General features: G+C 70.2%; 99 protein-coding genes, 1 rRNA gene, 1 pseudogene and 1 riboswitch (1 of these 102 only partly in view). Of the genes and pseudogenes, 43 read left to right on the top strand and 58 right to left on the bottom strand.

The features are described from left to right. From J5V96_RS15520 to J5V96_RS15490, 7 genes and pseudogenes are all read left to right on the top strand, one after another. A protein-coding gene (locus J5V96_RS15520) for a GNAT family N-acetyltransferase (RefSeq protein ID WP_208505059.1) crosses the window boundary here: on the top strand, window positions 1–396 show its 3' portion. It extends 156 nt beyond the left edge of the window; only the last 396 of its 552 coding nucleotides appear in the window; its start codon lies off the left edge, out of view; its stop codon occupies window positions 394–396. A gap of 23 nt (window positions 397–419) precedes the next feature. Then, the gene (locus J5V96_RS15515; RefSeq protein ID WP_208505056.1) at window positions 420–1,280 is read left to right on the top strand and encodes an Fpg/Nei family DNA glycosylase; all 861 of its coding nucleotides are present in this window, start codon (window positions 420–422) and stop codon (window positions 1,278–1,280) included. 48 nt (window positions 1,281–1,328) lie between these two features. Further along, window positions 1,329–1,474, top strand: a riboswitch (FMN riboswitch). A 67-nt stretch (window positions 1,475–1,541) separates the two neighbouring features. Next, window positions 1,542–2,567 (top strand): bifunctional diaminohydroxyphosphoribosylaminopyrimidine deaminase/5-amino-6-(5-phosphoribosylamino)uracil reductase RibD, encoded by a 1,026-nt coding sequence (gene ribD / locus J5V96_RS15510; RefSeq protein WP_208505054.1) that lies wholly within the window; start codon window positions 1,542–1,544, stop codon window positions 2,565–2,567. Beyond that, a pseudogene (locus tag J5V96_RS15505) lies at window positions 2,567–3,172 on the top strand (riboflavin synthase); the annotation flags it as partial. The gene ribD and the pseudogene J5V96_RS15505, both read left to right, overlap by 1 nt. A 128-nt stretch (window positions 3,173–3,300) precedes the next feature. Beyond that, the gene (ribA, locus tag J5V96_RS15500) at window positions 3,301–4,590 is read left to right on the top strand and encodes a GTP cyclohydrolase II (protein ID WP_208505050.1); all 1,290 of its coding nucleotides are present in this window, start codon (window positions 3,301–3,303) and stop codon (window positions 4,588–4,590) included. Next, the gene (gene ribH / locus J5V96_RS15495; protein ID WP_208505048.1) at window positions 4,587–5,093 is read left to right on the top strand and encodes a 6,7-dimethyl-8-ribityllumazine synthase; all 507 of its coding nucleotides are present in this window, start codon (window positions 4,587–4,589) and stop codon (window positions 5,091–5,093) included. The genes ribA and ribH overlap by 4 nt, the downstream gene beginning before the upstream one ends. A gap of 216 nt (window positions 5,094–5,309) precedes the next feature. After that, entirely contained in the window at window positions 5,310–6,674 is a 1,365-nt protein-coding gene (locus tag J5V96_RS15490; protein ID WP_208505047.1) for an MFS transporter, read from the top strand. Between the two features lie 66 nt (window positions 6,675–6,740). On the opposite strand, the gene J5V96_RS15485 is transcribed toward J5V96_RS15490, so the two are convergent. Continuing rightward, window positions 6,741–8,141 (bottom strand): dihydrolipoyl dehydrogenase family protein, encoded by a 1,401-nt coding sequence (locus J5V96_RS15485; protein ID WP_208505044.1) that lies wholly within the window; start codon window positions 8,139–8,141, stop codon window positions 6,741–6,743. 37 nt (window positions 8,142–8,178) lie between these two features. Between J5V96_RS15485 and J5V96_RS15480 the strand changes: the two genes are divergently transcribed. Further along, window positions 8,179–8,532 (top strand): Fe-S protein, encoded by a 354-nt coding sequence (locus J5V96_RS15480; protein ID WP_208505042.1) that lies wholly within the window; start codon window positions 8,179–8,181, stop codon window positions 8,530–8,532. 104 nt (window positions 8,533–8,636) lie between these two features. Here J5V96_RS15480 and J5V96_RS15475 read toward each other — a convergent pair whose 3' ends face one another. Next, on the bottom strand, window positions 8,637–9,185 hold the full coding sequence (locus J5V96_RS15475) for a CGNR zinc finger domain-containing protein (RefSeq protein ID WP_208505040.1): 549 nt from the start codon (window positions 9,183–9,185) through the stop codon (window positions 8,637–8,639). Window positions 9,186–9,322: 137 nt separating this feature from the next. On the opposite strand from J5V96_RS15475, the gene J5V96_RS15470 reads away from it, so the two are divergent. The 3 genes from J5V96_RS15470 to J5V96_RS15460 are packed head-to-tail and all read left to right on the top strand — an operon-like array spanning window position 9,323 to window position 10,331. Next, entirely contained in the window at window positions 9,323–9,766 is a 444-nt protein-coding gene (locus J5V96_RS15470) for a VOC family protein (protein WP_208505038.1), read from the top strand. A 2-nt stretch (window positions 9,767–9,768) separates the two neighbouring features. Next, window positions 9,769–9,960: a hypothetical protein gene (locus J5V96_RS15465; protein ID WP_208505036.1), complete on the top strand. Its 192-nt coding sequence runs from the start codon at window positions 9,769–9,771 to the stop codon at window positions 9,958–9,960. Further along, window positions 9,957–10,331: a hypothetical protein gene (locus tag J5V96_RS15460; protein ID WP_208505034.1), complete on the top strand. Its 375-nt coding sequence runs from the start codon at window positions 9,957–9,959 to the stop codon at window positions 10,329–10,331. Before J5V96_RS15465 ends, J5V96_RS15460 begins: the two co-directional genes overlap by 4 nt. Window positions 10,332–10,380: 49 nt before the next feature. Here the strand turns inward: J5V96_RS15460 and J5V96_RS15455 are convergent, their stop codons facing one another. Continuing rightward, on the bottom strand, window positions 10,381–11,025 hold the full coding sequence (locus J5V96_RS15455; protein ID WP_208505032.1) for a TetR/AcrR family transcriptional regulator: 645 nt from the start codon (window positions 11,023–11,025) through the stop codon (window positions 10,381–10,383). Between the two features lie 58 nt (window positions 11,026–11,083). Here J5V96_RS15455 and J5V96_RS15450 point away from each other — a divergent pair, with 58 nt between their 5' ends. Then, window positions 11,084–11,941, top strand: a complete 858-nt coding sequence (locus J5V96_RS15450; protein WP_208505030.1) for an SDR family NAD(P)-dependent oxidoreductase — start codon at window positions 11,084–11,086, stop codon at window positions 11,939–11,941. A 30-nt stretch (window positions 11,942–11,971) separates the two neighbouring features. On the opposite strand, the gene J5V96_RS15445 is transcribed toward J5V96_RS15450, so the two are convergent. Genes J5V96_RS15445 through J5V96_RS15430 form a run of 4 tightly spaced genes read right to left on the bottom strand, consistent with a single transcriptional unit; the run spans window position 11,972 to window position 15,492 of the window. Then, a complete protein-coding gene (locus J5V96_RS15445) occupies window positions 11,972–12,919 on the bottom strand; it encodes a VOC family protein (protein ID WP_208505028.1) in 948 nt (315 codons plus the stop codon). A 23-nt stretch (window positions 12,920–12,942) separates the two neighbouring features. Then, the gene (locus tag J5V96_RS15440; RefSeq protein ID WP_307793694.1) at window positions 12,943–13,995 is read right to left on the bottom strand and encodes a 4-oxalomesaconate tautomerase; all 1,053 of its coding nucleotides are present in this window, start codon (window positions 13,993–13,995) and stop codon (window positions 12,943–12,945) included. A gap of 13 nt (window positions 13,996–14,008) precedes the next feature. Beyond that, window positions 14,009–14,707, bottom strand: a complete 699-nt coding sequence (locus J5V96_RS15435) for a 4-carboxy-4-hydroxy-2-oxoadipate aldolase/oxaloacetate decarboxylase (RefSeq protein ID WP_208505026.1) — start codon at window positions 14,705–14,707, stop codon at window positions 14,009–14,011. Window positions 14,708–14,742: 35 nt separating this feature from the next. Next, window positions 14,743–15,492 (bottom strand): PIG-L deacetylase family protein, encoded by a 750-nt coding sequence (locus J5V96_RS15430; RefSeq protein ID WP_208505025.1) that lies wholly within the window; start codon window positions 15,490–15,492, stop codon window positions 14,743–14,745. A gap of 146 nt (window positions 15,493–15,638) precedes the next feature. Here J5V96_RS15430 and ligM point away from each other — a divergent pair, with 146 nt between their 5' ends. After that, window positions 15,639–17,042, top strand: coding sequence for a vanillate/3-O-methylgallate O-demethylase (gene ligM, locus J5V96_RS15425; protein ID WP_208505023.1), 1,404 nt, complete (start codon window positions 15,639–15,641; stop codon window positions 17,040–17,042). Here the strand turns inward: ligM and J5V96_RS15420 are convergent. Continuing rightward, window positions 17,026–17,790, bottom strand: coding sequence for a DUF1932 domain-containing protein (locus J5V96_RS15420; protein ID WP_208505021.1), 765 nt, complete (start codon window positions 17,788–17,790; stop codon window positions 17,026–17,028). The two genes, ligM and J5V96_RS15420, sit on opposite strands and share 17 nt — an antisense overlap. A gap of 161 nt (window positions 17,791–17,951) precedes the next feature. Here J5V96_RS15420 and J5V96_RS15415 point away from each other — a divergent pair, with 161 nt between their 5' ends. Genes J5V96_RS15415 through J5V96_RS15395 form a run of 5 tightly spaced genes read left to right on the top strand, consistent with a single transcriptional unit; the run spans window position 17,952 to window position 22,660 of the window. Next, entirely contained in the window at window positions 17,952–18,734 is a 783-nt protein-coding gene (locus J5V96_RS15415) for an ABC transporter ATP-binding protein (RefSeq protein ID WP_208505019.1), read from the top strand. After that, the gene (locus J5V96_RS15410) at window positions 18,721–19,431 is read left to right on the top strand and encodes an ABC transporter ATP-binding protein (RefSeq protein WP_208505017.1); all 711 of its coding nucleotides are present in this window, start codon (window positions 18,721–18,723) and stop codon (window positions 19,429–19,431) included. Before J5V96_RS15415 ends, J5V96_RS15410 begins: the two co-directional genes overlap by 14 nt. Before the next feature lies 1 nt (window position 19,432). After that, window positions 19,433–20,314 carry a branched-chain amino acid ABC transporter permease gene (locus tag J5V96_RS15405; protein WP_208505014.1) on the top strand — a complete coding sequence of 294 codons (882 nt, stop codon included), beginning with the start codon at window positions 19,433–19,435 and terminating at the stop codon, window positions 20,312–20,314. Then, window positions 20,314–21,351, top strand: coding sequence for a branched-chain amino acid ABC transporter permease (locus J5V96_RS15400; RefSeq protein ID WP_208505262.1), 1,038 nt, complete (start codon window positions 20,314–20,316; stop codon window positions 21,349–21,351). Before J5V96_RS15405 ends, J5V96_RS15400 begins: the two co-directional genes overlap by 1 nt. Window positions 21,352–21,391: 40 nt before the next feature. Then, a complete protein-coding gene (locus J5V96_RS15395; protein ID WP_236014948.1) occupies window positions 21,392–22,660 on the top strand; it encodes an ABC transporter substrate-binding protein in 1,269 nt (422 codons plus the stop codon). Between the two features lie 98 nt (window positions 22,661–22,758). Here J5V96_RS15395 and J5V96_RS15390 read toward each other — a convergent pair whose 3' ends face one another. Continuing rightward, window positions 22,759–23,400 carry a GntR family transcriptional regulator gene (locus tag J5V96_RS15390; RefSeq protein WP_208505012.1) on the bottom strand — a complete coding sequence of 214 codons (642 nt, stop codon included), beginning with the start codon at window positions 23,398–23,400 and terminating at the stop codon, window positions 22,759–22,761. Window positions 23,401–23,504: 104 nt separating this feature from the next. Here J5V96_RS15390 and ggt point away from each other — a divergent pair, with 104 nt between their 5' ends. Together ggt and J5V96_RS15380 are read left to right on the top strand one after the other, a co-directional pair. Further along, entirely contained in the window at window positions 23,505–25,367 is a 1,863-nt protein-coding gene (ggt, locus tag J5V96_RS15385) for a gamma-glutamyltransferase (RefSeq protein WP_208505010.1), read from the top strand. A 196-nt stretch (window positions 25,368–25,563) separates the two neighbouring features. Beyond that, window positions 25,564–27,123, top strand: a complete 1,560-nt coding sequence (locus J5V96_RS15380) for an aldehyde dehydrogenase family protein (RefSeq protein WP_208505008.1) — start codon at window positions 25,564–25,566, stop codon at window positions 27,121–27,123. A 77-nt stretch (window positions 27,124–27,200) separates the two neighbouring features. Here the strand turns inward: J5V96_RS15380 and J5V96_RS17305 are convergent, their stop codons facing one another. Further along, the gene (locus J5V96_RS17305; RefSeq protein WP_208505006.1) at window positions 27,201–28,775 is read right to left on the bottom strand and encodes an HNH endonuclease signature motif containing protein; all 1,575 of its coding nucleotides are present in this window, start codon (window positions 28,773–28,775) and stop codon (window positions 27,201–27,203) included. Between the two features lie 552 nt (window positions 28,776–29,327). Here J5V96_RS17305 and J5V96_RS15370 point away from each other — a divergent pair. From J5V96_RS15370 to J5V96_RS15355, 4 genes are read left to right on the top strand one after another with little or no spacing between them, the layout of a single operon-like run. Next, window positions 29,328–30,281 (top strand): PhnD/SsuA/transferrin family substrate-binding protein, encoded by a 954-nt coding sequence (locus J5V96_RS15370; protein ID WP_208505004.1) that lies wholly within the window; start codon window positions 29,328–29,330, stop codon window positions 30,279–30,281. 31 nt (window positions 30,282–30,312) lie between these two features. Next, window positions 30,313–31,215, top strand: coding sequence for a phosphonate ABC transporter ATP-binding protein (phnC, locus tag J5V96_RS15365; RefSeq protein ID WP_208505002.1), 903 nt, complete (start codon window positions 30,313–30,315; stop codon window positions 31,213–31,215). Beyond that, the gene (locus tag J5V96_RS15360) at window positions 31,212–33,056 is read left to right on the top strand and encodes a PhnE/PtxC family ABC transporter permease (protein ID WP_208505000.1); all 1,845 of its coding nucleotides are present in this window, start codon (window positions 31,212–31,214) and stop codon (window positions 33,054–33,056) included. Before phnC ends, J5V96_RS15360 begins: the two co-directional genes overlap by 4 nt. A 10-nt stretch (window positions 33,057–33,066) precedes the next feature. Next, the gene (locus J5V96_RS15355) at window positions 33,067–34,149 is read left to right on the top strand and encodes a TIGR03364 family FAD-dependent oxidoreductase (RefSeq protein WP_208504998.1); all 1,083 of its coding nucleotides are present in this window, start codon (window positions 33,067–33,069) and stop codon (window positions 34,147–34,149) included. Window positions 34,150–34,175: 26 nt separating this feature from the next. Here the strand turns inward: J5V96_RS15355 and J5V96_RS15350 are convergent, their stop codons facing one another. The 5 genes from J5V96_RS15350 to J5V96_RS15330 are packed head-to-tail and all read right to left on the bottom strand — an operon-like array spanning window position 34,176 to window position 41,703. Next, the gene (locus tag J5V96_RS15350) at window positions 34,176–34,802 is read right to left on the bottom strand and encodes a TetR/AcrR family transcriptional regulator (RefSeq protein WP_208504996.1); all 627 of its coding nucleotides are present in this window, start codon (window positions 34,800–34,802) and stop codon (window positions 34,176–34,178) included. 4 nt (window positions 34,803–34,806) lie between these two features. Continuing rightward, window positions 34,807–36,492: an allophanate hydrolase gene (gene atzF / locus J5V96_RS15345; protein ID WP_208504994.1), complete on the bottom strand. Its 1,686-nt coding sequence runs from the start codon at window positions 36,490–36,492 to the stop codon at window positions 34,807–34,809. Then, the gene (uca, locus tag J5V96_RS15340; protein ID WP_208504992.1) at window positions 36,492–40,100 is read right to left on the bottom strand and encodes an urea carboxylase; all 3,609 of its coding nucleotides are present in this window, start codon (window positions 40,098–40,100) and stop codon (window positions 36,492–36,494) included. Before uca ends, atzF begins: the two co-directional genes overlap by 1 nt. Beyond that, entirely contained in the window at window positions 40,097–40,828 is a 732-nt protein-coding gene (locus J5V96_RS15335) for an urea amidolyase associated protein UAAP2 (RefSeq protein WP_208504990.1), read from the bottom strand. Before J5V96_RS15335 ends, uca begins: the two co-directional genes overlap by 4 nt. 23 nt (window positions 40,829–40,851) lie before the next feature. Continuing rightward, window positions 40,852–41,703: an urea amidolyase associated protein UAAP1 gene (locus tag J5V96_RS15330; protein WP_236014946.1), complete on the bottom strand. Its 852-nt coding sequence runs from the start codon at window positions 41,701–41,703 to the stop codon at window positions 40,852–40,854. Window positions 41,704–41,953: 250 nt separating this feature from the next. On the opposite strand from J5V96_RS15330, the gene J5V96_RS15325 reads away from it, so the two are divergent. Further along, entirely contained in the window at window positions 41,954–43,477 is a 1,524-nt protein-coding gene (locus J5V96_RS15325; RefSeq protein ID WP_208504989.1) for a high affinity choline transporter 1, read from the top strand. Between the two features lie 90 nt (window positions 43,478–43,567). Here J5V96_RS15325 and J5V96_RS15320 read toward each other — a convergent pair whose 3' ends face one another. The 4 genes from J5V96_RS15320 to J5V96_RS15305 are packed head-to-tail and all read right to left on the bottom strand — an operon-like array spanning window position 43,568 to window position 46,238. Next, window positions 43,568–44,194, bottom strand: a complete 627-nt coding sequence (locus tag J5V96_RS15320) for a GNAT family N-acetyltransferase (RefSeq protein ID WP_208504987.1) — start codon at window positions 44,192–44,194, stop codon at window positions 43,568–43,570. 9 nt (window positions 44,195–44,203) lie between these two features. Beyond that, window positions 44,204–44,896: a uracil-DNA glycosylase gene (locus J5V96_RS15315; RefSeq protein WP_208505255.1), complete on the bottom strand. Its 693-nt coding sequence runs from the start codon at window positions 44,894–44,896 to the stop codon at window positions 44,204–44,206. Further along, window positions 44,893–45,399, bottom strand: coding sequence for a phosphoribosyltransferase (locus tag J5V96_RS15310; RefSeq protein ID WP_208504985.1), 507 nt, complete (start codon window positions 45,397–45,399; stop codon window positions 44,893–44,895). Before J5V96_RS15310 ends, J5V96_RS15315 begins: the two co-directional genes overlap by 4 nt. Before the next feature lie 29 nt (window positions 45,400–45,428). Further along, entirely contained in the window at window positions 45,429–46,238 is an 810-nt protein-coding gene (locus tag J5V96_RS15305; protein ID WP_208504983.1) for an SDR family oxidoreductase, read from the bottom strand. 148 nt (window positions 46,239–46,386) lie between these two features. Here J5V96_RS15305 and J5V96_RS15300 point away from each other — a divergent pair, with 148 nt between their 5' ends. Beyond that, a complete protein-coding gene (locus J5V96_RS15300) occupies window positions 46,387–47,715 on the top strand; it encodes a bifunctional o-acetylhomoserine/o-acetylserine sulfhydrylase (protein WP_208504980.1) in 1,329 nt (442 codons plus the stop codon). A gap of 81 nt (window positions 47,716–47,796) precedes the next feature. Further along, complete coding sequence (gene metX, locus J5V96_RS15295; protein ID WP_208504978.1) at window positions 47,797–49,005, top strand: homoserine O-acetyltransferase MetX; 1,209 nt, start codon at window positions 47,797–47,799, stop codon at window positions 49,003–49,005. Between the two features lie 42 nt (window positions 49,006–49,047). Here metX and J5V96_RS15290 read toward each other — a convergent pair whose 3' ends face one another. Further along, entirely contained in the window at window positions 49,048–49,638 is a 591-nt protein-coding gene (locus tag J5V96_RS15290; RefSeq protein ID WP_208504976.1) for a TetR family transcriptional regulator C-terminal domain-containing protein, read from the bottom strand. A 63-nt stretch (window positions 49,639–49,701) separates the two neighbouring features. Here J5V96_RS15290 and J5V96_RS15285 point away from each other — a divergent pair, with 63 nt between their 5' ends. Then, the gene (locus tag J5V96_RS15285; RefSeq protein WP_208504974.1) at window positions 49,702–50,754 is read left to right on the top strand and encodes an agmatine deiminase family protein; all 1,053 of its coding nucleotides are present in this window, start codon (window positions 49,702–49,704) and stop codon (window positions 50,752–50,754) included. Beyond that, the gene (locus tag J5V96_RS15280) at window positions 50,751–52,451 is read left to right on the top strand and encodes an amidase (protein ID WP_208504972.1); all 1,701 of its coding nucleotides are present in this window, start codon (window positions 50,751–50,753) and stop codon (window positions 52,449–52,451) included. Before J5V96_RS15285 ends, J5V96_RS15280 begins: the two co-directional genes overlap by 4 nt. Window positions 52,452–52,603: 152 nt before the next feature. On the opposite strand, the gene J5V96_RS15275 is transcribed toward J5V96_RS15280, so the two are convergent. The 5 genes from J5V96_RS15275 to gabT all read right to left on the bottom strand — a co-directional run bounded on the left by J5V96_RS15275 (window position 52,604) and on the right by gabT (window position 59,934). Continuing rightward, on the bottom strand, window positions 52,604–54,064 hold the full coding sequence (locus J5V96_RS15275; protein WP_372439952.1) for an NAD-dependent succinate-semialdehyde dehydrogenase: 1,461 nt from the start codon (window positions 54,062–54,064) through the stop codon (window positions 52,604–52,606). A 24-nt stretch (window positions 54,065–54,088) separates the two neighbouring features. Further along, a complete protein-coding gene (locus J5V96_RS15270) occupies window positions 54,089–55,447 on the bottom strand; it encodes an NAD-dependent succinate-semialdehyde dehydrogenase (protein WP_208504970.1) in 1,359 nt (452 codons plus the stop codon). Next, window positions 55,444–57,030: an APC family permease gene (locus J5V96_RS15265; protein WP_208504968.1), complete on the bottom strand. Its 1,587-nt coding sequence runs from the start codon at window positions 57,028–57,030 to the stop codon at window positions 55,444–55,446. The genes J5V96_RS15270 and J5V96_RS15265 overlap by 4 nt, the downstream gene beginning before the upstream one ends. Window positions 57,031–57,184: 154 nt before the next feature. Next, a complete protein-coding gene (locus J5V96_RS15260) occupies window positions 57,185–58,540 on the bottom strand; it encodes a flavin monoamine oxidase family protein (RefSeq protein ID WP_208504966.1) in 1,356 nt (451 codons plus the stop codon). Between the two features lie 26 nt (window positions 58,541–58,566). Continuing rightward, entirely contained in the window at window positions 58,567–59,934 is a 1,368-nt protein-coding gene (gene gabT, locus J5V96_RS15255; protein ID WP_208504964.1) for a 4-aminobutyrate--2-oxoglutarate transaminase, read from the bottom strand. Window positions 59,935–60,055: 121 nt separating this feature from the next. Here gabT and J5V96_RS15250 point away from each other — a divergent pair, with 121 nt between their 5' ends. Then, complete coding sequence (locus tag J5V96_RS15250; protein ID WP_208504962.1) at window positions 60,056–60,523, top strand: Lrp/AsnC family transcriptional regulator; 468 nt, start codon at window positions 60,056–60,058, stop codon at window positions 60,521–60,523. A gap of 31 nt (window positions 60,524–60,554) precedes the next feature. Here the strand turns inward: J5V96_RS15250 and J5V96_RS15245 are convergent, their stop codons facing one another. Together J5V96_RS15245 and J5V96_RS15240 are read right to left on the bottom strand one after the other, a co-directional pair. Next, complete coding sequence (locus J5V96_RS15245; RefSeq protein WP_236014944.1) at window positions 60,555–61,772, bottom strand: MFS transporter; 1,218 nt, start codon at window positions 61,770–61,772, stop codon at window positions 60,555–60,557. Window positions 61,773–61,826: 54 nt separating this feature from the next. Beyond that, entirely contained in the window at window positions 61,827–62,141 is a 315-nt protein-coding gene (locus tag J5V96_RS15240) for a thiamine-binding protein (protein ID WP_208504960.1), read from the bottom strand. An 83-nt stretch (window positions 62,142–62,224) separates the two neighbouring features. Between J5V96_RS15240 and J5V96_RS15235 the strand changes: the two genes are divergently transcribed. Further along, window positions 62,225–62,932, top strand: a complete 708-nt coding sequence (locus J5V96_RS15235; RefSeq protein ID WP_208504958.1) for a DUF1361 domain-containing protein — start codon at window positions 62,225–62,227, stop codon at window positions 62,930–62,932. A gap of 11 nt (window positions 62,933–62,943) precedes the next feature. On the opposite strand, the gene J5V96_RS15230 is transcribed toward J5V96_RS15235, so the two are convergent. From J5V96_RS15230 to J5V96_RS15205, 6 genes are all read right to left on the bottom strand, one after another. Next, on the bottom strand, window positions 62,944–65,529 hold the full coding sequence (locus J5V96_RS15230; protein WP_208504957.1) for a helix-turn-helix transcriptional regulator: 2,586 nt from the start codon (window positions 65,527–65,529) through the stop codon (window positions 62,944–62,946). Between the two features lie 242 nt (window positions 65,530–65,771). Continuing rightward, entirely contained in the window at window positions 65,772–67,247 is a 1,476-nt protein-coding gene (locus J5V96_RS15225; RefSeq protein ID WP_208504955.1) for a phytoene desaturase family protein, read from the bottom strand. Next, the gene (locus tag J5V96_RS15220; RefSeq protein ID WP_208504953.1) at window positions 67,244–68,383 is read right to left on the bottom strand and encodes an HTTM domain-containing protein; all 1,140 of its coding nucleotides are present in this window, start codon (window positions 68,381–68,383) and stop codon (window positions 67,244–67,246) included. Before J5V96_RS15220 ends, J5V96_RS15225 begins: the two co-directional genes overlap by 4 nt. Further along, on the bottom strand, window positions 68,383–69,165 hold the full coding sequence (locus J5V96_RS15215) for a DUF5819 family protein (RefSeq protein WP_208504945.1): 783 nt from the start codon (window positions 69,163–69,165) through the stop codon (window positions 68,383–68,385). The genes J5V96_RS15220 and J5V96_RS15215 overlap by 1 nt, the downstream gene beginning before the upstream one ends. Before the next feature lie 120 nt (window positions 69,166–69,285). Then, a complete protein-coding gene (locus tag J5V96_RS15210) occupies window positions 69,286–71,070 on the bottom strand; it encodes an LPXTG cell wall anchor domain-containing protein (RefSeq protein WP_208504943.1) in 1,785 nt (594 codons plus the stop codon). Window positions 71,071–71,087: 17 nt separating this feature from the next. Next, on the bottom strand, window positions 71,088–71,762 hold the full coding sequence (locus J5V96_RS15205) for a hypothetical protein (RefSeq protein ID WP_208504941.1): 675 nt from the start codon (window positions 71,760–71,762) through the stop codon (window positions 71,088–71,090). Window positions 71,763–72,321: 559 nt separating this feature from the next. Between J5V96_RS15205 and J5V96_RS15200 the strand changes: the two genes are divergently transcribed. Beyond that, window positions 72,322–72,855, top strand: coding sequence for a sortase family protein (locus J5V96_RS15200; RefSeq protein ID WP_208504939.1), 534 nt, complete (start codon window positions 72,322–72,324; stop codon window positions 72,853–72,855). 26 nt (window positions 72,856–72,881) lie between these two features. On the opposite strand, the gene J5V96_RS15195 is transcribed toward J5V96_RS15200, so the two are convergent. From J5V96_RS15195 to J5V96_RS15185, 3 genes are read right to left on the bottom strand one after another with little or no spacing between them, the layout of a single operon-like run. Continuing rightward, on the bottom strand, window positions 72,882–74,246 hold the full coding sequence (locus J5V96_RS15195; RefSeq protein WP_208504937.1) for a DUF2079 domain-containing protein: 1,365 nt from the start codon (window positions 74,244–74,246) through the stop codon (window positions 72,882–72,884). Window positions 74,247–74,250: 4 nt separating this feature from the next. After that, the gene (locus tag J5V96_RS15190; RefSeq protein WP_208504935.1) at window positions 74,251–75,471 is read right to left on the bottom strand and encodes a glycosyltransferase 87 family protein; all 1,221 of its coding nucleotides are present in this window, start codon (window positions 75,469–75,471) and stop codon (window positions 74,251–74,253) included. Window positions 75,472–75,480: 9 nt separating this feature from the next. Beyond that, window positions 75,481–76,359 carry an ADP-dependent NAD(P)H-hydrate dehydratase gene (locus J5V96_RS15185; protein WP_208504933.1) on the bottom strand — a complete coding sequence of 293 codons (879 nt, stop codon included), beginning with the start codon at window positions 76,357–76,359 and terminating at the stop codon, window positions 75,481–75,483. A gap of 43 nt (window positions 76,360–76,402) precedes the next feature. Between J5V96_RS15185 and J5V96_RS15180 the strand changes: the two genes are divergently transcribed. Then, complete coding sequence (locus J5V96_RS15180; protein ID WP_208504931.1) at window positions 76,403–77,500, top strand: NADH:flavin oxidoreductase/NADH oxidase; 1,098 nt, start codon at window positions 76,403–76,405, stop codon at window positions 77,498–77,500. A 76-nt stretch (window positions 77,501–77,576) separates the two neighbouring features. Here the strand turns inward: J5V96_RS15180 and J5V96_RS15175 are convergent, their stop codons facing one another. The 3 genes from J5V96_RS15175 to J5V96_RS15165 all read right to left on the bottom strand — a co-directional run bounded on the left by J5V96_RS15175 (window position 77,577) and on the right by J5V96_RS15165 (window position 81,812). Next, the gene (locus tag J5V96_RS15175; protein WP_208504928.1) at window positions 77,577–78,635 is read right to left on the bottom strand and encodes a hemolysin family protein; all 1,059 of its coding nucleotides are present in this window, start codon (window positions 78,633–78,635) and stop codon (window positions 77,577–77,579) included. Continuing rightward, window positions 78,632–79,975, bottom strand: coding sequence for a hemolysin family protein (locus tag J5V96_RS15170; protein ID WP_208504926.1), 1,344 nt, complete (start codon window positions 79,973–79,975; stop codon window positions 78,632–78,634). The genes J5V96_RS15175 and J5V96_RS15170 overlap by 4 nt, the downstream gene beginning before the upstream one ends. Window positions 79,976–80,237: 262 nt before the next feature. After that, window positions 80,238–81,812 (bottom strand): flotillin family protein, encoded by a 1,575-nt coding sequence (locus J5V96_RS15165; protein ID WP_307793690.1) that lies wholly within the window; start codon window positions 81,810–81,812, stop codon window positions 80,238–80,240. 242 nt (window positions 81,813–82,054) lie between these two features. Here J5V96_RS15165 and J5V96_RS15160 point away from each other — a divergent pair, with 242 nt between their 5' ends. Beyond that, complete coding sequence (locus J5V96_RS15160; RefSeq protein WP_208504923.1) at window positions 82,055–85,753, top strand: multifunctional oxoglutarate decarboxylase/oxoglutarate dehydrogenase thiamine pyrophosphate-binding subunit/dihydrolipoyllysine-residue succinyltransferase subunit; 3,699 nt, start codon at window positions 82,055–82,057, stop codon at window positions 85,751–85,753. A gap of 55 nt (window positions 85,754–85,808) precedes the next feature. Here J5V96_RS15160 and J5V96_RS15155 read toward each other — a convergent pair whose 3' ends face one another. From J5V96_RS15155 to J5V96_RS15120, 8 genes are all read right to left on the bottom strand, one after another. Continuing rightward, window positions 85,809–86,420: a rhomboid family intramembrane serine protease gene (locus J5V96_RS15155; RefSeq protein ID WP_208504920.1), complete on the bottom strand. Its 612-nt coding sequence runs from the start codon at window positions 86,418–86,420 to the stop codon at window positions 85,809–85,811. A gap of 35 nt (window positions 86,421–86,455) precedes the next feature. Next, complete coding sequence (locus J5V96_RS15150) at window positions 86,456–87,550, bottom strand: ABC transporter ATP-binding protein (protein WP_208504911.1); 1,095 nt, start codon at window positions 87,548–87,550, stop codon at window positions 86,456–86,458. Then, window positions 87,547–88,374 (bottom strand): ABC transporter permease, encoded by an 828-nt coding sequence (locus tag J5V96_RS15145; RefSeq protein ID WP_208504909.1) that lies wholly within the window; start codon window positions 88,372–88,374, stop codon window positions 87,547–87,549. The genes J5V96_RS15150 and J5V96_RS15145 overlap by 4 nt, the downstream gene beginning before the upstream one ends. Continuing rightward, on the bottom strand, window positions 88,371–89,315 hold the full coding sequence (locus J5V96_RS15140; protein WP_372439951.1) for an ABC transporter permease: 945 nt from the start codon (window positions 89,313–89,315) through the stop codon (window positions 88,371–88,373). Before J5V96_RS15140 ends, J5V96_RS15145 begins: the two co-directional genes overlap by 4 nt. Continuing rightward, on the bottom strand, window positions 89,312–90,439 hold the full coding sequence (locus tag J5V96_RS15135) for an ABC transporter substrate-binding protein (protein ID WP_208504907.1): 1,128 nt from the start codon (window positions 90,437–90,439) through the stop codon (window positions 89,312–89,314). The genes J5V96_RS15140 and J5V96_RS15135 overlap by 4 nt, the downstream gene beginning before the upstream one ends. Before the next feature lie 194 nt (window positions 90,440–90,633). Continuing rightward, window positions 90,634–91,929, bottom strand: coding sequence for a GNAT family N-acetyltransferase (locus tag J5V96_RS15130; RefSeq protein ID WP_208504905.1), 1,296 nt, complete (start codon window positions 91,927–91,929; stop codon window positions 90,634–90,636). Window positions 91,930–92,007: 78 nt separating this feature from the next. Further along, a complete protein-coding gene (locus J5V96_RS15125; RefSeq protein WP_208504903.1) occupies window positions 92,008–92,253 on the bottom strand; it encodes a zf-HC2 domain-containing protein in 246 nt (81 codons plus the stop codon). Continuing rightward, complete coding sequence (locus tag J5V96_RS15120; RefSeq protein WP_236014924.1) at window positions 92,253–92,939, bottom strand: sigma-70 family RNA polymerase sigma factor; 687 nt, start codon at window positions 92,937–92,939, stop codon at window positions 92,253–92,255. Before J5V96_RS15120 ends, J5V96_RS15125 begins: the two co-directional genes overlap by 1 nt. 111 nt (window positions 92,940–93,050) lie before the next feature. On the opposite strand from J5V96_RS15120, the gene aroA reads away from it, so the two are divergent. From aroA to bcp, 3 genes are read left to right on the top strand one after another with little or no spacing between them, the layout of a single operon-like run. Continuing rightward, on the top strand, window positions 93,051–94,385 hold the full coding sequence (aroA, locus tag J5V96_RS15115) for a 3-phosphoshikimate 1-carboxyvinyltransferase (RefSeq protein WP_208504901.1): 1,335 nt from the start codon (window positions 93,051–93,053) through the stop codon (window positions 94,383–94,385). A gap of 22 nt (window positions 94,386–94,407) precedes the next feature. Then, a complete protein-coding gene (rsgA, locus tag J5V96_RS15110) occupies window positions 94,408–95,460 on the top strand; it encodes a ribosome small subunit-dependent GTPase A (protein WP_208504899.1) in 1,053 nt (350 codons plus the stop codon). Window positions 95,461–95,486: 26 nt separating this feature from the next. Then, window positions 95,487–95,957 (top strand): thioredoxin-dependent thiol peroxidase, encoded by a 471-nt coding sequence (gene bcp / locus J5V96_RS15105; RefSeq protein ID WP_208504897.1) that lies wholly within the window; start codon window positions 95,487–95,489, stop codon window positions 95,955–95,957. Between the two features lie 165 nt (window positions 95,958–96,122). On the opposite strand, the gene J5V96_RS15100 is transcribed toward bcp, so the two are convergent. Both J5V96_RS15100 and J5V96_RS15095 read right to left on the bottom strand, forming a co-directional pair. Beyond that, window positions 96,123–96,620 (bottom strand): pyridoxamine 5'-phosphate oxidase family protein, encoded by a 498-nt coding sequence (locus tag J5V96_RS15100; RefSeq protein WP_208504895.1) that lies wholly within the window; start codon window positions 96,618–96,620, stop codon window positions 96,123–96,125. 75 nt (window positions 96,621–96,695) lie between these two features. Next, window positions 96,696–98,777: a SpoIIE family protein phosphatase gene (locus tag J5V96_RS15095; RefSeq protein WP_208504893.1), complete on the bottom strand. Its 2,082-nt coding sequence runs from the start codon at window positions 98,775–98,777 to the stop codon at window positions 96,696–96,698. 134 nt (window positions 98,778–98,911) lie between these two features. On the opposite strand from J5V96_RS15095, the gene J5V96_RS15090 reads away from it, so the two are divergent. Genes J5V96_RS15090 through J5V96_RS15080 form a run of 3 tightly spaced genes read left to right on the top strand, consistent with a single transcriptional unit; the run spans window position 98,912 to window position 101,652 of the window. Continuing rightward, window positions 98,912–100,921 carry a glycosyltransferase gene (locus tag J5V96_RS15090; protein ID WP_307793687.1) on the top strand — a complete coding sequence of 670 codons (2,010 nt, stop codon included), beginning with the start codon at window positions 98,912–98,914 and terminating at the stop codon, window positions 100,919–100,921. A gap of 1 nt (window position 100,922) precedes the next feature. Next, a complete protein-coding gene (locus tag J5V96_RS15085; protein ID WP_208504891.1) occupies window positions 100,923–101,255 on the top strand; it encodes an STAS domain-containing protein in 333 nt (110 codons plus the stop codon). Next, window positions 101,245–101,652, top strand: a complete 408-nt coding sequence (locus J5V96_RS15080) for an ATP-binding protein (RefSeq protein ID WP_208504888.1) — start codon at window positions 101,245–101,247, stop codon at window positions 101,650–101,652. The genes J5V96_RS15085 and J5V96_RS15080 overlap by 11 nt, the downstream gene beginning before the upstream one ends. A gap of 69 nt (window positions 101,653–101,721) precedes the next feature. Here J5V96_RS15080 and J5V96_RS15075 read toward each other — a convergent pair whose 3' ends face one another. From J5V96_RS15075 to nrdH, 6 genes are all read right to left on the bottom strand, one after another. Next, entirely contained in the window at window positions 101,722–102,885 is a 1,164-nt protein-coding gene (locus J5V96_RS15075; protein ID WP_208504886.1) for a PP2C family protein-serine/threonine phosphatase, read from the bottom strand. Between the two features lie 101 nt (window positions 102,886–102,986). Next, window positions 102,987–103,958, bottom strand: coding sequence for a phosphatase PAP2 family protein (locus tag J5V96_RS15070; RefSeq protein WP_208504885.1), 972 nt, complete (start codon window positions 103,956–103,958; stop codon window positions 102,987–102,989). 127 nt (window positions 103,959–104,085) lie between these two features. Next, on the bottom strand, window positions 104,086–105,060 hold the full coding sequence (nrdF, locus tag J5V96_RS15065; RefSeq protein ID WP_208504882.1) for a class 1b ribonucleoside-diphosphate reductase subunit beta: 975 nt from the start codon (window positions 105,058–105,060) through the stop codon (window positions 104,086–104,088). Window positions 105,061–105,085: 25 nt separating this feature from the next. Beyond that, window positions 105,086–107,248, bottom strand: coding sequence for a class 1b ribonucleoside-diphosphate reductase subunit alpha (nrdE, locus tag J5V96_RS15060; protein ID WP_208504880.1), 2,163 nt, complete (start codon window positions 107,246–107,248; stop codon window positions 105,086–105,088). Beyond that, entirely contained in the window at window positions 107,227–107,655 is a 429-nt protein-coding gene (gene nrdI / locus J5V96_RS15055; RefSeq protein ID WP_208504878.1) for a class Ib ribonucleoside-diphosphate reductase assembly flavoprotein NrdI, read from the bottom strand. The genes nrdE and nrdI overlap by 22 nt, the downstream gene beginning before the upstream one ends. Before the next feature lie 30 nt (window positions 107,656–107,685). After that, window positions 107,686–107,919, bottom strand: coding sequence for a glutaredoxin-like protein NrdH (gene nrdH / locus J5V96_RS15050; protein WP_208504876.1), 234 nt, complete (start codon window positions 107,917–107,919; stop codon window positions 107,686–107,688). A 374-nt stretch (window positions 107,920–108,293) separates the two neighbouring features. On the opposite strand from nrdH, the gene J5V96_RS15045 reads away from it, so the two are divergent. The 3 genes from J5V96_RS15045 to J5V96_RS15035 are packed head-to-tail and all read left to right on the top strand — an operon-like array spanning window position 108,294 to window position 111,482. Beyond that, a complete protein-coding gene (locus tag J5V96_RS15045; protein ID WP_208504874.1) occupies window positions 108,294–109,502 on the top strand; it encodes an MFS transporter in 1,209 nt (402 codons plus the stop codon). A 58-nt stretch (window positions 109,503–109,560) separates the two neighbouring features. Then, window positions 109,561–110,328 carry an alpha/beta fold hydrolase gene (locus J5V96_RS15040; RefSeq protein WP_236014922.1) on the top strand — a complete coding sequence of 256 codons (768 nt, stop codon included), beginning with the start codon at window positions 109,561–109,563 and terminating at the stop codon, window positions 110,326–110,328. After that, window positions 110,325–111,482, top strand: a complete 1,158-nt coding sequence (locus J5V96_RS15035; protein WP_208504871.1) for an acyl-CoA dehydrogenase family protein — start codon at window positions 110,325–110,327, stop codon at window positions 111,480–111,482. The genes J5V96_RS15040 and J5V96_RS15035 overlap by 4 nt, the downstream gene beginning before the upstream one ends. On the opposite strand, the gene J5V96_RS15030 is transcribed toward J5V96_RS15035, so the two are convergent. The 3 genes from J5V96_RS15030 to rrf all read right to left on the bottom strand — a co-directional run bounded on the left by J5V96_RS15030 (window position 111,483) and on the right by rrf (window position 113,242). Continuing rightward, the gene (locus J5V96_RS15030) at window positions 111,483–111,755 is read right to left on the bottom strand and encodes a metal-sensitive transcriptional regulator (RefSeq protein WP_208504869.1); all 273 of its coding nucleotides are present in this window, start codon (window positions 111,753–111,755) and stop codon (window positions 111,483–111,485) included. 29 nt (window positions 111,756–111,784) lie between these two features. Further along, on the bottom strand, window positions 111,785–113,053 hold the full coding sequence (locus tag J5V96_RS15025) for a DUF445 domain-containing protein (RefSeq protein WP_372439950.1): 1,269 nt from the start codon (window positions 113,051–113,053) through the stop codon (window positions 111,785–111,787). 72 nt (window positions 113,054–113,125) lie between these two features. Next, window positions 113,126–113,242, bottom strand: a 5S ribosomal RNA gene (gene rrf, locus J5V96_RS15020). Window positions 113,243–113,244 lie beyond the last annotated feature (2 nt).

Here is a 113,244-nt window from a genome sequence, read left to right as displayed (position 1 = left end):
GTCGCGCTCGTCGAAGAGTGGTGGCAGTCGGGGTCGGAGCTCGTCTGGGGGATCCGCGACGACGAGGGGCTCGCGGGCACGATCGCCCTGCACCGCATCGCGAATCGCGGCGCAGAGATCGGCTGGGCACTCGCTCCTCAGGCTCGCGGCCGCGGCTACATGACCGAGGCGGTGCGGGCAGTGCTCGACTTCGCGTTCGGTCCCCTGCGCCTCGAGCGCGTGGAATGGCAGGCGATGGTCGGCAACCACGCCTCCGCGGCCGTCGCGCAGCGCGTCGGCTTCCAGTACGAGGGACTGCGCCGCAAGGCGCAGCACCGGCGCGGCACCCGCCACGACGGCTGGCTCGCCGGCATCCTCGCCACCGACGCGCGCACCCCCCAGGCCTGGCCCATCTGAGCCATCCAGGGCAGGATGGCCGCATGCCGGAGATGCCCGAAGTCGAGGGACTGGTCGAGTTCCTGCGCGAACGAGCCACGGGGCTCGAGATCACACAGGCGAGGGTCGCGTCGATCTCGGCGCTGAAGACCTTCGATCCTCCTCTCGAGTCGCTCATCGGCGCGAGCATCACCGGCGTCGCGCGGCACGGCAAGTTCGTCGACCTCGCCACGAGCGGGCACCACCTGGTGTTCCACCTCGCGAAGGCGGGATGGCTGCGCTGGCACGAGAGCCTTCCGACGACGGTGATCAAGCCCGGGCGCTCCCCGATCGCGCTGCGGGTGGGCTTCGGCGACGGATCCGGCTTCGACCTCACGGAGGCGGGAACGAAGAAGTCGCTCGCGGTGTACGTCGTGCGCGATCCACAGCACGTCGAGGGCATCGCCCGGCTGGGCCCGGATCCCCTCGGCGACGAGATCACCCGAGATGCATTCGCCGAGCTGCTGCGCGGCCGCCGCACCCAGATCAAGGGTGTGCTGCGCGATCAGAAGACGATCGCCGGCATCGGCAACGCCTACTCCGACGAGATCCTGCACTCGGCGCGCATGTCGCCCTACGCGCTCGCGGCGAACCTGACCGACGAGCAGATCGACACGCTCTACGTCGCGATGCGGGACACGCTGGCCGAGGCCACCGCGATGGCGCGCGGCCGGCCGCCCGCCGAGCTGAAGGACGCCAAGCGCCGGGGCATGGCGGTGCACGCCCGGGGCGGCCAGCCGTGCCCCGTGTGCGGCGACACCGTGCGCAGCGTGTTCCTCGCCGACCGGAGCTTCGAGTACTGTCCCACCTGCCAGACGGGTGGGAAAGTGCTGGCTGATCGGCGGCTCTCGCGTCTTCTGAAGTAACGGGAATGGATCCGAGGCCTATGCGTTCGGATATTCTGAGTGCAGCACACGTGCTCCGGGGTCGGTGAGAATCCGAACCGGCGGTGACAGTCCGCGAGCCGAGGCCACAAGGCCTCGGTTGACCTGGTGGAACTCCAGGACCGACGGTGATGTGCGGCCGAGAGCCGCACGAGTCCGGATGAGAGGAAGCACGGGTAGCGTCGCGTGTCCGCGATGCCCCGCGCGTCTGTCGACCCCCCGGTATCAATCGAGGAGGTCCGGATGGCGCACAGCCCGGCAGAGCGACAGGCGATGCAGCGCGCGCTCGAGCTCGCCCGTCGTGGCCCCCGCAGCCGCAACCCGCAGGTCGGGGCGCTCATCCTCTCGCCCGACGGCGACGTGCTCGCCGAGGGCTGGCACCGCGGAGCGGGCACGGCGCACGCCGAGGTCGACGCGCTGAGCCACCTGCCCGAGGGAGCCGCGCGCGGTGCGACGGCGATCGTGACCCTCGAGCCCTGTAACCACACCGGGCGCACCGGGCCGTGCTCCGAGGCGCTGATCCGCGCGGGCGTCGCGCGCGTCGTGTACGCGCTGGACGATCCGGGCGAGACCTCGGGCGGCGGGGGCGACCGGCTGCGGGCAGCCGGCGTGGACGTCGAGCCGGGACTGCTGCGCGACGAGGCGCGAGAGCTGATCGGTCCGTGGATCACCGCGATGCGGCTCGGCCGCCCGCACGTCACCGTGAAGTGGGCACAGAGCCTCGACGGGCGCGCGGCCGCCGCGGACGGCTCGAGCCAGTGGATCACCGGCCCTGCCGCCCGTGCCGACGTGCACGCGCGACGCGCCGCGGCCGATGCCATCGTCGTCGGCACGGGCACCGTGCTGGCCGACGACCCGGCGCTGACGGCGCGCGACGGCGACGCGCTGCGCGCCGAACAGCCCGTCCCCGTGGTGATCGGCGCGCGCGAGACGCCCGCCGACGCCGCCCTGCGCCGCCACCCGCACGAGCCGCTCTTCTACGACACCCACGACCTCGAGTTCGTGCTCGCTGACCTGTGGGACCACGGTCTGCACCGCGTGTTCGTCGAAGGCGGCCCGACGCTCGCCAGCGCGTTCATCGCCGCAGGCTGCGCGGACACCGTTCTCGCCTACGTCGCCCCCGTCCTGCTGGGCGGCCCCCGCCTCGCCCTCACCGACGTGGGGGTGCCGTCGATCGATGCGGCCATCCGCCTTGCGGTGACCGATCGGATCCCGCTGGGTGACGACACCCTCTACGTCTGCGAAACACCGACAGAAGGAGCCCGCTGATGTTCACCGGCATCGTCGAGGAGATCGGCCGCATCACGGCCGTCGAGCCCTCGGGAGACGGCGTGCGGCTGACGCTGCACGCACCCCGTGCGGTCGACGGGGTGCAACACGGCGACTCGATCTCGGTGAGCGGTGTGTGCCTCACGGTCGTCGACTGGGATGCCTCGGGCTTCACCGCCGACGTGATGAAGCAGACGCTCGACATGTCCACGCTCGATGTCGCGCGCGAGGGCACCCCCGTCAACCTCGAGCGCGCCACCGCGGCCGGCGGCCGCCTCGGCGGCCACATCGTGCAGGGGCACATCGACGGCACCGGCGTGGTGCACGAGGTGCGTCCGGGAGCGCAGTGGCGTGTGGTGCGCATCGGCCTGCCCGGACACCTCGCTCCCCTGGTCGTGGACAAGGGCTCGATCGCCGTCGACGGCGTCTCGCTCACGGTGAGCGCCGTCAGCGCGGCGGGAGTCGCGGATCCGTGGTTCGAGGTGTCCCTCATCCCCGAGACGCTGACCGCCACGACCCTCGGCGAGCGCGTGGCGGGCGATCGCGTGAATCTCGAGACGGACATCCTCGCCCGCCATGTGCAGCGTCTGCTGGCCTTCGGCGCGGCCACGCCCGCCCCCACGGGCGAGCTCCCGCTGTGGGCGATCGATGTGCCGCCTGCCGACTACTCCGTGCTCGATCCGTCCCTCGCTCCGGCCCCCGATGCCGGCCGCCGCACAGAAGGAGGCTCCCGATGAGCCAGCCCGAAGCCACTCTCTCCACCGTGGAGGCCGCGATCGAGGCGCTGCGCGCCGGTCGCCCGATCATCGTCGCCGACGACGAGAACCGCGAGAACGAGGGCGATGTGATCCTGTCGGCCGAGCTCGCGACCGCCGAGACGGTCGCATGGGCGGTGCGGTGGTCGTCGGGCTTCCTGTGCGCCCCGATGCCGCAGGAGTACGCCGACCGCCTCGACCTGCCGCCGATGGTCGAGCACAACGAGGACGCCCGCTCGACGGCCTACACCGTGAGCGTCGATGCGGCGCAGGGCGTCACCACGGGCATCAGCGCGCACGACCGCGCCCGCACGCTCAACGTGCTGGCCGATCCGGACTCGGTGCCGACCGATCTCATCCGCCCGGGTCACGTGCTGCCCCTGCGCGCGGTGCCCGGCGGCGTGCGCGAGCGCGCGGGGCACACCGAGGCGGCCGTCGACCTCATGCAGCTGGCGGGTCTCGCGCCCGTCGGTGTGATCGGCGAGCTCGTCGCCGAGGACGGCAGCATGATGCGCATGCCGGGCCTTCTCGAGCTGGGCGCCCGCGACGGCATCCCGGTGATCACGATCGAGCAGCTGATCGCCCACCTGGGCGAGGTCGACCCTCGCGAGGGGGATGCCGCGCCCGCGCGGCGGCAGGTGAGCCTGCGGGCCGAGGCCACCGTGCCCACCTCGCACGGCACCTTCCGCTTCCGGGCGTACAAGGACCGCCAGACGGGCACCGATCACCTCGCGGTGATCTCGGGCGACATCGTCGGCCCCGAGGCGCTGGTGCGTGTGCACTCCGAGTGCCTGACGGGTGAGGCGTTCGACTCGCTCAAGTGCGAGTGCGGCCCCCAGCTGGACGCCGCGCTCGATGCGATCGAGCAGGACGGCGGCGTGGTCATCTACATGCGCGGCCACGAGGGGCGCGGCATCGGCCTCATCAACAAGCTGCGTGCGTACTCGCTGCAGGAGCGCGGCCTCGACACCGTCGATGCCAACACGGCCCTCGGCCTGCCCGCCGACGCCCGCGACTACGCGGCGGCCGCCGGCATCCTCGCGGACCTCGGGATCAGCCGCGTCCGACTGCTCACCAACAACACGGACAAGGTCGCGCAGCTGCGCGGCTACGGCCTCGACGTGGTCGAGCAGGTGCCCCTGATCGTGGGCATCGGCCCGAACAACCACCAGTACCTTGAGACCAAGCGCGATCGCATGGGGCACATCATCGGCGAGGAACAGCTCGCCGAGGCCATCGAGCGCGTCAACAACGGAGGAATTCGATGAGCGGACACGGAGCGCCGGAGCGCGCGCAGATCGACGGCAGCGGCCTGGACGTGGTGATCGTCGCCGGAACGTGGCACGACGAGATCACGGACGGCCTGATCGCGGGCGCGCAGCGCGCGCTCGACGCCGCGGGCGCGACGCACCACCTGATCCGTGTCGCCGGCTCGTTCGAGCTCCCCGTCGTGTCGAAGGTCGCGCTGGATGCCGGCGCCGACGCGATCGTGGCCCTCGGTGTGATCATCCGGGGCGGCACCCCGCACTTCGACTTCGTCGCGTCCGCGGCCACCGACGGCCTTACGCGCGTCGCGCTCGACACGGGCAAGCCCGTGGGGTTCGGCGTGCTCACGCTGGACGACGAGCAGCAGGGCCTCGACCGCGCGGGCCTGCCGGGCTCGAAGGAGGACAAGGGCGCGGAGGCGGCCGACGCGGCCGTGCGCACCGCACTCACGCTGCGCGAGCTGCGCACTCTGCGCCTCGCCGAGGAGCCCGAGAGCGACGACTGACGCGTCAGATCTGACACGCAGGAGAGACGGGGACCCGGCAGATTGCCGGGTCCCCGTCTTGTTGTCCGATCATCTTGCAATTCGCGCCACTGTTCGGGGCTTCCGCTCCTCGCGCTGAGCAAGTTGATCCTGGGAGTTCCATTAGACTGACACTCTGCCCAGAGGCAAGGATGCCCTGGCGCCATCTCTCCCCGTCCGATCCCCAGAAGGACCCGCATGTCCACCGCTGTCGATTCGGCGAGCTCCACGCCCGCCGCACCGGTCAACCCGCGCAACCGCGTCATCATCGCGTCGCTGGTCGGCACCACGATCGAGTTCTACGACTTCTACGGCTACGCCGTGGCCGCCGTGCTCGTCTTCCCCTTCCTCTTCTTCCCGCAGGGCGACCCGACCGTCGCGCTGCTGTCGTCGTTCGCCGTCTTCGGCGCGGCCATGGTCGCCCGCCCGATCGGCGCCGCGTTCTACGGTCACCTCGGCGACCGCATCGGCCGCAAGGCCACGCTCATCGCGTCGCTGCTCACGATGGGCATCGCGACGTTCCTCATCGGCTGCCTGCCCACCTTCAACGAGATCGGCTGGTTCGCCACGCTGCTGCTCGTGGTGCTGCGCCTTGCGCAGGGCTTCGCCCTCGGTGGCGAGTGGTCGGGTGCGGCTCTCGTGGCCACCGAGAACGCCCCGAAGGGCAAGCGCGCCTGGTACGGCGCGTGGCCGCAGCTCGGCGCCCCGCTCGGCTTCATCATCGCCAACGGCCTGTTCCTCATCATCAACGCGGCGCTTCCGGGCGAGAACGGTCAGCCGTCCGAGGCCTTCCTCTCGTGGGGCTGGCGTCTGCCCTTCCTGCTGAGCGCCGTGATGGTCATCGTGGGCCTGTGGGTGCGCTTCCGCCTGGTCGAGGCCGAGGCGTTCACGAAGGCTTCGAAGGAGAAGCGCCTGGTCAAGGTGCCCCTGGGCGAGGTGTTCCGCAGCCACTGGAAGCAGATCATCCTCGGCATCTTCTACATGCTGGCCACCTACGGCATCTTCTACACGGTGTCGACCTGGGGCCTCACCTACGGCACCAAGCCGGCCCCGGCCGGCCTCGGCGACGGCGCCGAGGGCGGCGCCTACGGCTTTGTGCACTTCGAGCTGCTTCTGATCGCGACGTGCGTGCTCTTCGGCATCACCACCCTGATCTCGGGCCCGCTGGCCGACAAGGTCGGGCGCCGCAAGTTCCTCATCTGGGTGACGATCGCGATCATCGTGTTCGGCATGGTGTTCCAGCCGCTCTGGTCGGGCGGCATCGTCGGCACCACGCTATGGCTCGCCATCGGCTTCACGCTCATGGGCCTGACGTTCGGACCGCAGGCCGCCCTGCTGCCGGAGCTGTTCCCGACCAACGTGCGCTACACGGGTTCGGGCATCGCCTACAACATCTCGTCGATCCTCGGCGCGGCCATCACGCCCTTCGTCGCGACCGCCCTGGTCGCGGCCACGGCGGGCCAGTCGTGGCTCGTCGGTCTCTACCTGGCCGGCCTGGGCGTGCTCACGCTCATCGCGCTGTTCCTGGGCACGGAGACCAAGGACGTCGACATCGAGCACTGAGCGCCTCGCTCGCACAGAACAGGATCGCCCCTCCCGCTTCGGCGGGAGGGGCGATCCTCTTCGGTTCTAGAGTCCGTAGCCCTCGAGCAGGCGCAGCCAGAACTCGCTGAGCGCCGGGTACGCGGGCACGGCGTGCCAGAGGCGGTCGAGCGGCACCTCCCCGGCGATCGCGATCGTCGCGGCATGGAGCTGCTCACCCACCCCCGGACCCACCAGGGTCATGCCGACGAGCACGCGACGGTCCTCGTCGATCACCGCGCGCACGGTGCCCTTGTAGTCATCCGCGATCAGCCCCGCGCCCGCGACCCAGCCGAGCTCGTAGTCGACGATCTTCGTGCGCAGGCCCCGCTCCTCGGCCTGCGCCGCGGTGAGGCCCACCGAGGCGACCTCCGGGTCGGTGAAGACGACCTGCGGCACAACGGCGTGATCAGCGGTGGCGACGTGGCGGCCCCAGGGCGCGTCGTCGACGGCCTGGCCCAGCGCCCGCGCCGCGATCACATCGCCCGCCGCGCGCGCTTCGTACTTGCCCTGGTGGGTCAGCAGCACCCGGCCCGCCGCATCGCCCACGACGTAGAGCCAGTCCGCGCCCCGCGCGCGCAGGGTGTCGTCGACGGGGATCAGCCCGTGCTCCCCGATCAGCTCGTCGACGCCGAGATCGCGCAGCCGCGCCTCACGCCCCATGGCCACCACGACCTCGTCGGCGGTGACCGTCTCGTCCTCGAAGCGGAGCGTGACGGATCCGTCAGACTCTCGCGTCACCGAGTCGGGCGACCAGCCCTCACGCACCGTGACGCCCCGCTCGCGCAGCGCGTCGCGCACGGCCTCGCCCGCGAAGGGCTCCAGACCCCTCAGCAGCGGACCGCGCGAGAACAGCGACACCTCGCTGCCGAGGTCGGAGAAGATCGTCGCGCCCTCGACCGCCACCACGCCGCCACCCAGCACGGCCACGCGCGCGGGGATGTGCTCGACCGCCGTCACCTCGCGACTCGTCCAGGGATCCGCCTCGCGCAGGCCGGGGATCGACGGCACCCGGGCGTCGCTGCCGGTCGCGATGACCACCGCGTGCCGTGCGATCAGCTCGATCTCGCCCTCGCCGGTGGCGACGATCACGCGCTTCTCCCCCGCGATCCGCCCCCAGCCGCGCACGAGATCGATCCCGGCCGACTCCAGCCAGCGCACCTGGCCCGAGTCGTCCCAGTGCGCCGTGACGCGGTCGCGCCGCTCGAGAATCGCGGCCGGATCCAATCCGCCGCCCGTCACCCCCTGCACGGCCTGCGCGGCACGCAGCGCCGCCCCCGGCCGCAGGAGCGCTTTGGAAGGCATGCAGGCCCAGTACGAGCACTCGCCTCCGACGAGTTCACCCTCGACGATCACCGCCTTGAGCCCGCCCTTCACCACGCGGTCGGCGACGTTCTCGCCGACCGGTCCCGCTCCGATCACCACCACATCCGTCTCACGCACCGTCATAGCCAGAAGGTAGCGCCGATCCCGGTACCGTGGGGTCATGGAGATCCTGCGTCACGTCGTGCTTCTCGTTCACCTGGTCGGCTTCGCGATCCTGTTCGGCGCGTGGGTCGTCGAGGCGGCCGCGCGCCGCTTCCAGGCCACGCGGCTGATGGACCTCGGCCTGCTCATCGCCTTCGTCGCCGGTGTGGTGCTGTGCGCGCCCTTCGGTCGCGACTACGACTTCAACTGGGCGAAGATCGGCATCAAGCTGGGCATCCTGGTCGTCATCGGCGCGCTCGCCGGCATCAGCCGCTCGCGCGCGAAGAAGAACACGCCCCTTCCGACGTGGACCTTCTGGCTCATCGGCGCCCTGATCCTCGCCAACGCGGCCCTCGCCGTGATCTGGCGCTGACCCGGTACCACCCGCAACGGCCGTCCCGAGGGGGGCGGCCGTTGCTCGTTCAGGCCGCGCCGGCCTTGCGCCGCTCGCGGTAGGCTCGCGCGGCCGTTGCTCGTTCAGGCCGCGCCGGCCTTGCGCCGCTCGCGGTAGGCCTTGGCCTTCACCCGCGCGCCGCAGGTGGCCATCGAGCACCACTCGCGACGGTGTCCGCGTGAGCTGTCCAGGTAGACCTGGGTGCACTCGGGGCGTCCGCACTCGCGCAGCAGCGCCGCCTGGTCGCCGCCGATGATCTCGATCGCCTCGCGAGCCAGCTGCGACAGCCCCTGCGTGGCCGATCCCTCGCGTCGCCACCCCTCCGCCGTCAGCACGGGCTGCGGCGGCGGGGCCGCGGCCGCGGCGTTGACGGCGTCGACCGCGGGCGCGGGCAGCTCGTGGTCGTTCATCCGCGCCCAGACGAGCGCGTAGATCGCCTCGCGCAGCGCGACGGCCGCTGCGAGATCCGCGGCGCCGGCCGCCGTGCCGCCGGGCAGGAGGCCGGACTCCAGGAACCAGGCATCGAGGTCGGATGCGGCGGCGAGCTTCTCGGTGGGCTCGTCGTTCCGGCGCGCGCGTAGCGTGCCGCAGAAGTCGAGGGCGGGAGTGCCGCAGGGGAACGCGTGAATCACATCACCAGTCTGACAGGTGACATTCACAGGATCAAGAATCGTCACCATCTTGACAGGTGACGCTTAATGCGTCAAAGTCGTCACCAGACAGACCGGTGACGATCCGATCTGCGAACCCACCACAAAGGAAAACCCCCATGGAACTCATGCTCCAGATCGCCGTCCTCCCCGTCGCCGACGTCGATCGCGCCAAGGCCTTCTACGAGGCCATCGGCTTCCGACTGGACGCCGACTTCACCAGCCCTGCGGGCCTGCGCGTTGTGCAGGTCACGCCTCCCGGATCGGCCGCGTCGGTCATCTTCGGCGAGAAGGTGACGAACGCCGTCCCCGGATCGGCCGAGGGCCTGCACCTGATCACCCCCGACATCGAGGGCGCGGTCGCCGAGCTGCGAGAGCGCGGCGCCGAGGTCAGCGACCTCTGGCACGACGCCGACGGCATCTTCCACTGGGCGGGCGAGGCCAACCGCGTCGCCGGCCCCCATCCGGATACGGACAGCTACGGCACGTACGCGTCGTTCGCGGACCCGGATGGCAACCAGTGGACGATCCAGCAGGTCGTCACGAAGTTCCCGGGTCGCTGATCATGACACTTCCCGACGGACCCCAGACCGAGGCCGTGCTGAAGACGCTGCTGATCGATGCGGCCACGGCCCACGGCCGCTACGAAGCCGAGGAACTGGGCGGCGTGTACGACGACGACTGGCCCTCCTGGTACGCCGCGCACATGGCCCAGGCCCTGCGTGACGCCGACCGAGAGATCCGAGGCCGGTCATGACCACGCGCGCGGACCGGGCGGCGGTCGCGGAGTACCTCACGGTGCTGCGCGACGCCGGCCCCGGCCTCGACCGCGCGCAGATCGAGGCGTTCGAGCGGCTCACCCCCGGCCAGCTCGACGTGCTCGCGGTGCACCTGCTCGAGCCCGCGGCGGCGCCGTCGGTCACCCCGGCCGCCGGGCCGCGCGGCAGGATCCGGGAGGCGGTGAGCACCACCCTGCTGCTCGCCGCGGCATTCGGGGTGAGCATCGCCGGCGTGGTCTGGGCGAGCGTGTCCTTCGACCCCCACAGCGATCGCGCCACCTCCATCGCGGAGCAGACCGGCATCGACGTGCTCGAGGGGCTGGACCAGACCTCGTTCGACGCGTGGTGATCGACTCGGAGGCGACCGCCCCCACGGGCGGCCGCCTCCGCCCGTGCGATCAGCCCTTCGCGAGCCCCTCGAGCATCGCGGTCAGGTGCCGCCGCAGCGCCGGGCCGAAGTCGAACGCCGCATGGGCAACATCCGGATCCGTGCGGTAGAGCTCGGCGAGCACCGGTCCCGGCGTCGCCATCTGCCACAGGCCGCCGGCGAGCGTGACCGCCGCGCTGATGACGTCGCGCGCACCCTGCGCCCCGAGTGAGGGGATGCCGGTGTGCAGCGCCTCGGCGAGCGCGACCACCTGCGCGAGTACGGTCAGCTTGAAACGGCGCACTCCCTCGGCGGAGACATTGCGCTCGAGGCTCAGCGCCGTGTGCGCGAGCAGGTCGCAGAAGAACGGGCGCGCGGCGAGCGAGTCCGCCAGCAGACGGCCAGCCGCCGCGGGCGTGCGCGCCTCGCGCAGCCCCGGCGAGACCTCCGCACCCCACGCGACCCAGTCGTCGGCGGCAAGACGCAGGAAGATCTCCTCGCGCGTCTCGAAGTACCGCAGCAGCGCCGACTTGTGCATGCCGATCTCGGCGGCGATGCCCGTGAGCGTGACGGCGAGCACACCGTCTCGCTCGCCGAGGACGCGCGCGGCGTCGAGGATCGCGCTCTCCCGCGCGCGCTTCGCCTCGTCGCTCCGAGCTCGCTGCGATGTGCTCATGCCGAGAGTTTAACGCAACGGAGTTGCATTACTAACGCAACCGTGTTTTATTAACTTCATGACTACACAGACCTGGTTCGTCACCGGCTCCTCGCGCGGCCTCGGCGAGAGCATCGCTCGCGCCGCCCTCGCCGCGGGCCACCACGTCGCCGCCACCGCTCGGCGGCCCGAGCAGCTCGCCGGGCTCACCGCGGAGTTCGGCGATCGTGTGCTCCCCCTCGCCCTCGACGTGACCGATCTCGCACAGGCCGAGGCGGCGCTCGCGGCGACGACGGCGCGCTTCGGGCGCATCGACGTCGTCGTCAACAACGCCGGCTACGCCAACCTGGCGCCGATCGAGACCGCGGACGTCGCCGACTTCCGCGCGCAGTTCGAGACCAACTTCTGGGGCGTCTACAACGTCTCGCGCGCGGCCCTGCCGATCCTGCGCGCACAGCAGGGCGGGCTGCTCGTGCAGATCTCGTCGGTCGGCGGACGCGTCGGCGGATCGCCCGGGCTCGGCAGCTACCAGGCCGCGAAGTTCGCGGTCGACGGCTTCAGCCGCGTGCTCCGCGCGGAGGTCGCGCCGTTCGGCGTGAAGGTGCTCGTGGTGGAGCCGAGCGGCTTCCGCACCGACTGGGCGGGATCCTCCATGGAGGTGGAGGCCGTGCCCGAGGCCTACGCGACCACGGTCGGCGCGCGCGCCGAATCGCTGCGCGCGGGCCAGATCAGCCCCGGCGTCCCCGAGCGCGCGGGAGAGATCATCGTGCGCGTGGCCCAGCTCGACGAGCTGCCCGAGCACCTCCCTCTCGGGGTCGTCTCGTCCGAGTGGGGCGCATCCGACGGCGAACGGCTGGTCGCCGAGTCGCGCGCCTGGGCCGCGGTCAGCCGCTCGGCCGACGAGGGCGAGCCCTACCCCGCCGAGCTTCCCGTCTGATCCGAGAGGGCCAGGCCCCCGGCCCGCCGCTCAGACCAGCGGCGTGCCGTGGGTGTGGAACGTCTCGATCGTCTTCATGCCCCAGGCCTGACCCTTCTTGCGCTCCGCCTGCGACCACTCGACCACGGGCTGATCCGGATCGAGAAGCAGGCGAGCGCCGGCGTTGGCGAACTCGATGCGGTTGCCGCCGGGCTCCCAGACGTAGAGGAAGAAGGTCTGGTTGATGGCGTGCTTGTGGGGTCCCGACTCGATGTGGATGCCGTTCTCGAGGAAGATGTCCGCCGCCTTGAGGATGTCCTCGCGGGTGTCCGGGGCGAAGGCGATGTGGTGCAGACGGTTGCCGTGCTTGGTCCAGTCGTCGCTGTAGACCACGTCGTAGGACTTCAGCGAGAAGTGGAACCACCACGCCGCGAACTTCCCGTCGTCGTTGCGGATGCGCTCCGACTCGCGCATGCCGAGCGCCTTCGCGAGGAACTCGCCGTTCGCCTCGACGTCCTTCGCGAGGTAGTTGATGTGATCGATGCGGCGCGCATTGACCCCGTGGCCCGGGAAGCGCGAGGCCTGGTTCTTCAGCGCGGGCCTGTCATCGGTCGCCACGTATCGCTCGGTCTCGTAGTAGATCGCCATCTCGTGGCCGTCGGGGTCGTGGAAGCGGAACGTCGGACCGGTGCCGACCTCGCCGTCCACCCAGCCGTCACCGAGCCCCCTCTCTTCGATCGCCGCGACGCGGCGCTCGAGCGCCTCCTGACTGATGGCGCGGAACGAGGTGCGGCCGACGCCCGCCTGCTCTCGAGCCGTCAGCTTGATCGTGTACAGCTCGTAGTCGTCCCATGTGCGCAGATACACGGAGTCGCCCGCCTCGGCCACAACGCGCATGGCCAGCAGGTCCTCGAAGAACCAGCGGCTCTTGTCGAACTCGGGCGTGAACAGCTCGACGTTCGCGAGGTGCGCGACGTCGAAGGCGGTGGGATGGGTCATGGCGGTCCTCTCTGACTGCGTGACTACGGGCGGGGGCGCGGGAAGACCACGCCGTCGAAGATGAGGCGCGCGGTGCGCAGGGCGGCGGATCGGGTCACGGTCGCGCCGGATCCGGATCCCTCCAGCGCGACATCCACGTCGAAATGCCCCGTGGGGTGCTCGACCACGAAAGGATCGCCGGGCGAAGGGGCCGCCACGAGGTCGCGTGCCACCGATCCCTCCACCAGCGCACCCGCGGCGACCGACAGCGCACCCAGCACGCCGATCGACGAGTGCACGCGCTTCGGGATGAAGCTGCGCGTGGTGAGCGCGCCGCCGCGGCGGGGCGCGCTCAGGATCACCATCTTGGGGATCGATGCGCCGGTCACGTCTCCGAGCCCCATCTGCCGTGCTGCCGCGATCCTGATCCGCTCGACGCGCGCCGCGACCGCGTCGTCGGCCTCGAGCTCGGCGGGCGACTCGTCGCCCGCGATGCCGAGGTCGGTCGCGCGCAGCAGCACCGTGGGCATGCCGTTGTCGACACAGGTCACCTCGATGCCATCGACCTCGTCCAGCACCGATCCCGTCGGGAACAGGGCGCCGGCGGTGGATCCTGCCGTGCCCTCGAAATCGAGGGTGATGGCGCCCGCCGTCCCGGGCACGCCGTCGATCGCCAGGTCGCCGTCGTAGTCGACCTCTCCCCCGGGGGTGGCGAACGACGCCGTCGCGAGGCTGCCCGTGTTGAGCATGCGGATGCGCACGCGCGTGCGATCCGGCCCGGCCTCCACGAGGCCGCGCTCGACCGCGAACGGGCCGACCGCCGCCAGGATGTTGCCGCAGTTCTGGCGGTCGGTGACGAAGGCCTCGTCGACGCCGAGCTGCAGGAAGAGGTAGTCGACATCGGCATCGGGGTCCGGCGAGGGCGAGATCACGGCGACCTTCGAGGTGAGAGGATGCGCGCCCCCGAGCCCGTCGATCTGGCGCGGATCAGGCGTGCCCATGATGCGCAGCAGCAGGTCGTCCCGAGCGGCCGGATCGGCGGGCAGGTCGGAGGCGAGGAACATCGCGCCCTTCGACGTGCCGCCGCGCATCAGCACGCAGGGGATCCCCCTAGCCACGATCGGCCTGACGCACGTATCGGATGCCGAGCTCGTCGAGCAGCGGGCGCAGTCCCTTGCGGTCGAGGCTGAGCTGGCCGGACGCATACGCGGCGCGGTCGGCCTCCTCCTTGGCCACGCGCGCCTCGGCCGCGGCGAGCGCGTGCGCCGCCGTTTCGCGCGGCACAACGACCACACCGTCGTCGTCGGCGATCACCACGTCGCCCGGGTTCACGAGCGCGCCGTCGAGGATGACCGGCACCCCGACGGACCCGGCAGTCGCCTTGACCGTGCCCTGCGCGTGCACGCCGTTCGACCAGACGGGGAATCCCATCTCTCGCAGATCCTGCGTATCGCGCACGCCGGTCGCGGTGACGAGGGCCCGCACACCCCGGGCCTTCAGCGCGGTGGCGAACAGGTCGCCGAAGGCGCCGTCCGTGGTGGGCGAGGTGGTCGCCACCACCAGCACGTCGCCGGGGCGGCACTGCTCGATCGCCACGTGGATCATGAGGTTGTCGCCCGGCCAGCTCAAGACCGTCACCGCGGTCCCCGCCACCCGCACACCCTGCTGGATGGGCCGGATCGACCCGCCGACGAGGCCTGTACGTCCCATCGCCTCGTGCACGGTGGCGACGCCGTGCGCCGCCAGCGCGTCGACGACCGCGGCGTCCGCGCGCGCGATGTCGGTGACGACGATGCCCAGCTCGCTCATGTGTCTCCCGGATCCGGATCGGTCGGTCGGTCGGCTCAGTCCAGCACCGACGTGACCTGCGGGTAGTGGCGCATGTACGCCTCGCCCATGGTCTCGTGTGGCAGGCCGAGGTTGGGCCCGGCGTTGCGCCTGACCTGCACGCCGCGGCGCCCGGCGAGGTCGGTGTAGTACTCCCACATGTGCTTCTGGGCGGGCAGGCACTCCATGGCGGCCTTCTTGCGCGCGAAGGCCGCCGTGATGTCGAGCAGCACGTTGGGCTTGAAGTCGCACTGCTCGGGCTGGTGCGGCTCGAAGAAGAACACGGGCGGGGCGCCGATGATCTCGTCGCTGCTCGGGTAGGTGCCGTCGGAGTTCGCCACCCCGATGGCCTGGGCGAGCACACGCGCCTGCAGCGCCATGCGCGCGGCGGCCGGGTGGTCGCCGTTGTAGGGGTCGACGAGGGGGTGGGTGAGCACAACCGTCGGCTGCACGCGACGCATGACATCGACCAGCTTGGCGACCGCCTCCTGGCTCTCCACCAGCGGGTAATCGCCGAGGTCGAGGAACTCGATGTCCGAGCCGAGCGCGGCCGCCGCAGCCTCGGCCTCGGCTCGACGGATCGCCTTGATCTCGTCGAGCGACTTGCCGGCCAGCCACTGCGAGGCCGACTCGCCGCGCTCGCCGTACGAGAGGCAGACGACCGTGGCCCGCTCCCCGCGCATCGCTGCCGCGGCGATCGCTCCGCCCGCGCGCCAGACGAAGTCTCCCGCGTGGGCGCTGACGACGAGGAGCGAGGGATCTGCCATGCGGCCAGTGAACCAGGCGTGGACCTTGATTGTCAACAATCCTGGCGACGGTATGGGTGAAGATTTTTACCTATCTCCGTAGATATCGAGACCGGATCCGTGCGATCCTGCCCAGCGACGACGCTGTCCGATCCGGAGGTCAATCAATGGCGAAGAACCTGCAGGAGCTGCTCGATGAGCGCGGAGACACCGTGGGGATGCTGCGCGACTCGCGTGTGGGCACCTACATCTACCCCGTTGTGCCGAGCGAGTTCACCAACTGGCGGCGCGAGCAGAAGGCCTGGCGCGAGACCGCGGTGCTCTACGACCAGACCCACCACATGGTCAACTTCTTCCTCTCGGGCCCCGACGCCCTGAAGCTGCTGCGCGACACGGGCATCAACTCGTTCGAGAACTTCCCCGTCGACACGGCCAAGCAGTTCGTCCCGGTCGCCTCCAACGGCGGCGTGATCGGCGACGGCATCCTGTTCCATCTGGCCGATCTCGAGTACGTCTACGTGGGCCGCGCGCCCGTGGCGAACTGGCTGCGATTCCACGCCGAGACCGGCGGCTACGACGTCGAGTTCCGCTATGACGACCGCTCCCCCTCCCGGCCCTACGGCCAGGCCGTGCACCGCGAGTGCTGGCGCTTCCAGATCCAGGGGCCGCGCGCGTGGGACATCATCGAGAAGCTCCACGGCGGACCGCTCGAGAAGGTGCGGTTCTTCCACATGGGACACCTCGAGATCGCGGGACGCCGGGTGCGCACCCTGCGCCACGGCATGGCGGGCGCCCCGGGCCTCGAGCTCTGGGGTCCCTACGAGGACCACGGTGCCATCCGCGACGCGATCCTCGAGGCCGGCGCCGAGTTCGGCATCGAGCCGTGCGGATCGCGCGCGTACTCGTCGAACACGCTGGAGTCGGGCTGGATCCCCTCTCCCCTCCCCGCCATCTATTCGAGCGAGGCCGAGCGCGCCTACCGCGAGTGGCTGCCCGCGACCAGCTACGAGGCGACGGGCGCGGTGGCCGGGTCCTTCGTGTCCTCCGACATCGAGGACTACTACCTGAACCCCTGGGAGCTGGGCTACGGATCCTTCGTGAAGTTCGATCACGACTTCATCGGCCGCGACGCCCTCGAGAAGGTGGACCCCGCCACCCAGCGCCGCAAGGTCACACTCGCGTGGAACGACGAGGATCTGGCGAAGATCCTGACGAGCGTCATCGACCGCGAGGGCCCCGGCTACCAGTTCTTCGACCTGCCCAACGCGAATTACGGGTCGTCGAACTTCGACGCCATCATCGACGCCGACGGCAACGACGTGGGTCTGTCGCTCTTCACGGGCGTGACAGCGAACGAGAAGCGGGGCCTGTCGCTCGCGACCGTCGACGCGGATGTCCCCGAGGGCGCCGAGGTGCGCGTCATCTGGGGCGAGCCGGACGGCGGATCCGGGAAGACCACGGTCGAGCCGCACGAGCAGATCGCGGTGCGGGCGATCGTGAGCCCGGCCCCGTACGCCACGGTCGCGCGCGAGACCTATCACCAGGGCTGGCGGACTACCGCTGCTCGCTGATCCGCTGCAGCCAGGTGCGCGTCGCGTGGGTCATGTCGGAGGGAGTGCCGAGCTCCTCCAGCATGGCCAGCGCGGCGCGCATCTCGTGCTCGCGGCGCGCGGCGTGCCGGTAGGTGCCGGGCACCATGCGCTGGATGGTGTCATAGCCCGTCGCACCGAGCTCGGCTCGCAGCTGACCACGCAGCCACTCCTCCGAGCCCATCGCGCGAGCGGCCTCGAGGTTCTCGATGACGAGGGCGGCCATCCCCTTCATAAACACCGACCGCAGCAGCTTCAGCCGGGCGGCGTCCCCGATGCCGCCCGGCGCGATATCGACGGGTGCACCGTAGGGGCGCATCACCTCGGCGAACGCCTCGGCTCCCTCGCCGCTCGCGAGCAGAGGGGTGCGGAGACCGGCGCGGGCCACGGGCGCGAGCACCGCGACATCGGCGATGCGGATCGCGGCCGCATGGGCCACGCGCGCGACGTCGCGCTTCACCTCGGGCGAGGAGGTGTTGAGGTCGGCCAGCAGCGCGCCGGCGGGCAGATGAACGACCGCGGCCTCGGCCGCCTCGACGGCGGCCCGGGCCCCGACGAGGCTGAGCACGAGCTCGGCATCCCGCATCGCATCCTCGAGGCGCTCGACCTGTCCCGCATCCTCGCGCACGACCCAGGGATCGAAGCCCGTCACCGGGGCGCCCGCCGCGCTCAGTGCTCGCGCATAGAGGGTCCCGGCCTCCCCGAGGCCCAGCACGGCGATGCGAGTCATGGGCGCCACTCTAGCCAGATCACCAACAGGATTGTTGACAATTTCGCTCGCGATTCGTACGCTTCCGGAAACGGAGCATCGGCGCTCCCCGCCGGCGGTCGCCCGAAGACCGGAGGGCGCGCCGATTCCGTCGACCGACCGACGCACGGAAGACTGGGGCGATGGCCGCACGACTGACCCTGCAGGATGTGAACCTCCGCTTCGGCGGGGTCACCGTCCTCCACGATGTGGGCTTCACGGTGGAACCCGGCGAGATCCTCGGACTCGTGGGCCCCAACGGAGCCGGCAAGACCTCGCTCTTCAACTGCATCAGCGGGCACTACCGTCCCACCGCGGGCACCATCACGATCGATGACTCCGTCGTCAGCGGTCTCGCCCCCTCGCGTCTGGCCGCGCACGGACTGGCCCGCACCTTCCAGCACCCCGCACTGCAGCTGCACGCGACGGTGCTCGAGAACGTGCTGCTCGGGGCGCACACGCGCCTTCCGGGAGGCCCCGCGGCATGGGCACTCCGCCTGCCGCCCACGGGACGCCGCGAGCGCGAACTGCGTGCCGAGGCGCTCGAGCTGCTCGAGTCGCAGGGCCTCGGGTGGGCCGCCGGACTCGCCGCCGACGAGCTCTCGCACGGACTGCACAAGAGCATCGAGCTCTGTCGCGCGCTCCTCATGCGCCCCGCCCTGCTGCTGCTCGACGAGCCCGCCGCGGGACTCTCGCACGGCGAGGTCGAGCACTTCATCGAGACCGTGAAGGGACTGCGCGACGAGGCGGACGTCACCGTCGTCATCGTCGAGCACCACATGGGGCTGATCTCGGCAGTCACCGACCGTGTCGTTGTGCTCGACCACGGCTCGAAGCTCATGGAGGGCACCGCCGCCGAGGCGCAGGCCGACCCGCGCGTCATCGAGGCGTACATCGGAAAGGATGCCGCCGATGACGCTGCTTGAGCTGAAGGACGTCACCGCGGCGTACGGGCGCGTGCAGGTGCTCGAGGGCGTCTCGCTCTCGGTGCCCGAGGGCGGGGCCGTCGGCATCCTCGGCGCGAACGGCGCGGGCAAGACCACCACGCTGCGCGCGATCAGCGGCGTCGTGCGCACGGGCGGCTCGATCGTCTTCGACGGTCAGGACATCCGCGGTCTGCGCCCCGACCAGGTGGCCGCACGCGGGATCGCCCACGTGCCGGAGGGCCGCGGCACGCTGCCGAACCTGACGGTGCGCGAGAACCTCCAGGTCGGGGCCTACCTGCGCAAGGATCGCCGCGCCATCGCCGGCGACATCGACTACCTGCTCGACCTGTTCCCGAATCTCGCCGCGCGCATCTCGCACAACGCGTCCGCGATGTCGGGTGGCGAGCAGCAGATGCTCGCGATCGCGCGCGCGTTTATGGCCGCTCCCCGCCTGCTCATCCTGGACGAGCCCTCCCTGGGGCTCGCGCCCAGCACGGCCAAGAGCGTCTACGCGGCGATCCGCCGCCTGCGCGAGGAGTCGGGCATCGCGATGCTCGTCGTCGAGCAGAACGCCCACCTCGCCTTCTCCATCGTCGACACCGCCACGGTGCTCGAGACCGGCCGGAGCGTGCTGACGGGAACGTCGGCCGAGCTCAAGGGCCGCGACGAGATCCGCCGCGCCTACCTGGGAGGCTGACGTGGGCACCTTCATCCAACTCGTCGTCGACGGCCTCGCCACCGGATCCGTCTACGGTGCGATCGCCCTCGCCATCGTGCTCGTGAACCAGTCCACCGGCATGATCAACTTCGCCCAGGGCGGCATGGCCGTGCTCTCCGCCTACTTCGCCTACACGCTGCTGGGCCTCGGGCTTCCGCTGATCCTCGCGATCCTCGGTTCGGTCGTGGTGTCCTTCGTGCTCGGAGCCCTGATCGAACGGTTCCTGATGCGCCGATTCGAGGGCGGAGATCCGGACACCGCCGTGGTGGTCACGATCGGCCTGCTCACCCTGATCACCGGTGTCGCGGGCTGGATCTGGTCGTACAACAACCTCCAGTTCCCGTCGCTGTTCCCCTCGGCGTCGTTCTCCGTGCTCGGCGCGGCGGTCAGCTGGCGCTCCCTCGGCACCTTCCTCGTCATCGCGGCGATCATGGTCGGCTTGCAGCTGCTGTTCCAGAAGACCAAGGTGGGCCTCGCGCTGCGCGCCGTGGCAGACAACCCGAAGTCATCGGCCTACTCCGGCCTGCCCGTGGGGCGTCTGCTGATGATCGGATGGGGCCTGGCCGCCGCGCTCGGAGCCGTCGCGGGCGCGCTGGTGGCTCCCAAGCTCTCGCTCACCCCCGGCATGCTCGACGGCCCCCTCACCTACGCGCTGGCGGCGGTCATCCTGGGCGGCCTGACCAGCCCGATCGGCGTCGTCGTCGCCGCGTGGCTGATCGGCGTGCTCGAGAACCTGGCCGCCGTGTACGTGCCGTTCATCGGCAATGACCTGAAGATCGCCGTGCCGTTCGTGCTGCTGTTCGTCGTGCTCCTGGTGCGGCCGCAGGGTCTGTTCGGCCGCAAGACAGTGGTGCGTGTGTGATGCAGAAGATCAAGCAGCTCTGGAGCAACCGCTGGGTGCGTCTCGGCGTCGCGGCGCTGGTCGTTGTGGCCCTGGTGCTCGCGCCGTGGAACCTCGACCCCGCCACCAATCAGGCGCTGGCCCGCATCGGCGTCTTCGCCGTCGCGGTGCTCGGCCTGAACGTGATCATGGGCTACACCGGTCAGGTGTCGCTCGGCCAGATCTTCTTCCTCGGTCTGGGCGCCTACGTCACCGCGTACGGAGTGAACCAGGACTGGAACGTTGTGCTGGTCTTCGTGCTGGCCGTCGTCATCCCCGGTCTCGCCGGTTTCGTCGTGGCGCTGGCGGCCGCCCGTCTGGGCGGACTCGCCATCGCGATGGTGACGATCGCACTGCCGATCATCGGCGTGCCGCTCGCCAAGCGCCTCTCCGAGTTCACGGGCGGTTCGCAGGGCACCTCGGCCCGCTTCACGAGCGCCCCGGACTGGTTCGGATCCGACCTCGACGACATCTGGCAGTACTACATCGTGCTCGCCATCGCCGCCGCGGTCTTCGTGCTCGTGTTCAACCTGGTGCGCGGCAAGTTCGGCCGTGCACTCGCCATCGTCAAGGAGAACGAGGCCGTCGCCTCCTCGATGGGTATCTCCCCCTACCGTCACAAGGTGATGGCGTTCACGATCGCCGCGATGATCGGCGGCATCAGCGGCTTCCTCTACATGGTGGTCGTGCAGTACACGTCGCCCGAGACGCTGGCCTTCCACCACTCCATCAGCCTGCTCGCCTCGATGGTCATCGGCGGTGCCGGGTCGATCGCCGGATCCCTCATCGGCGGCGCGTACTACGTGCTCGTGCCGAACGTCACCAACGAGATCAACCCCACGCTCACGGCCCTGATCCAGGGCTTCATCCTGCTCGTTGTGCTGTTCGTCCTGCCGGGCGGCATCGCCAGCCTGCCGCGCACGATCCGGCGCCTGCTGCGTCGCAACAGCGCGGGACCGGATCGCACGGCGCAGACCCCGGGGCGCAGCACGGCGACCGGCACCCTCAAGACCCACTGATCCGTCCCCACCCACCGCAGTACCGACCCAGGAGGTCAGCATGATCATCCGCAGCACGTCGATGAAGACCATGGGCGTTGTGGCCCTCGGCTCCATCGTGGCCCTGACGCTCGCGGGCTGCGCCCGCGGCGGCGACGCCGGCAACGGCGACGACACCGGCGGCGAATCGGCCCCCGCCGCGAGCCCCGGCATCACCGACGACGCGATCACGCTCGGCGTCACCACGCCGCTCTCGGGCGCGACCGCGGGCCCCGGCAACTGCACGGTCGCGGGCCTCGTGGCCTACTTCGGCCAGGCGGGCCCCATCGAGTTCGGCGACGGCAAGACCCGTGAGGTCAAGGTCGAGGCCTTCGACGACGCATATGACCCGCAGAAGGCCCTGTCGAACTTCCAGCAGAACCAGGCGAACGTCTTCGCGTTCACCGCGGGACTCGGCACGCCGACCAACCGCGCGTACCGTGAGGCGGCCATCGAGGAGGAGGTGCCGCAGGCGCTGGTCATGACCGGCGACCCGCTCTTCTCCGATCGGGACGAGAGCCCGTGGCAGCTCGGCTTCGTGCCGATCTATCAGAACGAGGGCGCGGCGTTCGGCGAGCTGCTGGCGGAGTCGGGCGAGGACCACAAGGTCGCGATCCTCTTCCAGAACGACGACTACGGCAAGGGCTACGTCGAGGGGTTCAAGGAGGCCATCGAGGGCGCTTCGAACATCGAGGTCGTCAAGGAGCTCTCCTACGAGGCCACCGACACGTCGGTCGACGCGCAGCTGACCGAGCTGTCCGCGTCGGGCGCCGATGTCTTCTTCAACGCGATGTCCATCACGCCGCTCGCGATCGCCTCCATCGAGAAGGCGCGCGAGCTGTCGTGGACCCCGAGCTGGTTCCTGCCCTCCAACACCTCGAGCCCCGGCGCGATCCTCACGCCGGCCGCCGCGAACCCGGAGGACGGCTTCTACTCGGTGTCGTTCGCCAAGGCGCCGCAGAGCCCGGCGTTCGCCGAGGACGAGGACGTCAAGGGCTTCCTCGCCGCGCTCGAGGAGTTCTCGGGCGACTACACGACCAAGCCCGACTTCCCGCACTGCATGTGGAGCTACATGGTCGGAGCCACGCTCGAGAAGACCTTCAAGAGCATGACGGAGCCGACCCGCGAGAACTTCATGGAGTCGCTCACCGACATCTCGGGCTTCACCGCTCCGCTGATGCTCGAGGGCACCTCCATCGACACCACGCAGGAGGGCCAGCCCGCGGTCGCCGCGGTCGTTGTGCAGCGCTTCAACGGCAAGGGCTACGAGAACGCCGACACGTTCGAGTGAGCTCGCACGTTCACGTGAGCACTCGCACGTTTCTGTGAGCTCTCGCGCGTTCGAGTGAGCTCTCGGCGAAGGGGCTCGGCGTCAGCCGGGCCCCTTCGTCACGCCCGCAGCTCGCCCAGCACGTCGATGATCCCCTGGAGGTGCGTGCGGGTCGCGGCCGCGGCCGCGTCGGCATCGCGGGCGAGCACCGCGTCGATGATCGCGATGTGCTCGGGAGCCGACTGGGCGATGCGGCCCGGCTGGTAAGCCAGGCGGAACTGGTGCCGCGCCGACTGGGCGAGCAGGCGCTCGAGCAGCTGGGTCGCGGTGATATGGCCCGAGAGCTCGCGCAGGCGACGATCCATCTCCTGGTTCAGGGCCGAGTAGCCCACGAGGTCTCCCGCGCCGACCGCCGCCTCGATCCGCGCGCGCAGCTCCGTCAGCTCGGCGGCGTCCTCGTCGGTGAGGTGCTCGGCGGCCTTGCGCGCGCAGAGCTCCTCGAGGCCCATCCGCACCTCGACGATCTCGATGGCCTCATCGACGCTGATCGCGCGCACGCGCGCGCCGCGGTTCGGAAGGCGTTCGACCAGACCCTCCCCGGCGAGCTCGAGCAGCGCGGTCCGCACCGACGCACGGCTCGCATCGAACCGATCCGAGAGGTCCGCCTCGATCAGACGCTGATGCGGTGCGAAGTCGCTGCGCAGGATCGCGTCGCGGATGCGGGCGGTCAGATCCTGCTGATCGGTCTTCACGTCGGTCATTGCCACATTCTCGTGGATCGGTCTCGCATTGTCGAAGATCCTGTCGACAGAACTCGGCCGCCAGGACGGTGACGGCAGCCCGCCCCCGCGCGGAGGATGACCGCATGCCTCACACTCATCTCGGACGTCGATGGATCGCCCTCGGAGCGACGCTCCTGCTCGGCCTCGCGGGCGGGGCGCTCGCCGGCCCCGCCTACGCCGGGCCTGCCTACGGCGGCCCTGCGCACGCCGGACCCCGTGCGACGGAGAAGACCCCCACGGCGACGGGGTACGGCGGGGCGGTGAGCTCGGTGGATCCGGATGCGTCCGCCGCCGCCATCGAGGTGCTGCGCAAGGGCGGCACCGCGGCCGATGCCGCCGTGGCGGCCGCGGCGACGCTCGGCGTCACCGAGCCGTACAGCGCCGGCATCGGCGGAGGCGGGTACTTCGTCTACTACGACGCGTCGACGGGCTCGGTGGGCACGATCGACGGCCGTGAGACGGCGCCGGCGGCCATGCCGCGCGACGCGTTCATCGATCCGGCCACGGGCGCGCCGTACCGGTTCACCCCCGAACTGGTCACGAGCGGCGTCTCCGTGGGCGTCCCCGGCACTCCCGCCACCTGGGAGCGCGCTCTCGAGCGGTGGGGCACCCTCAGTCTCCGCGAGGCCCTGAAGCCCGCCATCAAGGTCGCCACTCGCGGGTTCGTCGTCGACGAGACGTTCCGCCAGCAGACGCTCGACAACCGCGTGCGCTTCGAGGCGTTCACCTCGACGCGCGAGCTGTTCCTTCCGGGCGGCGACGCGCCGGCCGTCGGCAGCGTGTTCCGCAACCACGACCTCGCCGCCACCTACCGCCTGCTCGCCCAGCATGGCGCCGAGGCCTTCTACACGGGCGACCTCGCCGACGAGATCGCCGCCGCCGTGCAGGCGCCGCCCGTGAGCCCCGACACCACGCTGCCGGTGCCCGTCGGCCACCTCACGTCCGACGACCTGGCCGCCTACGTCGCGCTCGATCAGGATCCGACCCATGTCGCCTATCGCGACCTCGACGTGTACGGGATGGCTCCGTCATCGAGCGGCGGCACCACGGTCGGCGAGGCGCTGAACATCCTGCAGACCTTCGACCTCTCGGCCATGAGCACCCCCGACGCGCTGCACCACTATCTCGAGGCCAGCGCGCTGGCGTTCGCGGATCGCGGCGCGTACGTCGGTGATCCGGCGTTCGTCGACGTGCCCACGGCGGCCCTGACCGATCCGGCGTTCGGCGCCGAGAGGGCCTGCGCGATCGACCCGCTGCACGCGTCGGCCAAGCCGGTGCCCGCGGGCGACATCGCGTCGTATGACGGGGTGTGTCCCGCCGAAGCCGCGGTCGAGACATCCGACACCGACACCGAGAACGTCTCGACCACGAACCTCACGGTCGCCGACCGGTGGGGCGACGTCGCCGAGTACACGCTCACGATCGAGCAGACGGGCGGATCCGGCATCACGGTGCCCGGCCGCGGGTTCCTGCTCAACAACGAGCTGACCGACTTCTCGACGGTGTACAACGCGGACGACCCCAACCGCATCGAGCCCGGCAAGCGACCGCGCTCGTCGATGTCGCCCACGATCGTGCTGAAGGATGGCGAACCGTTCCTCGCCCTCGGCTCGCCGGGAGGATCGACGATCATCACGACCGTGCTGCAGACGCTTGTGAACCGCATCGACCTCGGCATGACGCTGCCCGAGGCGCTCGCCGCTCCCCGCGCCTCGCAGCGCAACACCGCGTCGGTCACGGCCGAGCCCGAGTTCCTCACCGCGCACGGCGCGCCCTTGCAGGCCCTCGGCCACACGCTCGTGCCCTCGGGCGACGCGTTCACGTCGGCGGCGGAGATCGGCGCGGCCACGGCGATCGAGTTCGGACCCGACGGGCGGATGACCGCCGCGGCCGAGCCCGTGCGGCGCGGGGGCGGCTCGGCGATGGTGCTGACGCCGGCGGACTGATCCCGCTCGGGGATCGGCCATGCCGCTCCGGCGCGCAGCGGCGGGATCCCGCTCGGCGACGCTCCCGATCGATCTGCCATTGCTCCCGGCGGGCCGCGGGCTCAGACTGAACGCATACCCGACTCGCGCCCGCGAATCTCGCACAGACGCGAATCTCGCACAGACGCGAATCTCGCACAGAGAGGTGAGTGATCCCATGACCGATACCCAGGAGGCCGTCGTCAGCACGGATGCTGCGGAGGGAGCGGCCTCGGACACCGAGACCGGCTCGCCCGACGGCCAGGCAGCCGTGCGCACCGGCCTGTTCATCGGAGGCGAGGAGCGCTTCACCCCCGAGGTCGTGCGCATCGCCGACCCCGGCAAGCCCGGCAGGATCGTCGGCGAGGCCGCCTCGGCCTCTCCCGAGGACGTCGCGCACGCCGTGGCCGCCGCGAAGGCCGCCTTCACCGGCTGGTCGACGCTGACCGCACAGGAGCGCGCCGCACACATGGCCGAGGCCATCGCCGGCATCGCCGACCTGCGCGACGAGGACGCCGCGATCCTGTCGCAGGAGAACGGGAAGATCCGGATGGAGGGCTGGATCGACGCCCTCGTCTTCGAGATCCGCTGGAACCTCGCGCTCGCCGTGGCCGACCAGGTGGACGCGGTCTCCATGCTCGAGCCGGCGCCGGGGCTGCCGGTGACGACGAAGGTCGCGCACTCTCCGCTGGGCGTGGTGACGATCATCGTGCCCTTCAACTGGCCGATCGCGATCCTGGGCGCGGCGCTCCCCTACGCGCTCATCGCCGGCAACACGGTGATCGTGAAGCCCCCGATGTCGGCCCCGCTCGCCACGGCGCGCGTGGTGCAGCGCGTGGCCGAGAAGCTGCCCGCCGGCGTGCTCAACGTGGTCACAGGCAAGGACGAGAACATGTCCGGCCTCATCCAGAACACCGACGTCGCGAAGGTGTCGTTCACCGGATCGGTGAACGGCGGCAAGCGGATGATGGAGATGGCGTCGAAGACGCTCACCCGCGTCACGCTCGAGCTGGGTGGCAACGATGCGGCCGTCATCGCGGAGGATGCGGAGCTGAGCGACGCGCACCTCGACCGGCTCTTCGGCGCGATCTACGACACCACCGGTCAGATCTGCATGAACGCGAAGCGCGTCTACGTGCACCGCTCGCGCCTGGACGAGCTCGTGGCCGGGCTCGACGCGCGCCTGCAGAAGGTCGTGCTGGGTTACGGCCTCGACGCGGGCACAACGATGGGCCCCCTGCATCAGGGCGCGCAGAAGGCGTTCGTCGACGAGCTGATCCAGGAGGCGAAGGACTCGGGCGCCGAGGTGCGCGAGTACGGCGAGCTGCCGGACGGCGAGCTCGCGGGCGGCAACTTCGTGCGCCCGGCGCTGGTGATCGATCCGGATCCGTCGTTGCGCGTCGTCACGATGGAGCAGTTCGGACCGGTCATCCCGATCCTGCCCTTCGACGACGAGGAGCAGGCGATCGCCGCCGCGAACGACACGTGGGCGGGGCTCGGCGGATCGGTCTGGACGTCCAGCCCCGAGACCGCGCAGCGCATCGGCGCACGGCTTCACTGCGGCTACGTGTGGATCAACGACCACGGCGCCAACCGACTCGACCTGCGCGCTCCCTTCGGAGGCGTGAAGCAGTCGGGCATGGGTCGCGAGCAGGGCATCGAGGGTGTGCGTGATTTCCAGGACACCCACTCCATCGCCACGCTCGACGAGGCAGCCTTGGCAGCCATGGCGCACTGACCCTGCGCGGTACAGCCCGAGGGGCGAGCGGATCTGATCCGCTCGCCCCTCGGCGCGTGCGCGTGCGCCTGTCGAGGTCAGAAGGGAGCTGGATCCGGTGCGGGCGCGGGTGTGGTGGTGGGGACGACCACGTGGGGTGGATTGTCGTTGTAGGTGTAGCCGCAGGGGGTGGTGATGGTGAAGTGGCCGTGGCCATGGTGTCGGAATGTCCAGGGGGCGTGGTGCTTCATCATGTGATGCGCCTCGCAGAGGCAGGCGAGGTTGTGCACGCTGGTGGGTCCACCTGCCGAGTAGGGGACGGTGTGGTCGATGTCGGAGTGCTTGGCCTTTGTGGCGCATCCGGGCAGCCGGCAGGTCTTGTCGCGTGCCAGCAGCAGGCGGCGTTGGGCGGCGGTGGGTGTGTAGTGGTCGACGGTGAGCAGAGCCCCGGTGTCGGGGTGGAGGAAGACGCGTTCCCAGCCGGGGCTGCGGGCGGCGAGCCGGCGGGCGGTATCGGGATCGATGGGACCGTAACCGTCCAGCAGCGCGGGCCCGTCGTCGAGGCCCAGGAGCGTGGTGACGGGGATGGTGACTTCGACGGTGGCGGTGATGTCGGCGTCGATGTCGTGAGCGGTGGGCTGTGCGGTGAGGAGCAGGTCGGTGGCGAGGTCGGCACGCAGCTGACCGAGGCGACGATCATCGATCACCGCCGGCCGGGTGGGGACCGGTTCGGTGTGGGCAGAGTCGGCGGTGGCATCCGCGTCGGTGGGTGCCGACCCGGCGAGGCCCGGCTCGGTGGGAGCTGGCTCGTCGAGGCCCGGTTCGGTGTGGGCCGACTCGTCGAGGCCCTGCTCGGTGGGGGCCGAGTCGGTGGAGGTCGAGACGGTGTGGGCCGAGTCGGCGGTGGCGCTATCCGCGTCGGTGGTGGCCTCACCTGAGTTCTCGGGCGCGCGGGTGGCATCGGGTGCGGTGGTCGTTGCGTTCTGGGCGCGGGCGGCGGCGCGGTTGTCGCGGGCGACGACCTTCGCCTGCGCGGTGAGGCGGTCGTGCATCGCGCGGGCGCGGACGGCGGTGGTGAGGATGCGCAGCTCCGCCATCGCATCCGGCAGATCCACGACATACACGCGTCGGTCGGCGTGGGCCCTGTCGTGGCGCTCCTGGATCGGTTCGGGATCGTGCCGCTCGGCGACCTGCGCCGCCTGACGCTTCATGCGCGACGGGGTGCTGCGCTCGGCGATGGGGAGGATGTCTGCCTCGAACGCGGCCCGGGTGGAGTCGTCGGCGATGCGGGAGCCGGCCTCGACGATCTCGCGGGCGTGACGCTGCGTGATCCGGCCCTCCGCCAACGCCGCCACGGTGGCGGGAAACCGCACCACGAGGTCGTAGGCGCTGTCGAGGCGGGCTTGCATCGTGCGCGGTGATTCCTTCAGCGCCAGCGCCACCTCCGCCGCCATCGACCGCACCGGGAACGCGTAATCGGAGGCGCGTGGCATCCGCCCGAGTTGGTCGAGGGCGATCTGCATCAGGCGTGCTTGCGCCCGCGCCTCCCGCGCATCCAGTGCCGCACGGGCGGTGCGGATCGCAGCCAGCTCCGCAATGCCCGCCCGCGCACGCGACCGCTCATCCGGGGTGAAATCCCAGGTGAGAGGCGCGGATTCGGTGAAGGTGGGCATGGGTCCATTGTCCCACGAGGTTCGGACATTTGTTCGAACAGAACGACGCGCGGGAAGCGACCGCGCCTGACGCGGGGTGTGGACGAACCAGCCAGGCCGCCACCCCGCGCCTGCGCCAGGCTCGGGGCGTCTCGACTCGCTCCGCTCGCTCGACGAACGAGTAGGGAGAAGCCCGCGCTGGGCTCGTGCCTGCGCCGGGTTCGGGGCGTCTCGACTCGCTCCGCTCGCTCGACGAACGCGAAAGGCAACTGCCTGCGCCGGGCTCGAGGCGTCTCGACTCGCTCCGCTCGCTCGATGAACGGGGAGGGAACCTGCCTGCGCCGGGTTCGGGGCGTCTCGACTCGCTCCGCTCGCTCCGCTCGCTCGACGAGCGGGGAGGGGCGCGAGCGCCGAGCGCCGAGCGACGGACTTTCACACCTCGTTCACCTACGCGCCACGGCCGGGCAAGGAGATGGGCCGGGAGCGGTCCTACGTTTCCCGAGTCGGCTCCCGTGCGAACACCGGGCTCTGGCCGACCACCACCCCTGCATCACACATACCCGGAAGGTACTCATGCAGATCACCCTGAAGCGCGGCCTCGCACTCACGGCGGGCCTCGCCCTCGCGTTCGGCCTCGCCGCGTGCTCGTCGACCACCACGAAGCCCGCCGACGCGGGTGCGGCGACCCCGGCCTCCGAGGAGGCCGCCGGCACGTTCGCGAAGGACGAGAACACGATCGTCTTCGCCACGCTGCCCGACCACGAGGGCGCCGAGCAGGACGCCCAGCCCATCGCCGACTGGATCGCCGAGATCACCGGCAAGACCGTCGAGTTCCTCCCCGCGACCGACTACACGGCCGTCGTCCAGGGCCTCGCCTCCGGTCAGGTCGACGTGGCGCAGATCTCGTCGTTCACCTACTACCAGGCGCAGAACGCGGGCGCCGACATCGAGCCGATCGGTGCGCAGATCACCGCCGACGGCGCCGAGCCGGGCTACTTCTCCGTGGCCATCAAGAACCCGGCGGCCACCGAGGTCAAGATTCTCGAGGACTTCGCCGACCGCCCGGTCTGCTTCGTCAACCCCACGTCGACCTCGGGTCGCGCCATCCCCACCTCCGAGCTGCTCAAGGCCGGTGTCACGGTCTCCGAGGAGAACACCATGTACGGCGAGGAGCACGACCTCAACGCCGCCAAGGTCGCCGAAGGCACCGACTGCCAGGTCGGTTTCGCGCAGGACACCGACGCCGACCCGCTCATCGAGCAGGGCAAGCTCGAGGAGATCGAGCGCTTCCAGGTTCCGGGCGCCCCGATCGTGCTCCAGGCTGCCCTGCCCCAGGACGTCAAGGACGCCCTCTTCGAGGGTCTGCAGGACACGACGCAGGCATCGCTCACCGACGCCGGCATCGAGCTGAACGACTTCCTGAAGGAGAACTTCTTCGGCTTCGGCGCCGTCGACGACTCGTACTTCGACACGATCCGCGGCGTGTGCGACCAGATCGCCGACCTGGTCGAGGCCTGCCGGGCGTAAGCGCCGGCGCTTTCAGAGGAACAGCACTCACATGACGAACAGCGACACCTCCGTGCAGAGCTCCGCCGTCCGGATCCAGGATCTGGGCAAAACGTACCCGGGTGCATCCGGGCCGGCTCTGTCGGGGGTGTCGCTGTCCGTCGCCCCCGGAGAGATCGTGGTGCTGCTGGGCCTGTCGGGCTCCGGCAAGTCCACTCTCCTCCGCCACATCAACGGCCTCGAGACCCCCACGACCGGATCCGTCCAGTCGCTGGGTCAGGAGGTCACCTCGCTGCGCGGCCGCGACCTGCGCGCGCTGCGCGGCCGGATCGGCTTCATCTTCCAGCAGTTCGAGCTGGTGGGCGCCCTGTCCGTGCTGGAGAACGTGCTGACGGGATCCCTCTCGACCCTCCGCGGTCCGCGCGTCGGCGTCTGGAGCTACCCGCGGGCCCTGCGCGAGAAGGCCCTCGGCCACATCGAGCGCGTCGGCCTGCTCGACCGCACCTACCAGCGCGCCGACCGGCTCTCGGGAGGCCAGCAGCAGCGCGTCGCGATCGCTCGCGCCCTGATGCAGGATCCGGAGATCCTGCTCGCCGACGAGCCGGTGGCCTCGCTCGATCCCGAATCGAGCAGCCAGGTCATGGGCCTCATCCGCGAGATCGCCGCCGAGCGCGGCCTCACCGTCGTGTGCTCGCTGCACCAGGTCGACCTCGCCCTCAGCTGGGGCGACCGGATCGTGGGCCTGCGAGGCGGCGAGGTGGTGCTCGACACCCGCACGGACAACCTCAGCCGCGAGCAGGTGATGGAGATCTACGGGCGCGTCGCCACATCGACCACCGAGATCGCCGCCGTCGAGGTGGAGCTCGCCGAGGCGCGCGAGCAGGTGCTCGAGCAGGAGCTGCGCCGCGCCGCCGTCGCCCAGAACACCGACCGCGCTGGTGAGGACAAGGCGTGACCACCGCCGCCGTCTCCCGCGCCTCGCTGGTCCCGCGCCCGGCGCCGCCCGTGTCGACGATCGTCTCGTATGCCGTGATCGTCGTGATCCTGGGGCTCGGCGTCTGGTCGTTCATCGGCCTCGACTTCAGCCCGAAGGGCCTCGAGACGGTGGGCCCGAACGTCGCCCGCTTCCTCGACATGGCCACTCCCCTGCAGTGGCCGGGATGGGAAGTGTCGGGCGCGCGCCAGCCCGACGGCTCCACGGTCTTCACCACCTCCTTCGTCGGATTCGCGCCCATCTGGGACATGGTGCTCACGGTCGCGATCACGCTCGCGCTCGTGATCGCGGGCACCGCCCTGGCAGCCGTGCTGTCGGTGCCGGTCGCGTACGGCGCCGCGCGCAACACCACCCCCAACGGCGCGGTGCTCGCCGTCTGCCGTGGCATCGGCGTCATCGCCCGCGCCATCCCCGACATCGTCTTCGTGGTGTTCTTCGCGTTCCTGTGGTTCGGATCGGGCACCCTGCCCGCCATCGTGGCGATCGGTCTGCACTCCGTCGGGATGATCTCGAAGATGTTCGCCGACGCGATCGAGCAGATCGATGAGGGCCCCCGCCTCGCGATCCGGGCCGCGGGCGGCTCCCGGGCCCAGGAGTTCTGGGCGGGAGTTGTGCCCCAGGCGCTGCCCGCGTGGATCGCCGTGGCCCTGCACCGGGCCGACATCAACCTGCGCGGCACCGTCATCCTCGGCGTGGTCGGCGTCGTCGGCATCGGCTACGAGCTCGACGACGCCCTGCACGCCGGCCCTGCGGGCATGCGCCGCGTGGTGCCGCTCGTGGTGATCATCATCGCGCTGTGCATCCTGTTCGAGATCGTGTCCTCGACGATCCGCGCCCGCCTGCTCAACGTCGCGCCGACGGGCAAGCGCGCACGCCGCGGTTCGGCACGCGGCGCCGCGCGCAGGACCGCTACGTCCGCGGAGGCCCCGCGCCAGGACCCGGCGCGTGCCCTGCCCGCGGCACCGCCCGCGGCGGCCTCCGCGCCGGATCGCGATGCGCGCCTGGCCGCCGCGATGAGGCGCCCGTGGGACCGCGAGCGCGTCTCCACCACCGTCTGGATCTGGGCGGGCGTCGCCATCGTGGTGGCCGCCTTCGTCTACGCGGCCCCGGATGTCGCGCGCGTCCTCACGCCGACCTGGGATCAGATCGTGAACCCCGAGCAGGACCGGGCCCTGTGGCCGCTGACCTTCGGCTCGAACGGATGGACCGAGGTGCTCGACGCGGTGACGCGCACGCTGCAGATCGCGTTCGCCGCGACGCTGCTCGCGACGATCATCTCCGCCGTCGTCGGCCCTCTCTCCGCGCGGAACGTCGCCCCCAACGGCACGGTGCGCAATCTTTTCCGCGGCATCGCCCTGGTGGTCCGCTCGATTCCCGACCTGGTGGTCGCGATCCTGTTCATCATCGCGGCGGGGATGGGGCCGCAGGCCGCCACCCTCGCACTTGGCATCGGCGGCGTCGGCCTGCTCGCGAAGCTCATCGGCGACTCGATGGAGGAGGTGCCGAACGGGCCCGAGAGGGCGCTCTCGGCCGGCGGATCCACCCGGACGCAGGTGTTCTTCTCCTCGACGGTGCCCCTGTCGGTGCCGGCTCTCGTCAGCCACCTCATGTACCTGCTCGAGCAGAACATCCGCTCGGCCACCCTGCTCGGCGTCGTGGGCGCGGGCGGCATCGGCTTCCTGCTGCTCAATGCCCTGCAGGGACGGCACTTCGACCAGGTGCTCGCCTACGTGCTCGTGGTAATCGCGATGGTGGTCGTCGTCGAATCGCTGTCGGTGCTGATCCGTCGCGCGGTGAAGTGAGCCGGCCGACGTGAGCGCACAGCACTACGACCTCGCGGTCGTCGGATCCGGGATCGTGGGCCTCGGTCACGCCGCGGCCGCGATGGAGCGAGGGCTGCGGGTCGTGGTCATCGACCGCGCCACCGCGATCGCCGGAGCCACCGTTCGCAACTTCGGGCACATCGGCACGTCGGCCCATGCGGGCGAGGCGCGTGAGTACGCCGAGCGCGCCCGCGAGCTGTGGCTGCGCTATGCGCCGCGCGGGGGATTCTGGCTGCGGCAGCCCGGGACGCTCGTTGTGGCCCGCAGCGACGAGGAGCACGCCGTGCTCGCCGAGGCGCGCCAGGGAACGCTGCTGTCGGGCGAGGAGGTGGCGCGCCGCGTGCCGGTGCGCGGCGCGGTGGGCGCCGCCTTCCTCGAGCGCGATGTGCAGGTCGACCCGCGTGCGGCTGCCCCGGCGCTGGCCGGGTACCTCGCGCGCCGCGGCGTGGAGTTCCGGTGGCGCACCAGCGCCCTCGGTGTCGAGCCCGGCGTGCTGCACACGAGCAGGGGCGAGATCCACGCGGAGGCGATCGTGTTCGCGGTGAACGCCGACGTCGATCACCTCTTTCCCGAGATCGCCGAGCGCCACGGCATCGTGCGCTGCGGTCTCGACATGATGCTCACCGACGGGATCGGCCTCGGGATCCCGCTGCTCACCGGGTCCTCGATGCTGCGCTATTCGGCCTTCGCCGCCACCGACGCGGCCACGGCCCTGCGCGCCCGCTTCGCCGAGAAGGATCCGGAGATCCTGGCCCGCGACGTGAACCAGATGTACACCGAGCGTCCGGATGGCACGCTGCTCGTCGGCGACACGCACTACCGCGACGTCACGGTCGCGCCGTTCCAGGACGAGGCGGCGTTCGAGCTGCTCGATCGGCTGGCGCGCGAGCTGTTCGGGCGGCGCCGGCTGCGCGTGCGCGAGCGCTGGCAGGGCGTCTATGCCGCGGCACCGCAGGACTTCCTGCGCGTCGCCCCGCTCGACGGCGTGCGCGTCGTCTCCGTGACCACCGGCATCGGCATGACGACCGGCCTGGGACTTGCCGACTCGGTCGTCGCGGAGCTGTTCGGGTAGTCGCCGCGGCGGCGCGCTGAGCCGGATCAGGCGCCCGCGGTCGCGATGATCGCGGCGATCCGGTCGTCGTCGACGCCGACGGTGCGCAGGCACGCCCGCGCGATGCGCTCACCGACGCGCTCGGGCACCCGGTCCTCGCGTCGCATCGCGATCACCATCTCGACGAGCTGGATGCAGCAGCGGCCGGCGAAGGCCGCGTCCACGGCCGGACCGACGCGCGCCGCGAGGGCGCCGTAGACGGCGACCAGCTCCTCGCGGTGGGCGCGGAACGAGGCGAACGCGGCGCCTGTGACCTCCGGTGAGAGGTACAGCACCCCGATGTTGTGCGGATCGCGCAGCAGGATGTCGACATCCGCGAGCACAAAACGGCACAGCGCCAGTGCCGCATTCTCGGCCTCGAGATGCTCACGCGCCCGCTCGAGCGTGGGGCGCACGGACTCCTCGAGCAGCTCGAGCAGCATCTCGTCCTTGCCCGCGAAGTGGTAGTAGAGGCTGGCCTGACGCAGGCCGGCGCGCTCGGCGATCTGCCGGGTGCTCGTCGCCGCGAAGCCCTGCTCGACGAACAGCGCGGCCGCGGCGGCGAGCACCTCCTCACGGGGGCCGAGCCCGGGACGTCCTGGCGTGAGGCGGGGACGACCGGGCGCGGGGCTCATCCCCTCAGTCTGCCCGCTGGGACACGAGGTGCGCACGCCAGCCACCGGACGCGCTGATGTCGGGCGCGGCGTCCACGGCGACCGGTTCACAGAGGAAGCCGGCGACGCTCGTGCCGTCGGCCAGCTTCACCTGCCCGATCGTCATCGGCTGCGGAAGCGAAGCGACGAAGGAGCCGAAGCCGGCGGCGGGCAGCCGCCACACCTCCCCCGCGATCGCGACGCCGTCCTCCGGGACACGCCGCAGGCCGGGCTTGGGCGGCGCGGTCGGGAGCGCGTGGAGGCGGTACTCCGGAGCCGTCTGCACCTCGGCGACGAAGCTGCCGCCCTGCGCGACCAGCTGCGCGTTCAGCGGCTGATCGCGCAGGTGCGCGCCCACCACCAGGATCTCGATGTCGGGTGCGGCGATCCGGCGCGCGATCTCGGCGAGCGTGCGGTCGGCGAACGGCGCACCGGTGAGCATCACCCCGAAGGGCAGCCCGCCCACGAATCCCGCGGGCACGGCCAGCGCGCTGCGGTCGAGCAGGTTCGCGAAGTTCGTGTACCGGCCCATCCGGGCGTTCGCACCGATGGGATCGGCGGCCACCTCCGCGAGGGTCGGATGCCATGTGGTGGTGGGGGTGAGCAGTGCCACGGTGCCGTCGAGGCGCCGCTCGCCCTCGAGTCCGAGCCGATCCAACCGCTCCCTGTCGCGGAAGTAGTCGGCGGCGGACGCGCTATCGCCCCCGAGCACGATCTGGGCCACCGTCGGGTCGAGGTCGGTGCCGTGCAGTTCCGGATGCGAGCGGATGAAGTCGCCGACCGCAGCCGTGCGCTCGGCGACGAAGGCGCCGCCGTACAGGAGCGACGCGGCTTCCAGCAGCGGGGTGATGTCGACCTCGACGATCTCGACGCCGCTGGCGCGCAACTGCTCGACCACCCCGGCGAAGGCCTCCGCCCAGCCCTCCGCCAGTCCCGCGAGGTGCTCCTGCGTCGGGATCGCGATGCGCGGCGCGGCATCCAGCGGCGCGGCCGGCGCATCCGACCGGCACAGCGGGTCCACGCCATCAGGGCCGGTCATGATCTCCACGACGCGGCGCCCGAGACCCAGGTCCCGCGCGAACACCGTCACGCAGTCGAGGGTGCGGCATGCGGGCACCACCCCGGTCGCCGGCACGAGACCGACGGTCGGCTTGATGCCGAAGATGCCGTTCAGGGCGGCCGGCACGCGGCCGGATCCTGCGGTGTCCGTGCCGAGGGCGACATCGACGATGCCGAGAGCGGTCGCGACGGCCGATCCGGAACTGGAGCCGCCGGAGATCCGTTCGGGATCCCACGCGTTGCGCACGGCGCCGAACGGGCTGCGCGTGCCGACCAGACCCGTGGCGAACTGATCGAGGTTCGTCTTGCCGAGCACGATCGCCCCGGCGGCGCGGATCCGCGCGACGGAGGGCGCATCGGCCGAGGGCGCGTAGCCGAATGCCCGCGACCCCGCAGTCGTCTCCAGTCCCGCGACGTCGATGTTGTCCTTCACGGCGACGAGCACCCCCGCCAAGGGGAGGTGATCGCCCTCTTCCGTGCGGCGGGCGATCAGCTCCGCCTCCGCGAGCACGTCGGCCTCGGGCCGCAACGAGATCCAGATCTCGGGGCGGTCGACGTCGGCGATCCGGGCGTACGCCTCGCGGATCCGGCCGGTCAGCGTCGAGGCGCCCATCACAGCCCCCTCACCGCGGCGAGGAGCTGGCCGGCGGCGACCTGCTCGCCGGGCTTGACGTACAGCTCGGCCAGCCGGCCCGCGGACGGTGACAGCACAGGGTTCTCCATCTTCATCGCCTCCAAGACGATCAGGCGGTCGTCGGCGGCGACGTCCGCTCCGGGGGTGACATCCACGCGCCAGACGCTCGCGGCGAAGGGCGCCGTGATCGGGATGCAGCCATCGGGCACAACGGCGTCCGCCGCGCCAGGGATCGCGGGCTCATCGTGGACGCGGTCGAACTCACCTGACGCGCGCCATCGGCCCTTCTCCTCCGCGAAGGCCGCCTGCTGCGTGGCCTGGAAGGCGGCGATCGAGTCGGCCTCGCGGGCGAGGAAGGCCTCGTGCTCCGCGAGCGCGAAGGAGCCCTCCTCGGTGCGGAAGTCGCCGCGCCCCGCGTCGACCTCCGCGCGCAGCTCGAGCAGCTCCTCGGCCGAGACCGGGTACCAGCGGATGCGATCGAAGGGCCGCAGCGCCCAGGGGTTGTCGGCGAACAGACCGCCCCTGCGGAAGCTGTTCCAGATCTGCACCGTGCGACCGACGAACTGGTAGCCGCCAGGGCCCTCCATACCGTAGATGCACATGTACGCGCCGCCGATGCCGACCGAGTTCTCGGCGGTCCACGTGCGGGCCGGGTTGTACTTCGTGGTGACGAGGCGATGCCGCGGATCGATCGGGGTCGCCACGGGCGCGCCGAGATAGACGTCGCCGAGGCCCAGCACGAGATACTCCGCGTCGAACACGATGCGGTGCACGTCGTCCACCGATTCGAGGCCGTTCACCCGCCGGATGAACTCGATGTTCCACGGCGTCCACGGGGCGTCGTCCCGCACGCTGGACATGTAGCGCTGGATCGCCAGGCGTGTGGCCGGATCGTCCCACGACAGCGGCAGGTGCACCGTGCGCGAGGGCACAACGAGATCGTGCGTGGCGGGCAGGTCGCCCTCGATCTCCTCGAGCAGATCGAGCAGTCCCGACGAGCGAACGACCGACGGATCCGTGTGGATCTGCAGCGACCGGATGCCCGCCGTGACATCGAGCACGCCCGCGGGCAGCCGCTCGCGCAGCCTCTGCTCGAGTGCGTGCACGCGCATCCGCAGGCCGAGGTCGAGCACATTGTCGCCGTACTCGACGAGGATGTTGGCGTCGCCGTCGCGGCGATAGGTGACGCGGGGAGCGAGCACCCGGCCGCCTTCGGTCGTCTCGTCGCGGGATGCGAGGACACCGTCGTCGCCGTCCCCCGCGCCGCCGCCCGGGATCAGCGTGGCGCCGAACCGCACGGCCTCGGCCTCGCGCACGGGTACGAATCGAACCGTGTCGCCCGGGCGCAGCTGACCCACCTTCCACAGCTCGCCGCTGGCGACGACCGCGGGGCACACGAACCCTCCGAGGCTCGGTCCGTCGGGTCCGAGGATGATCGGGGTGTCGCCGGTGAAGTCGAGGGCACCGATCGCATAGGCGGTGTCGTGGATGTTCGACGGGTGAAGGCCCGCCTCCCCGCCGTCCTCGCGGGCCCACGCCGGCTTCGGGCCGATGAGCCGCACACCCGTGCGCGCCGACTGCACGCCGACCTCATAGGTCGCCTCGTAGAGCGCATCGATGTCGGCCCGAGTGAAGTAGTCGGGGGCCGCGTGCGGCCCCTCGGTGACGCCGATCACCCAGGCGTGCGCGAGCGGGGTGCGGCGGGGATCCGGGGTCGCCTCGGCCACGGGCGATTCGGGTGTCGCGCCCGGGCGCAGCACATCGCCCGCGAGCAGCGCGCGTCCGCCATGCCCGCCGAAGCCGCCGAGGGTGAAGGTCGACGCGCTGCCGAGGTAGAGCGGCACGTCGATGCCCCCGCGCACGGCGAGGTAGGTGCGCATGCCCGTGGTGGTCGCGCCGATCGCGAGCACGCCCCCCGCAGGCACCGTCAGCGGCTCCCAGAGTGCGACGGCCGTGCCGTCCAGCGTCACCGGTGCGTCGGCTCCCGTGACGCACACCACGGCGGGCGCGGTGAAGCGCAGCCGCGGGCCCGACATCGTGATCTCGAGGCCCGGCGCGCCCTCGGGGTTGCCGACGGCGAGGTTCGCCTCGCGAAACGACACGGCGTCCATGGGCCCCGACGGCGGCACGCCGATGTGCCAGAGCCCGGTGCGGCCCGGCAGATCCTGCACGGTCGTCATCAGGCCGGGCGCCAGCACCTCGATGCGCGCGTCCGGATCGCCGCCACGGGCGTCCAGCAGCGTCTGCAGCATGCCCGTGTGATGCTGAACAGCGCGGATGCGCGGCTCGTCGCACAGCGTGCGCAGCATGCCGAGCCCGGTGACGATGCCGTCCACACGGGTCTCGCCCAGGGCGTCGCGCAGTCGGTCGAAGGCGGCGTCGCGATCGGCGGCGTGCGCGATGACCTTGGCGATCATGGGGTCGTAGTCGGGGGCGACCTCGAGGCCCGACTCGATCCACGCGTCGACGCGGATGCCCTCGCCGGACGGGAAGGACGCGTTCGTGACGAGTCCCGGTGACGGTGCGAAGCCGCGATCCGGATCCTCGGCGTACACCCGCGCCTCCACCGCGTGGCCGCGCGGCTCATGCAGGTCCGTGAAGAGCTCGGCGGGCAGGGCCTCGGCGCCGTCTCGCCCCAGACGCAGCATCAGCTCGACGAGGTCGATGCCGAAGACGGCCTCGGTGACCGGGTGCTCGACCTGGAGGCGGCTGTTGACCTCGAGGAAGTACGGCTCGCCGCGCTGCGGGTCGTAGACGAACTCCACCGTGCCGGCCGAGCGATACGACACCGACTCGGCCAGTCGTCGCGCCGCGTTGTGCATCGCGGCGCGCACCGCCGGGTCGAGCAGGGGCGCCGGCGCCTCCTCGATGACCTTCTGGTTGCGCCGCTGCACCGAGCAGTCGCGGTCGCCGAACACGGCGACGCGGCCCGTGCCGTCGCCGAAGACCTGCACCTCGACGTGGCGCGCGTCGACGACGAGCCGCTCGAGGAAGATGCCGGAGGCGCCGAAGCTGCGCGAAGCCTGCGTCGCGACCGCGGCGAAGCCCTCGCGCACCTCGTCGAGGGTGTGGCAGGTGCGGATGCCGATGCCGCCTCCTCCGCCCGTCGCCTTGAGCATCACGGGCAGCCCGATCCGCTCCGCCTCGGCGACGGCCTCGGTGGCGGAGGCGAGCAGGTCGGTGCCGGGCAGCAGGGGCACCCCGGCGGCGCGCGCGTGGTCGCGCGCCGTGTGCTTGAGTCCGAACGTCTCGATCTGCGCGGGAGTCGGTCCGATCCAGGCGATGCCCGCGGCCTCGAACGCACGGGCGGCTTCGATGTTCTCGGAGAGGAAGCCGTAACCGGGATGGACGGCGCCGGCTCCCGTCGCGCGAGCGGCCTCGATGAGGGCATCCACGCGCAGGTAGGACTCGCTCGCAGGGGCCGGGCCGATCCGCACCGCGGTGTCCGCCTCGCGCACGTGCGGCGCCGCGCGATCGGCGTCGGAGTAGACGGCGACCGTGCGCAGCCCGAGTGCGCGGGCCGAGCGGATGATCCTGCGGGCGATCTCGCCGCGGTTGGCGATCAGGACGGTGTCGAAGGCGCTCATGCGCTCGCTTCCTCGGTGTTCGGGGCGGCCGGTCGGGTGACGACGGCGCGCAGCGGGGTGCAGCTGAAGTCGTTGCAGGGATTGTTCATCTGGGGGCAGTTGGAGATCACGACGAGCACATCCCGCTCGGCCCGCACGGCCACCCGCCGACCGGGCGCCGAGAGCCCGTCGACGATGCCGAGCGCGCCGTCCTCCTCGACGGGGACGTTCATGAACCAGTTGAGATTGGAGACCAGGTCGCGCGCGCCGAGGCCGTGCTTGGCACCCTCGTGGAGGAAGTTCTCGCGGCACGCGTGCTGGTAGTGGGTGTGGTGTCCGTAGCGAAGGGTGTTGGACTCCTTGCTGCACGCGCCCCCGATGGTGTCCTGGCGATCGATCTCGTTGCCGACGACCGTCATCAGCGGCGCGCCGGTGTTGGAGCGCAGCACGGTTCCGGTCACGACGTAGGCGCTGCCCTGCCACGCGAGGGTGTCGGGCACGCTGTATCGCTCGGAGGTGTCCGCGGCATCGAAGATCAGGCAGTCGCCCGACTGATTGCCGCCGACGTCGACCAGTGTGAGGACATCGCCGGACCGCACAACGGCCGACCACGACGCGCGCGGCGCGATCACGTCATCGCCCACGATCTCGCCGGGCACCAGCGGTTCAGACCAGTCCAGCGGCGCGCCGGGCGCGAACACGGGGCGGGGTGGGACGGTGGTCACGAGCGCGGGCTGGGTGTCGAGCATCGTCTGTCCTCTCGGGTTGTGGGTCACAGGCCGGCGAGCGCGGCGTAGGCGATGGTGTTGTCGTAGGCGCGCGCCCGTTCGGGCGAGGCGGCGTACGCCGCGTCTCCCGGGCCGGTCGCCCGCTCCCGCCAGGCAGTGACGCGCAGCGGCGTCGTCAGGTAGTCGGAGCGTGGATCCCGAGGGTGCGGCGCGTTGGCGATGAGCAGGATCAGCGGAAGCTCGGCGACGAGGTCGACGTGCGTGCCGGGCCCTGCCGATCCGAGCCAGGTGAACGATCCGTCGGCCGCGACGCGCAGCCCCTGGAAGAAGGTGACGGCCGGCGGCAGGTCACGACGCGTGAGCCCGTGCTTCGCGCCCGCCATGGCAAGGAGGGCCTGGCCGGAAGGCGACGCGCTCTCCGGGCTCGAGGCCCCGTAGCGCTCGAGGTTCCATGCGTCCGAGGAGGCCCCGCAGAACGCGTCGTGATGACCCGACGTGTCATCGAGCACCGTCGCGAGCACCCGGCCGTCGCCCGAGAGCAGCGGATGGCCCGTGGTGATGTACGCCTGCCACGGGATCTTCTGCGTGTCGGCGACGTTCAGCCGCTCGCCGGGGTGCAGCGCGTTGAACAGCAGCAGAGCAGCCGACGCATCGCCCTGCGGATCCTCGAGCCGGATGCGCGTGCCCCGTGCGACGCGAAGATGTGTGTAGCCGCCGGGGGCCAGCGTCTCGGCCCAGAGCAGGGCCGCCGGGTCCACTCCGGCGGGAACGTCGGGCGTCGCCGAGGCCGGGACATCGGGCATCCACGCAGACCGGGTCGCGCGCCCGCGCGCATCCGACCTCGCGCTGCCGACGCTGCCGAGCGCCTCTCGGCGTCCCATGCTGTGCTCGCTCATCCGACGATCTCCGTTTCTGTCGATTGACAGATATCCAGTCAGACCCAGGTTTCGTCCGCGTTTCCCGCATCGAACAGTCGGCGCTCACGCCGGGTGGGCTTTTCACACGATCGTCATCTGCGCGAAAAATGTGACGCTCGGGCGCTCGCCACACTGTTCCTATCGCTCGACAGATATGTCCGGGCGACCCCCACCCACGCTCCGGCCCCCGAGCCCCACCCTCGGAGCACCCAACCCCGGAGAGCACCCCATGATCGTCCTCGGAGTAGGTCTCACCGTCCTCGTCGTCCTCGTCGTCGGCATCGTCGTGGCGCGGCGCGTCGACGGCGACAGCGCCAATTTCCTCGTCGCGGGCCGCCGCCTCGGGGTGCCCCTCGTGTCCGTCTCGCTCACCGCGGCCGCGGTCGATGCGAACGCGACGGTCGGCAACACCGACCTCACCGCCTCATTCGGCTTCTGGTCGGGGGCGTCTCTCGCGATCGGCCTGTCGATCTGTCTCGTCCTGACCGGCCTCTTCCTCGCCAAGCCGCTCAACAGCATGAAGCTGTTCACGCTCGCCGACTTCTTCCGGCTGCGCTACGGGCGGGCCTCCGAGGCGGTCGCCGGCGTCATCATGATCGTGGCGTTCACGATCCTGCTCGCGGGCAACCTTGTGGCCTGCGGCTTCCTCCTGGAGAGATTCGCCCGCATCCCCTACGCCTGGGGCGTGATCCTCGCCGTCGTCCTGGTCCTCGCGTACACGGTCGCCGGCGGCCTGTTCTCGGACGCCTACACCGCCGTGATCCAGACGGTGATCACCGTGGTGGCCGCCATCGCGCTTCTCGTGTGGACGGCGCTCAGCTTCGGCATCGTCGTTCCCGAGGGCATGGGCCCCTTCGACTTCGAGCAGCTCACCGACCCCGCTCTCGGCGCGCCGATCAACTGGGCCACGCTCGTGTCGCTCGGCATCGGCGACATCGTCGCGATCGACTTCATGCAGCGCGTGTTCGGCGCCCGCTCCCCCGAGGTCGCCCGCCGTTCGTGCTTCACGGCGGCCGGCATCACGGCCATCGTCGGCACCATCTTCGCCCTGGTCGCGCTGACCGCCGGCGGAGCCCTCGGCCTGACCACCGCGGACGGTCCCGTGCTCTATCAGCTGCTGGACGGCTGGGCACCGCCCCTGCTGTCGGTCATCGTGCTGTCGGGCATCGTGGCGGCCTCGTTCTCGACGGCGTCCGGGGCGATCCTCGCGACCTCGGCGATCGCGGTGCGCAATCTGCTGCGTGTACGCCGCGTCGTCACCAGCAAGGGCGACCCGCTGCTGCGCTGGACCCGCCTCGCGATGATCCCGATCGTCGTGGCCGGGGCGCTGCTGGCGGTCCAGGTCAGCCAGACGGGTGTGCTGCTGACCCTCGCGTTCGACATCATGCTCGCCTGTCTCGCGGGCCCGTTCATCACGGGCGTGTTCTGGAAGCGCCCCGGCGCGACCGCGCTGCTCGTCTCGGCGACGGTGGGCGGCGTGGTGCGCATCGTCTTCCTCGCCCTCACCCCGACGCTGTACGGCGTGCCCAACGACATCCTGTACATCCCGAACGACCTCGTCACGAGCGCCTTCGACGGCTGGAGCACGCTGATCGCGTTCGCGATCGGCTACGCCACCTACCTCCTCGTCGCGTGGATGCGTCCGCGCACCGATGCCGAGCGACTCGACGAGACGCGTATCCGTGCACATCTGGATCGCGAGCAGCAGGGCCTGCTCCCGGCGGAGGAGGAGCCCGTCCGCGCCCTGGCGTGATCCGGTTTTATCCCCTCCGGCGAGAAGGCGCCCACGGTCCGAGACCGTGGGCGCCTTCGATTCGCCATCAGAGGCGGTGCTGAGCGGCGATCAGTCGTCGGCGCCGAAGATCCGCTTCAGGATGCCCGTCTTCTTCTTCGGGTTCAGCTGCTTCTGCAGGTACACCGTGCCCAGCCAGCGGTCGAACTTGTAGCCGACCCGGCCCATCCGGCCCACCTCGACGAAGCCGAGCTTCTCGTGGAGCGCGATGGATCCCTCGGCGCCCTTGTCGCTGACCACCGCCACCAGCTGACGCAGCCCGATCTCCTCGCACGCCTCGATGAGCGCCTCCAGCAGCGCGCGCCCGAGGCCCTTGCCCGTGGCCGCCTGGCCCAGGTAGATCGAGTTCTCGACCGTGTACCGGAACGCCGACTTGCCCGCCCAGGGCGAGACCAGCGCGTAGCCGAGCACCTGGCCGGTGGGGGCGACCGCGACGAGGAACGGCAGTCCGAGCTTCTGCAGGTGGTCGAACTTCTCGCGCCACTTCTTATGCGTCCACGCCTTCTCGTCGAAGGTGACCACCGAGTTGCGCACGTAGTAGTTGTAGATCTCGCGGATGTCCGGCAGGTCGCCGATGCGCGCCGGGCGGATCTCGTACGAGAAGGGACGCTCGGGCTCCGGCTGCTTCTGCAGGTGGCGCGGCAGCGCACGCCGCTTCTGGTATTCCTCCTCGAGCATGCGAACAGCCTAGAACCCGGGGATGTCGAGCGTGTGTCGCCGCTGGATCGTCCAGTCGACAGGATCCGCGCCCTGCGCGATCAGCAGCTCGTTCGCACGCGAGAAGGGCCGGGATCCGAAGAAGCCGGATCGCGCGGACAGCGGCGACGGATGCGCCGACTCGATGACGGGCACATCGCCCAGCAGCGGCTTGAGCTCGCGCGCGGGGTTGCCCCAGAGGATCGCGACGAGCGGCCCGCCGCGCTCGGCCAGAGCGCGGATGGCGTGCGCCGTCACCTGCTCCCAGCCCCAGCCGCGATGCGAGCCCGCCTGGCCCGGACCCGGCCGCACGGTCAGCACGCGATTCAGCAGCAGCACACCCTGATCCGCCCACGCCGACAGGTCGCCGTGCTCGGCGGGCTCGATGCCGAGATCGTCGTGCAGCTCGCGGTAGATGTTGCGCAGGCTGGGCGGCAGCGGCCGCACGTGACGGTCCACCGCGAACGACAGGCCGATCGGATGCCCGGGCGTGGGGTACGGATCCTGCCCGACGATCAGCACCCTCACGTCCGCGAGCGGACGCTGGAACGCGCGCAGCACCTGATCCGGCGCCGGAAGGAAACCCTCCGGATCGGCGGTCAGGCGCTGCGCGAGCGCGTCGATCTCGCCAGCGACCGGCGCGAGCACACGGGCCCAGCCCGGGTCGACGACGTCGAGGTTCAGGCCGAGCCCTCCGCGCCGGCGTCCTCCTCGACGACCGTGCCCTTCCACGACCACGGGAAGTCGATCCACAGGTCGGTGGCCTTCCACGCGTAGTCGGGCTCGATGATCGTGGTGGGCTTGGTGTAGATCGTGACCGAGCGCACATCGGCGCCCTGGTTCTTCAGCAGATCGACCGCGAGCGCGAGGGTGCGACCCGAGTCGGCCACGTCGTCGACGAGGAGCACCCGGCGACCGCCGAGGTAGGCCATGTCGAGCTCGGGAGGCAGCACCTCCGGGGCGTCGAGCACGGTGCCGATGCCCGTGTAGAACTCGACGTTCAGGGCGCCGCAGTTCTTCGCGCCGAGGCCGTACGCGATGGCGCCGGCCGGCAGGAGGCCGCCGCGGGCGATCGCGACGACGACCTCGGGGACGAAGCCGTCGTCGAGGATGCGCCGCGCGAGATCGCGGGTCGCGTCGCCGAAGCCGTCCCAGGAGAGGTGCTCGCGGATGTGGGTGTCTGCCACGGGGGTCCTTTCGTTCCTCTTGTGGAGGATCAGTCGCGCGGCGAGAGGGTGCCGCGGTGAAGCAGATGCTGGGCCGACTGGGCGACCGGTCGCATCGTGATGAGGTCGAGGTTGACGTGGCCCGGCGCGTTGAGCGCATACGCGATGACGTCGGCGACGTCCTCCGCGACGAGCGGGTGATCGACCCCCTCGTACAGCGCGTCGGCGGTGCTCTGGTCGCCCACGCGGTTCAGCGTGAACTCGGGCGTGTGCACCATGCCCGGGGCGACCTCGATCACCCGGATCGGCTCGCCGTTGAGCTCCTGACGCAGCGCGTGCACCAGCATCGCCTCGGCGGCCTTGGCGGCGTTGTAGCCACCCCCGCCCGGATACGCGACCTGCGCCGCGGTCGAGGTGACGAAGAGAGTGTCGGCGTGGCCCCTGCCGGCTCGAGCGATCTCGGATCGGATCGCGTCGCGCAGCTGGGGAAGCAGGGCCTTGACGAGACGCTGCGCCGAGAGCGCGTTGACTTCGAACATCCACGCCCAGTCGACGGGATCGCCGTCCTCGACCCGATCGGTGCCGCGCGCGCCGCCGGCGACGTGCACGAGCGAGGTGACGCCTCCCGTGGCCGCGACGTGCGCAGCGAGCGCGTCGACATCGGCCTGTCGGGTGAGGTCGGCGGCGAACACGTCGGCGCCCGTCTCGGCCGCGAGCGCGGCGAGCCGGTCCGCCCGGCGCGCGACGCCGAGCACCTCCCATCCGGATGCCCGGAGCGCGCGCACCGCCGCCTCTCCGATACCCGAACTGGCTCCCGTCACGACGGCGCGCCGTGCGGCGCCTGCTTCGCTGGTGGTCACGGATCAACGCTACCTGTCGCAACCTGAGCGACGGCGCCGGATGTATGACGCCGCGTGTCCGATGAATTGCCCGGTCAGAGGGGCCGACGTACGGTCGAAGCACAGGCCGGGAAAGACCCGTCCGCAAGGCCCTGAGGGGGAGGTTCGGATGTCCGACGAGAACAAGCCGCAGCTGCGTTTCGAGACGCTGCAGATCCACGCCGGCGCGCAGCCCGACCCGGTCACGGGAGCCCGCGCGACGCCGATCTACCAGACCACGTCGTACGTCTTCCGCGACTCGCAGCACGCGACCAACCTGTTCGCCCTGGCCGAGACCGGCAACATCTACACGCGCATCCAGAACCCGACGCAGGACGTCGTCGAGCAGCGCCTCGCCGCGCTCGAGGGCGGCACGGGCGCGCTGCTGGTCGCCTCGGGCCAGGCCGCCGAGACCTTCGCGGTGCTGAACATCGCCCAGGCCGGCGACCACATCGTCTCGTCGTCGTCGATCTACGGCGGCACGTACAACCTCTTCAAGTACACGCTCGCCAAGCTCGGCATCGAGACGACCTTCGTCGAGAACCAGGACGACCCCGAGGCCTGGAAGGCCGCGGTGCGCCCGAACACCAAGCTCTTCTTCGCCGAGACCATCGGCAACCCGGCGATCAACGTGCTCGACATCCGCACGGTCGCGGACATCGCCCACGAGAGCGGCGTGCCGCTGATCGTCGACAACACGATCGCCACGCCGTACCTGATCCGCCCGTTCGAGCACGGCGCCGACATCATCGTCCACTCCGCCACCAAGTTCCTCGGCGGTCACGGCACCACCATCGGCGGCGTCATCATCGACGGCGGTCGCTTCAGCTGGTCGAACAACGCCGACCGCTTCCCCGGCCTGACGGCTCCGGACCCGTCGTACCACGGCGCGGTCTACACCGAGGCCGTCGGCGACGAGCTCGCGTACATCATCAAGGCGCGTGTGCAGCTGCTGCGCGACCTCGGCGCCTCGATCTCGCCGCAGAGCGCCTGGCAGCTCCTGCAGGGCATCGAGACGCTCTCGCTGCGCGTCGAGCGTCACGTGCACAACGCCCAGCAGGTCGCCGAGTGGCTCGAGAACCACTCCGACGTGGCCACCGTCTACTACTCGGGCCTGCCCACCTCGCCGTGGTACGCGGCTGCCAACCACTACGCCCCGCAGGGCGTGGGAGCGGTGCTGTCGTTCGAGCTCAAGGGCGGCGTCGACGCCGGCCGCGCGTTCGTCGACTCGCTGAAGCTGTTCAGCCACCTGGCCAACATCGGCGACGTGCGATCGCTCGTCATCCACCCGGCATCGACCACTCACTCGCAGCTCACCCCGGAGCAGCAGCTCAGCGCGGGTGTCACCCCGGGCCTCGTGCGCCTCTCGGTGGGCCTCGAGAACGTCGAGGACCTGCTCGCCGATCTCGCTCAGGCGCTCGAGGTGGCGCGCGCCACCACGGCAGCTGCGCGCGCGTAACACGGTCGCGTCACCTTCCGACGCTGAGGCCCGCCCCGTAACACGGGGCGGGCCTTTCTCGCACCCAGGCAGAATGGGCCTATGGACTGGCAGATCTCCGAGGACACGGTGCCGTCGAGCCTCATCACGGAGGCCGATGCCCGTTCGATGGTCGGTCGTCCGCCCGCGTCCGGCGCGTGGCAGGACGGCGACCCGATCGGCGAACGCCGGTTCGCCTCCTTCGGGGAGCTGCACCTGGAGAGCGGCGAGTCGCTGCCCTCGTTCCGCCTCGCCTATGAGACGTGGGGCGAGCTGAACGAGGCGCGCGACAACGCGATCCTGATCGCGCACGCGCTCACCGGAGACAGTCACGTGCGCGGCGACGCCGGTCCCGGCCACGCCACCGCCGGATGGTGGGGCGAGATCGTCGGTCCCGGCGCTCCGATCGACACCGATCGCTTCTTCGTCGTCGCCCCGAACATCCTGGGCGGCTGCCAGGGCTCCACCGGCCCCGCCTCGATCCACCCCGACGGCGCGGAGTGGGCCTCCCGCTTCCCGTATGTCACGGTGCGCGACCAAGTCGAGGCGCAGGTGCGCCTGGCAGACCACCTCGGCATCGACGTGTGGGCCGCCGTCATCGGCGGCTCGATGGGCGGTATGCACGCGCTCGAATGGGGCGTCGGGCATCCGGATCGCCTGAGGCGACTGGCCGTGCTCTCCTCGCCCCCGGTGACGACGGCCGATCAGATCGCGCTCAACTCGGTGCAGCTGCAGGCCATCGACATGGATCCGCGCTTCCGCGGCGGCGAATACTACGGCGCCCCGGACGGCGACGGCCCGCATCGCGGCCTCGCCCTCGCTCGCCGCATGGCGCTGCTCAACTACCGCAGCCCCACCGAGCTCAACTCGCGCTTCCAGCGATCGTGGCAGTCGGGCGTCAGCCCCCTCGGCCACGGCGGGCGCTTCGCGGTCGAGTCGTACCTCGACTTCCACGGCAACAAGTTCACGCGCCGCTTCGATGCGAACGCCTACGTCCGCCTGGTCGGCGCGATGGACTCGCACGATGTCGGGCGCGGCCGCGGCGGTGTAGACGACGCCCTCGCGCAGGTCACCGCGACCACGCTCGTGCTCGGCATCGACTCGGATCGCCTGTTCCCGATCGAGGGCCAGCACCAGATCGCGAGGGGGATCCCTCGCACGCTCGACGGCGACGAGGCGGTCGTGCTCGTGAGCGACTTCGGGCACGATGGGTTCCTGATCGAGACGGCCGCCGTGGGAAAGCACCTGCGGCGTCTGCTCGACGCCGACTGAACCGGCATCGCGCGACCGCTTCGGCTCGGCGGAGGCGCTGACCTACGGCGCGAGCATCCCCTCGATCGCCCGCAGCAGCAGGTCGCTGCGATCGTCGGACGCGCCCCAGCGCACGAGCGACTGAGCACCGGTGCCGTCGATCATCGCGAGGATCTGCCAGGCCGCGGCGTTCGGATCCGGCACGCCGAACGGCTCGACCAGCGAGCGCACAAGACCGTGCCACGCATCCATCTGCTCCCGCACCGCCGCGGCCAGCGGTTCGTTGCGGCGACCGAGCGCCCACGACTCGACCCAGACGGCGGTGACCTCGTCGCGCGCGCCGCCCGCGAGCGTGCGGATCATCGCGGCGAGCGCCGCGCGCTCATCCGATTCGCGCGCGACCAGCGCCGTGACCTCGGCCAGCTCGGCAGCGACGATCGTCGTGAACACCTCGGCGACGAGCGCGTCCATACCGCTGTCCGCGTAGTGGGCGACGAGGGCGGGTGCCACGCCGGCACGGGCGGCGACCGCGCGCAGGGTGACGGCGGCGAGGCCGTCGCCGAGCGCGACCGCGCGCGCGGCGTCGGCGATCGCTGCGCGACGCTCCTCGGGAGAGCGTCGGGCGGCGCGGGGCCGGGCTGCGGGCGTTGACACTCCCCCAGCGTAGCTCGTACCCTCAACTTATTGATCATGCGATCAACAAGAAACGGAGAAACCATGTCGTGGCACATGCCGGCCGAAGGCGCCCCGCACGAGCGCACCTGGATGGCCTTCCCGCGTGAGGGCGTCACCCTGGGCGCGACCGACGTCGAGCGCGAGGCGGGCTACGCCGCGTGGGCCGCCGTGGCCCACGCCACCGCCGACTTCGAGCCGGTGACGATGCTCGTGGATCCGTCCGAGCTCGCACGCGCGCGACGCATGCTGTCGTCCGAGATCGAGATCATCGAGGCCGAGGTCGACGAGTTCTGGATGCGCGATCACGGACCCACCTGCGTCACCGACGGCGGCACACTCGGCGCCGTCGACTGGATCTTCAACGGATGGGGCGCCCCCGACTGGGCGCAGTGGCAGAAGTCGGCCGCGCACGCGCGGCGGATCGCCGAGCACGTCGGCGCCGAGGTCGTGCCGTCGCTGCTCGTGAACGAGGGCGGCGGCATCCACGTCGACGGCGAGGGCACCGTGCTGCTCACCGACACCGTGCAGCTCGACCCCCGCCGCAACCCGTTCGCCGACCGGGAGCGGGTGGAGGCCGAGATGGCCCGCACGCTCGGGGCCACGAAGGCCGTGTGGCTCCCCCGCGGCCTCACGCGCGACTACGACGACCTCGGCACCAACGGCCACGTCGACATCGTCGCGACCATCCCCTCGCCCGGCCGTCTGCTGCTGCATCACCAGGCCGATCCGGCGCATCCGGATCACGCCGTCACGCGCGAGCTGCGCGCGATCTTGTCGCAGGAGACGGATGCCGCGGGACGCACGTTCGAGGTCGTCGACCTGCCGGCGCCCGCCACCCTGACCGACGCCCACGGACCCGTCGACTGGAGCTACGTCAATCACCTCGTGGTGAACGGCGGCGTCATCGCCTGCGGCTTCGGCGAGCCCGAGGCCGACGCGCGGGCTGCGGCGATCCTCGCGGAGGAGTACCCCGGCCGCCGCGTGGTGACCGTGGACGCGCGCGAGATCTTCGCGCGCGGCGGCGGCATCCACTGCATCACGCAGCACCAGCCGGCTGTCACCCCGACTGCGCAGCCGATCGGCGGTGCGCGGTGATCGAGGTGCATGAGGCGTCGATCGCTGACCTGCAGGCCGCCCTGGCCGACGGCCGCACCACCGCGGTCGAGCTCGTGGAGGCCTATCTCGCGCGGATCGACGCGTACGACGGCGCCCTCAACGCGGTGGTCGTGCGCAATCCCGAGGCGCTCGCGGAGGCGGCCGCCTCCGACGCCCGCCGGGCCGCGGGGGCGACGTGGAGTCCGCTCGACGGCATCCCCTACACCGCGAAGGACAGCTACCTCGTGCGCGGCCTCACCGCCGCTGCCGGCAGTCCGGCGTTCGCGCGGCTCGTGGCGCAGCGCGATGCCTACGCGATCGAGCGCCTCCGCGCGGGCGGCGCGATCTGCCTCGGGCTCACGAACATGCCGCCCATGGCCAACGGCGGCATGCAGCGCGGGCTCTACGGCCGCGCCGAGTCGCCCTACAACCGCGCGTATCTGACCAGCGCGTTCGGATCCGGATCCTCCAACGGCTCGGGCACCGCCACCGCCGCGAGCTTCGGCGCCTTCGGCCTCGGCGAGGAGACGTGGTCGAGCGGCCGCGCTCCCGCCTCGTGCAACGCCCTGTGCGCCTACACGCCCTCCCGCGGGGTGATCTCGGTGCGCGGCAACTGGCCGCTGGTGCCGACCATGGACGTGGTGGTGCCGCACACGCGCTCGATGGCCGACCTGCTCACACTGCTCGATGTGATCGTGGGCGACGACCCGCACACGCGCGGCGACTTCTGGCGCGCCCAGCCCTGGGTGCCGCTCCCCCGGTACACGCGCCCCGCCTCGTATGCGGCGCTGGCCGGATCCGCCCTCGCGGGCACGCGGATCGGCGTGCCCCGCATGTACGTCAACGCCGACCCCGAGGCCGGCACGAACCCCGCCGGCGGCATCGGCGGCCCCACCGGACAGCGCATCGAGACACGGCCGTCCGTGCTCGCGCTCTGGAAGGCCGCGCGTCGCGACCTCGAGGCCGCGGGCGCCGAGGTGGTCGAGGTCGACTTCCCGATCGTGACGAACTACGAGGGCGACCGCCCCGGTGCTCCGACCATCCGCACGAGGGGGCTGGTCACTCCCGCCTACCTCGACCGCGAGATCCTCGATCTGTCGGCGTGGGCATGGGAGGACTTCCTCGCCGCCAACGGCGATCCGGATCTGTCGACCCTCGCGTCCGTAGACGGGTCCGCGATCTTCCCGCATCCGGAGGGAGCGCTGCCGGATCGCTACACGGGTTTCGACGACGACATCGCGGAGTACCCCGCATGGGTGCGCGCGCACCCGGACACGGTTCTGTCCGATTTCGCCGACCTCGCACCCGGGCTGGCCGGGCTGGAGGAGACGCGCCGGATCGACCTCGAGCGGTGGATGGACGACCTGCGGATCGACGCGGTCGCCTTCCCGGCGATGGCCGATGTCGCGCCCGCCGACATGGACGTGAACCCGGCGTCGGCCGACCTCGGTTGGCGCAACGGCGTCTGGGTCGCCAACGGCAATCTCGCCATCCGCCACCTCGGCGTGCCGACGGTGACGGTGCCGATGGGCACGATGTCCGACACTGAGATGCCCGTGGGCCTCACCTTCGCGGGCCGCGCGTACGACGACACGGCGCTGCTCGCCCTCGCCGCCGCGTTCGAGTCCACCGGCGCCCGCCGCACGCCCCCGCCCCTCACCCCCGCCGGCACCCCCGCCCCCACCCCCGCTCGTTGAGCGAGCGCAGCGAGTCGAAACGCTGAGCGAGCGCAGCGAGTCGAACGCCCACCCGCTCGTTGAGCGAGCGCAGCGAGTCGAAACGCCCACCACCACGAAGGCCCCGGGCCACCGCAACGCGGCAGCCCGGGGCCTTCTCGTCCCTGTACCCGTCAGTTCGGGAGGAACGTGTACTTCGTGGAGAGGTACTCGTGGATGCCCTCGGCGCCGCCCTCGCGGCCGATGCCCGACTGCTTGACGCCGCCGAAGGGGGCCGCGGCGTTGGAGATGACTCCGGCGTTGAGGCCCATCATTCCGGTGTCGAGCCGTTCGATCATCCGATGCCCGCGCTGCAGATCCTGCGTGTACACGTACGACACCAGGCCGTACTCGGTGTCGTTGGCCAGGCGCACCGCCTCGTCCTCCGTGGTGAACGTCGAGATCGCGAGCACCGGACCGAAGATCTCCTCGCGCAGGATCGCGCTCCCCGGCACGACATCGGTCACGACGGTCGGCGCGAAGAACGTGCCGGGGCCATCGAGCACCTCGCCGCCCGTGGTCACCCGCGCGCCGCGACCGAGCGCATCGGCGACGAGCTCGGACGCCTTGGCGACCGCCTTGTCGTCGATCAGCGGGCCGATCTGCACACCCTCCTCCGTGCCGCGACCGACGCGCATATCTGCCACCCGTGCCGTCACGCGCTCGGCGAATTCCGCCGCGATCGACTCGTGCACGATGAAGCGGTTGGCCGCCGTGCACGCCTGCCCGATGTTGCGGAACTTCGCGAGCATCGCGCCGTCGACCGCGGCGTCGAGGTCGGCGTCCTCGAACACGACGAACGGGGCGTTGCCGCCCAGCTCCATCGATACCCGCAGCACGCCCTCGGCCGCCTGCGCGATCAGCTTGCGACCCACCTCGGTCGATCCGGTGAACGACAGCTTCCGCAGCCGCGGATCGGCGATGATCGGCGCCGACATCGTGCCCGACGAGCTGGTGGTCACGACGTTCACGACACCGGCCGGCAGGCCGGCCTCCACCAGCAGCTGCGTGAAGAACAGGGTCGTCAAGGGCGTGAGCTCCGCGGGCTTGATCACCACGGTGCAGCCCGCAGCCAGCGCGGGGGCGATCTTGCGGGTCGCCATCGCGAGCGGGAAGTTCCACGGCGTGATGAAGAAGCACGGCCCCACCGGACGCTGGGCGACGATGATCCGGCCCGTGCCCTCCGGATTCTGGCCGTAGCGACCCGCGATGCGCACGGCCTCCTCGCTGAACCAGCGGTTGAACTCGTTGCCGTACGTGACCTCGCCCTTGGCCTCCGCGAGGGGCTTGCCCATCTCCAGCGTCATCAGCAGCGCCACATCATCCGCGCGCTCCCGCACCAGATCGAACACCCGACGCAGGATGTCGCTGCGCTCGCGCGGCGACGTCGCCGCCCACGCGTCCTGCGCCGCCACGGCCGCATCCAGCGCCCGGATGCCATCTTCCGGCGAGGCATCCGCCACCTGAGCGATCACCTCGTTCGTCGACGGATCCCGCACCTCGAACGTCTTCCCCGAGGTCGCATCCCGCCACTCGCCGCCGATGAACAGCTGCGTCGGGATCTGCGCGAGCAGATCCTTCTCCCGATCAGTCACGATCGAACCCTCCAGAACAGCGCGTCACGCGACGCGGATGAGCTTCTTGTTGACGAACTCGTCGGCGGCCAGCAGCCCGAGCTCGCGCGACGTGCCGCTGCGCTTGACGCCGCCGAAGGGCAGCTCGGGGCTGTCGGCCAGAACGCAGTTCACGTAGACCATGCCGGCATCGAGCGCGTCGGCCACCCGGCTCGCCTGCGCCGGATCCGTTGTGTACACGTAGGAGCCGAGGCCGAATGGGGTGTCGTTCGCGATGCGCACGGCGTCGTCCTCGTCGGCCGCGCGGTACACCGTGGCGACCGGGCCGAACAGCTCCTCGCGGTACACGTCCATCTCGGGCGTGACGCCGGCGAGCACCGTGGCGGGGAAGAACGCCCCGTCGCGCGTGCCGCCGACGAGCACCTGGGCGCCCTGGGCGACGGCGCGGTCCACCTGCTCCTGCAGGCGCTCGGCCGCGGCCAGCGACGACAGGGGGCCGAGCACGGTGTTCTCGTCCATCGGGTCGCCCACGGTCGCGGCGCCCATCTTCGCGACGAACAGCTCCAGGAACTCGCTGTACACCTCGTCCGCGACGATGAAGCGCTTGGCCGCGTTGCACGACTGGCCGGTGTTGTCCAGGCGCGCGTCGACGGCGTTCTGCGTCGCGGTCTCGAGGTCGTCGGTCGACAGCAGCACAAACGGATCCGATCCGCCCAGCTCCAGCGCCACCTTCTTCAGGTGCTGCCCCGCGAGCGAGGCGACGGCCGATCCGGCGCGCTCCGATCCGGTGACCGAGACACCCTGCACGCGCGGGTCGGCGATGATCGTCGCCGCCTGGTCGTTCGTGGCGTACACGTTCACGTAGCCGCCCTCGGGCAGCCCGGCATCGCGGTAGATGCCCTCGAGCAGCGCCGATGACTCGGGGCACTGCGGGGCGTGCTTCAGGATGATGGTGTTGCCGACCACGAGGTTCGGGGCGGCGAAGCGGGCCACCTGATACGCCGGGAAGTTCCACGGCATGATGCCCAGCAGCACGCCGAGCGGCGAGCGCCGCACGACCGCCGACCCCTCGCCGAGGAGGTCGATCGGCTGGTCGGCCGTCACGACGGCGGCCTGGTCGGCGTAGTACTCGACGATGTCGGCCGCGAAGTCGACCTCGCCGAGCGCCGCCACGAGGGGCTTGCCCATCTCGCGCACGATGGCGTGGGCGAGCTCGTCACGCCGCTCCCGGTGCAGCTCGGCCGCGCGACGCACGACGGCGGCGCGCTCGGCGACCGGCGTCGACCGCCACGCGAGGAAGCCCTCGTGGGCCGCGGCGAGCGCGTCCTGGATCTGGGCGTCGGTCGCCTCGGGGTAGTCGGCGAGGGTCTCGCCGGTCGCGGGATTCACCACGGAATACGTCATCGGACGCTCTCCTTCTCACTGGCCGGGGCCTGGACAGGCAGGATCTGGCCCCGGAAGAACTCGGGCTTGCGGACGGCCATCACGATCATGATCACCACGCCCAGCACCAGGATGAACACACCCAGGATGCCGACGATGCCGACGCCTCCGATGTTCGCGCCCGAGCCGTATGCCGGGTCGAACGAGTCCTTCAGCGTCAGCACGAACATAACCAGCAGCGTGATGCCGCCGATGAGCGGGGCGAGGAAGCGCGTGAAGAAGGCGCCGGCCGAATCGGTCCACTGCTTGCGGAAGTACCAGACGCAGGCGAAAGCGGTGAGGCCGTAGTAGAAGCAGATCATCATGCCGAGCGTGAGGATCGTGTCCCACAGCACGTTCTCGCTGACGAAGCGCATCACGACGTAGAACAGGCTGGCCACCGAGGTCGAGACGATGATCGCGAACACGGGGGTCTTGTGCTTCGGGTTGACCGAGTCGAACGCCTTCGGCATGGCGCCGTAGTGGCCCATGGCGAGCAGCGTGCGGGCGGGGCCGATGATGGTCGACTGCAGCGAGGCCGCCGAGCTCACGAGCACCGCGAGCGAGATGAGGAACGCCCACGGGCCCATGACCGAGTCGGCGAGACCGAAGAACACGTTCTCGACCACGTCCTCGTTGAGCAGGCCGCCCGGCTCCTCCGTGACGCCGGCGAACATGACCGACGCGACGGCGAGCAGCAGGTAGAGGGCGCCGACGATGAACACCGTGAGGGCGGCCGCGCGACCGGGCGTGCGGTTCGGATCCGTCGTCTCCTCGTTCATGGTGAGGGTGACGTCCCAGCCCCAGAAGATGAAGATCGAGACCGACAGGCCGGCGATGACGGCGCCGAAGTCGTTGATGGCGAACGGGTTGAACCAGTCGAACGAGAACGGGATCGCGTGGGGCGCGTTGCCGGCGGCGGCCTCCCCGATCGCGAGGAACACGAACAGCAGCAGCACGGCGACCTGGAAGATGACGAGCACCGTCTGGAAGATCTTGGACTCGCGCATGTCGCGGTACGAGAGGTACGTCGCGCCGAGCATAAACAGCAGCACCACACCCACGTTGATGAACGGGTTGTAGGTGAGGTCGGCGATGTCCGGGTTGCCGGCCAGCTGCGAGATCAGCAGGAACAGGAAGTCCACCGCCACGGCCGCGAGGTTGGAGAGCACCAGGATCGTGGCGATCACCAGGCCCCAGGAGGCCATCCACCCGACCCAGGGGCCGAACGCGCGGGTCGCCCACGTGAAGGTGGTGCCGGAGTCCGGCATGTCGCGGTTGAGCTCGCGGTATCCGAGGGCCACGAGCAGCATCGGCACGAGTCCGAGCAGGATCACGGCGGGCACGTGGGTGCCGACCTCGGCGGCGGCGAGGCCGATCGACGCGGTCGAGGTGTACGCCGGTGCGACGGTCGAGACACCGATGACGGTGGCGCCGAACAGCCCGACCGCGCCGACGGCGAGGCCCTTGTTCGAGATCACCTGCGTGATCAGCCCGGGCTTGCCTGCCTGGATCGTCGTGTCGTCGGCGGAGGTCACTCCGCTTCCTCGAGGAGTGGTGGTCATGTGAGGTCCTTGGGGGGTCGGGTGGAGCTCAGGATCGCGGTCGGGACGCCGCGGGTCGGGTTATCTATCTCCGGTGTCGAAGGTTCGGATCGGATCGGTCGGATCGTCCCCCGATCCGCCGGTGTCGGCCGGCGGATCGGGTGGATGAGCCGGGTCAGGTGAGGTCGGCGATGAGCTGTTCGGCGGTGAGCTTCCCCATGCGGATGGCGCCGTCGACGTGCTGGTAGCCGGCGCCCGCGATGTCGCTGCAGGAGAAATGGATGGGGCCGACGGGCGTGCGCACGTCGGATCCGTAGCGGTGCAGGCCGCCGAGGTCGAAGCTCGCGGCGTAGGCGCCGCGGGTCCACTCCTCGGAGCCCCAGTCGCTCTCGTAGTAGACGACGGGGTTCTTGGCCTCGGGCCCGAAGTAGGCCGCGAGGGAGTCGAGGATGCGCCCCTTGCGCTCTTCGTCCGAGAGCTCGAAGACGCCGTCGGCGTTGAGATCCGACACGAAGGCGACCAGCGTGCCGCGCTCGTCCTGGTAGTTCGTGTTGTCGTAGGCCTCGTGGCACAGCTGGTACGGGCTGAAGACGGTGCCCGACAGCCCCTGCTCGCGCCAGAACGGGCGGTCGTAGACGGCGTGCACCTTGATGACGAAGCCCATCGAGAGGTGCTGGTGCAGCTGGTGCTGGCGGCGCGGCAGCGGCGGCTCGAACGAGATGCGGTTGTAGAGCACCGGGGCGTGCGCGAGCACCACGCGCTTCGCGCGCACGTGCACTCCCTCGGCGTGCACCACAACGCCCTCCGGGCCGTGCTCGATCCGGCGCACGGGCTGGGCGAGGAACAGATCGTCTCCCACGGTCGCCGCGAGGCGCTTCGAGACCTCCTGCATGCCGCCGACGATGCGCTTGTCGAGGATGAAGTCAGAGTCGACGAGGTTGGTGAAGCTCCCCGCACTGGAGGCCATCAGCAGCGCCTGCAGCGTCGAGAAGGCGTGCGCGGGCTTGGTGAGCATGGCCGGTCCGATGAAGAGCGCGATGTTGTCGCGCGCCTCCTGGTCCTGCGTCTCCTGCGCGATCCACGCCTCGAACGAGATCGTGTCGAGCTCCTCGGCCTGCGGGTGCTCCCACGGGCGGTCGGGATCCATCTCGGCGGCCATCGCGTCGAGCTTGTCGATGAGGCGCACGAGCTCCGCCTCGGTCTCGGGGGCGACGGGGAAGATGTCGCCGGTGAAGCGGGTCAGGTCGCCCGACTTCGAGATGTAGAGGCTGTCGCCCTCGCGGTAGCGGTCGAAGGTCTCCAGCCCCAGCTCCTCGAGCAGCTCGAGCAGCCCCTCCTGGTCGGGAGAGACCCACTGGCCGCCGATCTCCAGGGTGGCGCCCTCGATGTCGTCCGTCCAGGTGCGTCCGCCGACGCGGTCGCGCGCCTCGAGAACCGCCACGGTCAGTCCCGCGGCCTTCAGGCGCGTCGCCGCGGTGAGGCCCGAGGGGCCCGCGCCCACGATCACGACGTCACGAGTGATCTCGGTCATGTCTTGTCCTCCGGATCCGGATCGCATCACGCGGCCGCGAGGGCCGCGGTCACGATGTCGAGCGCCTCGTTCAGCAGGTCGTCGCCGAGCGAGAGCGGGGGCAGGAAGCGGATCACGTTGCCGAACGTGCCGCAGGTGAGCACGATGACGCCCTGCGCGATCGACGCCTTCGCGACGGCGGCGGTGAGGGCGGCATCCGGCTCACCCGTGGCGGGATCGACGAACTCGACCGCGACCATGGCGCCGAGGCCGCGCACGTCGCCGATGCGGGCGTCGCTGCGCTGCGCCTCGGTGAACCGGTCGGTGATGACGGATCCGATGGCGGTCGCGCGGGCGGGAAGGTCCTCGGTCTCGTAGGCGTCGATCGCCGCGAGCGCCGCGGCGCACGCGATGGGGTTGCCGCCGTACGTGCCGCCGAGGCCACCCGGGTGGGAGGCGTCCATGATCTCCGCGCGGCCGGTCACCGCGGCCAGCGGCAGGCCCGCCGCGATGCCCTTGGCCGTGGTGATCAGGTCGGGCACGATGCCGAAGTGCTCGCTGGCGAACATGCGTCCGGTGCGGCCGAAGCCGGTCTGCACCTCGTCGGCGATGAAGACCACGCCGTTGGCGCGGCACCACTCGGCAAGCGCCGGCAGGAAGCCGTCGGCCGGCACGATGAAGCCGCCCTCGCCCTGGATGGGCTCGATGATGATCGCGGCGACCTGATCGCCGCCGATCTGCTTCTCCATCATCGTGATCGCGCGCCGGGCGGCGTCGGCGCCCGAGAGCCCGCCGTCGCGGAAGGGGTACGACAGGGGCGCGCGGTACACCTCGGGGGCGAAGGGACCGAAGCCGTGCTTGTAGGGCATCGTCTTGGCCGTCAGAGCCATCGTGAGGTTCGTGCGGCCGTGGTACCCGTGGTCGAAGGCGACGACGGCCTGGCGTCCGGTGTGCTTGCGGGCGATCTTGATCGCATTCTCGACGGCCTCGGCGCCGGAGTTGAACAGAGCCGTCTTCTTCTCGTGGTCGCCCGGAGTCAGGCGGTTGAGCGCCTCCGCGACGGCGACGTACGACTCGTAGGGCGAGACCATAAAGCAGGTGTGGGTGAAGGACGCGACCTGGCGCTGCACCGCCTCGACCACCTTGGGGTGGGCGTTGCCGACCGTCGTCACGGCGATGCCGGAGCCGAGGTCGATGAGCGAGTTGCCGTCGGCGTCGACGACGACGCCGCCGCCCGCCGCCACCGCGTGGATCGGCGCCGTGTGGCCGATGCCGGTGGGCACGGCGGCGGCCTTGCGGGCCAGCAGCTCCTCCGAGCGGGGGCCCGGGATGGCGGTGACGAGGCGACGCTCCTGCGGGAGGGTGGGTCCCCCCGGGAGCACGTCCACGGCGATGTGGTCAATCGAAGCGGTCATGGCGGGGAGCCTACGTCACGTTTCCCAGGTTTCGCAACGCGTTGACAACTGAATCCGCACAATCTGGATCCCAAACCTGCGGAATCCGCACATCGGCACCGATCACTGGCAGAATCGTCCCATGGCAGCCCGACGCACCGCAATGGCCCTCGACGACACCTCGAAGGCGATCATCGAGCTGCTCCAGGAGGACGGACGTCGCCCCTACTCCGAGATCGCCAAGGCGGTCGGGCTCAGCGAGGCGGCGGTGCGCCAGCGCGTGCAGCGCCTGACCGAGTCGGGCGCGATGCAGATCGTGGCCGTCACCGATCCGGTGCAGATGGGCTTTGCCCGTCAGGCCATGATCGGCATGAAGGTGTCGGGCGACACCCGCATCGTCGCCGACGCACTGGGCGCTCTCCCGTTCGTCATCTACGTGGTGCTGACCGCGGGGTCGTTCGACATCATCGCCGAGGTCGTGTGCGAGGACGACGAGGAGCTCATCGAACTGCTCAACACGCACATCCGCACGATCGAAGGCGTGGTCTCCACCGAGACCCTCGTCTACCTGAAGCTCGCCAAGCAGCTCTACAACTGGGGCACGCGCTGACGCGTGCCGCTCACGGCCGCGGCGGTGTGGCTCACGCGGCGACGAGCGCCGCGCGCTTCTCCAGAGACAGGCTCACCAGCACCAGCCCCACGCCCAGGACGGCGAGCACGATGCCGAGCCACGCGGGAGCGACGTAGCCCCACCCGAGCGCGATGACGCCACCGCCGAGGGCCGCGCCCAGGCTGTTGCCGACGTTCATACCCGAGTGGTTCAGTGCGCTGGCGATGCTGACGCGTCCCTCCGACTTGTCCATCAGGCGGCTCTGGATGGCCGGCCCTGCGAGGGCGCTGATCGCGCCGAACAGCAGCATCGCCACGATCAGCGTGACGGGGTTCTGCGCCGCGACGCCGACGACCGCGGATCCGACCGCCAGCAGCACGAACGCAGAGATGAGCGCGCCCGACAGATTGCGGTCGGCGACCACTCCCCCGACGAGATTGCCGACCGTCATGCCGAGGCCGGTGGCCACGAGCGCGAACGGCACGGCCCACTCGGGCGCGCCCGCGACGTCGGTCATGATCGGCGCGATGTAGCTGTAGATCGCGAAGAACGACCCGAAGCCGATCGCACCGAAGCCGAGCGCGAGCCAGACCTGGCCGATGCGGAAGATGCCGAGTTCGTGCCGGAATGATCCGGATCCGTCCGCCTTCATGGTGGGCACCAGCAGTGCGATCATCAGCGCACCGAGGGCGAAGATGCCCACGACCACCGCGTAGGACACGCGCCACCCGGCCTGCTGGCCGAGCCAGGTGCCGAGAGGCACGCCCACGACGTTCGCGATCGTCAGACCGCTCATCACGAACGAGATGCCCTTGGCGCGATTGCCCGGGCCGAGCATCTCGCCCGCCACGACGGCGGCGATGCCGAAGTACGCGCCGTGGGGCAGGCCCGCGATGAGGCGCGCGACCGCGACCGTCTCGAACGTCGGCGCGATCACCGTGAGCAGGTTGCCCAGCAGCAGCATCGAGGCGAGCGCGATCAGCACCCGGTGCTTCGGGTAGCGCGAGAGCCAGCCGGCCAGCACCGGCGCCCCGATCACGACGCCCAGCGCGTAGACGCTGATGAGCAGCCCGGCCTGGGCGATCGCGTCCTCCTGGCTCGCCGCCCAGGCGGACGGCAGCAGGTCGCGGGCGATGCCGGGCAGCAGGCCCATCGAGACGAACTCGGTCATGCCGATGCCGAAGGAGCCGATGGCGAGCGAGAGGAGCGCCCACATCGCCGCACCCCTCCTCTGAGTGGAGGAGGTCATGCCCTCCAGGCTACCGGCGCCCGGCTGGGGGCAGGCACCATGCGGCGTCGGTGGTCAGTCGCCGTCGATCGCCTGCTCGAGGCGCTGGATCTTGGCCTCGATCTCGCCCGTGTAGCCCGGGCGGATGTCGGCCTTCAGCACGAGCGAGACCCGACTGCCGAAGGGCATGACCGCCTCGGTGGCGCGCTTGACGACATCCATCACCTCATCCCAGCTGTCGCCCTCGATCTCGGTGAACATCGACGTGGTGCGGTGAGCGAGGCCCGACTCGCGCACGACCTTGACGGCGGCGGCGACCGCGTCGTGCACGGATCCCTCCGGGTTGGCGGCGTTGGATCCGGACGGGGCGACGGAGAAGGCGACGAGCATGGAATCAGGATCCCACGTCGACGTTCCGAGCGCCCCCGGGAATCCGCGTGCAGGGGAACACTCACGTCCAGCAGGATGGGCAGGTGACTGAACTCCTGCTGACAGCCGGCGTCGGAGTGATCGCGTTGAACGTCTACGCACTCCTCCTCGTGATCCTGCGCGGGCCCCTGTTCCGCACTCGCGTGTACCGGCCCATGCTGCTGAACATCGGGCTCTCCGTCGCGCCGGCTGTTGTGCTGCTGATCGTGGTGGTCGTGCTGCTCATCGTCGTCGAGGCGTTCCCGTCGCCCATCGCGATGTGGTCTGTTATGGGCGTCGGCGCGATCATCTGGCTGCTGCTGCTGCCGAACTCCGCCTACCTCATCACGGAGCTCAACTTCTCCCATCGGCGCGATGAGGACGACGTGCCGCTCTGGTTCGACATCGTGCTGGTGCTCACTCTGGCGATGTCCGGAGTGATCAACACGCTGGCCAACGTCGCGCTTGTGCAGCTGCTTGCGGTCCTCGTGGCCGCACCGAATGCCGCCTATCCGCTCCATCACCCGGTGTCGTGGGGTGCGGCGGCACTCGCTCTGGTGCTGGTCGCCCTGGGGATGTACCTCGGGCGCTATGTCCGCTTCAACAGCTGGGATCTGCTTCGCCCCGCGCGGTTCTTGCGCAAGCTCGTCGACCACTTCCGCGAACCTCGAAACAGCGCCGCCGCGGCGGGCTTCGTGATCACGCACTCGGTCTTCCTGACGATCCTCTACGTCATCATCGCCGCGCCCACGCTGCTGGCCATCGTCCCCTGAATCCGAGCGGGCTAGGAGTTCAGGTGGCTGTCGATGTACTCGCGCAGCGCCTGACGATTCGGCAGGTCGAGCTTGCGGATAATGCGGTGCACATGGCTTTCCACCGTGCGGATGCTCAGGACCAGCCGGCGTGCGATCTCGGGGTTGGTCAGACCCTCTGCCACCAGCTGGGCGACCTCGACCTCCCGCGCGGAGAGCGTGATCGCCGACGACGAGAATCGCGTTGCGTCGATGCTCTTTCGAGGGAGCGCGGCCAGCAGCGCCGCGATCTGAACGTCGATGGCCTCCGCGATGTCGTTCTCCCCGGACTCGCGTCGGATCGCCGCCGCCCTGCGGAGCGCCGTCAGCGCCGTCCCCGGACGACCCGTGGCGACGAGCTCCGCAACGGCGGCCACAAGACTGTCGGGATCCCCCTCGCAGCGCGCCCGAAGGTAGTCGTACTGAGCCGTGAACAGCCTCTCGGGCACCTGCTCGACCAGACGAGCGACGTGTTCGAGGCGCTCCGGTGACGGGCCGAGCTCCGCGGCGTTCAGCAGGATGAGGAGTGCGGACGAGCGGCCGCCTCGAGCCCAGAGCGCCGTGCCGGAGTTCCAGAGGAGATCGGCGGCGGCGTCGATGTCACCGGCGGAGGCGAGCAGCTGGGCCGCCGGCCAGTCGCGAGCCTGGGCGGGCAGGAGCCCGTCGACACGGAAGTGCGAATCGAGTTCACGCAGGTACCGCTCGGCGAGGGGGATGTTGCCTCGTCGCGCCGCAATGGTCGACGCGAGCGTGAGCAGCGTGCGGTACGGCCCCGCCGGAAAATGCGGCAGTTCACCGGCGACGAGCAGGGTGCCGAGCAGGTCGTCGATGGGATCGTAGTCACCCGCGAGTGCATATCCGACCGCGGCCGCCGCGGCGATCGCCCGCGCCGCCTCGATATCGAGGAAGCTATGGGCCTCCTGGACACCGCGCGTGGTGATCGCCATTCCGGCCTCGTGCTCCCCCTGGCCGAACAGCGCGAGCGCGTAATGCGCGTGCGTCGTCGCCGGCATGTGCAGCGCGGCCGACACATCGAGGTTGTACTCCCGGTACACACGCCGTGCGTCGCCGAACCGGCCGAGGATGACCAGAACCTGGATCTGGCAATCGCGCAGGGCCGCTCGTGCGACGCTGGGCATGCTGTCATCGACCTTCAGCGTCACGACGTCGTCTTCGCTGATGGACCCGAGGGTGCACCGCAGACCGATCGCCGCCGCGGTCAGGATCGGCGCATACTCGGCGGCGGCCTCGCTGGCGTCTTCGAGCATCCGCAGCGCGCTCGGCAGGTCGTGCTTCACGTGAGCCGTCCACCTGGCCCGGAGTGCGACGAACTGGGTCTGGCTCAGCAGCGAGCCCGACGAGGGATCCGTCTGATCGAGAACGGTCTGAACCTCGCTCTCGGGAGCGCCCGTGTACATCAGCGACCACACGTAGTCCTGCACGGTGTCCGTGTCTCGCGACACCCGCCATTCGGCGCCGCTGACAAGGCGTCGGGTGCGAAGACGCTCCTGGACGAGCCGCGCGAACAGGGCGTCGTGCTCGGGGGCCTCCCGCGGCGTGCTCGACACGTTGATCAGGATCTCTTCACGCGTGGCGGGGTCGAGCTTCTCGCTGATCGCCTGTGTCAGGCGGATGCGACGGACGGCGACGGGCTCATGGCGGTAGTACTCCACCAGCAGCGGAGGCACCACCGTGACGAGTCTCCGACTTCCTGACGGGATGAGCTGGATCAGTGTGCGGCGCTCGAGCAGTTCGAGCGTGGACCATTCGACGAGCTTGCGCACCGTGTCGACATCGGCGCTGCCGATCAGGGCGATCATCTCCAGGGCGTCACGGGCGTCGTCGGTCAGGCTCTCGAGCTGTGCTTCGACGACGCCGCGAAGGGCTGGGCTCCAGAGATCCTGGGTGGCGACCCACAAGCCGCCCACGAGGCGGAGACGTCCGTCCCGCACGGCTGCCGACAGCACGCTCATCATCAGGCCGACGACGCCACCCGATTTGGCGAAGAGCCGGCTCATGGTCCCCATCTCGACCGGCCCGCCGAGCACCTGTTCGGCGACGGATTCGAGATCCTCGAAACGCAGGGGCGTCATCTCGATGACGAGGGCGGAATCGCTGGCCGAGGCGTCCAGCCCAGTCGGTGTGCGGCGTGCGGTCCGGCCCTGCAAGCGGGAGATCACGATGGGCACGGCCAGGGCGTGACGAACGCCTTTGATGACACCCCACGAGGCTTCGTCCAGGTCATCCCAGTCGTCGACGACGATGACCGATCGCTCGTCGCGAAGCGCCTCGTGCAAGACCTGAGCAGCACCGCCGATGCTGGGGCGCATGTCCGGGTTGGGCAGAAGCCCCGGGAACTGCAGAGCCGCCATCGGGTGCTGGCGCAAGGACGCCACGCCGCTCAGCCGCAGGGTCGTCCAGCCCGACTGCCCGAGCCGGTCACACAGCGCATCGAGAAACGCCGTGCGTCCGCTGCCCCAGGTGCCGACCACGTCGATGCTGCCGCCCGACTGGACCACACTGGTGGCGACAGCGAGTTCGCGCTCGCGCCCAAGGATCGTGATGTGCCTGCGCTGCATGGTGACCTCATTGAAACGGTGATCGGCTCCGCCCTACCACGCAGGCTTCTCTGCCGCGGTGGAATAGGTCAAGGGGAAGCGGGAAGGGAAAAGGGAGACGGACGAAGGGCGAGTGGAAGGCGGGGGAGCCTGTCCGACACGACCAGGCTCCCCCTGAGCCCTGCGCGCCCAAGTACGCAGGGCTCGGCATGTGTCCGGTCGCCCAGGCTGTCGCAGCCATCTCGAACGGCGATCCGGCAAGGTCATCGACGCCGCGGGCGATCACCCTCCAGGGGTCTCAAGAGCGGGATCAGCCGAGCAGGTCGGCCGAGGCCGAACTGCTCCTTCAACGCAAGAGCGGCCGCGTGAAAGCCCGCCATGCCGTGGACACCGGGCCCGGGCGCTGTCGACGCCGAGCAGAGATAGACGCCGGGAACCTCGGTGCGCCACGGTGCGCTGCGGGCAACCGGCCTCGCCACCAGCTGGCGCAGCGAGGTGTCACCGGACGAGATGTCCCCTCCGACGAAGCCCGCATTGGAAAACGCCAGGTGACGCGGAGCGGTGACCTTCGACACTCGCACCAGATCGCGTACGCCGGGGGCGTGCTCCTCGAGCGCCCGGAGGATCACTGCTCCGGCATCGCCCGCCCAGCCTCGAGGCACGTGGGCATATGCGTACAGCACGTGCTTTCCCCGGGGCGCCCGCGACGGATCGATCGCCGACTGCTGCGCCACGAGGACGAACGGTCGCGCCGCCAGACTTCCCCGTCGTGTCTCCCGCTCGGACTGACGGATCTGCTCAGCACTGCCCCCGAGGTGGACCGTTCCTGCGACCTTCAGACTTTCGTCCTTCCAGGGGATCGGGCCGTCCAGAGTGGCATCGAGCTTTGCCACCGCCGCTCCGTAGCGGAAGCGGTCGTACGCGCGATACGCCCGTCGGCTGATCCGATCGCCTCCGATGCGAAGGAACTCTCGGGGTGAGGTGGCCACGAAGACCGCGCGGGTCGCGACCTCGGCGAGGGAGTCGACCCGATGCGAGGTGACGAACTCGACTCCACGTTCACGGAGCCGCTCGACGAGGAAGTCGGTGATCGCCTGCGACCCGCCTCGCGGGATCGGCCATCCTCCCGCGTGGGCGTGCGTCGCCAGGACCAGGCCCAGCGCGGACGAGGCCAAGCGCGAACTCATGCCGATCGAATGCGCGGCGACACCGGCGAACAGCGCGCGAGCCTCGGCGGTCTGCATCAACAACGGCTCGGCGAACCTAAGAAGGCCTGCCCGAGTTGCGAGTCTTCCCAATGTCAGGGAGTCCCGCGTGACGTGGAGCGGTGAATCCAGGCTCGCTCGAGCGAGTGAATCGACGTGCTCCACCAGGGGGCCGAACAGCGCGCGCCAGCGCGCGCCGTCGGCCCCCAGGTCGTCGGCCGTGGACTCCAGCGACCGTCGGGCGGTGATCGCACGTCCGCCCGGCAGTGCATGACCGTATGAGACATCCGGCACCAGCAGCTCGACGGCGTCAGAGAGACCTGCCCACCGGAAGAACGGGGAGGCTGCGGCCATCGGATGCACCGCGGATCCGTGATCGATCAGGAACCCGCTCTCGAGGGACTGCGTGGTTCTCGCGCCTCCCCCGAGCGACTCGGCGGATTCGATGACGCGCACCGTCAAGCCCGCGCTGGCCATAACGAGCGCTGCGGCGAGACCGTTCGGTCCGCTGCCGATGACGGTGACGTCCTTCACGCGCTCGCACCCACCAGCGTCGGCTCCTGACGCTCAGCGTCGGACGGCACGGCCGGTGGCGTCTCTTCACGACGCCGAGCTCGCTGCCAGCTGCGCCGGATGGCACGAGCGATCTGCTGGAAGGTGATGTCGCGAATGAACACGGCATCGAGCGCCACCATCGCCAGCGAGAACCACGGAAGTCCCATGAGCACGGCGATCGACACGTGGAAGATGAGGATCACGGACAGGCCGAAGATCCGCGTTCCGCGACGGAGAAGCAGCAACGGGAAGCTGACCTGCACAAGCACCGACATCACGGTTGCGAGTGCGACCATCGGTCCCCACGCGGTGACGAGATCACTCAGCTCCGGCCAGGTGCCGAACTGGGCGGTCTGCAGGGGGTTGTAGACGGCGTAGCCCTCGTACCACGGCGCTCCCTGGGCCTTGAACAGGCCACCCGACGCGTAGATCATGCAGAGCTGCGCGCCGATGACGATCACGGCGATGTTGTGGCTGAGAGCCGTCATCCAGCTGGGGAGCACGGGCTGGAAGCGCCACCACCGCACGAGGAAGCCCCGCCCGGGGTTGCTCGCGTAGCGCGTGCGTCGCCAGGCATCCACCGACCAGACGTCGCTCGAGGCCGTGAAGAGGATCGCGATCATCACGATCCGGCTGAGGTTGTCGCTCTGATCCTGCACGACCGGGTTGATCGAGAGGAACCCGATCCAGAGGACGAAGAGCGGGACCATGATCAGTCGCGTCCGATAGCCGATTGCGAAGCAGACGCCGCACACGATGAGCAGCCAGAGGATGAGCACGATGGCGTTCGGCGAGGCGTCGAACACGACGCTGAACGGCCAGAGCGGCGCGAAGCTGCTGGTGGGAGCGGCCTGCTGGCCCGTCCAGGCGGAACCCGCACCGAACGTGTACATCGCCGTCGGCAGATTCGTGAGCGCAGTTCCGACGAACATCACACCGAGGAGGAAGCGCGCGATCGCCAGACCATACCGCGCGTGCTTGGCGCCCGTCAGCCAGTTCTCCAGCGAGGAATAGAGCGCGCCGGCAACCCCGATCAACAGAGCGGAGAAGCGTCGTGCGAGGTCCGCGACGAATCGCAGGGTCCTCCCGAGGAAAGCAGCACTGGTGCGAATCATCATTTCTCCTCCGCGACGAAATCGGCGTGCGCCGGGGCGAAGACCTCGGGGAAGGCCTTCTCGTCCTGCCCAGGCATAACGATCAGGCCGCGCCATCCCACGGAGGTCCGCTGGATCTCAGGGCGCTTGGCGTCGGGGTTGTTGCGTTCGGCGAACGGGATGACGTTCTGGCGGGTGATCTCGTACTGGACCCGCTGCACGTCCTCGCCCCACAGCGCGTGCGCGACCTGCGTCGCGTATGCGTCGGTGTAGCGCTCCTGGACGATGTATTCGATGACAGCGTCGTCGTCGCCCTCTTCGTCGGCGAGCATCGCATCGCGCATGCGACCGAGCCAGTTGTCGCCCTTGAAGTAGTTGAGCGCGGCGGTCTGCTGCTGCTCGGCAGTCAGCGCCTTCCACGCATTCGAGAAGCTGCTGGCCTGGCGGACACTGAGCCCTGCGGCACGCGGCGGGAAGAGATTGTGGGTCGCCCAGCTCTGCTCGACGGCGGTGGCGTTCACCCACTCGGTCTCGACCATCTCGCCGTTCTCGTCGGGAACGAGTGCGCGGACGTTGAGGGCGTAGTCGCCGTTGATCGGCTCGGGGGCGAACACGCTCCAGCTCTGGCCGTACCAGGGGAGCATGTAGCTCTGGAGGACGTCCCCCGGCACCAGTTCGCGAAGCGGGGTGGGAGGGGAGATCCAGAGGAACGAGGCGAAGATGTGCCACGTAGCCGCCAAGAGCGAGACCGCGACGCTGGCGCGGAGGACGAGAGTTTTTCGGGATATGGACTGCTTGGGCATGGGCTGAATGGAGTTCTTTGGGGTCGTTGTGTGTCGTGGTGGGGGTTCGAGAACATGCAGTCCTCGAAGTCCTGCGGGCTCGGAGCGGTGTCGACGCTCCGAGCCCGCAGGGTGTGTGGATTACTGGCGCGAATCCGCCGTGATCTCCGACGCCTTCCGACGCTTCAGCGAGATCAGACCGACAAGTCCGCCGAGACCCAGAAGGGACAGACCTGCGATCAGTCCGGTCGGGTCGACCGCCCCGCCGGTCTTGGCGAGGTCTCCGGCCGTGCCGCCCTTGCCGGACGCGTCGGCGTTACCCGCCGACTGACCGGCGGCGCTGCTGAGCGAACCAGCCGTAGCCGACGCCGAAGCGTTGGCGGTGGCGTTGGCGTTGGCGGTGGACTCGGTCGAGGCGTTGGTGGACGCATCGGCGATCGCCGCGCTCTGCGCGGCAGCACCCGCATTGCCCTCGGCCTCAGCCGAACCAGAGGCGTTGGTGTCCGACGAGTTGTCGGTGTTGGCCGCAGCCTGAGCCGCCGTCACCGCCGAACCGTTCGCATCCGCCGACGCATCCTTGGACGCCTCCGCGTTGGCCGCAGCGGCAGCCGCAGCCTCCGCGTTGGCCGTCGCCGCAGCGCTGGCCTGCGTGGACGCATCCGCGTTCGCCGCCGCCTGAGCAGCAGCGTTGCTGAGCGCATCAGCCGACGCCGACGCCGACGCGTTCGCGTTGGCCGTCGACTCCGTCGACGCGTCGGTCGACGCATCGGTGGTTGTGCCGGCGTCGGTCGTCGTGTCCGCGTCCGTCGTGGAGTCGGTCGTTGTGTCAGCATCGGTCGTGCTGTCGCCGTCGGTCGCGGTGTTGGCGTCGGTCGCGGTGTTCGCGTCCGTCGTCGTGTCCGCGTCCGTCGTGCTGTCGGCGTCCGTCGCGGAGTCGGCGTCGGTCGCGGTGTTCGCGTCCGTCGTCGTGTCCGCGTCCGTCGTGCTGTCGGCGTCGGTCGCGGTGTTCGCGTCCGTCGTCGTGTCCGCGTCCGTCGCGGAGTCGGCGTCGGTCGCGGTGTTCGCGTCCGTCGTCGTGTCCGCATCGGTCGTGCTGTCGGCGTCGGTCGTGGCGCCCGCATCGGTCGCCGTCTCCGCGTCGGTCGCGGCGCCCGCGTCCGTCGCGGCGTCAGCGTCCGTCGCCGTCTCCGCGTCGGTCTCGGCAACGACGGCCTTGGGACCGCAGGAGAGGATTCCGAGCTTCACATCACCGGTCACGCTGTGGCTCGCGCCGTTGTCGGGGATGTCGTAGTAGATGTGCTGACCGATGACCTGCAGCTGACCATTGCTCAGCGTGGTCTGCTCGTTGTAGACGATCTTCGCGTCGTAGTCTTGCTCGCTGCCCGCACCACCGACGTAGATGGTGTGGTTCACGCCCGGCTCCATCGGCACCGTGCTCGGAACGGGGCTGGTGACGCCGACCCTGGCCGTCGGAGCCGTCGCGGCGTTGCCATCCCATTCGCACCACACGTCAAGACGGCCCGCGCTCGTGCTGATCGACGGGACTCCCGTAGTGGAGACCACGGGCGCGTGGATTCGCACCGACGAGCTGAAAGCATCGGTGTTCGGGTAGACGAGACCGGTCGTCACATTGTGTCGTCCGCCGGGCCCGGTGTAACCGACCAACGGGCGACCATCGGCCGGGTTGGTGAGGCCGTTGAAGAACTCCGTCTCGTGCTTGATGTTGCCCGGCGTCGCCGCCGACCGCACGTCGATGGCGAGCACCTGAGCAGTGCTGAAGGGCGGGGTGTAATCCTCCGGCTGAGCCGCGGTCGCGGGTGCTGCGGCGGCCAGGCTGCCGAGGCCGCCCAGCAGAACCGGTGCGGCCAGCGCTCCGATTCGAACGGCGCGTCGGCGGAAGGCCGACCCGGGTGAGGGATTTGTCATGTTGCTTTCGCTTTCGATCACTTGGTGGGGGTTGCGTCGTTGTCTGCGGCAGGGCCGCAGCTGAGGATTCCGAGCTTCACGTCGCCCTTCACGGCGCTGCTGCCCGCGATGTTGGGCACGTCGAAGTAGACGTGCTCGGCGATGACCTGAAGCTGGCCGTTGGGGAGGATGCTCTGCTCGTTGAACACGACCTTCAGGTCGTAGCTGGCCTCGTTGCCGGCCCCGCCGCGATAGACGGTGTATCCGGGCGCAGGCGTCTTGGGAACGAATCCGGGCACCGGGCTGACAACCGAGACCGAGGCCGTCGGCTGGGTCGTCGCCTTGCCGTCCCACCGGCATTCCGCGCTCAGCTGCGCGGCACTCGTGGGGTACGAGGGCGAACCCGTGGTCGCGACCACAGGGGCGTGGATGCGAACGGAGGAGCTGTAGACATCCGTCTTCGGGTAGACGAGGCCGGTGGTGACGAAGTGGCGGCCGCCGGGGCCCGTGTAGCCGACCAGCGGGCCGCCCTTCGCGCGGTTCGTCGCCGCGTTGAAGAACTTGGACTCGTAGGTGATGTCGCCGGGCGTGCTCACCGAGTCGACATCGATCGAGAGCACCTGAGCCGAGCTGTACGGCGCGGAGTAGTCGTCCATGTCGGCGGCGTTGGCGGGCGCCGCAGCGCCGAGGCATGCCACACCCCCGAGGAGCACGGCCGAAACCGTTGCCCCGAGACGCGCCGACGTTCGCCGGATGGGCGTGCGTTCACGACTGAGCATGAGCTGTTTCCCTTCTTTATCCCAAACAGATCAAGGGCCAAGTAAAGGAGGCAGGCGGCCGCGTTCCACGGCCGATGCGTACGTTCCGTGCGCGATGCAGTGTTTTCTCTGCCGACATCAGTCCTCTGCGCGACGACTGCCGCGCGGGGGTGGGCTCTGGGCTCGCACAGCGGGCAAAACTCCGGTTCGCCCCGCCCGGGAGTAGGTGCGGGGCGTGCGCGAGCGGGTGTGGAACACCTAGGCGTGCTCCCATGGGCTCGGAATGGAGCACGCAGTGCCCTGCTTCGTGGCGGATGAACGCGGAGCCACGCGGCGAGCGCGGGTGCGTGCTGGACAGTGTGCCTAGCGTTGAGGTATCGCAGCGTCCGGGTTCGATGTTCGGCCGAGTCGACGTGCTGCCGAACTGGCCCGAGCGCGCCTGCGCCGGGCGCCGTAGTCAGCAGAAGGGGTGGGGCACGTGTCGTCAGGCCAGCGCGGAGTCAGCCAGGCGCCGATGGCCGCCGCCGCGGTGTCGCGGCGCCGCCGTGCCCGTAGGGCGGTGGAGATCGCAGCAGCCGCGGCGGTCCTGTTGGGCGGCGTCGGCGCGCTCTCCCTCGCGCTGGTGCCGCCGGAGGTCGTCGAGCGCTCCTACGGCGTCGTCCAGCAGGAGATCAACCGGGTCAAGGCCGACGTGTGGGGTGAGACGCCCTCGGTCATCCTGGGCGCGGAAGGAGGAGCTGCCGAGCTCGATCGAGCTGACGGCACCTTCACCCGCATGATCTCTTACGAGCATCCGGGCGTGCCGCCCGTGTGGGCGGCGCATAACAATGCCGGCGGCGACACGATCCTGACTCTCGAAGTGGGCGACCGGCTCCGCGTCACGATGCCCGACGACACCGTCGTCCACTACGTCGTCACGGATGTGCGCATCACCGGCAAACACTGGGTGACGACGGACGCGCTCATCGGCCTCGGCGGCGAGCTCGCGTTGCAGACCTGCTTCTACGGTGACCCCCACATGAAGTTCATCGGCTTGCAGGCCGCCTGAACGCCGAAGTGGCGGGAGGCGCGCAGTCAGTCGCCCGGATCGGTGCAGGCCAGCTCGTATTCGCCTTCTGCGCGCACCACCTCGTACGTGACGTCCGCGTGGAGGATCCGGGCGACGCCCCGCACATCTCCCCATTCGCGCGGGGTGCCGCCGGAGATCCGGTCGATCAGGATGCAGTCGGGCGCGCGGTTGGCGTTGCCGATCCAGTACACGTCATGGTCATCGACGAGATAGCTCATCAGACCCACATCGGTCTCGACGCTCGCCCCCTCCGGCACCGCGGCGAGCACCGACGCGGCGGCCTCGCCCCTCTGGGGCGGAGCCCACGCCCCCGGCACGAGGAGCCCCGCGAGGGGGAGCTGCGGCAGCAGCATCGCCGCGACGGTGATCGCGACGGTCGCGCCCTGTCGCGCATAGGTGCGCAGCCACATCCAGCGGCTCGCGTGCGCCCGCTCGATGCCGTCGAGCAGGATGCCGAAGGCGATCGGCATCAGCACGGCGCTGTAGTGCCACGTGGGACCCCAATAGCCCTCGTTCGTCGACAGAAACCGCCACGCCAGGGTGGGGAGGAGGAGCAGGGTCAGCGGCGACCTCAGCAGGAACCCGGCCGTCGTCACCAGCAGGAGCAGGAGCGTGTGGCCCTTGGACGGATGGAACCAGCCCTCCGGGTGCGCGAGCAGTCCGCCCGGGTCGGCGTTCGAGGCGTAGGCCCAGGCCCCGTCGGGGTTGAGCGCGGGCAGCACAACGAGCGTCGCGATTCCGAACCACGCCAGCCCCCAGGCGGCGAGCCAGAGTCCGCGCGGGCTCCGGGCGAGCACGGCGATCAGCACACCGATCGCGAAGACGGTGAGCCCCAGGTCCTCTTTGACGAAGACGAGCGGGGCGGCCCAGAGCATCGCGGCGCGCCACCGACGGTCGAGAAGCGCGCCGACGGTTCCCGTGAGCAGCGGCACCGCGAGCGCGATCTCGTGAAACTGCGCCTCGGCCGCCGACTGCAGCCCCCAGCTCAGACCGAAGGCCGCGCCGAGCAGCGCGCCGACACCGCGTCCGCCGAGCCGCCGCGTGGCGATCGCGGTGAACATGCCCGCGGACAGTCCGAAGCACACGGCCTGGATCACGAGCAGCGTGAAGGCATGGGGGAACAGCGCGAACGGCGGCGCGAGCACGGCCAGCATCGGATGGAAGTGGTCGCCGAGCAGGTTGTACCCGTCGCCCTTCACATTCACGATCGGCGCCTGCAGGCGCGAATAGCTCTGCAGCAGCTGCGTGAAGATGCTGAGATCCCACGACCTCACCACGAGATGAGACCACTGCCAGGCCGCCAGCACGGTGTACGCGACGGTGACGATGGCGCCGACCACGGCGGGTGCGACCCAGCGTCTGATCCGCATGCGATCAGGATCCCCGCACGATCGCGGGCGGGGCGATCGCGGGCGCGGTGGGCACCCGGACGATCCGGATCACGGTCCAGGCGAGAAGGGCGAGAAGCACAAGATTGCGCACCGTAAGCGCGACCACGCCCAGCCATTCGACGCTCAGCAGCGACCAGTACAGAATCGGGTAGACCGCGTGCGTGAGCACCGCCGAGAGCAGACCGAGCGCGGCGAGCGGGATGGCGCGACGACGATCGAGCACAAGCCACAGCACCAGGGGCGCGATCAGCCACACGTGGAACTGCGGCGATCCGACCTTGTTCACCGCGATCAGCATAAGAACGAGCGCGAGGGCGAACGGCGGGAACAGGCGCAGGAACGACGCCCCGCGCCGCACCTTGTGGAACCCCAGCACCGCGAGCGCGGCGACCGCCAGCGCGAGCACGGGCGTCATGATCGTGCTCACCGCCTGCACGCCGGGACCGGTGACCTGGAACGTGAGGATGTCGCGGTCGTAGACCACCCGCCAGCCCTCGAGGTGCAGCGCGGCGCCCCAGAGGTAGGGCGTCGCCACCGGGGCCTCGATTTGCAGGCCGCGGCCGGTCTGCTCCGTGACGAAGCCGAGCAGGTGCGGCGCTCCCCCGGCGATCACGACGACGCCCACCACCACGGCGGTGGTCACCAGCGCGCCCGTCACGATCTGCCCTCGACGGCGCATCACGACGAACGCCGCGGCGACGAGCGCCGCCGGCCAGATCTTGATCCACGCACCGGCGGCGAGAAGGGCAGAGGACAGAGCGGGCCGTCGTGCGAGCCACAGCAGCGCGACGATCGCCAGCGGAACGGTGATCGCGTCGATCCGATACATCCCGACCGGTCCCACGGCGAGCACATAGACGAGCCAGAACCACGCGGCCAGGCGGCGAGAGCGCGAGCGGCCGTCGCCGAGCAGCGTCCAGAAACCCGCCGCGTTGCAGATGATCACCAGGGCGGCCCACGCGACGACGTACCCGCCGAGCCACGCGAGCGCGTGCGCCGCGACCATCGGGGCAAGCGCGAGGTGCGGGTAGACCCAGGTCTGGGTGATGCCGACGATGGCGCCGCCCTTGAGCGCGGCGTTCGACCACGGCTCGTAGACGAAGTACACATCGCCCATCGGCTGGTTGGGCTCGAGCACCCCCAGGCACGCGACGAGCAGATGCACGACGGCGAACGCCGCCCAGAGAATCAGTCGCCGCCGCACTCAGCCAGTCTACGAACGCGCGGCAGAGGCCCACGCCGCGGGCAGGTGCTCGGCGACATCCAGCGCGGTGATCGGATGCCCCGGCCCGGCGATCGCGCCCGCGGCCAGGCGGCCCGCGTGGCCGTGCAGCCACACCCCCGCAGCCGCGGCTCGGGCGAGTCCTTCCACGTCGAGCGGCTCGGCTGCCGCGGAGGCCGCGGCGAGCGCCCCGATCGCTCCGGCCAGCACATCGCCCGTGCCCGCCGTGGAGAGCCACGGCGTGCCCGCGCGCACGGCGGTCCACCATCCTGTGGGTGAGGCGATGAGAGTGGTCGCGCCCTTGAGCAGCACCGCTCCCCCGAGCGCGACGGCCGTCTCGCGCACCACAAGCAGCCGCTCCTCGAAGCTGCGCTTCAGGCGGTCGGCGAGAGGGTCGCCGTCGAGGTCATCGACCCCCAGTCCGAGAGGGATCCGCACCTCGGCGAGCTCGCGGTCGTGCGGCGTCACGACGAACGGCCCACGGGCCTCGGCCGCGAGATCGAGGGCGCCCGCGTCGATCACCTTCGGGATCGGGGAGGTCAGGATCTCGCCCAGCTCCGCGCGCTCCGCATCGGTGCGCTCGCGGGCATCGGTGCCGGATCCGATCGCCCAGGCATCCGTGCGGCCGCCGCTCGTCACCGTCTCCGGGCGGCGATGCAGCACCAGACGCGCCACCTCCGGATCACCGACCCAGCGCACCATCCCGGCGCCGGCGCGCGCCGCGCCCTCCACGCTCAGCACGGCCGCGCCCGGATAGCGGGGTGACCCCGTGCGCAGGCTCACCACGCCTCGGGAATACTTGTGCGAGGCAGACGTCGGCGCCCGCAGCACACGCGCGGTGTCGGTCGCCGTCCATTCCCGAGCTTCCATGCCCTCACGCTATCCCTGCGTGACGTCGACCGGTCGGAGATCCATGAGCCTGCTGTTCAGCCCCCTCACCCTGCGCGAGGTCACCCTCCGCAACCGCCTCTGGGTCGCGCCGATGTGCCAGTACAGCGCCTCCTCGTCCGGCCCCGACATCGGTCAGCCCAACGACTGGCACCTCGTCCACCTGGCGCAGTTCGCGTCGGGCGGCGCCGGCCTCGTCATCGCCGAGGCGACCGCTGTTGTGCCCGAGGGACGCATCTCGCCGCAGTGCCCCGGCCTGTGGAACGACGAGCAGCGCGATGCATGGCGCCGCGTGGTCGACGCGATCCACCACCGCGGATCCCTCGCGGGCATCCAGCTCGCGCACGCCGGACGCAAGGCGTCGACCTGGCGGCCGTTCGCGGATCAGCACGGATCCGTCCCGCCCGAGGAGGGCGGATGGTCGACGGTCGCGCCGTCCGCCATCGCCTACGAGGGCTACGCCGCGCCGTCAGCGCTCGATGCCGAGGGCATCGCCGCGGTGGTCGAGGCGTTCCGCGCGGCCGCCCGCCGCGCGCTCGACGCCGGCTTCGACGTGCTCGAGCTGCACGGTGCGCACGGCTACCTCATCCACCAGTTCCTCTCGCCGCTCAGCAACGAGCGCGACGACCAGTGGGGCGGATCCCTCGAGAACCGCGCGCGGCTGATCCTGGAAGTCGTGCGCGCCGTGCGGACGGAGATCGGCGAAGCGGTGCCCCTGCTCGTGCGCTTCTCGGCCTCCGACGCCGCGCCCGGCGGCCTCACGCCGGAGGACGTCGCCCAGGTCTCGCGCTGGGCGATCGACGCCGGCGCCGACTTCATCGACGTCTCGTCGGCGGGCCTCGTCGCCCATCAGCAGCTCCAAGTCGGACCGGGCTACCAGGTGCCCCTCGCCGCGCGGGTGCGCGAACTCGCAGAGGCGCCGGTGTCGGCCGTCGGGATCATCACAACCGGCGCTCAGGCGGAGCAGATCCTGCAGGACGGGCACGCCGACGTGATCCTCGCGGCGCGCGAATGGCTGCGCGACCCGCATTTCGGTCTGCGCGCCGCGGCCGAGCTCGGCGAGGATCCGGCCGATCTGTGGCCCCCGCAGTACCTGCGAGCGCACCGGGTTCGCAAGGCCTGACGGCGGGCTCGCAAGGCCTGACGGCGGGCTCGCCGGCGACCGGAATCCGGCCGCCGGCGCACCCGCCGCCCGAGGGTCACCACCGGTGTCGACGCGTGGCGTCGTCCACCTCTCCGATCAGCTCCTCGAGGATGTCCTCGAGGAACAGCACGGCGGTCGTCTCCCCCTGCGCGTTGCGCACGCGCGCGAGGTGGCGGCCGTTGCGGCGCATCATGGCCAGGGCGTCCTCGAGGTCTGTCGTCTCCTGCACGGGAACCATGTGGTGGATCCGCTTGTACGGGATCGGACGGGACGCCTTCTCGGGCAGGTCCTCGTCGCCCGCCGCCCGCAGGATGTCCTTGAGGTGCACGTACCCGACGGGGTGGCCCTCGGGATCCACGATCACGTAGCGCGAGTAGCCGTGCTGGGCGACCGCGCGCTCGATCTCATCCGGTGTGGTCGTCTCGGGCAGCGCGACGATCTCGCTGAGCGGCACGGCGACGTCCTTGGCCTTCTTGTCGGTGAACTCCACCGCGGCGGCGACCGTTCCCGAGGCGTCGTCCAGCACGCCCTCCCGGCGCGATTGCGCGACGATCGTGGCGACCTCATCGAGCGTGAACGTCGATGCCGCCTCGTTCTTCGGCTCCACGCGGAACAGGAGGAGCACCGCGTTGGCGACCCAGTTCAGCACCCAGATCACCGGGTGGAAGATCTTCGAGACCCACACGAGCGGCGTCGCGAGCAGCAGGACCGCGCGATCCGGCACCGAGAACGCGAGGTTCTTGGCGACCATCTCGCCGAACACCACGTGAAGGTACGACACCACCACCAGCGCGATCACGAAGGAGACGGTGCTCACCGCGCCCTCCGGCAGTCCCGTCAGGTGCAGCGGACCCTCCAGGAGGTGGTGGATCGCCGGCTCCGAGACGTTCAGGATCAGCAGCGAGCAGATCGTGATGCCGAGCTGCGACGTCGCGAGCATCAGAGTCGCGCGCTCCATGGCGTAGAGCGCGGTCTTCGCCGCACGCGAGCCCCGCTCGGCGAGCGGCTCGATCTGCGAGCGACGCGCCGAGATGACCGCGAACTCCGCACCGACGAAGAACGCGTTGAACAGCAGCAGCACAACGAGCCATGCGATTCCCGCCCAGTCGCTCATCGGTCGCCCCCGTTCGCCTCGCGGTTGTCGATGATCGGATCCGGATCAGGCAGCGGATCGGGGGTGAACCGCACGCGATCGACGCGACGGCCATCCATGCGGTCGACGCTCAGCACACCGTGTTCGATGCGCACGCTGTCGCCGACGACCGGGATGCGCTCGAGCACGCTCATCAGATATCCGCCGATCGTGTCGTACGCGTCGTCCTCCGGCACCTCGACGTCGGCGCGGTCGCGCAGCTCGTCGGGGCGCAGCTGGCCGGGGAAGGTGAGCGAATCGCGGTGGCGCACAACGCCGGCGAGACGGCGATCGTGCTCGTCGGCGACCTCGCCCACGATCTCCTCGACGAGGTCTTCAAGCGTGACGACACCCGCGGTGCCGCCGTACTCGTCGACGACGACGGCCATCTGGTATCCCCGCGTGCGCAGCTCGGACACCAGCTGGTCGAGGTGCACGGTCTCGGGCACCCGGAGCGGCTCGGTGGCGAGAGCCGCGGCGGGCACATCCGGGCGACGGTCACGGGGTACCGCGACGGCGGCCTTCAGGTGCACGATGCCGGTGATGTCATCCATCGACTCGTCGTAGACGGGGAAGCGGCTGTGCCCGGTCTGACGTGCGAGGGCGATGACGTCGTCGACCGAGTCGCCCGCCGCGACGCCGTGCATGCGCGGACGCGGGGTCATCACGTCGGCCGCGGTCAGGCGAGCGAAGGTGAGGCTGCGGTCGAGCAGGGTCGCCGTGTCCTCCTCCAGCACGCCCGCGGTCGCCGAGCGGCGCACGAGCGACGAGAGCTCCTCGGCGGTGCGCGCGCCCGAGAGCTCCTCCTTCGGCTCGATGCCGAACGAGCGCAGCACGGCGTTCGCGCTGCCGTTGAGCAGCGCCACCGCCGGCCGGAACACGGTGGTGAAGGCGATCTGGAACGGGGCGACGAACTTCGCCGTGGCCAGCGGAAGGGCCAGCGCCATGTTCTTCGGCACGAGCTCGCCGAGGATCATCGACAGGATCGTCGCGATCGCCACCGCGACGACGGTCGCGATCGGCCCGACCGCGCTCTCGGCCAGGCCCCAGGAGAGCAGCACGGGCGCGAGCAGCTTCGAGAACGCGGGCTCGAGCGTGTAACCGGTCAGCAGCGTCGTCAGCGTGATGCCGAGCTGCGCGCTCGACAGGTGCGTCGACGTCTGCCGCAACGCGGCGATCGTCATGCCGAGGCGCGTCTCGCCGCGATCGCGGCGCGCCTCGAGGTCGGCACGGTCCAGGTTCACGAGAGCGAACTCGCTCGCGACGAACAGACCGGTACCGACGGTCAGGATGAGCCCCACACCGAGCAGGATCAGCTCCATGGCGATCCCTCCGCGGTCAGCGCGGACATCGGGCTGTGGGGCGAGCGACTGTCACCAGGAGGGTCGTCCATAGATCACAGAGTCTAGGGCCGCCTGGTTATGGATGAGCCGAACGATCCTGACCATCCGCGTCCCACCACCGGAGCACGCGCGAGGCGCGGGTCGCGCGCCGGGAGGCGAGCGCATCGCACTCGCTGGTCGCGGACGCACGAAGGCCGGCCCGAATCTTCGGGCCGGCCTTCTTCCTCGGGTCTTCCTCGGATCAGACGGGCGCGTCACCCGTCGGGGCGGATGCCTGTGCGGGCGCGACCTTCGCGGCGCGGGCGGCGCGAGTCGGCTCGGCCGCCGGGCGCAGCCCCTCGGCGATGCCCTCGCCCACAGCGCGGCCCGCGATGATCGCCGACAGGTCGACGCCCGTAGCGGCCTTCACGGCGTCGAACGTCGCGCGCATGCCCACGGCCTGCTCGCTCGCGAGATGCGCGGAGGCCGCCCCGTCACCGCCGCCCAGAACCGTGATGGATCCCACGCGCTGGTAGCCCTTGGCGAACTCGGTCATCATCGGCACCACGGCCTCGATGGCACGCTGCGCCATCAGCGCCTCCTCGTGCTCGGCGATGGCCGCGGCCTCGGCCTTGATGGCCGACGCCTTCGCCTCACCGGCGAGACGGATGGCCTCGGCCTCCGCGTCGGCACGGAACTTCGTACCCTGCGCCTCCTGCTGTGCGGCGAACGCGGCGGCCTCGGCGGCGGCGCGCTGGGCCAGTGCGTCGGCCTCGGCGGCCAGGCGCACCGTCTCCGCGTCGGCTGCGGCCCGGGTCTTCAGCTCGAGGGCCTTCTGCTCGGCGATCTTGGCCTGCGCCTCGGCCTCCTTGATGCGCGAGTACGCCTCGGCATCGGCCTGCTTCTGCTGCTCGTAGGCCTCGGCGTCGGCCTTCTGCTGGCGCTCGTAGGTCGCAGCCTCCGCGACGCGACGCACCTCGGCGTCGAGCTTGGCCGACTGGTTCATCGCGGCCTGCTCGAGCACACCCTGCTCGAGCCGCTCGCGGGCGAGCTTCTCGGCGGCCTCGGCCTCGGCGTTCGCACGGCCGATCTCGGCCTTCGCGTTCGCGGTGTTCTTCTGGTACGCCGTGTACTCGACGAGGTTCTGCTCGTCGGTCGCGATCTTGTTGCGCTGCACCTCGCGCTGAGCCGAGATGCTGGCCACCTGCGCATCGCGCTTGACGCGCTCGATCTCGCTCGCTCCGAGCGCCTCGATGTAGCCGTTCTTGTCGGTGATGCCCTGGATCTGGAAGGAGTCCAGGATGAGGCCCTGCGCTTCGAGGTCGCCCTTGATGTTCTCGGCGATCTGGTCGGAGAGCTGCTGGCGGTCGCGCATCAGCTGCTCGACCGTGAGCATCGCGACGACACCGCGCAGCGAGCCCTCGAGCTGCTCGCGGGTGAACTGCTCGATGGCGTTGTCCTGCGACGCGAAGCGCTCGGCGGCACGACGCACCTGCTCGGGCTCCGAGCCGATCTTGAACAGCGCGACGCCGGTGACGTCGACGGTGACGCCGTTGGACGACTGCGCGGTCGGCTCCACGTTGATCTGACGCGCGCGCAGCGAGATGAGCTCGGCGCGCTGGGTGATCGGGTTGACGACGGTGCCGCCGCCGGTGACCACCGTGATGCGCGACGACGTGCCGTCCTCGCCGCGCTGGTTCTTGCCGACGATCACAAGGGCCTCGTCGGCCTTCGCGATCCGGTACCAGGCGCGGAACAGCAGCAGCACGATCAGGCTCAGCACGATGACGGCGACGACGCCGCCGCCGACCATAACGAACGTGGAGATGGGATCCACCGGATCCTCCGTTTCCGACTCTCGCGGGCGGCCCCCTGCGCGCCCGCATGCCCGCTCAACCTATCGACACGCGCGGACACTCCGCACGCGTCCCTCGGCCTCACCCGTGCACGGGCTCTTTCCGGGACCCTCACGGCCGGTCGCCAGAGTGAACTGGGCTAGGCTTTTGAGGCGTACGCGCATCGCCGACGGAGACCCCGAGAGCGGTGTGGATTTCATTGACGAAAGAAGGCGGATCGGCCGTGTCGAGCCAGGAATCGGGCACCGGAGCGAACGAATCAGAGTTCGGGGCCAATCAATGGCTCGTCGAAGAGCTCTACGAGCAGTTCCTCGTCGACCGGAACTCGGTGGACAAGGAATGGTGGCCGACGCTCGAGGCGTTCCACGCGAACAAGTCGGCACAGGCGCCCGCGGCTCCCGCCGCAGCTGCGCCCGCCGCCGCCCCCGCCGCTGACGCGCACCCGGTGACCGCGCCCGTCCCCACGGTCGGCCAGCAGCCCGTCGCGCGCACCACCGCCAAGCCTGCGCAGACCGCGCCCATCCCGGCAGAGGCCCCCAAGTCCAAGCCCGGCAACGGCGGCGAGCCGGCCGAGCAGCGCGACGAGGATGTCGTCACGGTGCTCCGCGGGATGCCGAAGACCCTCGCCAAGAACATGGACGAGTCGATCTCGGTTCCCACGGCCACCAGCGTCCGCACCATCCCGGCCAAGCTGATGATCGACAACCGCATCGTCATCAACAACCACATGGCCCGCACCCGCGGCGGCAAGGTCTCCTTCACGCACCTCATCGGCTGGGCGCTGATCCAGGCCCTCAAGGAGTTCCCGAGCCAGAACGTGTACTACGCCGAGATCGACGGCAAGCCGTCGGTCGTGGCGCCCGCGCACGTCAACCTCGGCATCGCGATCGACCTGCCCAAGCCCGACGGCACGCGCGCGCTGATGGTGCCGAGCATCAAGGCCGCCGACACCCTCACCTTCTCCGAGTACCTCGTCGCCTACGAGGATCTCGTCAAGCGCGCCCGCGGCAACAAGCTGACCGCGTCCGACTTCGCCGGCACCACGGTCTCGCTCACCAACCCGGGCGGCATCGGCACCGTGCACTCGGTCCCGCGCCTGATGAAGGGCCAGGGCTGCATCATCGGCGCCGGCGCCCTCGACTACCCGGCCGAGTTCCAGGGCGCCAGCGAGCGCACGCTGAACGAGCTCGCGATCGGCAAGACCATCACGCTCACCAGCACCTACGACCACCGCGTCATCCAGGGTGCGGGTTCGGGCGAGTTCCTCAAGAAGGTGCACGAGCTGCTGATCGGCCAGCGCGGCTTCTACGAGGGCATCTTCGCGGCGCTTCGCATCCCGTACGCGCCCATCGAGTGGAACGTCGACGTGCGCGACGACCTCGCCGAGAACGTCGACAAGGCGGCGCGCGTCCTCGAGCTCATCAACAGCTACCGCGTGCGCGGCCACCTGGCGGCCGACATCGACCCGCTCGAGTACGTGCAGCGTCTGCACCACGACCTCGCGATCGAGTCGCACGGCCTGTCGTTCTGGGATCTCGAGCGCGAGTTCGTGACGGGCGGCTTCGGCGGCAAGCGCACGATGAAGCTCCGCGACATCCTGGGCGTGCTGCGCGACTCGTACTGCCGCACGACCGGCATCGAGTACATGCACATCCAGGACCACGAGCAGCGCGAGTGGTTCCAGGACAAGCTCGAGAAGAAGTACCAGAAGCCCGACCACGACGACCAGCTCCGCATCCTGCGCAAGCTGAACGAGGCCGAGGCGTTCGAGACCTTCCTGCAGACGAAGTACGTCGGCCAGAAGCGCTTCTCGCTGGAGGGCGGCGAGTCGCTCATCCCGCTGCTCGATCGCATCCTCGAGGGCGCCGCCGAGGCGGGCCTCGAGGGCGCCGCGATCGGCATGGCGCACCGCGGCCGCCTCAACGTGCTCACCAACATCGCCGGCAAGACCTACGGCCAGGTGTTCCAGGAGTTCGAGGGCCTGCTCCCCGGCAACCGCCGCGGCTCGGGCGACGTGAAGTACCACCTCGGCACCGAAGGCACCTTCGTCACCGACAAGGGCGCGAAGCTCGACGTGCTGCTGGCCGCCAACCCCTCGCACCTCGAGACCGTCGACGGCGTGCTCGAGGGCATCGTCCGCGCCAAGCAGGACCGCAAGGCGATCGGCTCGTTCACGTGGCTGCCGATCCTCGTCCACGGCGACGCGGCCTTCGCCGGCCAGGGCGTCGTCGTCGAGACGCTGCAGATGTCGCAGCTGCGCGGCTACCGCACGGGCGGCACGGTGCACGTCATCGTCAACAACCAGGTCGGCTTCACGACCCTCCCGCAGGACAGCCGCAGCTCGGTCTACGCGAGCGATGTCGCGAAGACGATCCAGGCCCCGATCCTGCACGTGAACGGCGACGACCCCGAGGCCGTGGCCCGCGTGGCGGAGATCGCGTTCGAATACCGCGAGCGCTTCCACCGCGACATCGTCATCGACCTCGTCTGCTACCGCCGCCGCGGCCACAACGAGGGCGATGACCCCTCGATGACCCAGCCGCTGATGACCGACCTCATCGAGGCGAAGCGCTCCACGCGTCGCCTGTACACCGAGGCCCTCGTCGGCCGCGGTGACATCACCGAGGAGGAGTACGAGCAGGCCAAGCGCGACTTCCAGGATCGCCTCGAGATCGCCTTCGCCGAGACGCACGCCGCCGAGACCGGATCCATCCCGGTCGTCGACGCGAACGGTCCGGTCCAGGTCGAGCAGCCGGCCGGCGAGCCCGAGACCACCGGCGTGCCCGCCGAGGTCATCGCGCAGATCGGCGACGCGCACACCAACAAGCCCGAGGGCTTCACGGTGCACAGCAAGCTGCAGCAGGTGCTCGACAAGCGCGTGCAGATGAGCCGCTCGGGCCAGATCGACTGGGCCTTCGGCGAGCTCCTCGCCTTCGGCTCGCTCCTGCTCGAGGGCACCTCGGTGCGTCTTGCGGGTCAGGATGCCCGCCGCGGCACCTTCGCCCAGCGTCACGCGGCGTTCCACGACCGTGTGAACGGCCAGGAGTGGCTGCCGCTCGTCAACCTGTCCGAGAACCAGGGCCGCTTCTGGATCTACGACTCGCTGCTGTCGGAGTACGCCGCGCTCGGCTACGAGTACGGCTACTCGGTCGAGAACGAGAACGCGCTGGTGCTCTGGGAGGCCCAGTTCGGCGACTTCGTCAACGGCGCCCAGTCGATCGTCGACGAGTACGTCTCGGCGGCCGACCAGAAGTGGGGTCAGCAGTCGAGCGTCGTGATGCTGCTCCCCCACGGCTACGAGGGACAGGGCCCCGACCACTCGTCCGCCCGCATCGAGCGCTTCCTGCAGCTGTGCGCGCAGGACAACATGACCGTGGCGCGCCCGTCGACCCCGGCGTCGTACTTCCACCTGCTGCGTCGTCAGGCCTACGCCCGCCCGCGCAAGCCGCTCATCGTGTTCACCCCGAAGGCCATGCTGCGTCTTCGCGGCGCGACCAGCGACGTCGCCGACTTCACCTCGGGACGCTTCGAACCGGTGATCGACGACAACCGCGGCGGCGACGCCTCGAAGGTCACCAAGGTGCTGCTGCACGCGGGCAAGATCCACTGGGATCTGCGCGGCGAGCTCGACAAGAACCCGAACGAGTCGATCGCCCTCGTGCGCCTCGAGCAGTACTACCCGGCGCCGGTCGAGGAGCTGAACGCGGTGCTCGACTCGTACCCGAACGCCGAGCTGGTGTGGGTGCAGGACGAGCCCGAGAACCAGGGCGCCTGGCCGTTCATCGCCCTCGAGCTGCAGAAGCATCTCAAGGGCCGTACCGTGAAGGTCGTCTCGCGCGCCGCGTCGGCCTCGCCGGCCACCGGATCGTCGAAGATCCACGCGACCGAGCACGCCGACCTCATGAAGCGCGCGCTGTCCTGATCCCGGTCTGACAGCGAAGCGGCCGGTCCCCGACGGGGCCGGCCGCTTCGCTATGTCACGGGCGCACGGGCCGCGCCGGATCCGATCGTCGCTCGCGCAGCCAGACCGCGGCGAGCGCGCCGAACACGGCGCCCGCGAGGTGGCTCTGCCAGGAGACGCCCGGCTGGCCCGGCATCACGCCCCACAGAATCGCCCCGTACAGCACGGCCACCACCACGCCGATGAGGATCTGCATGATCCTGCGGTTGAAGAGCCCCCGCAGGATCACATAGGTGAGCCATCCGAAGACGAGCCCGCTCGCGCCGAGGTGGTTCGTGCCGACGCCGCCGACCACCCACACGGTGATGCCCGTGCCGAGCCAGATGATGGCGGTGGCGCCGAGCCCCTTGCCGTAGTCCACGGCGAGAGCGAGGAAGCCGAGCACCAGCGCCGGCAGCGTGTTTGCGGCGAGGTGCGCCCATCCGGCGTGCAGCAGCGGCGCCCAGAGGATGCCCCACGCGCCGTCGAGCCGCCATGGCAGGATGCCCGAGCCGTCGAGGTCGCCGCCCATCACCGTGTCGACGCCCTCGATGAGCCAGAGCGCGATGACGTACACGCCGATCGTGACGGCCGCCGGAAGGATGGCCCAGCGGGCGCGAGGGGCAGCGGGCGCGGGAGGCAGGGTCATGACCGGATTCTGCCGCACTCCCCTATGACGTCGCCTCAGCGGAGCGGCCGCACCACCACGGGCACGGGATCGATGCGCACCGACACCCGCTCGTCGAACGCGAGGCGCTCGGAGGCCGAGTGCTGGAGCCAGAGCTGGGCCCCCGTCGCGGTGCGCACCAGCGTGCGGCGCAGCGATCCGAGGAACGTCGACTCCTGCACGACCGCCTCGATCGGACCGCCCAGACGCACGTTCTCCGGGCGGATGAAGGCCTCGCCCTCGCCCTGGGGCGCCTCGCCGACGACGGGCAGCTCGATGCCGAGCACCGTGGCGATCGACCCCGCCACGGACGCCGGCACCACGGACGACAGGCCGACGAACGCGGCCACCGCCGGGGTGGCGGGCTCCAGGTACAGCTGCTCGGGCGATCCGATCTGCTCGATCCGGCCTGCGTTCATCACGGCGATCCGGTCGGACACTGCGAGGGCCTCCTCCTGGTCATGCGTGACGAACACGGTGGTGGTTCCGAGTCGCAGCTGGATGCGCCGGATCTCGTCGCGCAGCTGCACGCGCACCTTCGCATCGAGGGCGGAGAGCGGCTCGTCCAGCAGCAGCACCCGGGGCTCGGTCACGAGGGCGCGGGCCAGCGCGACGCGCTGCTGCTGCCCGCCCGAGAGCTGGTGCGGGAAACGGTCGGCGAGGTGCCCGAGTCCCACGAGATCGAGGGCGTCGCCCGCCCGCTTGGTCGCCGCCGCTCGCCCGACGCCGCGGCGCCGCAGACCGAACGCGGTGTTGTCGACGACCCGCAGGTGCGGGAAGAGGGAGTACGCCTGGAAGACCATGCCGATGTCCCGCTTGTTCGTCGGGATGCCGGAGACATCCTGCCCGCCGAGCAGGACGGATCCGCCGCTTGCCTGCTCGAGTCCCGCGAGCACACGCAACGCGGTCGTCTTGCCGCATCCCGAGGGGCCGAGCAGCGAGACGAACTCGCCCGGCTGGATGTCCAGGTCGATCCCGTGCAGCACACGGGTTGCGCCGAAGTCCTTGACGACGTGGCGGAACTCCACGCGGGTGCCGGTTCCGGCCTCCGCGAGAAGCGCGTTGTCGCGCGTGCGGGGAAGGCCGCGCGGGGCGTCATCGAGCGTGGTCATGTGAGGGCCTTTCGGGTGCGGGTCTTCCGGGGCGCGCGATCGGGTCGGGAGACGGATCCGATCACCAGCAGCAGCACGAACACAAACGCCAGCGAGAGCAGGGTGAAGATCGCGGGGGCGAACGCGTCCTGCTTCTGCACGATGACCATGCCGGTCTGCAGCACCTGCTTGTTCAGCAGCGAGGCGATGGTGAATTCGCCGAGCACCACGGCGACCGAGATGAGCGACGCCGCCATCAGGCCCTGGCGCAGGTTGGGCACGAGCACGCGGATCACCACGTCGAACCACCCGGATCCGAGCGAGCGAGCCGCCTCGGTGAGCGTGCGGAGGTCGATGGCGTCGAGCGATGCCTGGATCGCGCGGTATGCGAAGGGCAGCACGGTGATGCCGTACGCGAACGCGAGGGTCCAGGGCCCCGTGCCGAGGGTGCGTCCGATCTGCAGGTAGATCGGGGCCAGGCCCACCACCAGGACGATCGCGGGAATCGAGATCGGCAGCAGGGCGACGAACTCGAACGCCCGGCGCAGGTGCGGGAAGCGCAGGTTCACCAGGATGATCGTGGGGGTCACCAGGATCAGCACGATCGCGACGGTGACGAGGGCCAGGATCAGCGAGTTGCCGAGTCCCAGCCAGATCGGCTTGAGCGTCGCGGCCTTCGCCGGGTCGAACAGGCTGAGCCAGTGCGCAGCCGTCGGCCCGCCACCCGCGGGGTCGCGCAGGGTGTAGAGGAAGGTGCCGAGCAGCGGCACGAGGAACACGCCTCCGACGACGACGCCGATCACCCCGCGCACGATGCGCCCCGGGGCCATGCTCGCGCCGCTCATCGCTGCCACCTCGCGGCGCGGCGCTGCACGGCGCTGTATCCCCACATGGCGAGCGCGACGATGATGATCATCCCGAACGCGAGCGCGCCCGCGAGGTTCTCGCGCCCCAGCACGGTCTCGCTCGTGAGCGCCGCCCGGATCTGCAGCGGGATGATCGGGGCGCCCTGGCTGGCGAGGGCTGCGGCCGTCGCATAGGAGGAGAAGGCGTTGGCGAACAGCAGGAGCAGGCTCGCGAGGAACGCGGGCGCGAGCACGGGCAGACCGATGTGCGCCCAGAAGCCGCCGCGCGTGCCGCCGAGGGTGAGGTTCGCCTCCGCCCACTGCGGCTTCAGCGCCGCGAGCGCGGGCATAAACGTGATGACCATCAGCGGCACCTGGAAGTAGATGTAGGGCGCGAACAGGCCCGCCAGCTCGTAGATCCAGGGACCGTTCGCATACAGCTCGAGGCCGAACGCGTCCCTCAGGGCGAGCGTCAGCACACCCTGCGTGCCGATCGTGGCGATGAAGGCGAAGGCCAGCATCACGCCGCCGAACTGCGCGAGCACGCTCGCCGCCGCGTCGACGGTTCGCCGCACCAGCGTGGTCTCGGCGAGCCCGAGCAGCGCCCAGCAGACCAGCGCGCCGACCACCGCGCCGATCACCGCGGTCGCGGACGACAGCCATACCGTGTCGCCGAAGACCTTCACGATCACCGGATCGACGAGGGCCGCGAGGTTGTCGAAGGTGAGGTTCCCGTCGCCGTCGAACAGGCCGGATCCGAGGGCCAGGATGGTCGGCAGCACCAGGAACAGCACGATGTACGCCGCGAACGGGACGAGCCCGAGCCAGGCGAGGACGTAGCCGCCGCGGTGCGGCCGGATCGCCGGATCCGTCGCAGCCGGGTCCGGCGCGGCCGCGGATCCCGGCGAGGGATCCGCGGCCGGAAGGGTGGCGATGGTCACTGGACCGCCGCGGCCCACTTCTCGCCGAGCAGCTCGCCGGCGGCGGTGGACTGCTCCTCGGTGGGGACGAGCGTCTCGTCCGGCGTCGCCGGCAGGGCGGCTGCGAGGTCGGCGTCGATCGTGCCCGCCTCCGTCATGGCGTCCATACGCGCCGGGCGGGCGCCGCCCTTCAGCCAGAGGTTCTGGACGTCGTCGCTGTACAGGAACTCCTGCCAGAGGCGCGCGGCCGCGGGGTGCGGGGCGTCCTTGTTGATGGCCTGGTTGTAGTAGCCGGCGTAGCCCTTGTCTCCGAAGACGACGACCTTCCAGTCGGGGTTGTCCGCCGTGTGGGTGGCGTTCAGGTAGTCCCAGTCGAAGACGACGGGGGTCTCGCCCGACGCGACGGTCGCCGTGGTGACGTCCACCTTGAGGAAGTTGCCCGCCTTCTGCAGGTCGGCGAAGAAGTCGATTCCGGGCTGGAAGTCATCCAGCGTGCCGCCGCTCTGCAGCGACGCGAGGCCGACCGCGGCGAAGGCCGCACCCGCCTGCGTCGGGTCGCCGTTGACGGCGACGGCGCTCTTGTACTCGGCGCCGAGGAGATCCTCGAGCGACTCGGGGGCGTCAAACTTCGACGAGTCGTAGCCGACCGACATGTATCCGCCGTAGTCGCCCACGAACAGGCCCGAAGGCTCCTTGAGGGCGTCGGGGATCTCGTCCCACGTCTGCACCTTGTACGGCGCGAAGACGTCGGTGTTCTGCAGGGCGACCGTGAGGCCGAGGTCGAACACATCGGGCGCCGTGTCGAGACCCTTGTTGGTCTCGGCGGCGGTGATCTCGTCGGCGCTCGATACGTCGGGAGACTGCTCGTTGATCGTGATCTCGGGGTAGGTCGACGCGAACAGATCGAGGATCTCGCCGTAGTTGGCCCAGTCGCGCGGCAGCGCGATGACGTTGAGCGCGCCTTCGGCCTTCGCGGCCTCCTCCAGCGCCTCGAACGAGCCGAAGGCGTCGAGGCTGGTCGCCGTCTGGGCGTCGACGGCTTCGGCTCCCTCGGCGGAGGCAGGGGTCTGGGCGGCGCAGCCGGTGAGCGCGATCGCGGAGGCAGCGGCGAGGCCGATGCCGGCGAGCAGGGAACGACGGATCATGTGAGTGGTCCTCCGGGAAGGGTGGATGCCCCTGACGGGGCGGGGACGCCCGGGTGAAGCGTCGTCTCGAGTGAGACGTGCCGACGCTACGCATCCCGTGTGAACGCCCCACCCGCGCGTCGATGAACGACGCACCCGTCCGGGGTTACCGGCGGGTGTCCCTCATCCCGATATCCCTCAGCCCCACTCCCGGATCAGTACACGATGCTGAGGTACGGCGCCCGCGGCGTGCGCAGGGCGAGATCCAGTGCTGCGACGGCATCGGGGTGGCCCTGCACTCGCGCGGCGGCCGCCAGCACCGAGAGCGAGAAGCCGCCGAGATAGGCGGCCGACAGCTCGACCACCCCGAGCTCGATATCGGCCTTCTCGTCGGACGCGGTCACCTCGGCCCGTCCGTCTGCGATCTCGACCCGCCACGTGCCGTCGGCGTACCCCAGCCGATCCGTCACCCGGATCACCGCGGACGCATCGGCCGCGTAGCGGCGGGCGGCGAGGACGGCCGGGACGTCGAGGATCCGCAGCCAGCCGTGATCCTTGATCTTCGGCACGACCGCGCGAGAGTCGTCGACAAGCCACGGCAGCGCCTCGTCCACGCGACGCATGGGGGCGACCACCTCGGAGACCAGGTCGTGCTCGAGCGCGAAGCGCCACAGCGCGGCGAGCGCGGTCTCGTCATCGGCGATCAGGTAGCGGATCGTCAGGATGCCCGCCCCGTCGATCTCGGGATCGCCATCGATCCGATAGGCCATCACCCCGCGAGCGACGCCGTCGGCATCGACATAGCGCACGGCCCGCACGGCGTCGTTCTTCTCTTCGGCGAGCGACAGGCGCCCGCGCCAGCGGCGCGGCCAGCCGGGGATCTCACCGACGCGGTCGCCCAGCGTTCGCTCGTGCAGCTCGCCCATCAGCACGGCCGCATCCTCGCGATCGAGGTACTGCACGCGACCCGGCGCATCGGGACCTGTCCACCGCACGCGGCGGGTGTCGACTCTCCACGTCGCGATCTGCGTGGCGGGGGCGAAGCCGTAGCGGCCGTAGATCGTGGCCTCGCTCGCGGTGAGGCCGGCCGCAGGGGCGCCGGCCGCATGCGCATCGCGGAGTTCGGCCTCGAGCAGCGCTCGGGCGACGCCGCGACGGCGATGCGTGCCGGCGACGGTGATGGTGCTCACGCACCACGACGGCATCGTGCCGCCGGGAACGGTCATGGGGGCGACCCACGAGCTCGCGGTCGCGATCGGGCGATCGGCCTGCGGGGCAGAGGTGTCGTAGACGCCGGTGACGCGCCGCCAGGCCATCGGCTCCCGCCACTCGGCGACGTCGGCCGCGGAGAGCGCCCCGCCAGCGAAGCCGCGGTGCACCGCGTGCGACCACTCTTCCATCACGGCGGCGCGATCGTTCTCGATCAGCCGGTACTCGAGTCCGCGCTCGGCCAGGGCGGCACGGGTGGTCTCGTCGAGGGGAAGGGTGCGGGCGTCGGGGAGCTCTGCCATGCGACCGACCCTACCGACGACGTCCGACAGCGCGGCAGGCCCTTGCGCCGGCACCCGCCGATCGGGCAGGGGCCGCGGTCAGTGGGTCGACTGCGCGGAGCGGATGCGCTCCAGCACGAGGTTCTTGAGCTCCTCGGGCGCGGTCTCCTTGCAGGCGCGCGCGACCACGTCGGTCAGCGTGCGCGAGACCAGCGCCTCGTCGCGGCACGACTCGCACGAGTCGAGGTGCGCCTTGATGTCGGAGTGCTCCGTCTGGCAGATCTCGTTGCGGAGGTATTCCTCGAGATCCTCGCGAGCCTTGTCGCAGCCGCAGTCCTTGCCCATCAGTTCTTTCCGTCCCTGGTGGCGCCGCCGATGCCTCGCTCGGCGGCGTAGTCCTTGAGCAGATCGCGCAGCAGTCGGCGGCCTCGGTGGAGGCGGCTCATGACCGTGCCGATCGGCGTCTTCATGATGTCGGCGATCTCCTGATAGGCGAATCCCTCGACGTCGGCGAGGTAGACGGCCATCCGGAAATCGTCCGGGATCGACTGCAGCGCATCCTTGACGACCGACGCGGGCATGTGGTCGATCGCCTCGGCCTCGGCCGAGCGGCTGCTCGTCGCGGTGGTCGACTCGGCACCGCCGAGCTGCCAGTCCTCGAGGTCGTCGATCGTGCCCTGATACGGCTCGCGCTGCTTCTTGCGATACGTGTTGATGTAGGTGTTGGTGAGGATGCGGTACAGCCACGCCTTGAGGTTCGTGCCCTGCGTGAACGACGCCCACGAGGCGAAGGCCTTGACGAACGTCTCCTGGACGAGGTCGGCGGCATCGCTGGGGTTGCGCGTCATGCGCATGGCGGCGCCATAGAGCTGGTCCATAAAGGGCAGCGCCTGCGCCTCGAACTGGTCCCGCGCGTCGGCGACCGGCTGAGCGCGCCCAGCACCATCCGCCCCAACGGCGATCGCGCCGGTGTCCGGCTCTCCGTCGGTGAACAGATCGTCGGTGTCCGCCAGATCCAGCTCGTCATCCATCACGCGCCAGTCTAGAACGGACGCCTGTGCGCCCACCCCGGTGCCCGGCGGCCGTACAGGGGCCAGAATCGTCGCGGTCATCCCGTCCTCGCTTTCACTAGGGTGGAACCGATGACTCCGCGTGTGTATTCCCCCGTTGCCCCCCAGGGCGAGTACGCCGCGCCTGTCGCGGACGGCCCTGTCGATGCGGCGCTGACGATCCCCGGATCCAAGTCGCTCACGAACCGCGAGCTGATCCTCGCGGCCCTGGCCGAGGCGCCGAGCCGGCTGATCTCCCCCCTCCAGTCCGATGACTCGCGTCGTATGGTCGAGGGCCTGAAGGCGCTCGGCGTGGTGGTCGAGGAGGTCGAGGGCGAGAGCCCGTTCGGTCCCGACCTGCTGGTGCACCCGGCGACGCCGTTCACCGGCGGCGCGACGGTGGACTGCGGTCAGGCCGGCACCGTGATGCGCTTCCTGGCGCCGCTCGCGGGCCTCGCGCAGGGAGACGTGCTCGTCACGGCGCACGAGAGCGCGCTGCACCGCCCGATGGCCGAGATGATCCGCGCGATGCGCGATCTCGGCGTCGACATCGACGACGGCGGGCACTGGTCGCTGCCGTTCACGGTCAAGGGCCACGGACGCATCCGCGGCGGCGAGATCGCGATCGATGCCTCCGCCTCGAGCCAGTTCGTCTCGGGCCTCCTGCTGGCCGCGCCGCGGTTCGATGTGGGGCTGCACCTGCGCCACACGGGAGACCGCCTGCCGAGCATCCCGCACATCGACATGACGGTCGAGGCGCTGGCGCGGCGCGGTGTGCACGTCGAGCGCCCTGCCGCGGGCGAGTGGATCGTGCCGGCCAGCCCGCTGCGCGCCAAGGACATCGCGATCGAGCCCGACCTCTCCAATGCGGCGCCGTTCCTCGCCGCCGCGATGGTGACGGGCGGTTCGGTGACCATCGCCGGATGGCCCCCGCACTCGACCCAGCCGGGCGCTCAGCTCGCCGACATCCTGCAGCTGATGGGCGGCCGCGTGAGCCGCCGCGGCGGCGCGCTGACGGTGGCGGCCGGGCGCGGCATCCACGGCCTCGACCTCGATCTGTCCGCCGTCAGTGAGCTGACCCCGACGCTGGTGGGTCTCGCGGTCTTCGCGGATTCCCCGACGACATTCCACGGCATCGCGCACATCCGCGGCCATGAGACCGACCGCATCGCCGCGCTCGCCGAGAACGTCAAGGCGATCGGCGGCGAGGCCACCGAGCTGCCCGACGGCATCCGGATCATCCCGCCGGCGGTCACCGGCAAGGCGCTCACCGGCGGGGTGTGGGGCGCGTATCACGATCACCGCATGGCGACCACGGGCGCCCTCATCGGCCTGCGCGTGCCGGGCGTCGTCATCGACGACATCGGCACCACCGCGAAGACCCTCCCCCAGTTCACGCAGCTGTGGGATCAGATGCTGGGCCGGTGATCCGGATGACGGCGGTGCGCTCGTGAGCTGGCTCTCGGACGACGACGAGGACGACGACGACCTCGCCTTCGACGAGAGCGCCGTGCGGGTGCGCCCGAACCCCAAGGCGAACCGCCCGCGCACCAAGCGGCGTCCCGCGCACGATGACGCCACGATCGCGCGCGTGCTCGGGGTCGACCGCGGCCGCTACTCGCTGCTGGCCGGGGAGGACACCTCCGACGAGCGCGAGCTGACGGGCGTGCGCGCCCGCGAGCTGCGCAAGACGCCGATCGTCACGGGCGACCGCGCGCGCGTGGTGGGCGACACGTCCGGCGACGAGGGCACGCTCACACGCATCATCGGCATCGAGCCCCGCACGTCGCTGCTGCGCCGCAGCGCGGACGACACCGATCAGGTGGAGCGGGTCATCGTCGCCAACGCGACGCAGATGCTGCTGGTGGTCGCGGCGGCCGATCCGGAGCCGCGCCCGCGTCTCGTCGATCGCTATCTGATCGCCGCGCTCGATGCCGGAATCCGGCCGCTGATGGTCATCACCAAGACCGACCTCGCTGATCCGACCGAGTTCCTGGCCCACTTCGAGGGCCTCGACGACCTGCGCATCTTCACCAGCCGCAAGGGCGAGGCGCCGTCCGCCGCGATCGGAGAGGCGCTCGTCGGCCAGTCCACCGTCTTCGTGGGGCATTCGGGGGTGGGCAAGTCGACGCTCGTGAACAGCCTGGTGCCGTCCGCTCAGCGCGCGACCGGCCACGTCAACGAGGTCACCGGGCGCGGCCGTCACACCTCGTCCTCGACCGTCTCCTACCGCTACGAGTCGCCCGACAGCGGGCACGGCTGGGTCATCGACACCCCGGGCGTGCGATCGTTCGGTCTCGGCCATGTTGATCCGGCGAACATCCTGAAGGCGTACCACGACCTCGAACCGGTCGCGGAGAAGTGCCCCCGCGGATGCACCCACCTCGAGGACGCCCCCGACTGCGCACTCAACGAGGCCGTCGCCGCGGGCGAGCTCCCGGCCGCACGGGTCGACTCCCTGCAGCGCCTGCTCGCGACGTTCAAGGACCGCACCGACTACTGATCCGCGCCGCCGCCTAGGCTGGGACGATGACCACGCGCCTCGACCCCGGTACCGCCGCCCCCGATTTCACGCTGCAGGATCAGGATGGCACGCCCGTCTCGCTGGCCGACCTGCGCGGCCGCAAGGTGGTGCTCTACTTCTACCCCGCTGCGATGACGCCGGGATGCACGACGCAGGCGTGCGACTTCCGCGACAGCATCGCGTCGCTGGCCGGCGCGGGCTACACGGTGCTCGGCGTCTCGCGCGACGAGCCGTCCAAGCTCGCCGCGTTCCGGGAGCGCGACGGCCTCCCCTTCGAGCTGCTCAGCGACCCCGACGCGTCGGTTCACCGCGCCTACGGCGCGTGGGGCGAGAAGATGAACTACGGCAAGGTCGTCGAGGGCGTGATCCGCTCGACCTTCGTGATCGACGAGCAGGGCGCGATCGACAAGGCGCTGTACAACGTCAAGGCCACGGGGCACGTCGCCCGGCTGCGCCGCGAGCTCGGCATCGACTGACGCGGCCATGAAGAGGGGGGGGGGGGCCGGGGCGCCGCCCCCCCCCCGCCGAAGCAACCCCCACAGACAACACGGCGGGGGGCGCGGTGCCCGGGCCCGCCCCGGGGGGGGGGGGGGGGGGGGCGCCCCCCCCCCCCCCCCCCCCCCCTCTCGTCTGAAGCTCCGTCAGAGCTCGACGGTGCGGTTGTCGCCCACGTCCGGTTCGCTGTGGGTGACCATCGCCTTGACGATCTTGAATGCCGAGACGATCCCCGGCGCATCTGTCGCCCAGTACTCGGCGGATTCGGCCTCGACGCGCAGCAGCGCCAGAGCCGGATCGTCACGGCCGTCTGGGAACCAGGCCTCCACCGCGGGCGACCAGAGCTGGTCGACCCGCTCACGGTCATGCACGAGCTCGGCGGCGCCCGCGATCGAGAGCCAGCCGCCTCCGCCCTCGAACGCGACGTTCACCTGCGGGTGCGCTGCGATGTCGCGCACCTTCGGGCTGTCGTCTCGCACGAAGAACCACAGGTCCCCGTCGAACTCCACGTCCTGCGCCGCGAGCGGCCTGCTGTGCAGATCGCCATCGGGGCTGACGGTCGTGAGCACGCCCACTTTCGCGTCCTTCACGATCCGGCGGATCCGGGTCATGTCCTCGTCGTTCGCGTGCGGCAACGTCTCCATACGTCCTCCTCGGGTCGTGTCGTCGAGCCAGGCTACGAGAGCACGTGCGGACGCGGACAGGTGGTTGACAGCCGCTCAGTCCGGGCTCTGATGACGACGCAGCGCGACGATGGTGAGGTCGTCGTCGACGACGCCGCGCGACGCGGCCTCCATGATCGCGTCGACCGCGTCGCCGGCGCGCAGGTCCCAGGGGAGGTCCTGCCAGGCGCGCTCGAGCTCGCCGTCGAAGGCGTCGAGCACGCCGTCGCTGAAGATCAGCAGCATCTCGCCCGGGGCGATCCGGTCCGTGCCCGTCAGGCGCGGCTCATCCGGTGAGATCCCGAGCGGCAGGCCATTGGCCACGAGGCGTCGGGCGGCGCAGGTCGGCGAGAGGATCGCCGCGAGGCCGTGCCCGGCATCCGAGTAGGAGACCTCGCCGGTGGCGGCATCCACCCAGGAGCGGAAGCACGTCACGAACGCTCCGGCGTTCTCGAGATCGGTGGCCATGCTGCGGTCCGTCGCCGCCAACGTGGCCGCGACGTCCGTGTCGCCGCCGTGCGCGCGCAGCAGCGATCGGGTCGTCGCCGCGAGGATCGCGGCGCCCGCCCCCTTGCCCATGACGTCGGCCAGCGTGAGCACGACCCCGCCGGGCAGCCCCTCCCAGTCGTAGAAGTCGCCGCCGACCGTTCCGGCGGGACGGAAGCGGGCCGCGAGGTCCCAGCCCGGCAGATCCGGAACCACCCGCGGAAGAAGGCCCGCCTGCACGCGAGCGGCCCGGCGCAGCTCCTCCCGCTCGGCCGTGACATCGCGCATCACCGTGACGACGCCCGCGCCGGCGGTGTCGGGAAGCCGGCTGGTGGTGAACGACACGATCCGCTCCCCGCGGCCTACGGGGCGCACGAGCAGGTCGAGATCGCGGATCTCCTCCCCGGCGAGCGCACGACGGTAGGGCAGCTTCTCGGGCGGCACCGGCTCGCCGTCGAGCGTGCGGAACCTCACTCGGGTCTCCGCGCCGGGAACGGTCTCCCGCACCCCGGGCACATCCGTCCCGTCCAGGCCCAACAGCAGGCGGCTCGCCGCGGTGTTGCGCACCAGCAGTCCGCCCGTGCGATCGACGACGCGGATGCCGTGCTGCACGCTCTCGATGATCGTCTCCAGCCGCTGCGCCTCGGCCCGCGCCTCATCCCGCGCCGCGCGCAGCTCCGTGGAGAGGGAGGCGCGCGCGTCACGATCGAGAGCGAGGGCCAATCCGATGAGGCACATGAGGATCGTGTAGAGCTGGGCGATCGTCACCTCGATCACGGCCGATCCGGTGTACTGGAACGGACCGAGGCCCCAGGCCGTGATGCCGAGCACCACGCACGCGACCACGCCGGCGTGGAGCGAGGCGAGACCCGTGGGCAGGCGCGTACCCGCCCATACGGACAGCGCGACCAGGGGGAAGACGACCGCCAAGTCGCCGGCCGTCAAGAACCAGAGCACGTGCAGGAGCGGTGAGAGCAGCAGCACGAAGATCCACTCGCCCGGGCTCGAGCGCACCGCCCACCCGATCTCGGCGAACCGCCGTCGCGCGGTGCCCGCCCGGCGGCGTGCGAGGAAGCCCCCGAGCACGAGCCCCGCGGGAACGAGCACCATGATGCTGCCGGTGTTGCGGGCGATCCACATGGCCATGAGGTCCCAGCGCCAGCCTCCCCCGCTCGTCAGCGAGTCGATCTGAACCAGCGGCGACGACACCAGGGGCGCGGCGACCGCGGCGAGCGCGAACCACCACAGGTGCGGGCGTTCGAGTGGACGCGTGCCCCGCGAGAACCAGATGGTGGGGCAGGCGAGCCTCATCACACCCGCGAAGACCGCGGCCTGCACCGCGTTGGCGATGCCGCTCGCGACCGTTCCGACGGGCGATCCGCCCGAGAGCGCGACGACGAGCATCGTCAGGACGATGATCAGCGCGTAGGTCACCCACCGCCCGGGCGCCGCCGCTCGCACGAGCACCCACATCGCCGCCACTCCTGCCCCGGGCCAGACCATGCTGATGGTCGATCCCGGGACGAGCGCCAGCCGGCTGAGGAACGAGGTCGCAAGATACGCCACGGCGAACCCTGCCACGGTGAGCACGTCTCGAGTCACGGTGCGGGATCGCACCTCCGCACGGCTGCTCGCCGCCTCGTTTGCCGTCATCCCGGCTCCTCCCTCGGCGTCAGCCGTCAGCCCCCGAGCGCGGAGGAGGCAGATCCCCCGAAGAGCCTGTCGGCCCATCGCCCCGTTTGGCAAGGGGCTGACATCCTGGATACCGCTCTCCTAACGTAGCGACCGTGACGAGCCTTCCTGAACCGACACGGTCGACCGGTCGCGGACGCCTTCTCACCATCCGGATCCTCGCGGTGCTCACGCTTCTCAGCGGCACCGCCTACCTGGTCTGGCGGTGGGGGTGGTCGCTGAATCTCGCGCACTGGTGGATCGCGATCCCCCTGGTGATCGCCGAGACCTACGCGCTGATCGACGGCGCGCTGTTCGCCGTGACGATCTGGCGGCTCAAGGTGCGCGGCGCGGCGCCCGCTCCCCCGCGTGATGCGACTGTCGACGTGTTCATCACGACCTACAACGAGCCCATCGAGCTCGTCGCCGCGACGGCGCGCGCCGCGAAGGCCATCGACTGGCCGCACCTGACGTGGATCCTGGACGACGGCGCCCGGCCCGAGATGCGTGCGGTGGCCGACGAGCTGGGCGTCGGGTACATCACGCGCTCGGCCGACTGGGACGGAAAGACCCGTCACGCCAAGGCCGGCAATCTCAACAACGCTCTCTTCCAGACCAGCGGCGAGTTCCTGCTGATCCTGGACGCCGATCAGATCCCCGAGCCGCAGATCGTCTCGAAGATGCTCGGCTGGTTCGAGGATCCTCAGGTCGCGCTCGTGCAGTCGCCCCAGTGGTTCTCGAACGTGACCGACTCGGATCCGCTCGGCAGCCAGGCGCCGCTGTTCTACGGCCCCGTGCAGCAGGGGAAGGACGGCTGGAACGCCGCCTTCTTCTGCGGATCCAACGCCATGCTGCGACGCGAGGCGCTGATGCAGCTCGGCATCGCGGGCTACGTGCGCCAGACCGAGCGCTCGGCTCGCTCGGCGCTCACCGCCTCGCGGCGCGTGCTCGCCGATGCGGAACGGCAGCTCAGCCGCCAGGCGGGCGCGGAGACGGCGCGAGATGCGGTGCGCGGACTGCGCGCGGCGGTGGAGGGAGCGCTCGCCCGCATCGGCGCGGGCGACCCGGTGCAGTCGGTCACCTGGGACTTCCAGCGCAGCGTGGACGAGACGAGCCGGGCGCTCGTCTCGAACGATCTCGAGAGCATTCGGCGCGACCTCCGCGAGCTCGGCGCCCTTCCGGACGACGGCATGTCCTTCCTCGATGAGAGAGCGACGACGCGTCTCGCCGACCGGGAGTGGTCGCCGCTGACCGCGATCGAACGGGTCTCGGCGCTGATCCATGCGGTCAATGTCGACCGATCCGACGAGGCGCTCCCGGTCATGCCGGTCTCGTCGCTGTCGGTGACGGAGGACATGGAGACCTGCATGCTTCTGCACAGCCACGGCTGGAAGTCCGTCTACCATCACGAGATCCTCGCGACCGGCCTCGCGCCCGAGGACCTGGCGACGATGCTCACGCAGCGGCTGCGGTGGGCGCAGGGCACGATGCAGGTGCTGCTGCGGCTGAATCCGCTCACCAAGCGCGGGCTCAGCATCGGCCAGCGTCTCAGCTACTTCGCGACGATGTGGAGCTATCTGACCGGCTTCGCCGCGCTCGTCTTCCTCGCCGCCCCGATCCTCTACCTGACCCTGGGTGCCACCCCTGTCGAGGCCTGGGGGACGACGTTCCTGGCCTTCTTCCTCCCGTACTTCATCGTGAACCAGGCGCTGTTCGCGGTGGTCGGCTACGGGGTGAAGACCTGGCGCGGCCAGCAGTACACACTCGCCCTCTTCCCCATCTGGATCAAGGCGCTCACGACCGCCGCGGCGAACGTCTGGTTCGGGCGGCCGCTCGGCTTCGCGGTGACCGACAAATCCGGCGCTTCGGGGAGGCAGCGCTTCCCGGTGCGGCTGATCTGGCCGCAGTTGGCGTTTATGGGCGGCCTGCTGCTGTCGGTCGTGATCGGCATCATCCTGCTGCTGACCCCCGGTCTGGCGCCGCCGGTGGGCCCTCTGACGCCCATCGGAGTCGTGATCAACTCCGTCTGGGCGGTGTACGACGTCGTGGTGCTGAGTGTGATCGTACGTGCCGCCCTCTATCGTGGCCCAGAGGGCGGAAACCTGCCGAACGAGAAGGAGCGATGACATGGATATCGACGAGGCCGTCCGCCAGGACGCCACGGTGCTCGGGCTCTCGGGCCGTTTGAACCTGGTCAGCGCCGGGTCCCTCAAGAGCAGGATCGACGCGCTCGTGGCGGGGGGCACCAGCCGGCTGGTGATCGATCTGACCGCGGTCGACTTCATCGACTCGTCCGGTCTGGGCGCTCTCATCGGGGGCCTCAAGACCGCCCGTCAGGCGGGCGGCGACCTGCGGCTGGCGGCCGCGAGCGAGCAGGTGCTGGCCGTGCTGGGGCTGACGAACCTCGATCGCATTCTCACGCCCTACGCGACGGTGGACGAGGCCTGCCGTGAATGGTGAGAGCCGCTACGAGGTCGAGGGCCTCGCGGTGCCGGACGAGATCGCGCGCCTGCACGAGCTGCTCGAGCAGGCGGGGGCCGAGAATCCGGATATCAACCCCACGGATCTGATGCTGTTCGAGACCGCGGTGATCGAGATCGCGACGAACGTGGTCGAGCACGGGCGCCCCGAGGGCGAGGTGCGCTGGCGTTTCACCCTCGAGGTGGATGACCACGCTCTGCGCGCCGTGCTGCGCGACTCTGGTCAGGAGATGCCCATCGAACTCGCGCGCGAGATGCCGGACGAGGAGGCCGAGGGCGGCCGCGGCCTCGCCTTGGCGGGCGCCATCCTCGACGAGATCGCGCACGAGCGCACGGACGAGGGCAATCTCTGGCGCATGGTGCGCCGCCGCGGCTGAGAGCCGCTGCCGCACGCGTCACAGGCCCTCCCGGTGGGGTGGCCTGTGATGCTCAGGCGGACCGGCTCGTCACGCCTGGTCGCGCGTGATGGCGATCACGGTGACATCGTCGTGCGCGCGGGTCGACGACGCGCGCCGCATCGCCTCCTCGACCGCCCCACGCGGACCGTGCTGGCGCAGGGCCGCGGCGACATCGCCGAAGGGGTCGTCCGTGTCGAGCACGTCGAGCAGGCCGTCGCTGCAGCACACGAGCGCATCGCCGGGCCCGAGGTGCGCCGTCGCCTCCGTGCGACTCTCCCAGAAGCCCATTCCGAGCGGCAGCCCGGGCATCCTCAGCTGCTCCCACGATCCGTCGCGGCGGAAGAGGAAGGCGAGGCTGTGGCCGGAGTCGACGTACGTGACGGCGCCGCTGGCGGGGTCGAGCTCGGCGTGGAAGGCCGTGACGAACATGTCGAGGTCGCGCAGGTCGCGATCGAGAAGGCGATCGAGCTCTTCGATCGATGCGACGAGCGACCGTTCGGGCGCCGTCCGAAGCGCGGCCCGGGCGGTGGCGGCGACCAGGGCCGGCCCCGTGCCCTTGCCCATCACGTCGGCGAGGGTGACGCGCAGGCGCCCCTCGTGCAGGTACAGGTCGTAGAAGTCACCCGACAGCTCCCCTGCGGGTGTCGACTGCGCAGCGATCGTGTATCCGGGAATCGACGGGATCTCGTGGGGAGCGAACGCACGCTGCACCACGGCCGCGAGCGCGACCTCCACATCGCGGGTGATCTCCTTCTGCACCCATGCCGCGAGCTCCTCGAGCAGGGCCCGCTGCCGGTCTGACAGCGATCGCGGCTTGGTGTCGAGGATGCACAGCGTGCCGATGTTCTCGCCGCCGGGGGCCTGCAGCGGCTGACCCGCATAGAAGCGGATGCCAGGGTTGCCGGTCACGAAGGGGCTCGCCGCGAACTGCGGATCGACCTCGGCGTTCTCGACGACCAGGGTGCCCTGCTGGCGCACGGCCACATCGCAGAACGCGTTCGTCCGGGGCGCCTCACGGCGTCCGAACCCGACCTCGGACAGGCTCCAGAGGCGGTCACGATCCACGAGGTTGACGCTCACCATCGGAACGTCGAACAGCTCCTGGGCCAGACGGGTGATGCGCTCGACCCGCTCATCCCGCGGGCGATCGACCAGCTCCAGCGCGTCCAGCGCGCCCTGTCTCGCCGTCTCCTCGGCGGGCGTCGCGCTCACGTGGCATCGTTCTCGGGCGCGCAGACAGACATCGGATCATGCTATATCGGGTGACTCAGAATCCCCGGGCCGCGGCCCGTCTGCTGGGAGCGTGCGAGCGGTCAGGCGCTCGGCGTCCCGAGCTTGCGCAGGTCGGTGTCGTCGCGCAGGGACGACGCGTCGCCGCGTCCTGCCACTTCGAGGCGATGCCAGAGCCTCCAGAACAGGAGCGCGGCCAGCCCCGACGTCCCGCTCGCCAGCGCATGGCTCCCGAGGTAGGCGTTGTAATCCTGAATCAGGTCCGGAACGCTGGCGTCGACGCCGCGAGCCATCGGGATGCCCCACAGCAGCGCCCCGCAGACGAGCGTGAACGCCGTCAGGATCCCCACGAGGATCGCGAGCACCACCCGTCCCCGGAGCGGTCGGCCGGCGTAGCGGATGATCGCCCCTCGCCGGGTGAGCCACCATGCGGCCAGGCAGCCGCAGGTCAGGGCGACGGCATCAGCGCCCAGCGTGTCACTGAAACGGTGCCACTTGGCGGTCACCGTGTACGCGCCGATGCCGATCGCCCAGGTCATGACGACGAACAGCGTCACGCCTCGCCAGCGGTAGGGAACGACGATCAGCGCGGCGAAGAGCACCGTCATCGCGATGGTCGTATGACCGCTCGGGAAGCTGTTCTGCGTGTACTCGCCGACGACCTCGACGAGCTGCGGACGAGGTAGCACAAAGCGCTTCAGGCTCTGGGTGATCACCTGGCCGAGCACGATGATCCCCACCGCTGCCACGGCGAGGTCGAGGCGGCGCCTCAGCAGAGCGACAACCGCGACGAGAACGACCGCGATACCCAACGACCAGATCGTGATCTGCGCGAGCGTCTCGCTCGCCTGGGCGAGCTCGTCGGCGCGCACCTGGTCTGCACCGCGCAGCGCGGCGTTCTCGATCGCCTGACCGCGTTCGGTCCACACCGCGAGCAGGTAGGTCGCCGCGAGCACAACGGCGCTCAGCGCCATCGCGATCACCCACCGGCGGCTCGTCTGCAGGACGCCCGGGGCAGCTTCGGATCGCTCGTGAACGACATCGCCTCTCGTCATGGGGGGAACATAGCAGTGAGCCCGACCGCGCGAACGCAAGACCCCCGTCGGCTGCTCGTGACGAGCTGCCGGCGGGGGCCTTGGTGTTCACGATCGGTTTGCGAAGCTCACCGATCGATCGAGCGGATCAGAAGTCCCAGTCCTCGTCGTCGGTCGCCTCGTGCTTGCCGATGACGTACGACGAGCCCGAGCCCGAGAAGAAGTCGTGGTTCTCGTCGGAGTTCGGCGAGAGCGACGAGATGATCGTGGGGTTCACGTTGGTGACCGATGCCGGGAACATGGCCTCGTAGCCGAGGTTCATCAGCGCCTTGTTCGCGTTGTAGTGCAGGAACTTCTTGACGTCCTCGGTCAGGCCGACCTGGTCGTAGAGGTCCTGCGTGTACTGCACCTCGTTGTCGTAGAGCTCGTAGAGCAGCGAGAACGTGTAGTCCTTGATCTCGTCCTTGCGAGCCTGGTCGACCAGCTCGAGCCCCTTCTGGAACTTGTAGCCGATGTAGTACCCGTGCACGGCCTCGTCGCGGATGATGAGGCGGATCAGGTCGGCGGTGTTCGTCAGCTTGGCGCGCGACGACCAGTGCAGCGGCAGGTAGAAGCCCGAGTAGAAGAGGAAGCTCTCCAGCAGGGTGGAGGCCACCTTGCGCTTGAGCGGGTCGTCGCCACGGTAGTAGTCCATGACGATCTGAGCCTTCTTCTGCAGGTTCGGGTTCTCGACCGACCAGCGGAACGCCTCGTCGATCTCCTGCGTGGAGCACAGCGTCGAGAACACCGACGAGTAGCTCTTGGCGTGCACCGACTCCATAAACGCGATGTTGGTGTACACCGCCTCCTCGTGCGGGGTGAGCGCGTCGGGGATGAGCGAGACCGCACCCACCGTGCCCTGAATCGTGTCGAGCAGCGTCAGGCCCGTGAACACGCGCATCGTGAGCTGCTGCTCATCCGGGGTCAGCGTGTTCCACGACTGGATGTCGTTGGACAGCGGCACCTTCTCGGGCAGCCAGAAGTTGTTCACGAGGCGGTTCCACACCTCGACGTCCTTCTCGTCCTGGATCTTGTTCCAGTTGATCGCCTGGACACGGTCCAGGAGCTTGACTGCTTCGGTCATCTCTCGTTCTCTCTCGGGAGGATGGTCAGAGCGTGCAGGAGACGCACTGGTCGATGTCGGTGCCCTCGAGGGCCATCTGGCGCAGGCGGATGTAGTAGATCGTCTTGATCCCCTTCTTCCACGCGTAGATCTGCGCCTTGTTGATGTCGCGGGTCGTGGCCGTGTCCTTGAAGAACAGGGTCAGCGAAAGGCCCTGGTCGACGTGCTGCGTGGCCGCGGCGTAGGTGTCGATGACCTTCTCGTAGCCGATCTCGTAGGCGTCCTGGTAGTACTCCAGGTTGTCGTTCGTCATGAACGGCGCCGGGTAGTACACACGACCCAGCTTGCCTTCCTTGCGGATCTCGATCTTCGACGCGATCGGGTGGATCGACGAGGTCGAGTTGTTGATGTACGAGATCGAACCGGTCGGGGGAACGGCCTGCAGGTTCTGGTTGTAGATGCCGTGCTTCTGGATCGAGGCCTTGAGCTCGCGCCAGTCGTCCTGCGTCGGGATGTGGTGGCCCTCGAACATCGAGGCCACCTTCGCCGTCTGCGGCTTCCACTCCTGCTCGGTGTACTTGTCGAAGAACTCGCCCGAGGCGTACTTCGAGTCCCAGAAGCCCTCGAACACCGAACCGCGCTCGATGGAGAGCTGGTTCGAGGCGCGCAGCGCGTGGAAGAGCACCGTGTAGAAGTAGATGTTCGTGAAGTCGATGCCCTCCTCCGAACCGTAGAAGACGCGCTCGCGAGCGAGGTAGCCGTGCAGGTTCATCTGGCCGAGGCCGATGGCGTGCGACTTGTCGTTGCCGTCCTCGATCGAGCGCACCGAGCGGATGTGGCTCTGGTCGCTGACCGCCGTGAGGGCGCGGATCGAGGTCTCCACGGTCTGACCGAGGTTCGGCGAGTCCATCGCGAGCGCGATGTTCAGCGAGCCCAGGTTGCAGGAGATGTCCTTGCCGATCTGGTCGTACGAGAGGTCCTCGTTGAGTGTCGTCGGCGTGTTCACCTGCAGGATCTCGCTGCAGAGGTTCGACATGTTGATGCGGCCCTTGATCGGGTTCGCCCGGTTCACCGTGTCCTCGAACATGATGTACGGGTAGCCCGACTCGAACTGGATCTCCGCGAGGGTCTGGAAGAACTTGCGCGCGTTGATCTTCGTCTTCTTGATGCGCGGGTCGTCGACCATCTCGCGGTACTTCTCGGTGACCGAGATGTCGCCGAAGGGCACGCCGTAGACGCGCTCGACGTCGTACGGCGAGAAGAGGTACATGTCCTCGTCGTTCTTCGCGAGCTCGAACGTGATGTCGGGCACGACGACGCCGAGGGACAGCGTCTTGATGCGGATCTTCTCGTCGGCGTTCTCGCGCTTGGTGTCGAGGAACTTCATGATGTCGGGGTGGTGCGCCGAGAGGTACACCGCACCCGCGCCCTGGCGTGCGCCGAGCTGGTTCGCGTAGCTGAAGCTGTCTTCGAGCAGCTTCATGACGGGGATGATGCCGCTGGACTGGTTCTCGATCTGCTTGATCGGGGCGCCGGCCTCGCGGATGTTCGAGAGCAGCAGCGCCACGCCGCCGCCGCGCTTCGAGAGCTGCAGCGACGAGTTGATGCCGCGCGAGATCGACTCCATGTTGTCCTCGATACGCAGCAGGAAGCAGCTGACGAGCTCGCCGCGCTGCGCCTTGCCGGCGTTGAGGAACGTGGGGGTGGCGGGCTGGAAGCGGCCCGAGATGATCTCGTCGACGAGGTTCCAGGCGAGCTCCTGGTCGCCGCCCGCGAGCGCGAGGGCGGTCATCACGACGCGGTCCTCGAAGCGCTCGAGGTAGCGCTTGCCGTCGAAGGTCTTGAGCGTGTAGCTCGTGTAGTACTTGAACGCGCCGAGGAAGGTCTCGAAGCGGAACTTCTTGCCGTAGGCGAAGTCGTTCAGGCGCTCGATGAACTCGAAGGGGTACGCCTCGATGACGGCGCCCTCGTAGTACTCCTTCTCGACCAGGTAGTCGAGCCGCTCGCGCAGCGAGTGGAAGAACACCGTGTTCTGGTTCACGTGCTGCAGGAAGTACTCCCGCGCCGCGCGCTTGTCCGCGTCGAACTGGATCTGTCCGTTCTCGTCGTACAGATTCAGCATCGCGTTGAGGGCGTGATAGTCCATGCCCTCGAACTTCGCGTTGTGCTTGAAGTCGATATCCGTGGTCAGAGCTGCTGCTTCCACCATCGTTCCAATCCGTCGCTGACGCGCTCCACGTCGTCGGGTGTTCCAAAGAGTTCCAGCTTGTACAGGTGCGGCACATGGCACTTGCTGCTGATGATGTCGCCGGCGATGCAGAATCCATCGCCGAAGTTGGTATTGCCTGCGGAGATCACTCCGCGGATCAGGCCCCGGTTGTGCTCGTCGTTGAGGAACCGGATGACCTGCTTCGGAACCGCTCCATTGCCGTCTCCCCCTCCGTATGTGGGGGTGACCAGCACGTAGGGCTCGTCGATCGCGAGAGGCTCGTCCGCTCGATGGAGGGGGATCCGCACCGCGCGCATCCCGAGCTTCTCGATGAAACGCGCCGTGTTGCCGGACACGCTCGAGAAGTACACGAGAAGCGGCACTTCAGTGGCCACAGCCGCGGTCATCTCTGCTCCTGGCGAGACGGACCCCGCCGCTCAGGCGAGGCGCGAAGCGAGCTCGTCGATCATGTCGGGACGGAAGCCCGACCAGTGGTCCTCGTCGGTCACGACGACCGGCGCCTGCATGTAGCCGAGGGCCTTGACCTGCTCGAGGGCGGCCTCGTCCTGCGAGAGGTCGACGACGTCGTACTCGATGCCCTTGGCGTCGAGAGCGCGGTAGGTCGCGTTGCACTGGACGCAGGAGGGCTTGGTGTAGACGGTGATCGCCATGAAGCTTCTTCCTCTTCAAATCTGTGTGATCCCAGGCGCAACCCGCCGGGAGCTCAATACTACATATGGGGATGGACCTTCGGGGGCACCACTAGGGCTAGTAGTTACATCAGTGTGATTTTCCACAGCTTTCCACCGCCTCTCCCCCGTTCCATCCACGGATCCGTCCACAGCCGGACGCCGATCCGGAGGGCCCGACCCGGCCGAGAATCCGCGGTTCGCGACACCCGGCGCAACGATCTCTCCACAGGTACAACGCTAGGGAGGGCCTCCGACATTTCCCCGCCTGTGGATGTGGAGCAACCTCCCACCTCGGCGTGTCGCGCCCGGCTCGTTCCGAGCCTCGCCGCAGCGCCGCCGGATAGCCTCAGAGGATGGCCACTTTCCGCGAGCTGGCGCGCACGCCCGGCGTCGCCCGCATCATCGCCGCGCAGCTGACGGCGCGCTTCCCGTCCGGCATGATCAGCCTCGGCGTGCTCATCCACGTCGAGCACATGACGCACTCCTATGGCGCCGCGGGCACGGTGCTCGCCGCGATGTCGATCGGCCAGGCCATCGCCGGACCGATCACCAGCCGCTGGATGGGCCGCTGGGGCATGCGCCCGGTGCTCTCCGCCCTCACGCTGCTCTATGCGGCCGCTATCACGGTGATCGCACTGACGCCGCTGCCGGTGCCCGTGCTGGTCGCTCTCGGCCTGCTCGCCGGCCTGTCCACCCCACCCGTGCAGTCGGCGGTGCGCACCATCTATCCCAAGCTGGTCAACTCCCGTCAGCTGGGCGCCCTCTACTCCCTCGATGCGTCGCTGCAGGAGCTCATCTGGGTGGCGGCGCCGGTGCTCGTCACCTTCCTCGCGCTGCAGGTCTCCTCGGTGCTGGCTCTGCTGGTCGTCGCGGCGGTGGCCCTGGCTGGCGGCGCGTGGTTCATCCTGTCCCCCGAGGTCGGGCGCGTCCGCATCCCCCGCAGCCGGTCGAGCTTCGGGAAGGTGCTGCGAAAGCCCACCGTGCTGCTCACGACCGGACTGGGCGTGCTCTTCATCGGCTCGACCGCCGCCGTCGAGGCCGGCATCGTCGCGACCTTCGGCGAGGGAGGTGTCGAGTCGGGTCTCGTGCTCGCCGCGTACGCGCTCGGCAGCCTCACGGGCGGCCTCGGCTCGGGCGGCATCCCGATGAGCCCCTGGTCCGTCGCCCGCCGCCTCGGGATCGTTGTGCTCGGCAGCGCCCTCACCCTCGTGATGGTGGCCAATCCGTTCTGGCTGGCGCTGGCGCTGTTCATCGCCGGCCTCGGCTTCGCGCCCGCCCTGGCGGTCATGCTCGCCGGCACCTCCGCGAGCGTCAAGTTCAGCGAGACCGCGGAGGCCTACGGCTGGATCAACACCGGCCAGCTCATCGGCGCGGCCCTCGGATCCATGGCCGCCGGCTTCGCGATTGACGGCGGCGGCCCGGTGGGGGCCTACCTCGTCAGCATCGCGATGATCGCGGGCGCCGCGATCATCGCGGCCGTCTTCCATCGGGGCTTCCCGGACCTGCGTCATCGCGACGCCTCGCCCATCCCCGACACGGAGCAGCTCCCGATCATCACCTGACCGGATTCCGCGCACAATCGACGGTCACGGCACGATCCTCGTCCCTAGGCTGACCTCTATGACCGTTGTGCCCGCTCCCGTCTCGCTGCCCCGGATGCACTGGGGCGATCCGTCGTCCGACCGTCACGCGCTCCTTGTGCACGGACTGGGCTCCTCCGGCGCCCTGATGTGGCGCTTCGGGGTGGCTCTCGCCGACGCCGGATGGTGCGCCACCGCCGTCGACCTGCGCGGTCACGGCGACGCTCCCCGCGCGCTCGACTACCGGGTGGCGGCCTACGCCGCCGATGTGGCGCAGGTGCGCCCGCCCGCAGGCGGAGCCTGGGATCTCGTGGTCGGCCACTCTCTCGGCGGAGCCGCGACCACGTCGGCCTCCGCCGACCACCCCGACTGGACGCGGCGAATCGTGCTCGTCGACCCCGCGATCGTGGTAGACGCGCACGACTCGCAGGTCGTGCGGCGCAGTCAGGAGCGCGCCTTCGCCGACAACCGGATCGAGGCCGTGCGCGAGGAGCACCCGCACTGGCACCCGCACGACCTCGAGCTGAAGGTGGACGCGGTGCGCCGCGCCAGCCGCTGGGCCGTCGAGCAGACCAGCAGCCAGAACGCGGTCTGGGACGTCCGCGCGCAGGCGTCGCGCGTCACCGTGCCCACGCATGTCCTCGGCGCCGATCCCGAGGTCTACAGCCTGTTCACCGGCGAGCTCGCCGATGAGGTCGTCGGCGGGAACACGGCCTTCTCGATGTCGATCGTCCCGGGCGCCGGCCACTCCCCGCACCGGGACAAGCCCGAACAGACCGTCCGCCAGTTCCTGGAGGTGATCGCGTGACCTTCGATCCCGCATCCGTGCTCCCGGCCGAGCTCCTCACGCGGATCCGCTCCCGCGCCGTCGAGGTCGACGCCCGCAACGTGTTCCCGGAGGCCGACCTCGCCGACCTCCGGGAGGTCGGATACCTCGGCGCGCTCGTGCCCGTCGACCGCGGAGGCCTCGGCCTCTCGCTCGCCGACGTCTCGCTGCTGCAGCAGCGGCTGGCCGAGGCGGCCCCCGCCACGGCTCTCGCGGTCAACATGCATCTCGTCTGGACGGGCGTGGCGAAGGTGCTGCAGGATCGCGGCATCGACGACCTGCGCTTCGTGCAGGAGGAGGCGGCCGTCGGCGAGGTGTTCGCGTTCGGGATCAGCGAGGCCGGCAATGACCTCGTGCTGTTCGGCAGCGACACGCAGGCCGCGCCCCAGGCCGACGGCTCCTACGCCTTCACCGGCACGAAGATCTTCACGTCCCTCGGCCCCGTCTGGACGCGGCTCGGCCTTCACGGGCTCGACACCACGTCACCGGATGCGCCGCAGATGGTCTATGCCTTCATCGAGCGCGACGACCGCGTCATCACCCGCGACGACTGGGACACACTCGGCATGAGAGGAACCCAGAGCCGCACCACCGAGCTGCACGGGGCGGTCGCGCCCGCTGCGCGCGTCGTGCGCCGGGTCGCGCCCGGACCGAACCCGGATCCGATCGTCTTCGGCATCTTCAGCGTGTTCGAGGTGCTGCTGGCCTCCGTCTACACGGGCATCGCTCGCCGAGCCCTCGACCTCGCGGTCGCGACGGCTCAGCGGCGCACGTCGAAGAAGACCGGCAAGGCGTACAGCCAGGATCCGGACATCCGTTGGCGCATCGCCGAGATGGCGCTCGCCTACGACGCGCTCCCCCCGCAGCTCGCCGCCCTCTGCCGCGACATCGACGAACGAGCCGACCACGGAGCGCGATGGTTCTCGCTGCTCTCCGGCATCAAGCATCGCGCCACCGCGATGGCCAAGCGGGTCGTCGATGAGGCGATGCTGGTGGCCGGCGGATCGTCGTACTTCGCCGCGAACGAGCTCTCGCGCCTCTATCGAGATGTCCTCGCCGGGGCCTTCCACCCGTCGGATCCGGAGTCCGCGCACGCGACCGTCGCGTCCGCATGGCTCGGACCCCTCGACGCCTAGCTAGCGTCCGTCGAAGTCGAACGCCTTCAGCAGCTCGGTCACCGCCTGCTCGCGGTCGTCGCCGCCCGACTCGAACATGTGCGTGACGTGCGTGCGCAGGTGGTTCTCGAGCAGCAGTCGGTTGAGCGACTCGAGCGAGCGCTGGATCGCGCGCGACTGCGTGATGATGTCCATGCAGTAGTCCTCGTTCTCGATCATCCGGCCGAGCCCGCGCAGCTGCCCCTCCAGGATCTTCGTGCGGTGGAGAGCCCGCTTCTGGATGTCTTCGATCACAGGGCGAGGATACCCCCGCCCGGTATGCATCAGCCGAACAGTGCGTGCGCGACGGTGAAGATCGCGAGTCCGGCCAGGGCGCCGACGACGGTGCCGTTGAGACGGATGTACTGCAGGTCGCGCCCGACCATCAGCTCGATCTTCTCCGTCGTCTCCTGCGGGTCCCAGCGCTCGACGGTGTCGGTGATGAGCGACGCGATGTCGTGGCGATAGCGATCGACGAGGAAGACGGCGGCGTCGGTCACGAAGGCGTCCACGCGAGCGCGCAGCGCCTCCTCATCCTCGAGCCGGCCGCCGATCTCCGCAAGCGCGTCGCGGATCCGGCCTCGCAGCCCGCTGTCGGGCTTCTCGAGCTCGCGGAGCAGACCCTGCTTCGCTGCTCCCCACGCCTCCGCGGCGAGCCGGCGCACACCCGGGCTGTCGAACAGCGTCGCCTTCGCCTGCTCGAGCTTGCCGCGGGTGACCTCATCGTGCTGCAGGTTCTCGGCCAGCCGCGAGAGGTAGCCGTCGATCGCCTTCCGGGCCGGGTGCTCCGGATCGGCGCGCACCGCCTGCACCAGCGTCACGGCCTCGTTGTACACGGTGTGGTCGACGAGGCGCTGCGCGACGGAAGGCACCCAGGAGGGCAGACGCCTCGACACGAGGCCCGCGAAGGAGTCGGGGTTCGCGGCGAGCCAGGCGGAGACGCTGTCCGCCGCCAGGTCGACGGCTCCGTGGTGGGCGCCCGTCTCGATCACCCGCTCCAGCCACGTGCCCAGCGGATCGCCCCACCCGGGCTCGATGAGATGCTGCCGGGCGAGCGACTCGATCACGTCCTGCACGTCGTCATCGCTCAGCGCGCGCAGCACACCCTGAGCCATCGCCGCCGCCTCGGTGGCCACCCGCTCGGCATGTTCCGGCTGGCGCAGCCACGAGCCCAGACGCGCGGCCATCGGGGTCGAGGCCAGCTTCGCGCGCACGACACCCCCCTCGAGGAAGTTCGTCTCCACGAACTCCCCCAGGTTGCGTCCGATCTCGTCCTTGCGGTTGGGGATGATCGCGGTGTGCGGGATCGGAAGGCCGAGCGGACGCCGGAACAGCGCCGTGACCGCGAACCAGTCGGCGAGGGCGCCGACCATCCCGCCCTCGCCGGCGGCACGCACGTACGCGAACGCGTCGATGTCGTTCTGCAGCACAAAACCCGTCACGAACACGAGCGCCATGAAGACGAGGGCTCCGAGAGCCACGGCCTTCATTCTGCGCAGCGCCCGCAGACGGCTCTGATCGGCGGGCGACAGCAGCTCGAGCGGGGTCCCCATGCCAGCCATCCTCGCATGCCCCCGGAAATGCGAAAAGGCCACCCAGCATTGGGTGGCCTTTTCGTAAAAGAAGTCCGGCGGTGTCCTACTCTCCCACAGGGTCCCCCCTGCAGTACCATCGGCGCTGAGAGGCTTAGCTTCCGGGTTCGGAATGTGACCGGGCGTTTCCCTCTCGCTATGACCGCCGAAAC

It is taken from the genome of Microbacterium stercoris, assembly GCF_017592545.1.
Lineage (GTDB): Bacteria > Actinomycetota > Actinomycetes > Actinomycetales > Microbacteriaceae > Microbacterium > Microbacterium stercoris.
This window is presented reverse-complemented; position numbering and strand designations above follow the sequence as displayed.

Excerpts from the sequence above, each read along its gene's own strand:
- J5V96_RS15515 (WP_208505056.1), top strand. The coding sequence starts at position 420 with ATGCCGGAGATGCCCGAAGTCGAGGGACTGGTCGAGTTCCTGCGCGAA.
- ribD (WP_208505054.1), top strand. The coding sequence starts at position 1,542 with ATGGCGCACAGCCCGGCAGAGCGACAGGCGATGCAGCGCGCGCTCGAG.
- ribA (WP_208505050.1), top strand. The coding sequence starts at position 3,301 with ATGAGCCAGCCCGAAGCCACTCTCTCCACCGTGGAGGCCGCGATCGAG.
- ribH (WP_208505048.1), top strand. The coding sequence starts at position 4,587 with ATGAGCGGACACGGAGCGCCGGAGCGCGCGCAGATCGACGGCAGCGGC.
- J5V96_RS15490 (WP_208505047.1), top strand. The coding sequence starts at position 5,310 with ATGTCCACCGCTGTCGATTCGGCGAGCTCCACGCCCGCCGCACCGGTC.
- J5V96_RS15485 (WP_208505044.1), bottom strand. The coding sequence starts at position 8,141 with ATGACGGTGCGTGAGACGGATGTGGTGGTGATCGGAGCGGGACCGGTC.
- J5V96_RS15480 (WP_208505042.1), top strand. The coding sequence starts at position 8,179 with ATGGAGATCCTGCGTCACGTCGTGCTTCTCGTTCACCTGGTCGGCTTC.
- J5V96_RS15470 (WP_208505038.1), top strand. The coding sequence starts at position 9,323 with ATGGAACTCATGCTCCAGATCGCCGTCCTCCCCGTCGCCGACGTCGAT.
- J5V96_RS15465 (WP_208505036.1), top strand. The coding sequence starts at position 9,769 with ATGACACTTCCCGACGGACCCCAGACCGAGGCCGTGCTGAAGACGCTG.
- J5V96_RS15460 (WP_208505034.1), top strand. The coding sequence starts at position 9,957 with ATGACCACGCGCGCGGACCGGGCGGCGGTCGCGGAGTACCTCACGGTG.
- J5V96_RS15455 (WP_208505032.1), bottom strand. The coding sequence starts at position 11,025 with ATGAGCACATCGCAGCGAGCTCGGAGCGACGAGGCGAAGCGCGCGCGG.
- J5V96_RS15450 (WP_208505030.1), top strand. The coding sequence starts at position 11,084 with ATGACTACACAGACCTGGTTCGTCACCGGCTCCTCGCGCGGCCTCGGC.
- J5V96_RS15445 (WP_208505028.1), bottom strand. The coding sequence starts at position 12,919 with ATGACCCATCCCACCGCCTTCGACGTCGCGCACCTCGCGAACGTCGAG.
- J5V96_RS15435 (WP_208505026.1), bottom strand. The coding sequence starts at position 14,707 with ATGAGCGAGCTGGGCATCGTCGTCACCGACATCGCGCGCGCGGACGCC.
- J5V96_RS15430 (WP_208505025.1), bottom strand. The coding sequence starts at position 15,492 with ATGGCAGATCCCTCGCTCCTCGTCGTCAGCGCCCACGCGGGAGACTTC.
- ligM (WP_208505023.1), top strand. The coding sequence starts at position 15,639 with ATGGCGAAGAACCTGCAGGAGCTGCTCGATGAGCGCGGAGACACCGTG.
- J5V96_RS15420 (WP_208505021.1), bottom strand. The coding sequence starts at position 17,790 with ATGACTCGCATCGCCGTGCTGGGCCTCGGGGAGGCCGGGACCCTCTAT.
- J5V96_RS15415 (WP_208505019.1), top strand. The coding sequence starts at position 17,952 with ATGGCCGCACGACTGACCCTGCAGGATGTGAACCTCCGCTTCGGCGGG.
- J5V96_RS15410 (WP_208505017.1), top strand. The coding sequence starts at position 18,721 with ATGACGCTGCTTGAGCTGAAGGACGTCACCGCGGCGTACGGGCGCGTG.
- J5V96_RS15400 (WP_208505262.1), top strand. The coding sequence starts at position 20,314 with ATGCAGAAGATCAAGCAGCTCTGGAGCAACCGCTGGGTGCGTCTCGGC.
- J5V96_RS15395 (WP_236014948.1), top strand. The coding sequence starts at position 21,392 with ATGATCATCCGCAGCACGTCGATGAAGACCATGGGCGTTGTGGCCCTC.
- J5V96_RS15390 (WP_208505012.1), bottom strand. The coding sequence starts at position 23,400 with ATGACCGACGTGAAGACCGATCAGCAGGATCTGACCGCCCGCATCCGC.
- ggt (WP_208505010.1), top strand. The coding sequence starts at position 23,505 with ATGCCTCACACTCATCTCGGACGTCGATGGATCGCCCTCGGAGCGACG.
- J5V96_RS15380 (WP_208505008.1), top strand. The coding sequence starts at position 25,564 with ATGACCGATACCCAGGAGGCCGTCGTCAGCACGGATGCTGCGGAGGGA.
- J5V96_RS17305 (WP_208505006.1), bottom strand. The coding sequence starts at position 28,775 with ATGCCCACCTTCACCGAATCCGCGCCTCTCACCTGGGATTTCACCCCG.
- J5V96_RS15370 (WP_208505004.1), top strand. The coding sequence starts at position 29,328 with ATGCAGATCACCCTGAAGCGCGGCCTCGCACTCACGGCGGGCCTCGCC.
- phnC (WP_208505002.1), top strand. The coding sequence starts at position 30,313 with ATGACGAACAGCGACACCTCCGTGCAGAGCTCCGCCGTCCGGATCCAG.
- J5V96_RS15350 (WP_208504996.1), bottom strand. The coding sequence starts at position 34,802 with ATGAGCCCCGCGCCCGGTCGTCCCCGCCTCACGCCAGGACGTCCCGGG.
- atzF (WP_208504994.1), bottom strand. The coding sequence starts at position 36,492 with ATGGGCGCCTCGACGCTGACCGGCCGGATCCGCGAGGCGTACGCCCGG.
- uca (WP_208504992.1), bottom strand. The coding sequence starts at position 40,100 with ATGAGCGCCTTCGACACCGTCCTGATCGCCAACCGCGGCGAGATCGCC.
- J5V96_RS15335 (WP_208504990.1), bottom strand. The coding sequence starts at position 40,828 with ATGCTCGACACCCAGCCCGCGCTCGTGACCACCGTCCCACCCCGCCCC.
- J5V96_RS15330 (WP_236014946.1), bottom strand. The coding sequence starts at position 41,703 with ATGAGCGAGCACAGCATGGGACGCCGAGAGGCGCTCGGCAGCGTCGGC.
- J5V96_RS15325 (WP_208504989.1), top strand. The coding sequence starts at position 41,954 with ATGATCGTCCTCGGAGTAGGTCTCACCGTCCTCGTCGTCCTCGTCGTC.
- J5V96_RS15320 (WP_208504987.1), bottom strand. The coding sequence starts at position 44,194 with ATGCTCGAGGAGGAATACCAGAAGCGGCGTGCGCTGCCGCGCCACCTG.
- J5V96_RS15300 (WP_208504980.1), top strand. The coding sequence starts at position 46,387 with ATGTCCGACGAGAACAAGCCGCAGCTGCGTTTCGAGACGCTGCAGATC.
- metX (WP_208504978.1), top strand. The coding sequence starts at position 47,797 with ATGGACTGGCAGATCTCCGAGGACACGGTGCCGTCGAGCCTCATCACG.
- J5V96_RS15285 (WP_208504974.1), top strand. The coding sequence starts at position 49,702 with ATGTCGTGGCACATGCCGGCCGAAGGCGCCCCGCACGAGCGCACCTGG.
- J5V96_RS15270 (WP_208504970.1), bottom strand. The coding sequence starts at position 55,447 with ATGACGTATTCCGTGGTGAATCCCGCGACCGGCGAGACCCTCGCCGAC.
- J5V96_RS15265 (WP_208504968.1), bottom strand. The coding sequence starts at position 57,030 with ATGACCACCACTCCTCGAGGAAGCGGAGTGACCTCCGCCGACGACACG.
- J5V96_RS15260 (WP_208504966.1), bottom strand. The coding sequence starts at position 58,540 with ATGACCGAGATCACTCGTGACGTCGTGATCGTGGGCGCGGGCCCCTCG.
- gabT (WP_208504964.1), bottom strand. The coding sequence starts at position 59,934 with ATGACCGCTTCGATTGACCACATCGCCGTGGACGTGCTCCCGGGGGGA.
- J5V96_RS15250 (WP_208504962.1), top strand. The coding sequence starts at position 60,056 with ATGGCAGCCCGACGCACCGCAATGGCCCTCGACGACACCTCGAAGGCG.
- J5V96_RS15245 (WP_236014944.1), bottom strand. The coding sequence starts at position 61,772 with ATGACCTCCTCCACTCAGAGGAGGGGTGCGGCGATGTGGGCGCTCCTC.
- J5V96_RS15240 (WP_208504960.1), bottom strand. The coding sequence starts at position 62,141 with ATGCTCGTCGCCTTCTCCGTCGCCCCGTCCGGATCCAACGCCGCCAAC.
- J5V96_RS15230 (WP_208504957.1), bottom strand. The coding sequence starts at position 65,529 with ATGCAGCGCAGGCACATCACGATCCTTGGGCGCGAGCGCGAACTCGCT.
- J5V96_RS15220 (WP_208504953.1), bottom strand. The coding sequence starts at position 68,383 with ATGATTCGCACCAGTGCTGCTTTCCTCGGGAGGACCCTGCGATTCGTC.
- J5V96_RS15215 (WP_208504945.1), bottom strand. The coding sequence starts at position 69,165 with ATGCCCAAGCAGTCCATATCCCGAAAAACTCTCGTCCTCCGCGCCAGC.
- J5V96_RS15210 (WP_208504943.1), bottom strand. The coding sequence starts at position 71,070 with ATGACAAATCCCTCACCCGGGTCGGCCTTCCGCCGACGCGCCGTTCGA.
- J5V96_RS15200 (WP_208504939.1), top strand. The coding sequence starts at position 72,322 with ATGGCCGCCGCCGCGGTGTCGCGGCGCCGCCGTGCCCGTAGGGCGGTG.
- J5V96_RS15195 (WP_208504937.1), bottom strand. The coding sequence starts at position 74,246 with ATGCGGATCAGACGCTGGGTCGCACCCGCCGTGGTCGGCGCCATCGTC.
- J5V96_RS15185 (WP_208504933.1), bottom strand. The coding sequence starts at position 76,359 with ATGGAAGCTCGGGAATGGACGGCGACCGACACCGCGCGTGTGCTGCGG.
- J5V96_RS15180 (WP_208504931.1), top strand. The coding sequence starts at position 76,403 with ATGAGCCTGCTGTTCAGCCCCCTCACCCTGCGCGAGGTCACCCTCCGC.
- J5V96_RS15175 (WP_208504928.1), bottom strand. The coding sequence starts at position 78,635 with ATGAGCGACTGGGCGGGAATCGCATGGCTCGTTGTGCTGCTGCTGTTC.
- J5V96_RS15170 (WP_208504926.1), bottom strand. The coding sequence starts at position 79,975 with ATGGAGCTGATCCTGCTCGGTGTGGGGCTCATCCTGACCGTCGGTACC.
- J5V96_RS15155 (WP_208504920.1), bottom strand. The coding sequence starts at position 86,420 with ATGACCCTGCCTCCCGCGCCCGCTGCCCCTCGCGCCCGCTGGGCCATC.
- J5V96_RS15150 (WP_208504911.1), bottom strand. The coding sequence starts at position 87,550 with ATGACCACGCTCGATGACGCCCCGCGCGGCCTTCCCCGCACGCGCGAC.
- J5V96_RS15145 (WP_208504909.1), bottom strand. The coding sequence starts at position 88,374 with ATGAGCGGCGCGAGCATGGCCCCGGGGCGCATCGTGCGCGGGGTGATC.
- J5V96_RS15135 (WP_208504907.1), bottom strand. The coding sequence starts at position 90,439 with ATGATCCGTCGTTCCCTGCTCGCCGGCATCGGCCTCGCCGCTGCCTCC.
- J5V96_RS15130 (WP_208504905.1), bottom strand. The coding sequence starts at position 91,929 with ATGGCAGAGCTCCCCGACGCCCGCACCCTTCCCCTCGACGAGACCACC.
- J5V96_RS15125 (WP_208504903.1), bottom strand. The coding sequence starts at position 92,253 with ATGGGCAAGGACTGCGGCTGCGACAAGGCTCGCGAGGATCTCGAGGAA.
- J5V96_RS15120 (WP_236014924.1), bottom strand. The coding sequence starts at position 92,939 with ATGGATGACGAGCTGGATCTGGCGGACACCGACGATCTGTTCACCGAC.
- aroA (WP_208504901.1), top strand. The coding sequence starts at position 93,051 with ATGACTCCGCGTGTGTATTCCCCCGTTGCCCCCCAGGGCGAGTACGCC.
- bcp (WP_208504897.1), top strand. The coding sequence starts at position 95,487 with ATGACCACGCGCCTCGACCCCGGTACCGCCGCCCCCGATTTCACGCTG.
- J5V96_RS15100 (WP_208504895.1), bottom strand. The coding sequence starts at position 96,620 with ATGGAGACGTTGCCGCACGCGAACGACGAGGACATGACCCGGATCCGC.
- J5V96_RS15095 (WP_208504893.1), bottom strand. The coding sequence starts at position 98,777 with ATGACGGCAAACGAGGCGGCGAGCAGCCGTGCGGAGGTGCGATCCCGC.
- J5V96_RS15085 (WP_208504891.1), top strand. The coding sequence starts at position 100,923 with ATGGATATCGACGAGGCCGTCCGCCAGGACGCCACGGTGCTCGGGCTC.
- J5V96_RS15070 (WP_208504885.1), bottom strand. The coding sequence starts at position 103,958 with ATGACGAGAGGCGATGTCGTTCACGAGCGATCCGAAGCTGCCCCGGGC.
- nrdF (WP_208504882.1), bottom strand. The coding sequence starts at position 105,060 with ATGACCGAAGCAGTCAAGCTCCTGGACCGTGTCCAGGCGATCAACTGG.
- nrdE (WP_208504880.1), bottom strand. The coding sequence starts at position 107,248 with ATGGTGGAAGCAGCAGCTCTGACCACGGATATCGACTTCAAGCACAAC.
- nrdI (WP_208504878.1), bottom strand. The coding sequence starts at position 107,655 with ATGACCGCGGCTGTGGCCACTGAAGTGCCGCTTCTCGTGTACTTCTCG.
- nrdH (WP_208504876.1), bottom strand. The coding sequence starts at position 107,919 with ATGGCGATCACCGTCTACACCAAGCCCTCCTGCGTCCAGTGCAACGCG.
- J5V96_RS15045 (WP_208504874.1), top strand. The coding sequence starts at position 108,294 with ATGGCCACTTTCCGCGAGCTGGCGCGCACGCCCGGCGTCGCCCGCATC.
- J5V96_RS15040 (WP_236014922.1), top strand. The coding sequence starts at position 109,561 with ATGACCGTTGTGCCCGCTCCCGTCTCGCTGCCCCGGATGCACTGGGGC.
- J5V96_RS15025 (WP_372439950.1), bottom strand. The coding sequence starts at position 113,053 with ATGGGGACCCCGCTCGAGCTGCTGTCGCCCGCCGATCAGAGCCGTCTG.